The sequence below is a fragment of the Nonomuraea sp. GTA35 genome (assembly GCF_041950525.1).
Lineage (GTDB): Bacteria > Actinomycetota > Actinomycetes > Streptosporangiales > Streptosporangiaceae > Nonomuraea.
The window spans coordinates 54450-165517 of record NZ_JBGNUV010000019.1; the positions used below are offsets into that span (position 1 = coordinate 54450).

Below are 111068 nucleotides of genomic sequence, written 5' to 3' on the forward strand. Positions count from 1 at the left end.
GCTGCTGGCCGCGGCCGTGATCACCGCCGCCCCGCACGCCGACCCGGCCAACTTCACCCCCTTCGCCCCGTACGGCCTGGCGGGCGTGGCCGGCGCGGCCGGGGTGCTCATGTTCGCCTTCGTGGGCTGGGAGGCGGCCAGCCACCTGTCGGGCGAGTTCGCCCGCAAGGAGGGCCTGGTGCGCGCCACCGTGGTCACGCTCGTCGTGATCGGCCTGCTGTACGCGGGCGTCTCCGTCATCTCCGTCGGCGTGCTCGGCGCGGACATGTCGGCCGTGCCGCTCACCGGGATGCTGGAGCTCGGCCTCGGCCCCGTCGCCCGCCCGGTGACCGGGGTGGTGGCGGTGCTGCTGACGTTCGGCGCGGTCAACACCTACCTCGCCGGGGCGGCCAGGCTCGGCGCGGCGCTGGCGGCGGACGGGGCGCTGCCGCGCTGGTTCGCCAGGGGCGGGGCGCCGGGGCAGACGCCGTACCGGAGTCTCGGGCTGGTGCTGGCGCTCAGCGTGCCCGTCCTGGTGTGGGCGGTGGACCTGGACATGCTGATGCGGGCCACCTCGGCGTGCCTGGCCGCGGTCACGTCGGCGGGGGTGGCGGCGGCGGTGCGGATGTTGCCGCGAGGCCGGCACCGCATCGTGGCGATCGTGGGGACCGGGATGTCGCTGCTGGGGCTGGCGTTCTGCGGGGCGTACCTGCTGGTGCCGGCCGTGCTGGGCGCGGTGGCGCTCGCCGCGCTCAGCATCAACCCTCGCCGTTCCTACAAAATCGGGCTATAAACGGGCGACAGGGCGCCGTCAGGCGGGCAGTACACATGAGCATCAGACGGCGCACGTCGGGAGGTGCCATGACCCAGCACGCCAAGTACGCGGAGTCCAGGCAGGTGGGCGAGCAGGCGCGGGAGAAGGAGTGGGCGCGCCCGAGCTTCGCCAAGCAGCTCTTCCTCGGTGACTTCCGGATGGACCTGGTGCATCCGGCGCCCACACCGCCCGACGAGGCGACCAAGAAGGGGGAGGAGTTCGTCAGGGCGGTGCGCCGCTTCCTCGACGCGCGCGTCGATCCGGCGCTCGTCGAGCGGACCGCCCAGGTGCCCGACGACGTGGTGAAGGGGCTGGCGGAGCTCGGCGCGTTCGGGATCACGATCAAGGAGGAGTACGGCGGGCTGGGCCTGCCGTACCTGTACTACTGCCGCGCCCTCACGCTCGTCGGCTCCTACTGCCCGGCGCTGGCCACGCTGCTGTCGGCGCACCAGTCGATCGGGGTGCCGCAGCCGCTCAAGCTGTTCGGCACCGAGGAGCAGAAGCGCGAGTTCCTGCCCAGGTGCGCGGCGGGGGAGATCTCGGCGTTCCTGCTGACCGAGCCCGACGTCGGCTCCGACCCCGCGCGGCTGGCCACCACCGCCGTGCGCGACGGCGACGACTACGTGCTCGACGGCGTCAAGCTGTGGACCACGAACGGCGTCATCGCCGACCTGCTGGTGGTCATGGCCAGGACCGGCAAGAAGATCAGCGCGTTCGTGGTCGAGGCCGACACGCCCGGCATCACGGTCAAGCGACGCAACACGTTCATGGGACTGCGCGGCATCGAGAACGGCGTGACCGAGTTCTCCCAGGTCAGGGTGCCCGCCCGGAACCTCATCGGCAAGGAGGGCGAAGGGCTGAGGATCGCGCTCACCACGCTCAACACCGGCCGCCTGTCGCTGCCCGCCACCTGCGCCGGGAACGCCAAGTGGGCCGTCAAGATCGCCCGCGAGTGGGGCAACGAGCGCGTGCAGTGGGGACGCAAGATCGGCCTGCACGAGGCCGTGGCCACCAAGGTCGCCTTCATCGTGGCCACCGCGTACGCCGTCGAGGCCGTCTGCGAGCTGACCGCCCGCCTGGCAGACGACCGGCGCAACGACATCAGGATCGAGGCCGCGCTGGCCAAGCTCTTCGCCTCGGAGCTGTCGTACCAGGTGCTGGACGAGCTGGTCCAGATACGCGGCGGGCGCGGCTACGAGACCGCCGAGTCGCTGGCCGCCAGGGGCGAGCGCGGGGTGCCCGCCGAGCAGATGCTGCGCGACTCCCGCATCAACCGCATTTTCGAGGGCTCCTCCGAGATCATGCGCCTGGCGATCACCCGGGAGGCGGTGGACGCGCACCTGTCCGCCGCCGGTGAGCTGATCAACCCCGAGGCCGGCCGCCAGGAGCGGGCCCAGGCCCTGCGCCGGGCCAGCCGCTTCTACGCCAAGTGGCTGCCCACGCTGGTGGCCGGCACCGGCAACCTGCCCACCGCCTACGCCGGCTTCGGCCCGCTGGCCGCGCACCTGCGCTTCGTGGAGCGGATCAGCAGGAAACTGGCCAGGTCCACCTTCTACGGCATGTCCCGCTGGCAGGGCAGGCTGGAGCACAAGCAGTCGTTCCTGGGCAGGATCGTGGACATCGGCGCCGAGCTGTACGCGATGACCGCCGTCTGCCTCAAGGCCGAGGAGGACGCCAAGGACCTCGGGCGCCGGCCGTACGAGCTGGCCGACACCTTCTGCCGGCAGTCCAGGCACCGGGTGGACGCGCTGTTCGACCGCCTGTGGGACAACAGCGACAGCCACGACGTACGCGTGGCCGGCTACGTGCTCGACGGCCGCTACACCTTCGTCGAGGAAGGCATCCTCGACCCGTCGATCGAGGGCCCGTGGATCGGCGCCCCCGAGGGAGGGGAGAACGTCCGCCGCAAGATCCTCTGACATCCGGTCTAGACCAGAGGTGCGCTCATTGCCGCCTGAGTGTTGCAAAACCGAGACAGGCCGGTATAGACCGGCTGCTTAACTCCGGCTTACGCTTGCGCAAACGCGGCCATTCGCTGGGTCGCGCGCACATCCCCCTGGGCGGGGCTCGGCTGGCTGGTACGGACCAGTAGGGCCCGTCCGACGAGAAGGCGGTATCTCCAGTGAACATGAAGCTTGTGGGCGGCGCCGCTCTCGGCCTTGCCACGATGCTGGTCCTGTCCGCTTGCGGTTCCGGCGGCTCCGGCGGCGGAGGCGACACCCAGGCATCGGGCGACGGCCAGGTCACGCTGAAGATGGTCGCCGCCGACTACGGCGACGGCCCCGGCAAGCCCAACTCCGGCGAGACGTTCTGGAAGGGCGTCACCGACGAGTTCACCAAGGCCAACCCGAACATCAAGGTCGAGGTCCAGGTCATCAACTGGAACGACATCGACAAGCAAGTCGCCACCATGGTGCAGAACGGGCAGATCCCGGACATCCTGCAGACCGGCGACTACTCCGGCTTCGTCGAGGACGGCCTGCTGTACAAGGTGGACGAGGTCCTGTCCCCGAACGTCTCCGGCGACATGCTGCAGAAGTTCGCCGAGTTCGGCAAGGTCGACGGCGCCGCGTACGGCATCCCGTTCGTCTCCTCCGCCCGCGCCCTGTTCTACAACAAGGACCTGTTCGAGCAGGCCGGCATCGCCGAGCCGCCGAAGACGTGGGACGAGCTCAAGGCCGCCGCCGAGAAGCTGAAGGCCAAGGGCGTGACCCAGCCGTTCGGCCTGCCGCTCGGCCAGGAGGAGGCCCAGGCCGAGTCGTTCCTGTGGATGCTCGGCAACGGCGGCGGCTACAAGGACGCCTCCGGCAAGTGGGCGATCAACTCGCCGCAGAACGTCGAGACCTTCACGTACATGAAGGGCCTGGTCGACGCCGGCCTGACCACCCCGAACCCGGGCACCAAGGACCGCAAGACGGTCTGGGAGGACTTCGGCGCGGGCAAGGTCGGCATGGTCAACGGCGGCCCCATGTCCATCCCGATCTTCGACGCGGCCGGGCTGAAGAACTACGGCGTCGCGCCCATCCCCGGCAAGGCCGGCCCGCTCGACACCACGCTCGGCGTCATGGACTGGATCATGGCGTTCAACAAGAACGGCCACGCCGCCGAGATCAAGAAGTTCTTCGACTTCTTCTACACCGGCACCGCCGCCCAGAAGATCTCCGACACCTACAAGCTGCTGCCCGTCACCAACGGCGGCATCCAGAAGCTGTCCGGCGACGAGAAGCTCAAGCCGTTCCTCGACGCCCTGCCCAACGCCAGCTTCTACCCCTTCCAGGACCCCAAGTGGGCCACCCTGAACCCGGCGATCAAGCAGACCATCGGCGGGGCCGTCAAGGACGACCCGGCCAAGGTCCTCGGTGAGCTGCAGAAGACCGCGGAAGCGGCCGGCTGATCCAGCAGGACCACGGTACGGCCGGCTCGCCGGCCGTACCGTCCTTGCGAAAGGTGCTTGAGTGACAACGCTGGACGTGAAGAAGCCGCGCGCGGCACGGCGGGGCCTGCGCACCCTCGAACCCCTGGCCTGGGTCGGGCCCGCCATCGTGCTGATCGCCCTGGTCGTGCTCTGGCCGGTGGTCGAGATGATCAGGTCGTCGTTCCTGGAGATCAGCCGGCTGGGCGTGGTGCGCGGGTCGGCCGGGTTCGCGAACTACGAGAAGCTCTTCGCCGAGAAGGACTTCGCCGACGTCATGGTCCGCAGCGTGATCTGGGTGGTCGCGGTCGTCGTGCTCACCGTGCTGGTCTCGCTGGCCCTGGCCCAGCTCTTCAATCAGCGCTTCCCGCTGCGCAAGCTGGCCCGCTGGGCGCTCATCGCGCCGTGGGCCGCGTCGGTGCTGATGACGGCGATCATCTTCAAGTGGATGCTCGACCCCGAGGTCGGCGTGATCAACCAGATCCGCCTCAAGCTCGGGCTGATCGACGCGATGGGCGGCGCCGCCGCCGACCAGCTCGGTGACGCCTCCACCGCCATGCCGTGGCTGGTGTTCGTCGCGGTGTTCGTGTCGGTGCCGTTCACCACGTACGCGCTGCTCGCCGGGCTCGCCACGATCCCCGCCGACGTGTACGAGGCCGCCAGGATGGACGGAGCCGGACGCCTGCGGACGTACTGGTCGATCACGCTGCCGCTGCTGCGCCCCGCGCTCACCGTGGCGGCCCTGATCAACGTCATGAACGTCTTCAACAGCTTCCCCATCATCTGGGCCATGACGCACGGGCAGCCCGGCTACTCGACGGCCACCTCGACCATCCTCATGTACATCCTCAAGGGCTCCGACATCGGCGAATCGGCCGCCATGTCCGTCGTCAACTTCGGCATGGTGATCGTGCTCACGGTGATCTTCCTCAGGGTGTCGCGGTGGAACAAGGAGGTGGCCTGATGGCCGTCAAGACCATGCCTGCGCAGGCCCAGCCCCATCACCACCACGCGCGCACCGGCCGGAGCGCCGCACGCCGCGCGATGCCCAAGCTCAAGACCGTGCTCATCGCCGCCACCGCGTACGTCGTGGCGTTCCTGTTCCTGTTCCCGTACGTGGTCATGCTGCTGACCTCGCTGCGCTCGCAGGAATCGCTGCGCGACGTGACGTTCTGGCCCGAGGAGTGGGTGTGGTCCAACCTCACCGACTTCTGGAGCAGCGGCCTGGCCGGGAACCTGTGGGTGACGATCAAGGTGGCGGCCGGCTCGACCCTGCTCGTGCTGCTGGTCGCGCTGCCCGCCGCGTACTACTCGGCCCGGCACAACTTCCGCGGCCGCACCGCGTTCCTGATCCTCGTGCTGATCACGCAGATGTTCCAGCCCACCGCCATGGTGGTCGGCATCTACCGCGAGTTCTTCCAGTTCGGGCTGGTGGACTCGATCTGGGCGCTGATCCTCGTCAACGGCGGCTTCAACCTGGCCTTCGCCGTGTGGATCCTGAACGCGTACTTCTCCTCCATCCCGCGCGAGCTGGAGGAGGCCGCCTTCATCGACGGGAACGGGCGCTTCGGCGCGCTGTTCAGGATCACGCTGCCGCTGGCCATGCCAGGCGTCATCACCGCGCTGATCTTCACGTTCATCGCCGCGTGGAACGAGTTCGTGGTCGCGCTGACCCTCACCACGACGACCGAGAACCAGCCGCTCCCCGTGGCGCTCAACTCGTTCATCGGGCAGTACCAGGTGGACTGGCAGAACCTGTTCGCCGGCTCGGTGATCGCCACCATCCCGGTGATCATCCTGTTCGCCCTGATCGAGCGGAAGGTGGTCGGCGGTCTGACCGCCGGCTCCATCAAGTAGCCCGTCCGGCCGCGCCCCTGAGATCCTCGGGCGCGGCCGGGCGCGTTACCGGCCCCGGCGCGTTGCCGCTCCCGGGGCCTTGCCGCTTCTGAGGCGTTACCGCTTCTGAGGCGTTACCGCTGCTGGGGGACGCGCGCCACGCAGAACACGGTCTGGCCGAACGGCGGCGTGACGAACCGCTCGATGAGCCTGGTCAGCGGCACCACCGTACGGTCGTAGATCTTGACCAGGCGCGGGTCCGGGTAACCCACGCCGCCCCGGCGCACGGCCGCCCACCAGGCGATGCCGCCCAGGAAGTTGATCGGCTTGAGCACCTCGATGTCGAGCCCCGCCCTGGCGACCGTCGTGCTCAGCGTCTTCGGCGTGTACCGCTGGACGTGCCCCACCTTGCGGTCGAAGTCCCCGTAGAGCTGCATGTAGCCGGGCACCCAGATGATGATCCGCCCGCCCGGCAGCGTCACCCGCGCCAGCGAGCGCAGCGCCTCCGCGTCGTCCTCGATGTGCTCCAGCACGTTCATCATGACGACCGTGTCGACCTTGTCCTCGAGCGGGATGTCGGTCGGCAGCCCGAACTGCAGGACGCTGATGTCGTCGCGGTCGGCGAAGCGCTTCTCCAGCTGCTCGACGCAGTAGGGGTCGAAGTCGCTCACCACGAGCCGGTCGAGGCGCGGCAGGAACTGCTCGGCGAAGTGACCCAGCCCCGAGCCGATCTCCAGCATCGAGCGGCCGACATGCGGGGCGACCATGTCGAACTCGTACTGCCGATAGTTCTTGGCCTCGTCCCCACCCAGGTGGTTCTCCAGGGCCTCGTCACCGGCCGCCGGTTGCACTACACGGTCATACCCAGAAGACATAATCCCGTTCCTTCGAGGGGCTCATGGATTGCCCGAGTCTAATGCCCTGGACAGTCACCAGGATGACACGATCTGCGGATCGCCCTTCCGTCCGTGACCTGTTTGCGGTGGAATCTGACTCGCCATGGACGACGACGAGGCGATCGCCCGCTCGCTCGAAGGTGATCTGGCGGCCTACGAGGTGCTGGTCGCCCGCTACAGCGCGCTCGCCCACCGTACCGCCTTCATGCTCGGCGCCGGTGACGAGGCGGAGGACGTGGTGCAGGAGGCGTTCGTCAAGGCGTTCCGCCACCTGTCCGGCTTCCGCGCGGACGCGCCCTTCCGGCCGTGGCTGCTGCGCATCGTCGCCAACGAGACCCACAACCTGACCCGCTCGCGCGGGCGCCGCTCCTCGCTCGAACTGCGGCTGGCGGGCAACGCCGACACGCGGGTGCCCGACGACCCGGAGGGCGCCGCCGTCGCCACCGACCGGCGTTCGCGGCTGCTGGCCGCCGTACGGGGGCTGCCCGAGCGGGAACGTCAGGCGGTCGTGTGCCGGTACTTCTTACAACTGAGCGAGGCGGAGACCGCTCAGGTGCTCGACTGGCCCGTCGGCACCGTCAAGTCCAGCACTCATCGGGGGTTGGCCCGGCTGAGGGGGGAGGTGGGGGATGAACTCGCATGAGCCTTTCGAGGAGCCTGTCGACGAGCCTTTGGACGGGACTTCGGGCGGGCCTTTGGACGGGCCCTTCGACGAGCTCGAGGCCGAGCTGACGGCACTCGGCAACCTTCTCGACGTCCCCGGCCCGCCGCCCCCGTCCGACATGGCCGCCGCCGTCCGCGCCCGCCTCGAACAAGTCACCCCACCCCACGACGCCCGCCCCACCACACGCGACACCCACGTGCCGGGCACCTCCGCGCCCGACACCTCCGCGCCCGACACCTCCGCGCCCGACACCTCCGCGCCCGATGTCGAGGCGCCCGACGTCGCGGCGCCCGGTGGCTCGGGCGTCGGCGGGCCCGATCCGGCGCACGGGCCGATCACGGGCCCCGTGCGGCCGCACACCCGCAGGGACTCCCGGGCGCCGGGCCGGCGGGACGGCGGGCGGCGGAGTCCGGCGCGACGCGGCCGGCGGGCGAGGTGGGCGATCGTGGCCGCCGTGGTCGTCGCCGTGATCACCGTCACGGCCGCCACCCCCCAGGGCCGCGCCGCCGTGACGCAGATCCTGCGCTTCGCCGGCATCGAGATCGAGATCGGCGAGACGACACCCCCACCCGTCACCACCACGGCCACCCTCCCGGGCGAGCACCAGGTCCCCCGTACGGACGTCCCCGGCCAGGCCAGGTTCCAGGTGAGAACCCCGGCGGCGCTCGGCGACCCGCAACGCGTCACGGTGGCCGACGACGGCAGGATGGTGTCGATGTTCTGGCCGGGCGGCCTCAGGCTCGACCAGTTCGACGGCACCGTGTCCCCGTTCTTCTTCAAGAAGCTGGGCCCGCCCGCCCCCGAGTACACCAGGGTGAACGGCCGCGAAGCCTGGTGGATCCCCGGCGAGCACCCCCTCGGCTACATCCTCCGCCAGGACGGCACCCAGGTCCCGCTCCGCCAGGCCGCCGCCACGCTCATCTGGCAGCAGGACGGACTCAACTTCCGGCTGGAGGGAGCCAAGAGCATGGCGGAGGCCGTCCGCATCGCGTCGTCACTCGGCTGAGAGCGACTGGGTGAGCCAGTCGTCCACACCCTTCAGCAGCTCCTTGCGCACCGACTCGGGTGCGGTGGACGACCGTACGGACTGCCGCGCCAGCTCCGCCACCTCCGCGTCGCTGAACCCGTACACGTCCCTGGCCAGCTCGTACTGCCGCAACAGCCGCGTACCGAACAACAACGGGTCATCGGACCCGAGCGCGATCGGCACTCCGGCGTCGAACAGGCGCCGCACCGGCACGTCCGCCGGCTCCTCGGCCACCCCCAGGCCCACGTTCGAGGTGGGGCAGACCTCGCAGCAGATCTGCCGGTCGGCCAGCCGCTGCATCAGCCAGTCGTCCTCGGCCGCCCGCACCCCGTGCCCGACGCGGTCGGCGTGCAGGTCGTCCACGCACTGCGCCACGCTGCGCGGACCCAGCAGCTCGCCCCCGTGCGGCACCGCCAGCAGCCCGCCGCGCTTGGCGATCCTGAACGCCCGCTCGAAGTCCCTGGCCGCGCCGCGCCGCTCGTCGTTGGACAGGCCGAAGCCGACCACCCCCTTGCCGACGTACTGGGTGGCCAGCCGGGCCAGGGTGTTCGCGTCGAGCGGGTGGCGGGTGCGGTTGGCCGCGACGATCACCGCGATCCCGACGCCCGCGTGCCGCGCGGCCTGCTCCACCGCGTCCAGCATCAGCTCCAGCGTGGCCGTCAGGCCGCCGAAGCGCTGCGCGTACCCCGACGGGTCCACCTGGATCTCCAGCCACCGGGATCCGGCCGCCACCTCGTCCTCCGCGGTCTCCCGCATCAGCCGGTAGACGTATTCCGGACGGGTCAGCACGGACCGGGCGATGTCGTACAGCCGCTGGAACCTGAACCAGCCCCGCTCGTCCGTCGCCCGCAGCTTGGGCGGCCAGTCCTGCTCCAGCGCGTCAGGGAGGGTGAGCCCCTGCTCCCTGGCCAGCTCGATCAGCGTCGAGTGCCGCATGGAGCCGGTGAAGTGCAGGTGGAGATGGGCCTTGGGAAGCGCGTGCAGGGGCCGGAGCATCTGCATATCTTGCCACTCAACCTCCGGCCGGGTTCGCGCGTTGGGGAGGACGAAGAGGGGCTCCTCGTTGATGCTCGCGAGAGGTATCCGCGGGGCCGCTGAAACGCACGGTACGGACGGGACCCGGTGGGGGATCAAGACAGCATGATCCCGGAGGGGCACCAGATCGGCCAGGGATGGCGCGCGGCCCTCGCGGCGCTGGCGTTCGCGGTCACGGCCCTCGTCATCTACGCCCTGTTCTCCTCGGGCTTCGGACGCCTGCCACGCGCCGCCGCACCGACCCCCGAGCCCGCTCCCCGCCAGGTCGAGCCCGCACCCCGTCAGGTCGAGCCCGCACCTCGCCAGGTCGAGCCCGCACCTCGCCAGGTCGAGCCCGCGCCTCGTGCGCAGCCCGGCCGGCCGGCCGCCGCCGTGGCCGCGCGGCCCAGCCCCGTCCGTGCCTCGGGCCGCGATGCGCTCTGGGTCGTCTCCGACGGCTTCTGGCTCACGTACCTGCCGGAAGGGCTCGCGCGCAGCGGCGGCAAGGTCACCGCGTCGGGCGCCCGCGCCACGTTCGGCTCGGCGGGCAGGGTCGTCGAGGTCCAGGTGGAGCACGGTACGGTAGCCACCGACTGGGGCGCCTACCGCAAGTGGATCACCGTGCTGGACGCCCGCGCCACCACCGTGCGCGGCAAGCCCGCCGTGGCCGGCAGGCACCCGGGCGGCGGCCGCGTGATCGCCTGGCTCGAACGCCCGGGAACGGGCGCGTGGATCCGCGTCAGCGACTCCCTGAGCAGCGAACTCGCCGCTATTGCCGCCTCGGTCAAGGCTCCTGTAGGAGACTAGGAGCCTTTTCCCTGGTTCCACTCACTCTCATGGGGGGTCGATGCGGCGGTTGGCGGCGGTTCTCCTCATGCTCACGCTCGCGGCGTGCGGCGCGGGCGGCAGCGGGCGCGGCGGCGGCGACGAGGTGCAGGAGCCCTGGAGCACCCCACCGCAGCCCAAACCGGCCATCACCGGCAGCGGCACGGTCGCGCTGTCCTGCGACGACACCGGCGTGCGGGTGCCGGCCTCGCCGGCGGGCCTCACCCCGGCCGGCACGTTCGCCCGCCTCGACTCGCTCGCGCGCCCGCTCAAGGTCGAGGGCCGCATCTGGAGCGACAACGACGAGCGCATGTACGTCGGCGTGGTGTGCGGGGTGCGGACGGCAGAGCAGTTCGCCACGCTGGTCGCCAGGTCGACGCTGACGGCCTACCAGGGCAAGCCCGCGCTGCGCTGGACCACCCGGACGGGCGTGCGCAGCTTCATGTGGCTGGAGCGGCCGGGCACCGCCGTCTACATCGGGGCGACGCCCGGCCTCGCCGACGACATCAAGCCGATCGCCGCCGACATCACCTTCACCGCCTAGCCAGGCCGAAGCCCGATCACGCAGGCGCAGCCCGCAGGCGGCTAGCGTGCCTCGGCGAGCAGCTTGCCCATCCGGCTGACGCCCTCGGCCAGATCGTCGTCACCCAGGGCGTAGGACAGCCTGAAGTAGCCGGGGGTCCCGAAGGCCTCGCCCGGCACCACGGCGACCTCGGCCTCCTCCAGGATCAGCTCCGCCAGCTCGCCGGACGACTGAGGCCGCCTGCCCCGCAGCTCCTTGCCGATCAGCCCCTTGACCGATGGGTACGCGTAGAACGCCCCCTTCGGCTCCGGGCAGAAGACGCCGGGGATCTCGTTGAGCATCCGGACCATCGCCTGCCGGCGCCGGTCGAACGCGGTCCGCATCTCCGCCACCGCCGACAGGTCGCCCGACACCGCGGCCAGCGCCGCCATCTGGGCGACGTTGGAGACGTTGGAGGTGGCGTGCGACTGCAGGTTCGTCGCGGCCTTGACCACGTCGGACGGGCCGATCAGCCAGCCCACGCGCCAGCCCGTCATCGCGTACGTCTTGGCCACGCCGTTGAGGATGACGACCCGGTCGCCCAGCTCGGGGACGGCCGTGGCGATGCTGGTGAACTCGGCGCCGCCGTACACGAGGTGCTCGTAGATCTCGTCGGTGACGACCCACAGGCCGTGCTCGGCCGCCCAGCGGCCGATCGCCACCGTCTCCTCGCGCGAGTGGACGGCGCCCGTCGGGTTGGACGGCGAGACGAACAGCAGCACCTTCGTCCGCTCGGTGCGCGCGGCCTCGAGCCGGTCCACGCTCGCGAGGTAGCCGGTCGACTCGTCGGTCACGACGTCCACCTGCACGCCCCCGGCCAGCTTGATCGCCTCGGGGTAGGTCGTCCAGTACGGGGCGACGACCAGCACCTCGTCGCCCGGGTCGAGCAGCGTCGCGAACGCCTCGTACACCGCCTGCTTGCCGCCGTTGGTGACCAGCACCTGCGAGGCCTCGGCGGCGTAGCCGGAGTCGCGCAGGGTCTTGGCGGCGATCGCCTCCTTCAGCTCCGGGAGGCCACCCGCGGGGGTGTACTTGTGGAAGCGCGGGTCGCGGGCCGCCTCGATCGCCGCCTCGACGATGTACCCGGGCGTCGGGAAGTCGGGCTCGCCCGCGCCGAAGCCGATGACGGGGCGCCCCGCCGCCTTCATCGCCTTCGCCTTGGCGTCCACGGCGAGCGTGGCGGACTCGGAAATCGCGGAAATTCTCGCGGAGATGCGGGATCGGGTGGACATGCCTCCATGCTCCCATGGGGTCGTGACCTGGGCGATCAGGTTTTGGTTCGACGTGGCGGGCAATCACCCGTATGCTTTCGCCTGGTCCTTCCGCCGCATGTCGGCGAGCGGTTCGGTCCAGGCAGTGAGTCGATCAGGGTAGTGTGGTTGACGACATAGGGCACTGGCGCAATTGGTAGCGCACCGGTCTCCAAAACCGGCGGTTGGGGGTTCGAGTCCCTCGTGCCCTGCGAGTGCGGTCCGCGCAACAATAGGCGTGTAAGCGCGCCGCAAAACTGCGTTGGATACGACGGATCAGGTGAGGACTGTGGCGATCGACACGCGCGGCGAGACCGCAGACAAGCCTAGTGGCGAGAAGAAGACCCGCACTTCTCCTGCCCTCTTCTACCGGCAGGTCGTCAACGAGCTTCGTAAGGTCATCTGGCCGACACGCAAGGATCTCATCACCTACACCACGGTCGTTCTGATATTCGTTCTGATCATGGTTGCGATCGTGTACGGGCTCGACAGCGCCCTGGGATGGGCGGTCCTCCGCATCTTCGGCGGATCCTGACCGAGACACCGCCGGGTGGGTCGCCTGACGGAGTCGCCATTCGAAACCACGAAAGAGGAAGAGTCACCGTGTCCGAGTCTTCATTTCCGGCGGACGAGTCCCGCGACGAGTGGGGCGACGAGCTGGAAGAGGCCACTGAGGAGTCCGCCGAGGCGGCTCTGGAAGAGGCTGAGGCCGAGTCCGAGCTCGAGGAGAGCGACGAGGCTGCCGAGGACGAGGCGGCCACCGTCGAGGACGATTCGGTGCTTCCTGACGTCGACCCCGTCGAGGAGTTCAAGAGCTCGCTGCGCGGCCTTCCCGGCGAGTGGTACGTCATCCACTCCTACGCCGGTTACGAGAACCGCGTGAAGTCCAACATCGAGAGCCGCAACGTGTCGCTCAACATGGAGGACTACATCTACCAGGTCGAGGTGCCGACGCACACCGTCCAGGAGTTCAAGAGCGGCAAGAAGGTGCCGGTCAAGGAGCGTGTGCTGCCCGGCTACGTGCTGGTGCGCATGGAGCTGACCGACGAGTCCTGGGCCGCCGTGCGTAACACGCCCGGCGTGACCGGCTTCGTGGGCCTGTCCAACAAGCCGAGCCCGCTCAGCCTCGACGAGGTCGCCAAGCTGCTGGCGCCCGAGCCGACCGAAGAGGCCAAGAAGACCACGACGAAGGCCGCCAGCGGTCCTACGGTCGAGTTCGAGATCGGCGAGTCGGTCACGGTCATGGACGGCCCGTTCGCCACGCTGCCCGCCTCGGTGAGCGAGATCAGCCCCGAGTCGCAGAAGCTCAAGGTGCTCGTGTCGATCTTCGGTCGGGAGACCCCGGTTGAGCTCTCGTTCAACCAGGTCTCGAAGATCTAGGACGATCACATACACTTAGACGTTCGGCTGGCCGCCTCATCGCGAGGGCGGCCTCCGACATGTCCGGGCCCGTAATCCTACGGGGCGGGCGCAACGCAATCAGGACCCGGAGAAGGACAAATGCCTCCGAAGAAGAAAATTGCCGCACTCGTCAAGGTGCAGCTCCCGGCCGGCCAGGCCACGCCGGCTCCGCCGGTGGGTACCGCCCTCGGTCCCCATGGCGTCAACATCATGGACTTCGTCAAGCAGTACAACGCTGCGACGGAGGCCCAGCGGGGCAACATCATCCCCGTTGAGATCACCATTTTCGAAGACCGCAGCTTCACCTTCGTCACGAAGACGCCGCCGGCGCCTGAGCTGATCAAGAAGGCCCTCGGTCTCGACAAGGGCAGCGCGGTCCCGCACCGCGACAAGGTGGGCAAGCTCAGCCGCGAGCAGCTGCGCAGCATCGCCGAGACGAAGATGCCCGACCTCAACGCCAACGACATCGAGGCGGCCGAGAAGATCATCGCCGGCACCGCCCGGTCGATGGGCATCACCGTCGCCGAGTAAGACCTTTCCCAGCAGTTCGTGGGAGGGCCGCCCCAGACGCGGCCCGGACACCACTAGGAGTCAAGAATGCAGCGCAGCAAGGCGCACAAAGACGCGACCGCCAAGGTCGACCGCGACAAGCTCTACTCGCCGGTAGAGGCCGCGAAGCTGGCCAAGGAGACGTCGACCACCAAGTTCGACGCGACCGTGGAGGTCGCCCTCCGGCTGGGCGTCGACCCTCGCAAGGCCGACCAGATCGTGCGCGGCACGGTCAACCTCCCGCACGGCACCGGCAAGACCGCCCGGGTCCTGGTCTTCGCGACCGGTGACCGTGCCGAGGCGGCCCGCGAGGCGGGCGCCGACATCGTCGGCGCCGACGAGCTGATCGACGAGATCGCCAAGGGCAACCGGCTCAACGAGTTCGACGCCGTCGTGGCCACGCCCGACCTGATGGGCAAGGTCGGCCGCCTGGGCCGCGTGCTCGGTCCGCGCGGTCTCATGCCCAACCCGAAGACCGGCACGGTGACGCCCGACGTCGCCAAGGCCGTGACGGAGATCAAGGGTGGCAAGATCGAGTTCCGTACCGACCGGCAGGCGAACCTGCACTTCATCATCGGCAAGACGTCGTTCGACGAGCGCCAGCTCATCGAGAACTACGCCGCCGCGCTGGACGAGGTGCTGCGTCTCAAGCCGTCGGCGGCCAAGGGCCGTTACCTGAAGAAGGTCACCTTCTCGACGACGATGGGGCCGGGCGTTCCGGTCGACCCCAACCTCACGCGTGGGCTGACGGCCGAGCTGGAGGCCTGAGCCTCAGGCTTGGCGGTTCTTCGCGCCCCTGCCCGATTCGTTCGGGCGGGGGCGTTTTCGCGTTCAGGGGTGCGTCTGTGCCCGCGTCGGGACGCGTCCCGTGTGCCTGTGCGCGCGTCGGGAGGTGTCTCGTAAGCCTGCGCCCGCGGTGTGGCCGGCGTGGCATCGACCGCGCACTGAGAGAGCACAGGCGCACCGTTCAAGGCCTGGCCCGGATGCTGGGCCCGGCACGGGTGCGGGGCGGCGCAGGGGCGGGCACAGGCGCGTCGCTCAAGGCGCGGACGCGGGCGCACAAGCGGATTGTGTGGGAGATGTGCAGAGAGGGTGAGGGTTAACCCTGGGTTTTCCCCGAATTGTGCGGGGAAGGCGCCATGACCCGGAAACTTAAACGTAGGGTAAAAAGCATGCTGAAGCGCACGATAAGTATGACCGCGGCTGGCGCCGCGCTAGTCGTGGCCGCGGTCGCCGGTTGTGGATCGAACGCCCAGCCCATCCAGGTCAACCTGGCCGCTTCGGAGGTGCTCGCGCAGGCCGCGCAGAAGACCGCCGAGGTCACCAGCTACACGGTCGATGCCGTGGTGAACGTCTCGCACCCCCAGGAAGGCACCGGCAAGGTGCAGGGCCGCATGCTCTACCAGAGCAAGCCGCAGCTCGCCGCCGACCTGACCCTCGACACCGTCGACATGGGGGGCCGCAGCGTTCCCGGCGGGGTGCGGGCGGTGCTCCAGGGCGACACCGTCTACGTGAAGGTCCAGGCGCTCAACGACTTCCTGGGCAACGCCAAGCCGTGGATCAAGGTCTCGCTGAACGAGACGGGTCACGCCGGTGAGGTGAACCAGTACCTCGGCCAGATCCAGCAGTTCGACCTCGCCAACATGACGAAGCTGGTCACGGCGTCGCAGGACGTCAAGTCGGTCGGGACCGAGAGCGTCAACGGCGAGGACGCCACGCACTACAGCGGCACCTTCCCGGTGGAGGTCGCCGTGCAGCAGCTGCCCGCCGACAAGCAGGAGCAGGCCAGGAAGGGTCTGGCCGAGCTGAAGGACGTGAAGTTCGACATGTGGGTGGCGGCCGACGGCCTGCCGCGCAAGCTCGCGCTGAACGGCGCCAAGGAGGGCGCCACGCTCGACGCGACCCTGTTCTTCAAGGGCTACAACGAGACCGTCAGCATCCAGGCCCCGCCCGCCGACCAGGTCGGCGAGCTGCCCAAGGGCACGACCAACTGAGAACGATTTGGAAACTCGGCGGCCAGCACGTACTCTGGTCGTTGCCGAAGACCGCCGGTCGTCGTCGGGTGCTCTGAGCCTGGCGACCGAAGGATCCACGTCATGTGGGCGACCTGCGCAGGTGTGATGCGAGTTTCCCACATGGTTGATTCCGTGTGCGTGAGCCCCGTGCGCCCTGCGCCGGGGCTGTTCTCATTTCCAGGGCCTTCTCCGGCGGCACATTCTGGAAGGAGGCCCATGGCGAGGGCGGATAAGGCGACAGCGGTTGCCGAGCTCAAGAGTGAGTTCGAAGGCAGCCAGGCCGCCGTTCTGACCGAGTACCGCGGTCTCACCGTCGCGCAGCTCAAGCAGCTGCGCATCTCTCTCGGTGAGAATGCGAAGTTCGCCGTGGCGAAGAACACCCTGACCAAGATCGCGGCCAACGAGGCCGGTCTGACGGGCCTCGACGGCCTGCTCACCGGTCCGACCGCGATCGCCTTCGTCAACGGTGACGTTGTCGAGGCGGCCAAGGGTCTGCGTGACTTCGCCAAGGCCAATCCCCTTCTGGTGATCAAGGGCGGCGTCCTCGACGGCAAGACGCTCGACGCTACCGAGATCACCAAGCTCGCCGACCTCGAGTCCCGCGAGGTCCTCCTCGCGAAGCTTGCCGGTGCCCTCAAGGCCAAGCAGAGCGCCGCGGCCGCGATGTTCGCCGCTCTGCCCACGCAGATGGCTCAGCTTGCTGAGGCCCTGCGCGCCAAGCGCGACGAGGCTGGCGAGTAACACGGGGGTTGCCGCACGTACCGCGGTCCCGTTCCAAGTTTTCAGCAAGACCTAACGTAAGGAATCAATCATGGCGAAGCTCAGCACCGACGAGCTGCTCGACGCGTTCAAGGAGATGACCCTCCTCGAGCTCTCCGAGTTCGTGAAGGTCTTCGAGGAGACCTTCGACGTCAAGGCCGCCGCCCCCGTCGCGGTTGCCGCCGCCCCCGCCGCCACCGGTGGTGGCGAGGCCGCCGCCGTCGAGGAGCAGGACGAGTTCGACGTCATCCTCGAGGCCGCCGGCGACAAGAAGATCCAGGTCATCAAGGAGATCCGCGCCCTGACGTCCCTGGGCCTCAAGGAGGCCAAGGACCTGGTCGACGGCGCTCCGAAGGCGGTCTTCGACGGCAAGGTCAACAAGGAGCAGGCGGAGAAGGCCAAGGCTGCCCTCGAGGGCGCCGGCGCCACCGTCACCGTGAAGTAACTTCCCCTTCGCTTCACGCAAGAGCTCTTCGGAAAGAGGCGGATACACCCTGGTGCCGGGTGTGCCCGCCTCTTTTCGCATTTCCGGCCCCGCGCCCTCCCCGCTGCCGCACCGGTCCCGTGCCCTCCTTCGCCGGCCCCGCGCCGCCCGCGCCGCCCGCGCTGCCCGCGCTGCCCGCGCTGGTCGGTATGAGCACGGCGGTGCTGTGGGAGCGCGGCGCACGCCGGGTGCTCGCCGTGGTGGCGGCGCTCAGGGACGTGGCAGCATGGGCGGTGCCGGCCGCAGCACGGGTGGCAGCGACGACGCGGCGCGGATCGCGGCGTGGGTGCGGGAGACGTTCACCGCGCACGATCGAGCCTGCCCGCGCTTACTGGACGAGAAGTCTCATAACTGCCCGGTAACAAGCTGCGGGATCCCGTTCCCGCTCGCCCGAACGCGGTTACGGTGAGGGCATCGACCGAGCAAGGTGTGCGTTTGGCTACTCCCTGAGATCCGGGAAGGTGACCGTGGGCGTGGAAGTCGTGATCGACGGGTTGACCAAGTCGTTCGGCCGGCAGGTCATCTGGGAGGACGTCTCGCTCACGCTGCCCGCCGGCGAGATCTCGGTGCTGCTCGGCCCCTCGGGCACCGGCAAGTCGGTCTTCCTCAAGACCATGGTCGGCCTGCTGCGGCCCGACAGGGGGCACATCTGGATCGACGGCTTCGACCTGGCCGACTGCGCCGAGGCGAAGCTGTACGAGCTGCGCCGCCTGTTCGGCGTGCTGTTCCAGGACGGCGCTCTGTTCGGCTCGCTCAACCTCTACGACAACATCGCCTTCCCGCTGCGCGAGCACACCAGGAAGAGCGAGGCCCAGGTCCGCCAGATCGTCATGGAGAAGGTGGAGCTGGTCGGCCTGCTGGGCGCCGAGACCAAGCTGCCGGGGGAGATCTCCGGCGGCATGCGCAAGCGGGCCGGGCTGGCCAGGGCGCTGGTGCTGGATCCGGAGATCATCCTGTTCGACGAGCCCGACTCGGGGCTCGACCCGGTCCGCACCGCGATACTCAACCAGCTCATCGTGGACATCAACGCCGAGATCGAGGCCACGTTCCTGATCGTGACGCACGACATCAACACCGCCCGCACGGTGCCCGACAACATCGGGCTGATGTTCCGGCGGGAGCTGGTGATGTTCGGCTCGCGGGAGATGTTGCTGTCGAGCGACGAGCCGGTGGTGCGGCAGTTCCTGAACGCCAGGAAGCACGGCCCCATCGGCATGTCCGAGGAGAAGGACCTGTCGGAGCTGGAGGCCGAGGCGCAGATGGGGCACGACCCCGGGCCGCTGCCGCCGATCCCGCCGCAGCTCATGCCGTCCGGCAACAAGATCCGCCGCACCCAGCGGCCGCCCGGCACCTGGCTGGCCGCCAACGGGGTGATCCCGCCGCAGGGGTCGTTCGTGGACGAGCGCGGGCGGAACTGGCTGGAGGAGTACCCGCGGCTGATCAACGCCCACCTCCACGGGATCGCCTGAGGCTGCTCGCCGGGCCCGAGAGCGCGCTCCCGAGACCGTCGCGGCCCTGAGCCTGTCCTTCAGGGGAAGGCCGTGCTGGGCGCTCAGCGGGCCTCTGAGGGCCATCTGAGGGCATTTGCGGAGATCTTTCGCCTCTGACCGATTCCCCTGGCGAGGTCTCTCGTGCGCGCGCCCCTTCCGGACCCGGAGCACGAGGAACGCCCCCGTGCCACCCGCCCAACCGGCTGCGTTGGTCAGCGGGCTTCCGGAGTGGATGTCGCGTTATGATCCGGCAGCGGCCGGCCGGAAAGGGGTGAGCAGACGTGGCGGGACTTGCTGTTCGGCCCGCTCGCATCCTGATCGCGGCGCTCAGCGGAGTGCTGGCGGTGCTCGTCGGCGGCGGCGTGTGGATCGCGGCCCAGGCGCGCGACGAACAGGGCAGGGCAGGCGACAAGCAGGCCGCGCTCCAGGCCGCGGGCACCCACGCCAAGAACCTCGTCTCGCTCGACTACAAGAGCGTGGACACCGACATGCGGCGCATCCTCGACACCTCCACCGGCACCGCCAGGGCGGAGTACGAGGCCAACGCCGGCAAGCTCAGGTCCACCACGGTCGAGAACAAGGTCGTCCAGCACGGCGTGCTGCGCGCGACCGGCCTGGTCTCGATCACCGGCACCACGGCCAGGGTGCTGGTCGTGGCCGACGTGGAGATCCGCTGGGACGGCTCCGACAGCCCGCCGCAGGAGCGCTTCTACCGCTGGCAGATGGACCTGAGCAAGGTCGGCGGGGTCTGGCTGGCCTCGAAGGTGGTGCAGGTCCGGTGAGGATCTTCATGATCGTGCTGCTCGGCGCCCTCGTGGCCGTGGGCGGGGTGCTGGTGCCGACCATGTGGTTCGACCTGCGTGAGCTGCGCGACAGCGACGCGGCGGGAGCGGAGGCCGTGGCCGCGGCCAGGAAGGTCGCGCCCGATCTGCTCTCCTACGACTACCGGACGGTGGAGGAGGACCTGGCCCGGGCGGGCACGTTCACCACGGGCGAGCTGGCCGGGCACTACAAGGAGCTGGCAAAGACCCTGGTGCCCAAGGCCAAGGAGCAGAAGATCGTCCAGAACGTGGCCGTGGCGGGCGCCGGGGTGGAGCGGGCGGAGCCCGACCGGGTAGAGGTTCTGCTCTTCGTGAACACTGGTACGGTCAAGGAGATCCCCGGTAAAGAAGGGGTCCAGCAAGAGTTCACCCAGAACCGCGCCAGGTTCGTCATGGTGCGGCAAGACTCTCGCTGGCTGGTGGCGGGCCTGTCCACCCTCCTGGGGACGGCCTGAGGCTCCAGGTGATCGCGGGCGCGTCGCTTCCTTCAATTGTTACCAAAAAACTGGTTTAGCGCAGTCTTTGATAGGGGTACCCCAGTCACTGCAACACCGGTTGTCGGCATGGGTTCGACCCCCGGTGTGACGGAGCGTTAACCGCCCCCGTTCGCGGGTATCGTCTTGGGCCTGGCGGTAGGCGATCAGTCACACAGGGGAGAAAACCCAGCGTCCAGGCCCTGAGTCGGCTAAAAGTCGCGCTCCCGGGCTTGACGTTTCCGCCTGAACGGGCGATGCTGCGACCAACGTGGAGCATGCAGCGAGGGCGAAGTGGACAGGCGTGTGCCGTTCGGCTACACTGCCCCTTTGCGCTGCCCTTTGACGACCCGCGATGCTTGCTCACGTTGCGAGGTTGTCTGGCGTGCGTGTAGTCAGTCCGCCGCGAGCCCTCGGAAGGACATCTGTTGGCAGCCTCGCGCAACGCCTCCGCCGTACCCGCTGGTCCCCGTCGCGTCTCTTTCGCGCGTATCCAGGAGCCTCTCGAAGTTCCTGACCTTCTCGCTCTGCAGACCGAGTCGTTCGACTGGCTGCTCGGAAACGAGAAGTGGAAGGGCCGGGTCGAGGCGGCTCGCCAGGCCGGGCGCAGGGACGTCCCGACCCAGTCGGGCCTCGAAGAGATCTTCGAAGAGATCAGTCCGATCGAGGACTTCTCGGGGACCATGTCCCTGTCGTTCCGCGACCACCGGTTCGAGCCGCCGAAGTACTCCGTAGATGAGTGCAAAGAGAAGGACATGACCTTCTCCGCCCCGATGTTCGTCACGGCGGAGTTCATCAATAACACCACCGGTGAGATCAAGAGCCAGACGGTGTTCATGGGCGACTTCCCGCTCATGACGCCGAAGGGCACTTTCATCATCAACGGCACCGAACGTGTCGTGGTCTCCCAGCTGGTCCGATCGCCCGGCGTCTACTTCGAACGCAATGTCGACAAGACGTCCGACAAGGATCTGTACGGCTGCAAGGTCATCCCGTCGAGGGGTGCCTGGCTGGAGTTCGAGATCGACAAGCGCGACAGCGTCGGTGTGCGCATCGACCGCAAGCGCAAGCAGGCCGTCACCGTGCTTCTCAAGGCACTGGGGTGGACCAGCGAGCAGATCCTCGAGCGTTTCGGCCAGTACGAGTCGATGCGGGCCACCCTGGAGAAGGACCACACCGCCGGCCAGGATGACGCCCTGCTCGACATCTACCGCAAGCTGCGGCCGGGTGAGCCGCCGACCAAGGAGTCGGCGCAGACCCTGCTGGAGAACCTCTACTTCAACTCCAAGCGCTACGACCTCGCCAAGGTGGGTCGCTACAAGATCAACAAGAAGCTGGGCGTCGACGCGGAGATCACCCAGGGCACCCTCACCGAAGAGGACATCGTCGCCACCATCGAGTACATCGTCCGCCTGCACGCGGGCGAGGAGTCGATGCCGGGCGCCAATGACCGTGAGGTCATCGTCGAGGTCGACGACATCGACCACTTCGGCAACCGCCGCCTGCGCAGCGTCGGCGAGCTCATCCAGAACCAGGTCCGCCTGGGCCTGGCCCGTATGGAGCGCGTCGTGCGCGAGCGCATGACCACGCAGGACGTCGAGGCGATCACGCCGCAGACCCTGATCAACATCCGCCCGGTCGTGGCGTCGATCAAGGAGTTCTTCGGCACCTCGCAGCTGTCGCAGTTCATGGACCAGACCAACCCGCTGGCCGGCCTGACGCACAAGCGGCGTCTGTCCGCGCTGGGTCCCGGTGGTCTGTCCCGTGAGCGGGCCGGCTTCGAGGTTCGAGACGTGCACCCGTCCCACTATGGCCGGATGTGCCCGATCGAGACCCCTGAAGGCCCGAACATCGGTCTGATCGGTTCGCTGGCCTCCTACGGCCGGATCAACGCCTTCGGCTTCGTCGAGACGCCGTACCGCAAGGTCGTCGACGGCAAGGTGACCGACCAGATCGACTACCTGACCGCCGACGAGGAAGACCGCTACGTCAAGGCGCAGGCCAACACGGCGCTCAACCCCGACGGCTCGTTCGCCGAGGCCCGCGTCCTGGTCCGCACCAAGGGCGGTGAGACCGAGCTCGCCCGTGCCGAGGAGGTCGACTACATCGACGTGTCGCCGCGCCAGATGGTGTCGGTGGCCACCGCGATGATCCCCTTCCTGGAGCACGACGACGCCAACCGCGCGCTCATGGGCTCCAACATGCAGAGGCAGTCCGTGCCGCTGCTGAAGAGCGAGGCGCCGCTGGTCGGCACCGGCATGGAGTACCGTGCCGCGACCGACGCCGGCGACGTGATCAGCGCCGAGAAGGCCGGTGTGGTGGAGGAGGTCTCCGCCGACTACATCACGGTCATGAACGACGACGGCACCCGGACGACGTACCGGGTGGCCAAGTTCAAGCGCTCCAACCAGGGCACCAGCTTCAACCAGAAGCCGATCGTGGCCGAGGGCGACCGGGTCGAGGTCAACCAGGTCATCGCCGACGGCCCGTGCACCGACAACGGTGAGATGGCGCTGGGCAAGAACCTGCTCGTGGCGTTCATGCCGTGGGAGGGTCACAACTACGAAGACGCGATCATCCTGTCCCAGCGGCTGGTCCAGGACGACGTCCTGTCCTCGATCCACATCGAGGAGCACGAGGTCGACGCCCGTGACACCAAGCTGGGCCCGGAGGAGATCACCCGGGACATCCCGAACGTCTCCGAGGAGGTCCTGGCCGACCTCGACGAGCGCGGCATCATCCGGATCGGCGCCGAGGTCGTGCCCGGCGACATTCTGGTCGGCAAGGTCACCCCGAAGGGCGAGACCGAGCTGACCCCGGAGGAGCGGCTGCTGCGCGCGATCTTCGGTGAGAAGGCGCGCGAGGTCCGTGACACCTCGCTGAAGGTGCCCCACGGTGAGCAGGGCAAGGTCATCGCCGTCCGCGTGTTCAGCCGCGAGGAGGGCGACGAGCTTCCCCCCGGCGTCAACGAGCTGGTCCGCGTCTACGTGGCCCAGAAGCGTAAGATCACCGACGGTGACAAGCTGGCCGGCCGGCACGGCAACAAGGGTGTCATCTCCAAGATCCTGCCGGTCGAGGACATGCCGTTCCTGGAGGACGGCACCCCGGTCGACATCATCCTCAACCCCCTCGGCGTGCCGGGTCGAATGAACGTCGGCCAGGTGCTGGAGACCCATCTGGGGTGGATCGCCGCCCGCGGGTGGGACATCTCGGGCATCCAGGAGGCCTGGGCCGAGCGGCTGCGCGAGAAGGGCTTCGAGCAGGTCGCCCCGCGCACCAACATGGCCACCCCGGTCTTCGACGGCGCCCACGAGGAGGAGATCGTCGGCCTGCTCGGCAACACCATCGCCAACCGTGACGGTGACCGGATGGTGCAGCCGACGGGCAAGGCGCGGCTGTTCGACGGCCGTTCCGGCGAGCCGTTCCCGTACCCGATCGCGGTCGGCTACATCTACATCCTCAAGCTGCTGCACCTGGTCGACGACAAGATCCACGCCCGGTCGACCGGTCCGTACTCCATGATCACCCAGCAGCCGCTCGGCGGTAAGGCCCAGTTCGGTGGCCAGCGCTTCGGTGAGATGGAGGTGTGGGCGCTGGAGGCGTACGGTGCCGCGTACGCGCTGCAGGAGCTGCTGACCATCAAGTCCGACGACGTTCTCGGCCGGGTGAAGGTCTACGAGGCCATCGTCAAGGGCGAGAACATCCCCGAGCCGGGCATCCCCGAGTCCTTCAAGGTGCTCATCAAGGAGATGCAGTCGCTGTGCCTCAACGTCGAGGTGCTCTCCAGCGACGGCATGTCCATCGAGATGCGCGACACCGACGAGGACGTCTTCCGCGCCGCGGAGGAGCTCGGTATCGACCTGTCCCGGCGTGAGCCGAGCAGCGTGGAAGAAGTCTGAGGGGGAGATCGCACAAAATGCTAGACGTCAACTTCTTCGACGAGCTCAGGATCGGTCTTGCGACGGCTGACGACATCCGTCAGTGGTCGCACGGCGAGGTCAAGAAGCCCGAGACGATCAACTACCGAACCCTCAAGCCGGAAAAGGACGGGCTCTTCTGCGAGAAGATCTTCGGTCCGACCCGCGACTGGGAGTGCTACTGCGGTAAGTACAAGCGCGTCCGGTTCAAGGGCATCATCTGTGAGCGCTGTGGCGTCGAGGTGACTCGCGCCAAGGTGCGTCGTGAGCGGATGGGCCACATCGAGCTGGCCGCGCCGGTCACGCACATCTGGTACTTCAAGGGCGTCCCGTCGCGCCTCGGCTACCTGCTCGACCTCGCCCCGAAGGACCTGGAGAAGGTCATCTACTTCGCGGCGTACATGATCACGCATGTCGACACCGAGATGCGTGAGCGTGACCTGCCCTCGCTGGAGGCGAAGATCTCCGTCGAGCGGCAGCACATCGAGCAGCGCCGCGACGCCGACGTCGAGGCCCGGCAGAAGAAGCTCGAGGCCGACCTGGCCGAGCTGGAGGCTGCCGGCGCCAAGGGCGACCAGCGCCGCAAGGTCCGCGAGGGCGCCGAGCGCGAGATGCGTCAGCTTCGCGACCGCGCCCAGCGCGAGCTGGACCGGCTCGACGAGGTCTGGAGCCGCTTCAAGAACCTCAAGGTCCAGGACCTCGAGGGCGACGAGCTGCTCTACCGCGAGATGCGCGACCGCTTCGGCCGCTACTTCAAGGGCGGCATGGGCGCGCAGGCGATCCAGGACCGCCTGATCAGCTTCGACCTCGACGCCGAGGCGGAGAACCTGCGCGAGACCATCCGCAGCGGCAAGGGCCAGAAGAAGGCCCGCGCCCTCAAGCGGCTCAAGGTCGTGTCGGCGTTCCTGAACACGACCAACTCGCCGCGCGGCATGGTGCTCGACTGCATCCCGGTCATCCCGCCGGACCTGCGCCCGATGGTGCAGCTCGACGGTGGCCGGTTCGCCACCTCCGACCTCAACGACCTGTACCGCCGGGTCATCAACCGCAACAACCGCCTCAAGCGTCTGCTCGATCTCGGCGCGCCCGAGATCATCGTGAACAACGAGAAGCGGATGCTGCAGGAGGCCGTGGACGCGCTGTTCGACAACGGCCGCCGCGGTCGCCCGGTCACCGGTCCCGGCAACCGGCCGCTGAAGTCCCTCAGCGACATGCTGAAGGGCAAGCAGGGTCGTTTCCGCCAGAACCTGCTGGGCAAGCGAGTCGACTACTCCGGCCGTTCGGTCATCGTCGTCGGCCCGCAGCTCAAGCTGCACCAGTGCGGTCTGCCCAAGCAGATGGCGCTGGAGCTGTTCAAGCCGTTCGTGATGAAGAGGCTCGTGGACCTCAACCACGCGCAGAACATCAAGTCGGCCAAGCGGATGGTCGAGCGCGCCCGGCCCGTGGTGTGGGACGTGCTCGAAGAGGTCATCACCGAGCACCCGGTGCTGCTCAACCGCGCTCCGACGCTCCACCGTCTGGGCATCCAGGCGTTCGAGCCGCAGCTGGTCGAGGGCAAGGCCATCCAGATCCACCCGCTCGTCTGCACCGCGTTCAACGCGGACTTCGACGGTGACCAGATGGCCGTGCACCTGCCGCTGTCGGCTGAGGCCCAGGCCGAGGCACGCATCCTGATGCTCTCGACCAACAACATCCTCAAGCCGGCCGACGGCAAGCCCGTCACCATGCCCACCCAGGACATGGTCATCGGCCTCTACTGGCTGACCACCCAGAAGGACGGCGCGCTGGGCGAGGGCCGCGTGTTCGGCTCGATCGCCGAGGCGCAGATGGCCTTCGACCGCCGCGAGCTGGAGATCCAGGCGAAGATCCAGATCCGGCTCAAGGACGTCCTGCCGCCGCGCGACTGGGTGGCCCCCGAGGGCTGGGAGCAGGGCGACCCGATCCGGCTGGAGACCACGTTCGGGCGGTGCCTGTTCAACCAGACGCTGCCGGACAGCTACCCCTTCGTCGACTTCCAGGTCGGCAAGAAGCAGCTGTCCACGATCGTGAACGAGCTGGCGGAGACCTACCCCAAGATCGAGGTCGCCAACTCGCTCGACGCGCTCAAGGACGCCGGCTTCCGCTGGGCGACCCGCTCCGGTGTCACGATCTCGATCGAGGACGTCGTCGCGCCGCCGAACAAGCAGGACATCATGGAGAACTACGAGCGCCGGGCCGACAAGGTTCAGCGCGAGTACGAGCGCGGTCTGATCACCGACGAGGAGCGCCGCCAGGAGCTCATCGAGATCTGGACGCACGCGACGGCCGACGTCGAGACCGACATGGTCAACGCCTTCCCGGCGACCAACCCGGTCTGGATGATGGTCAACTCCGGTGCCCGTGGTAACAAGATGCAGGTCCGGCAGATCGCCGGTATCCGCGGCCTGGTGTCCAACACCAAGGGTGAGACGATCCCGCGGCCGATCAAGGCCTCGTTCCGCGAGGGCCTGTCGGTGCTGGAGTACTTCATCTCCACCCACGGTCAGCGGAAGGGTCTGGCCGACACCGCTCTGCGTACCGCCGACTCGGGTTACCTGACCCGTCGTCTGGTGGACGTGGCGCAGGACGTCATCGTGCGCGAGATCGACTGCGGCACCGACCGCGCGGTCCCGCTGCACGTGGCCGACCGCGACCCGTCGGGCAACCTGGTCAAGGCGGAGAACGCCGAGTCCAACGTGCACGGCCGCATCCTGGCCGAGGACGTCGAGGTCGACGGCAAGATCATCGCCCCGGCGGGTGTCGACATCAACGACATCCACGTGACGAAGCTGGTCGAGGCCGGCGTCGAGACGGTCCGCACCCGCAGCGCGCTCGTCTGCGAGGCCAAGATCGGTGTCTGCGCGACCTGCTACGGCCGCTCGCTGGCCACCGGCAAGCTCGTGGACGTCGGCGAGGCGGTCGGCATCATCGCCGCCCAGTCGATCGGTGAGCCCGGCACGCAGCTGACGATGCGTACCTTCCACACCGGTGGTGTGGCCGGTGCCGACATCACCCACGGTCTGCCCCGTGTCACGGAGCTCTTCGAGGCGCGCATCCCCAAGGGTGTCGCCCCGATCTCCGAGGCCGAGGGCCGGGTCCGGATCGACGAGACCGACAAGACCAGGAAGATCGTCATCACCCCCGACGACGGCTCGGAGGAGATCGCGTACCCGGTCTCGATGCGCTCGCGCCTGCTCGTGCAGGAGGGGCAGCGCGTCACGGTCGGTCAGCAGCTCGTCGCCGGTGCCGTCAACCCGAACGAGGTGCTGCGCATCCTCGGCCCGCGGGCCGTGCAGCTGCACCTGGTGGCGGAGGTCCAGCAGGTCTACCGCTCGCAGGGTGTGTCGATCCACGACAAGCACATCGAGATCATCGTGCGGCAGATGCTCAAGCGCGTGAACGTGCTGGAGTCCGGTGACACCGACCTGCTGCCCGGCGAGCTCGTGGAGCGTCCGCGCTTCGAGCAGATGAACCGCGAGACCGTGGCCGAGGGCGGGTCGCCCGCCGCCGGCCGTCCGGTGCTCATGGGCATCACGAAGGCGTCGCTGGCCACCGAGTCGTGGCTGTCGGCGGCCTCCTTCCAGGAGACGACCCGGGTGCTGACGGACGCGGCGATCCACGCCAAGTCCGACTCGCTGCTGGGCCTGAAGGAGAACGTCATCATCGGTAAGCTCATCCCGGCCGGTACCGGCATGCCGCAGTACCGCAACATCCGGGTGGAGCCGACCGAGGAGGCCAAGGCCGCCATGTACACGGTGGGCGGTTACGACGGCTCCGCCGCGGACTACACCTTCGGCACTGGCAGCGGCGAGGCCGTCCCGCTGGAGGAGTACGACTTCGGTCAGTACAACAGGTGATTTCCTAGTCGCCTGCAGGTGAAGCGCCCGGGTCTCTCGTCGGAGAGGCCCGGGCGCGTCGCGTTACGGCCCTCGTCCTGTCACGGCATGCTGTGCTCACCCCGCCAGGGCCCTCCGCTGAGCCTTTCAGCGGAGGGCCGGCGTTACGGCGCATCGTGGGCCGGTGGCGTGGTCAGAGCATCGCCGTGAGAAGTTCCCTGACCTTGGTGGCCGCCTCGGTGATCGCGGTCACGCCGCCGGCGGAGGCCGTCAGCATGCTGAGGAAGCCCGTGAGGCGGTTCGGGCGCTGTTCGCCCTCCACCTCCTCCCGCAGGAGTTCGACCGCGGTGCTCGCGCCCTGGGGGTCGGCCAGCTCGTTCTGGTGGCGGGCGACGACGTTCAGCAGGCCGTTGATCAGAGTGCGCAGCTCCTCCTGCTGCGCGGCGGTGCCGTGGTCGTTGACCACGCCGTGGAAGTGGGAGCCGGGGGCGTGGCCGAAGTTGGAGCCGGGGGCGTTGCCCAGGTTGATGCCTTGGGCGCCGCTGAAGTTCCCGCCGTCGCGCTGGGTCATGGGGTGTCGCCTTTCTGTGCCGGGCCTGTGCTGCCGCGGAAGTGGGAGCCGGGGGCGTGGCCGAAGTTGGAACCGGGCGCGTTGCCGAAGTTGGAGCCGCGGGCGTCGATCTTGTTGTGGGTGACCTGGGTGATGCGCTGGGCCACCTCGCCGGTGTCGATGCCGTGGTCGGACAGGAAGCGGCTGATGGCCTTGAACACCGCCTCGTGGACGACCTGGTCGAACATCTCGACGTCGCGTTCGATGAAGAAGCGGCGCAGGTCGTCGCCCATCGCGATCTCCCGTACGCTCCTGAGCGCGCCGTAGTCGTACAGGCCGCGGTTCTGGATGACCGTGCGGTCGTCGCGTTCCTGGCGGCGCAGGGCCGCGCCTCTGGCCGAGCGCATGGCGAGCCGGTAGGGCGCGGTGAGCAGCAGCGGGATCGTCCTGGCCGCGCCCTCCCCGATGGCGACGGCCAGGCCCGTCAGCGGGTCGGAGGAGATCCGGTCCACCTCGGAGTACTTGGGCGCCAGCGGATAGAGCATGTACGTGCTGCCCTCCAGGAAGAGGGAGCCGCGCAGCCGGATGGCTCTGATGAAGATGGTGACGATCAGCTGGCCGCCCCAGCCGAGGACCTCCACGCACAGGTAGACGCGGGCCGAGGACTCCGGCGTCCGCGAGACCGCGCGCAGCAGCTCGGCGTCCGTCGTGACCAGCGGCGGGGCGAGGGGGTCGGGTAACAGCTCGGGGGCGTGGTTGATGTCGACGCCGTTGATGAACAGCCGCTCGGTCAGCCGGAGGTTCGGCAGCCCCGTGGCGGCCACCTCCCGCGCGAGGTGGGCGTGCACGTCGTCGGAGTGGAAGGGGCGGGGCGGGCGGTCCTTGTGCGCGGGCTTGGTGATGTCGATCGCGAACGACCAGCCGTGGTACTCCTCGCCGCTGCCGACGAAGGGGCGGTAGCCGGAGAACACCATGACGTTCCCGTGCTGGGCCTGGACGAGGCGGCGGACCTGGCGCCGGGCGCGCGGGCCGAACGGGGCGGGAGCGGAGCCGGCCGTGAAGCGGCGGCTGGACAGGCGCCCGCCGAGGACGATGACCCTGGTGTGGAAGAGGTGCGCGGCCACCACCAGCCAGGCCGGCGCGAGGGGGAGCAGGGCCAGCACGACGAGCCTCAGCGGGCTCAGGTCGTCCAGGTCGTCGAGGTCGTCCAGGACGTCGAAGGCGTCCAGGTCGGGCAGGGCGCCGGCCGCGGCCGCCGCGACGGTGCCGAGCGCGGCGCAGGCAATGAGCAGGAGGAGCACGTCGCGGACGGTGCGGTGGCGCTCGGCGGCGAGCGCGTGCTTGGCCACCGCGGGCAGCTCCACCCCGTACGAGGGGGCGGTGGCCCGGTAGGGACGGCCGAGGGTCTCCCGGATGACCTCGTGGGCGAAGGAGGCTTCGAGATAGCCGGCCGCGCACAGGTAGCGCGTGGTGTTCGTGGGCCGCTGGAGGGGAGCGGAGGTGGTGTGGTGCTCGTCCGGCACGCCGCCGCCCTGGATCTGCAGCACGGCCTCCACGCCGCCCATGCGGACGCGCTGGCCCACGGCCAGGCGTACGGGCTGGTGGATGCGCGCGCCGTCGACCCAGGTGCCGTTGGTGGAGTCGCAGTCGGCGATCCATGCCGACCCGCCGGCGAGCCAGACCCTGGCGTGCCTGCGGCTGATCTCCTGGGAGTCGATGCGCAGGGACGCCGTGCGGCCGATCTCGGTAGGCGCCTCCGAGACGGGCAGGCGCAGGCCCCGCAGCTCGCGGGGCTTGACGAGGACGAGTTCGAAGGGGGAGGTGTGGGAGCCGGGCCAGTGCCCGTCGGCCGCCTCAGACAACGCGGCCTCCGCCCAGGTGTCGGGGGAGCCCCTGGTGCGGCTGGTCAAGGAGCTGTGGCATGTCTGTCGTCCCTCTCGACGATTCGCCACGCGATGTTATCCGCGCGGTGAGGCGCCCGCTTCAGGGAGTGACCTAGGGATTACCCTAGGGACGGTCGCGCGGACTTCACCGTTCCGATGCCTGAGCTTCGGCGAAGCGCTCGCGAGATGGTCGCGAAGGCCGATATCATGGTCCGCGGAGCTGTAGATGGGCTGGATGAAAGGGCCCCCGGCGATCCGGAGTGGCAAGGCTTGCCGCCTTGTCGCGCCGTTTTGACGTGTCGCCAGGGCCTGGGTAGTCTTGAGCATCGTGCCCGTCTTCTAGCGGGCTCTCGACCGTGCGCTCATTGCGGGCGCGGGACGGCTTCCTGGCTCGTATCCTCGCGGACGTGTCTGTGTGAACAGCGCGACACGCCCGAGCGCGGGGGCGCCGAGACAAGAAAAACCAGCAGGTCATGACACCGGCAGTACCTGCGAAATGCAAGACCTGATGACGTAACACCGGCCAAGGCACGAAACGGAGTGGCAGTGCCCACTATTCAGCAGTTGGTCCGCAAGGGCCGGCAGGACAAGGTCTCCAAGACCAAGACTCCTGCCCTCAAGGGGAGTCCGCAGCGGCGCGGCGTGTGCCAGCGCGTTTACACCACGACCCCGAAGAAGCCCAACTCGGCACTGCGTAAGGTGGCCCGCGTTCGGCTCACGAACGGCATCGAGGTCACGGCCTACATCCCCGGTGTGGGTCACAACCTGCAGGAGCACTCCATCGTGCTCGTGCGTGGCGGTCGTGTGAAGGACCTGCCGGGTGTTCGCTACAAGATCATCCGTGGTTCGCTCGACACCCAGGGTGTCCGCAACCGCAAGCAGGCCCGTAGCCGCTACGGCGCGAAGAAGGAGAAGAGCTAACAATGCCTCGTAAGGGTTCTCCTGGCCGTCGTCAGCTCATGTCTGACCCGGTTTACAGCTCGCCGCTGGTGACTGCCCTGATCAACAAGGTGCTTCTGGACGGCAAGCGCTCCATCGCGCAGTCGATCGTCTACGGCGCCCTCGAGGGCTGCAGGGAGAAGACGGGCAACGACCCGGTCGTCACCCTGAAGCGCGCGCTTGACAACGTCAAGCCCACCCTCGAGGTCCGCAGCCGTCGTGTCGGTGGCGCGACCTACCAGGTGCCGGTCGAGGTGCGCGCCGCGCGCAGCACCACCCTGGCCCTGCGCTGGCTGGTGCAGTACTCCCGCGCCCGCCGCGAGAAGACCATGACCGAGCGCCTCATGAACGAGCTCCTCGACGCCAGCAACGGCCTCGGGGCGAGCGTCAAGAAGCGCGAGGACACCCACAAGATGGCCGAGTCCAACAAGGCCTTCGCTCACTACCGCTGGTAGTGGGATCGACGAGACGACGAGGACGCGAGAGAAGTGGCCACCCAGACCGCTCTTGACCTGGCCAAGGTCCGAAACATCGGGATCATGGCCCATATCGACGCGGGCAAGACCACCACGACCGAGCGCATCCTGTTCTACACCGGGATCAACTACAAGATCGGTGAAGTCCACGAGGGCGCTGCCACGATGGACTGGATGGAGCAGGAGCAGGAGCGCGGCATCACGATCACGTCTGCCGCGACCACCTGTGAGTGGATCGGTCACACGATCAACATCATCGACACTCCGGGTCACGTCGACTTCACCATCGAGGTCGAGCGCTCGCTGCGCGTCCTCGACGGTGCCGTCGCCGTGTTCGACGGTGTGGCCGGTGTCGAGCCGCAGTCGGAGACGGTGTGGCGTCAGGCTGACCGCTACGACGTCCCCCGGATCTGCTTCGTCAACAAGATGGACCGTGTCGGCGCGGAGTTCCACCGCTGCGTCGACATGATGATCAGCCGCCTGGGCGCGACCCCGGCTGTGATCCAGCTTCCGTGGGGCGTTGAGGCCGACTTCAAGGGCGTCATCGACCTCATCAAGATGAAGGGCCTCATCTGGAGCGCCGAGGCGGCCAAGGGCGAGATGTACGACACCGTCGACATCCCGGCCGACCACGCCGAGGCCGCCCGTGAGTGGCGTGACCGCCTCATCGAGACGGTCGCCGAGAACGACGACGAGCTGATGGAGCTCTTCCTCGAGGGCACCGAGCCCAGCGAGGAGCAGCTGGTCGCGGCCATCCGCCGCGCCACGCTGGCCAGCGCCATCAACCCGGTCCTGTGCGGCACCGCGTTCAAGAACAAGGGCGTGCAGCCCCTGCTCGACGCGATCGTCGCCTACCTCCCCGCCCCGACCGACATCCCGGCCTTCAAGGGCCACGCGGTCGGCAACGAGGAGAAGGTGATCGAGCGCCACGCGGACCCGAGCGAGCCGTTCTCCGCCCTGGCCTTCAAGATCGCCAGCGACCCGCACCTGGGCAAGATCACCTACATTCGCATCTACTCGGGCACGCTCGAGGCCGGTTCACAGGTCATCAACTCTGTGAAGGGCAAGAAGGAGCGGATCGGCAAGATCTACCAGATGCACGCCAACAAGCGCGAGGAGCGCCCGCAGGCGATCGCTGGTCAGATCGTGGCCGTCATGGGTCTGAAGGACACCACGACCGGTGACACCCTCTCCGACCCGTCGAACCAGGTCGTGCTCGAGTCGATGACGTTCCCGGCTCCGGTCATCAACGTCGCCATCGAGCCCAAGACCAAGGGCGACCAGGAGAAGCTCTCGACCGCCATCCAGCGCCTGGCCGAGGAGGACCCGTCCTTCCAGGTCCGCCGCGACGAGGAGACCGGTCAGACGGTCATCTGGGGCATGGGCGAGCTTCACCTGGAGATCCTCGTCGACCGCATGCGTCGCGAGTTCAAGGTCGAGGCCAACGTCGGCCGCCCGCAGGTCGCCTACCGCGAGACCATCCGCCGCAAGGTGGAGAAGGTCGACTACACCCACAAGAAGCAGACCGGTGGTTCCGGTCAGTTCGCGCGGGTCATCATCGACCTGGAGCCGCTGGGCGAGGGCAACGACGGTTACGAGTTCGAGAACAAGGTCACCGGTGGCCGCGTCCCGAGGGAATACATTCCGTCGGTCGACGCCGGCGCCCAGGAGGCCGCCGAGTTCGGCGTGCTGGCCGGCTACCCGATGGTGGGCGTGAAGGTTACGCTGACCGACGGTGCGGCCCACGACGTGGACTCCTCGGAAATGGCGTTCAAGATCGCCGGTTCGATGGCCTTCAAGGAGGCCGCGCGCAAGGCGGACGCCGTGCTCCTCGAGCCGATGATGGCCGTCGAGGTGACCACGCCCGAGGACTACATGGGTGATGTCATCGGTGACCTCAACGGTCGCCGCGGGCAGATCCAGGCGATGGACGACCGGGCCGGTGCCAAGGTCGTCCAGGCGCTCGTGCCGCTGTCTGAGATGTTCGGCTACGTGGGTGACCTGCGTAGCAAGACGCAGGGGCGCGCGAGCTACAGCATGCAGTTCGACTCCTACGCGGAGGTGCCTCCGGGCATCGCCAAGGAGATCGTCGCGAAGGCCCGGGGCGAGTAGTTTCCAGTCCGATCCCGCGAGGGATCGGACCGGGACTTCTGTCCTGGTCCCTGGTGGGGTGGTGCGAGCCACCCCGCCGCCAAGGGGTTCGGGAGTTCCCGGGCCCGAGTGTGTAGACGAAAGTCAGTCAGATTCTCAAGGAGAGAACCAGTGGCTAAGGCCAAGTTCGAGCGGACCAAGCCGCACATGAACATCGGCACCATTGGGCACATCGACCACGGCAAGACCACGCTGACCGCGGCGATCACCAAGGTGCTTCACGACCGTTTCCCCGAGCTGAACAAGGCGACCCCGTTCGACAAGATCGACAAGGCGCCCGAGGAGAAGGCTCGTGGTATCACGATCTCCATCGCGCACGTTGAGTACCAGACGGAGAAGCGTCACTACGCGCACGTTGACTGCCCGGGTCACGCCGACTACGTCAAGAACATGATCACCGGTGCCGCCCAGATGGACGGCGCCATCCTGGTGGTCGCCGCCACCGACGGCCCGATGCCGCAGACGAAGGAGCACGTCCTCCTGGCCCGCCAGGTCGGCGTCCCCTACATCGTCGTGGCCCTCAACAAGGCCGACATGGTGGACGACGAGGAGATCCTGGAGCTCGTCGAGCTCGAGGTCCGCGAGCTCCTGTCCGCTCAGGAGTTCCCCGGCGACGACCTGCCCGTCGTCCGCGTCTCCGCGCTCAAGGCTCTTGAGGGCGACGAGAAGTGGGCCGACAGCATCATCGAGCTGATGAACGCCGTCGACGAGAACGTCCCCGAGCCCCCGCGTGAGACGGAGAAGCCGTTCCTCATGCCGGTCGAGGACGTCTTCTCGATCACCGGTCGCGGCACCGTCGTCACCGGTCGTATCGAGCGCGGCATCGTCAAGGTCAACGAGCAGGTCGACATCATCGGCATCAAGCCGGAGAAGACCACGACCACCGTCACCAGCATCGAGATGTTCAACAAGATGCTCGACGAGGGTCACGCCGGTGACAACGCCGCCCTGCTGCTCCGCGGCATCAAGCGCGACGACGTCGAGCGCGGCCAGTGCATCATCAAGCCGGGCACGACGACCCCGCACACCGAGTTCACCGGCCAGGTCTACATCCTGTCCAAGGACGAGGGCGGCCGCCACACGCCGTTCTTCAACAACTACCGTCCTCAGTTCTACTTCCGTACGACTGACGTGACCGGTGTGGTGAACCTCCCCGAGGGCACCGAGATGGTCATGCCGGGCGACAACACCGAGATGCGCGTTGAGCTGATCCAGCCCATCGCCATGGAGGAAGGCCTCAAGTTCGCGATCCGTGAGGGTGGCCGCACCGTCGGCGCCGGTCGGGTCACGAAGATCATCAAGTAGCTAGACCGTCGGGGCGGCGGTCGGCCCCGAACCTTCGGGCCGGCCGCCGCACCGTGTAGGGCCCCATGCAGAGGCGCCGTGATCCAGCAGTCGCTTCGGCCCAGTGACCGAAGTCACTGCCGGATCACGGAAGAAAAGGCAGATCGACTACGTCTGCCTCGTGGGGTTAATGCGGGATTGCACCTGCATGAACACACAGCGGCACAGGCCGCACGATACTTTTTCAGACGACAGCGAAGGACACCGAGGCCACTATGGCGGGACAGAAGATCCGCATTCGGCTCAAGGCCTATGACCACGAGGTCATCGACAGCTCGGCCAAGAAGATCGTCGAGACGGTGACGCGGACTGGCGCGAAGGTCGCAGGCCCGGTGCCGCTGCCGACCGAGAAGAACGTGTACTGCGTCATCCGCTCGCCGCACAAGTACAAGGACAGCCGCGAGCACTTCGAGATGCGCACGCACAAGCGGCTGATTGACATCATCGACCCGACCCCCAAGACGGTTGACTCGCTCATGCGGCTCGACCTCCCCGCGGGTGTCGACATTTCGATCAAGCTCTGAGGGAACGCACTGACATGGCTAAGACGATCAAGGGCGTCCTGGGCAAGAAGCTCGGCATGACCCAGGTCTTCGACGCGGACAACCGGCTCGTCCCGGTCACCGTGGTCGAGGCCGGTCCGTGCGTGGTGACCCGCGTCCGCACCGCAGAGAAGGACGGCTACTCCGCCGTTCAGCTCGGCTTCGGGCAGGTCGACCCCCGGAAGGTCAACAAGCCGCTCGGCGACTACCTGCGTAAGCACGACATCACCCCGCGCCGTTACTTCGCGGAGATCCGCACCGACGACGCGAGCGACTACACCCTGGGCCAGGAGCTGCTGGCCGACACCTTCGAGGCGGGCCAGTTCGTCGACGTGACGGGCAAGAGCAAGGGCAAGGGCTTCGCCGGTGTCATGAAGCGGCACGGCTTCGGTGGTCTGGGCGCGTCGCACGGTACGCAGCGCAAGCACCGCTCGCCGGGTTCCATCGGTGGCTGCGCCACCCCGGGCCGCGTTTTCAAGGGTCTGCGCATGGCTGGCCGGATGGGTAACGTCCGCACCACTGTGCAGAGCCTCAAGGTTCACGCCGTGGACGCCGAGAAGGGCCTCATCCTGATCAAGGGTGCGATCCCCGGCGCCAACGGCAGCCTGGTCCTCGTCCGTACCGCTGCCAAGAAGGGGGCTGCCAAGTGAGCACCACTATTGACGTCCTCGACGCCAGCGGCGCGAAGGCCGGCACCGTCGACCTGCCCGAAGACATCTTCGGCGCCAAGGTCAACGTTCCGCTGATCCACCAGGTGGTCGTGGCCCAGCTCGCCGCTCGCCGGCAGGGCACCCACAAGGCCAAGACCCGCGGTGAGGTCTCCGGCGGTGGCAAGAAGCCGTACCGCCAGAAGGGCACCGGCCGCGCCCGCCAGGGCTCGACCCGCGCTCCGCAGTTCACCGGCGGTGGCACCGTCCACGGCCCCGTGCCGCGCGACTACTCGCAGCGCACGCCCAAGAAGATGAAGGCCGCCGCCCTGCGTGGCGCCCTGTCCGACCGGGCGAGCGGCAACCGCGTGCACGTGGTGAGCTCCCTGGTCTCGGGCGAGACGCCCAAGACCAAGGCCGCGCTGGAGGCCCTGCGCAAGATCACCCAGGCCGCCCGCGTCCTGGTCGTGGTCGACTCGGACGACGAGCTGACCTGGCTGAGCCTGCGCAACGCTCCCGAGGTCCACCTGCTGGACGCCGGGCAGCTCAACACCTACGACGTGCTCGTGCACGACGACGTGGTCTTCACCCAGGAGGCGTACGACCAGGTCGTGGCGCGGCTGAGTGGCGGGAAGGAAGACGCCTGATGGAGAAGATCGCCGACCCGCGCGACATCATCATCAAGCCGGTCGTCTCTGAGAAGAGCTACGGCCTGATCGATGAGAACAACAAGTACACGTTCCTGGTGAAGAAGACCGCGAACAAGACCCAGGTCAAGATCGCCGTCGAGCAGATCTTCGGGGTCAAGGTCACCAGCGTGAACACGATCAACCGGCAGGGCAAGCGCAAGCGCACCCGTACCGGTTACGGCAAGCGTCCCGACACCAAGCGCGCGATCGTGAGCCTGGTCGAGGGCGATCGGATCGACATCTTCGGTCAGATCGGCTAGCAGCCATAGAAGTGAGTGGGTCCCCCTAGGGCCCGCGGGGCTGAGACCGCCGCACCTCGGTGCGGCGGGCTCACCCATGTAACCGACGAAGGATGAACGAAAAAGATGGGCATCCGTAAATACAAGCCGACGACTCCGGGTCGCCGCGGATCCAGTGTCTCGGACTTCTCCGAGATCACCCGCAGCACTCCTGAGAAGTCGCTGCTTGCACCCCTTCACAGCAAGGGCGGCCGCAACGTACACGGCCGAGTCACCGCTCGCCACCAGGGCGGCGGTCACAAGCGCGCCTACCGGATCATCGACTTCCGCAGGCACGACAAGGACGGCATCCCGGCCAAGGTCGCTCACATCGAGTACGACCCCAACCGCACCGCCAACATCGCCCTGCTCCACTACGCCGACGGCGAGAAGCGCTACATCATCGCGCCGACCGGCCTCAAGCAGGGCGACAGGATCGAGAACGGCCCCGCCGCCGACATCAAGCCGGGCAACTGCCTGCCGCTGCGCAACATCCCGACCGGTACCTTCATCCACGCGGTGGAGCTCCGTCCGGGCGGTGGCGCCAAGCTCGGCCGCTCCGCGGGCGCGCAGATCCAGCTCCTCGCCAAGGAGGGCCAGTACGCCACGCTGCGTATGCCGTCCGGTGAGATGCGCATGGTGGACGTGCGCTGCCGGGCCACGGTGGGTCAGGTCGGCAACGCCGAGCAGGCCAACATCAACTGGGGTAAGGCCGGTCGTATGCGGTGGAAGGGCAAGCGCCCGACCGTCCGCGGTGTCGCGATGAACCCCGTCGACCACCCGCACGGTGGTGGTGAGGGCAAGACCTCCGGTGGTCGTCACCCGGTGAACCCCAAGGGCAAGCCCGAGGGCCGTACCCGTCAGGCGAACAAGGCCAGCGACAGGCTGATCATCCGCCGTCGGTCCAAGAGGAAGAAGCGGTAGGAGCAGCCGAAATGCCACGTAGCCTTAAGAAGGGTCCCTTCGTGGACGACCACCTTCAGAAGAAGGTGGACGCCCAGAACGAGAAGGGCACCAAGAATGTCATCAAGACGTGGTCGCGTCGCTCCATGATCGTTCCCGACATGCTCGGGCACACGATCGCCGTGCACGACGGCCGCAAGCACGTCCCGGTGTTCGTCACCGAGTCGATGATCGGGCACAAGCTCGGAGAGTTCGCCCCCACGCGCACGTTCCGCAGCCACGTCAAGGAAGACCGCCGCAGCCGGCGGTAAGCGTCCCAGAAGTAGGAGAAAGCGATGGAAGCCAGGGCTCAGGCGCGGTTCGTCCGTGTCACGCCCCTCAAGGCCCGCCGCGTGGTGGACCTTATTCGCGGGCTGCCCGCTTCGGAGGCGCAGGCCGTGCTGCAGTTCGCTCCCCAGTCGGCGAGCGAGCCGATCTACAAGGTGCTCAGTTCCGCCATGGCGAACGCCGAGCACAACTTCGATCTCGACCCCAGCACGCTCTTCGTGAGCCGCGCGTGGGTCGACGAGGGCCCGACGCTGAAGCGGTTCCGCCCGCGTGCACAGGGTCGCGCCTATCGGATCAACAAGCGGACGAGCCACATCACCGTGATCGTGGAGTCCCGCGAGCCGAAGGGAAGGACCCGATAGTGGGCCAGAAGGTTAACCCGCACGGGTTCCGCCTCGGCATCACGACCGACTTCAAGAGCCGGTGGTACGCCGACAAGCTGTACAAGTCCTACGTCGCCGAGGACGTGGCGATCCGCCGCATGCTGCAGAAGGGCATGGAGCGGGCCGGCATCTCCAAGGTCGAGATCGAGCGCACGACGGACCGCGTCCAGGTGGACATCCACACCGCGCGTCCCGGCATCGTGATCGGCCGCCGCGGCGCCGAGGCCGACAGGATCCGTGGCGACCTGGAGAAGCTGACCAAGAAGCAGGTCCAGCTCAACATCCTCGAGGTCAAGAACCCGGAGATCGACGCGCAGCTCGTCGCGCAGGGCGTGGCCGAGCAGCTGTCGAGCCGTGTGTCGTTCCGCCGCGCCATGCGCAAGGCGATGCAGTCGGCCATGAAGTCCGGCGCCAAGGGCATCCGTGTCCAGTGCTCCGGCCGTCTGGGCGGCGCCGAGATGTCGCGGTCGGAGTTCTACCGCGAGGGCCGCGTGCCGCTGCACACGCTCCGCGCGGACATCGACTACGGCTTCTACGAGGCCCGTACGACCTTCGGCCGCATCGGCGTGAAGGTCTGGATCTACAAGGGCGAGGCTCCGACGAGCCGCGCCGAGCGTGAGGCGGCTGCCGCCGGCGCTCGTGCCGGCCAGCGTCGCGAGCGCGACGACCGTCGTGGTGGCGGCGGCGACCGTCCGCGTCGTGGTGGCGGCGACCGCCCCCGTCGTGGCGGCGGCCGTGGCGACCGCGCCCCCCGCAACGAGGCGGCCTCGCAGGCCGCCCCCGAGACCGGCCCGGCTGCGCAGCCGGGTGCTGAAGGGAGCTGACCATGCTGATCCCGCGCAGGGTCAAGCACCGCAAGCAGCACCGGCCTGACCGCAGCGGAGCCGCCAAGGGCGGCACCAGGGTCGTGTTCGGCGAGTTCGGCATTCAGGCTGTTGAGCACTCCTACGTGACCAACCGCCAGATCGAGTCGGCTCGTATCGCCATGACCCGGCACATCCGCCGTGGCGGCAAGGTGTGGATCAACATCTACCCCGACCGTCCGCTCACGAAGAAGCCTGCCGAGACCCGCATGGGTTCCGGTAAGGGTTCGCCGGAGTGGTGGATCGCCAACGTCAAGCCCGGACGCGTGATGTTCGAGCTGTCCGGCGTGGCGGAGCCGATCGCTCGCGAGGCGCTTCAGCGTGCGATCCACAAGCTCCCGATGAAGTGCAAGATCGTTAAGCGTGAAGTGGGTGAGGCGTGATGGCTAAGGGCCTGACCGCCGGCGAGCTGCGGCTCGAGGACGAGGACACCCTCGTCCAGAAGCTGAAGGAGGCGAAGGAGGAGCTGTTCAACCTCCGCTTCCAGGCGGCGACCGGTCAGTTGGAGAGCCACGGGCGGCTGCGTGCCGTCCGCCGCGAGATCGCCCGTATCTACACCGTGATGCGCGAGCGCGAGCTGGGCATCGTCACGGTCGAGAAGGAGACGAGCGATGGCTGAGACCGAGACCACCGAGACCACTGCGGCCGCCGAGAGCGGCGAGCAGCGACACTTCCGCAAGGTCCGCGAGGGCCTCGTCGTCAGCGACAAGATGGACAAGACCGTCGTCGTCGCCGTCGAGGACCGCGTGAAGCACCGTCTGTACGGCAAGGTCATCCGCCGTACGACCAAGTACAAGGCGCACGACGAGGCCAACGCCTGCGGCGTCGGCGACCGCGTGCTGCTGATGGAGACCCGCCCCCTCTCCGCCACCAAGCGGTGGAGGGTCGTGGAGATCCTCGAGAAGGCCAAGTAGGCCCTCTCTGATACACCGCGCCTCGTGGGGGCTCCGAGAGCCCCCATGACGGCGTCCAAGGACGCGGGGCCTCACGGCCTCGCGTCGCCTGCGGTGCGGCGCCCTGCGGGGCGCTGTGGCCGTGGGAACAAGACAATGCCAGGTTCCGCCAGGCTCAGAAATGAGAACCGGCGCGACTAACAGGAGTAGACGTGATCCAGCAGGAGTCGCGGCTCAAGGTCGCCGACAACACGGGCGCGAAGGAGATCCTTTGCATCCGCGTTCTCGGTGGCTCGGGCCGACGCTACGCCGGTATCGGCGACATCATCGTCGCCACTGTCAAGGACGCGCTGCCGGGCAGCACGGGCGTCAAGAAGGGTGACGTGGTCAAGGCCGTCGTCGTCCGCACGGTCAAGGAGCGCCGCCGGCCCGACGGCTCCTACATCCGCTTCGACGAGAACGCCGCCGTCATCATCAAGGACAGCGGCGACCCTCGCGGCACTCGTATCTTCGGCCCGGTCGGCCGCGAGCTGCGCGACAAGAAGTTCATGCGCATCATCTCGCTCGCCCCGGAGGTGTTGTAAATGCCGAAGTCGCTGCACGTGCGCAAGGGTGACCTGGTCCAGGTCATCGCCGGCAAGGACAAGGGTGCCAAGGGTCGTGTGATCGCCACGCTGCCGCGCGAGGACCGCGTGGTGGTCGAGGGCGTCAACATGATCAAGAAGCACGCCAAGGAGACCCACCAGGGCCCGCGCGGCGCCAAGACCGGCGGCGTGCAGACCATGGAGGGCCCGATCCACGTCTCGAACGTGAAGAAGCTCAAGGACGACAAGCCCGCCGAGAAGAAGGCCGACGAGAAGGCCGACGAGACGGGTGAGGACAGCTGATGACTGCCACGACCACTGAGACCGAGCGCCCGACGCCGCGACTCAAGACGAAGTACCGCGAGGAGATCGCGGCGCAGCTTCGCGAGCAGTTCGGCATCGAGAACGTCATGCAGATCCCGGCCCTGACCAAGATCAAGGTCAACATGGGTGTGGGCGAGGCGGCTCGTGACTCCAAGCTCATCGAAGGTGCCGTCCGCGACCTCACCGCGATCACCGGCCAGAAGCCGGCCGTCGTCCGGGCGCGCAAGTCCATCGCGCAGTTCAAGCTGCGCGAGGGCATGCCGATCGGCGCGCACGTCACGCTGCGTGGCGACCGCATGTGGGAGTTCCTCGACCGGCTCCTGGCGCTGGCCCTGCCCCGTATCCGGGACTTCCGTGGCCTGTCGCCGAAGCAGTTCGACGGCAACGGCAACTACACGTTCGGTCTGACCGAGCAGGTCATGTTCCACGAGGTCGACCAGGACAAGGTCGACCGGCCGCGGGGCATGGACATCACGATCGTGACCACCGCGAAGAACGACGACCAGGGCCGGGCGCTGCTGAAGCTCCTCGGCTTCCCGTTCAAGGAGGCCTGATCCAATGGCGAAGAAGTCGCTGATCGCCAAGGCGGGGCGCAAGCAGAAGTTCGAGGTCCGGGCCTACACCCGTTGCTCGCGTTGTGGCCGGCCGCGCGCCGTCTACCGCAAGTTCGGGCTCTGCCGGGTGTGCTTCCGCGAGATGGCGCACCGGGGCGAGCTGCCCGGCATCACCAAGTCGAGCTGGTAGGTAACCTGGTGGGCGGCCCGAGTGCCGCCCATCGGGCACTCATATTTCAGTAGAAGACAGGACGTCTCCCTCAGCGGGACGTTCGTGACCACGCCAAAGGTCCACCGGCAGAGCGCTGCTTCGCCGACTGGAAACCGTGGCGAGGAAGGCCACTGGCCATGACGATGACCGACCCGATCGCAGACATGCTCACGCGTCTGCGCAACGCGAATTCGGCGTACCACGACAGCGTGTCGATGCCGTACTCGAAGATCAAGGCGCACATCGCCGAGATCCTCCAGCAGGAGGGCTACATCCAGGCCTGGACCGTCGAAGACGCCAAGGTCGGAAAGAACCTCGTGGTGGAGCTCAAGTTCGGGCCTACCCGTGAGCGGTCGCTCGCGGGCCTGCGCCGGGTTTCCAAGCCCGGTCTGCGGGTTTATGCGAAGAAGGACAACCTGCCTCGAGTCCTGGGCGGACTGGGCGTCGCGATCATCTCGACGTCCCACGGCCTCATGACCGACAAGCAGGCCGGCAAGCGTGGTGTGGGCGGGGAAGTCCTCGCCTACGTCTGGTAGAGGGGAGGAACACAGCATGTCGAGAATCGGACGGCTGCCCATCCCTGTGCCGAGTGGCGTAGACATCGCGATCAACGGCCAGGATGTCCAGGTCAAGGGCCCGAAGGGCACGCTCACTCACACGGTCGCCGAGCCCATCAAGGTGGCTCGGGACGACGACGGCGCCATCGCCGTCACCCGGCCGAACGACGAGAACAAGGTCCGTGCGCTGCACGGCCTGTCCAGGACGCTGATCGCCAACATGGTGCAGGGCGTCACTCAGGGCTACTCCAAGAGCCTTGAGATCGTCGGCGTCGGTTACCGCGTTCAGGCCAAGGGCCCGACGCAGCTGGAGTTCTCGCTGGGCTTCAGCCACCCGGTCATCGTCGACGCCCCCGAGGGCGTCAGCTTCCGCGTCGAGAAGCCGACCCTGTTCCACGTGGACGGCATCGACAAGCAGAAGGTCGGCGAGGTCGCGGCCAACATCCGCAAGCTGCGCAAGCCTGACCCGTACAAGGGCAAGGGCGTGCGCTACCAGGGCGAACAGATCCGCCGCAAGGTCGGAAAGGCTGGTAAGTAGGCATGGCTCCGAAGGTTGCGTTCAGCAAGCACACGGCTGCCCGCACCGTTTCGCGGGCCCGCCGTCACCGCCGCGTCCGCAAGTTCGTCGTCGGTTCGGCCGAGCGTCCGCGCCTGGTCGTCAACCGCTCGACGCGTCACATGTTCGTCCAGATCGTGGACGACACCGTCGGCCACACGCTGGTGAGCGCGTCCACCATGGACCCCTCGCTGCGCTCGCTGGAGGCGGACAAGACGGAGAAGGCGAAGAAGGTCGGCGAGCTCCTCGCTCAGCGGGCCAAGGAAGCCGGGATCACCAAGGTCGTCTTCGACCGCGGTGGCAACCGCTACGCCGGCCGCATCGCGGCTCTGGCGGACAGTGCCCGCGAAGGCGGGCTCGAGTTCTGATGGCTACTGAGAAGAGGAACCACTGATGGCTGCAGCTCCGCGTCGCGGTGGCGGCACCGGTGGCGAGCGGCGGGACCGTCGTGACGATCGCCGCGGTGGCGCCGCCGACAAGGGCGTCTCGTACATCGAGCGCGTAGTGAAGATCAACCGAGTGGCCAAGGTCGTGAAGGGTGGTCGTCGCTTCAGCTTCACCGCCCTCGTCGTCGTCGGTGACGGCAACGGCCTGGTCGGCGTCGGCTATGGCAAGGCCAAGGAAGTCCCCGCGGCCATCGCCAAGGGTGTCGAAGAGGCGAAGAAGCACTTCTTCAAGGTGCCCAGGATCCAGGGCACTATCCCGCACACCGTGCAGGGCGAGGAGGCGGCCGGTGTCGTCTTCCTGCGTCCGGCCTCGGCCGGTACCGGCGTCATCGCCGGTGGCCCGGTGCGCGCGGTGCTGGAGTGCGCGGGCATCCACGACGTGCTGTCCAAGTCGCTCGGCTCCGACAACCCGATCAACATCGTGCACGCCACCGTGGCGGCTCTGAAGGGCCTCTCGCGCCCCGAGGAGATCGCCGCCCGCCGTGGCCTGCCGATCGAGGACGTGGCCCCGCCGGCCATGCTCAAGGCCCAGCGTGAGGGCCTGGCGGAGGCTGCGGCCGCGAAGGCGGTGAGCTAGTCATGGCACGCCTGAAGATCACTCAGGTTCGCTCGAAGATCGGTGGCAAGCAGAACCAGCGCGACTCGCTGCGTTCGCTTGGCCTGAAGCGAATCGGCGACGTCGTCGTCAAGGAGGACCGGCCCGAGATTCGCGGGATGGTCTCCGTGGTGACGCACCTCGTCGAGGTGGAAGAGGTCGACTAGTCATGACTGACAAGGCTCCGCTCAAGATTCACGACCTGCGTCCCGCCCCCGGCGCCAACAAGTCGAAGATCCGCAAGGGTCGCGGCGAGGCGTCGAAGGGCAAGACGGCCGGTCGCGGCACCAAGGGCTCGCACGCCCGTACGACGGTTCCCCTCGGCTTCGAGGGTGGCCAGGTGCCGCTGCAGAGGCGTCTGCCGAAGCTCAAGGGCTTCTCCAACGCCCTGTTCAAGACGACCTACCAGGTCGTCAACCTCGACAGGATCGGCGAGCTGTTCCCCGAGGGTGGCGAGGTCACCGTCGAGGGTCTGGTCGCCAAGGGTGCTGTTCGCAAGAACCAGCTCGTGAAGGTGCTCGGCACCGGCGAGATCTCGGTCGCGGTGAACGTGACGGCTCACGCCTTCTCGTCCTCCGCGAAGGAGAAGATCGCCGCCGCCGGTGGTTCCGTTACCGAGCTGTAGTAACGCTATGACGAGGCGTGGGGGCTTTGACAATGGGCCCCCACGCCCGTAGTGCGTTAGAGTTCGCGAGACGGCAGGCTTCTGTCCGGCTCGTTTGACATGAGACTTCAGATGGCAGATCCCCGCACCATCGCTTACTCACACCGCCGTAAAGGCGCGCAGGAGGGACCGTGCTGACCGCGTTTACCCGGGCGTTCCGGACACCGGACCTGCGCAAGAAGTTGCTCTTCACCCTGGGCATCATCGCGCTTTTCCGTCTCGGCTCGGTTCTTCCGACTCCGGGAGTCCACGTCCAGAACCTCGCCGCCTGTTTCGACCAGGCTCGGAGTGGCGACACCGGCAACATCTACGGGATGGTCCAGCTCTTCAGCGGCGGTGCGCTGCTGAAGCTTTCCGTGTTCGCGCTGGGCATCATGCCGTACATCACCGCGAGCATCATTCTCCAGCTGCTCGTCGTGGTCATTCCGCGACTCGAAGCGCTGAAGAAGGAAGGCCAATCCGGCCAGACCAAGATCACGCAGTATACGCGTTATCTGACCATCGGGCTCGCGGTCCTGCAGTCCACCGCCTTCATCGCGCTGGCCCGTACCGGCCAGCTTTTCCCGAACTGCCAGCAGGACGTCCTGCTCGACCCCGACAACATCTTCATGATCGTGACGATGGTGGTCATCATGACCGCCGGTACGTCGGTGATCATGTGGCTCGGTGAGCTCATCACCGACCGCGGTGTCGGCAACGGCATGTCGATCCTGATCTTCACGCAGGTCGTCGCGGTCTTCCCCTCCGAGCTGGCCAACATCTTCCAGGCGAACAAGTTCACCTTCGCGGTCGTCATGGTGGTCGGCATCTTCATGATCGCCGCGGTGGTCTTCGTCGAGCAGGCCCAGCGGCGCATCCCGGTGCAGTACGCCAAGCGCATGGTGGGCCGCAGGATGTACGGCGGCACGTCGACGTACATCCCGCTGAAGGTCAACCAGGCCGGCATCATCCCGGTGATCTTCGCCTCGTCCCTGCTCTACCTGCCGCAGCTCATCACGTCGCTCTTCCAGACCAGCGACAACGTGGTGATCACCTGGATCTCGCAGAACCTGGCCACGGGCGACACTCCCATCTACATGGCCACGTTCTTCCTGCTGATCATCTTCTTCACCTACTTCTACGTGTCGATTACGTTCAACCCCACTGAAGTCGCCGACAACATGAAGAAGTACGGTGGATTCATTCCGGGCATCCGCCCCGGCCGTCCGACGGCTGAATACCTGAACTTCGTGCTCACCCGTCTGACCGCGCCCGGCGCGCTCTATCTGGGTCTGATCTCCATGGTCCCGATCGTCGCGCTGGCGGTGGCCGGTGCGAGCCAGAACTTCCCGTTCGGAGGGACGAGCATTCTGATCATGGTAGGCGTCGGCCTGGACACGGTGAAGCAGATCGAGAGCCAGCTGCAGCAGCGTAATTACGAAGGTTTCCTGCGGTAGTGCGTCTCGTTCTGGTTGGGCCCCCTGGAGCGGGTAAGGGGACACAGGCCCAGTACATCGCATCGAACCTGTCCATCCCGAAGATCTCGACAGGTGACATCTTCCGTGCCAACGTCTCCGGCGGCACGGACCTCGGCAAGCTGGCCAAGACGTACATGGACCGTGGTGACCTGGTGCCCGACGAGGTCACCATCGCCATGGTCCGCGACCGTCTGTCCGAGGACGACGCGCAGGACGGGTTCCTGCTCGACGGCTTCCCGAGAAACGTCGCGCAGGCGGAGATCCTGCGCGACATGCTCAAGGACTGGGGCCAGGCGCTCGACCTCGTACTCGAGCTCGTGGTCGACGACGACGAGGTGGTCAGGCGGCTCGCCGGCCGACGCACCTGCAGCCAGTGCGGTCGCATCTGGCACGTCGAGTTCGACGACAAGAAGGACGACAAGTGTGACGCGTGCGGGGGCGCGCTGTTCCAGCGGGACGACGACAAGGAGGAGACCGTCAGGCACCGCCTGGAGGTCTACCAGGAGCAGACGGCGCCGCTGGTCTCCTACTACGCCGACGAAGACATCCTGGTCGGCGTCGACGCGACAGGGCCGGTCGAGGAGGTCACTCAGCGGGCCATGGACGCGATCCGGCCGTTCCTGGGCTAGTCCAGTTACGACCGATTTGCGGAGGTGGCACGGGTTTCCGTGCCACCTCGCGGCTATTGTGGGGGGAATTGGGCCCCCACTGCGGCCCGTTGAGACCCAGGGGGGCAGAAGATGTTCAAACGCAACAGACACGGCATCCAGATCAAGTCGCCGGAGCAGCTCGAGAAGATGCGGGCCGCGGGCCTGGTGGTCGGGCGCACGCTCGACCTGCTCAAGCGCTCGGTCGAGCCCGGCATGACGCCGCTCGACCTGGACGTCATCGCCGAGAAGGCGATCAGGGACGAGGGCGCGATCCCGTCGTTCAAGGGTTACCAGGGCTTTCCCGCCACCATCTGCGCGTCGGTGAACGACGAGGTGGTGCACGGCATCCCGACGAACGCCCGCAAGCTGCGCGAAGGCGACATCATCTCGATCGACTGCGGCGCGATCCTGGAGGGCTGGCACGGCGACTCGGCCGTCACGGTCCCGGTCGGCGAGGTGGACCCGAAGCTGACCGAGCTGATGCGGATCACGGAGGAGGCCATGTGGCGCGGTATCGCCGCGCTGAAGCCCGGCCGGCACCTGTCCGACATCGGGTACGAGGTCGAGCGCTACGTGAAGTCTCAGGGCCGCTACGGCATCCCCCCGGAGTACGGCGGCCACGGCATCGGCACCGAGATGCACATGGACCCGTGGATCGCCAACCACGGCAAGCCCGGCCGGGGCCCGGCGCTGGAGGAGGGCATGTGCCTGGCCATCGAGCCCATGGTCAACCTGGGCACCGAGCGCACCCGCGTGCTGGCCGACGACTGGACCGTGGTGACGGTCGACGGGAAGCACTCCGCACACTTCGAACACAGCGTGGCCGTGACACATAATGGTCCTTGGGTGCTTACCGCCCTGGACGGGGGCGAATCGCGCCTGGCTCAACTTCAGCTCTAGCCGGGAGTGGTGGGATGGCGAAGAACAGCCCCGAGATGCGTGCCTCCGACGCCGACCGAGACCGGGTCGCCGCCATCCTCCGCGAGCACACGGCGCAGGGCCGCATCACGATGGACGAGTTCAACGAGCGGCTCGAGCACCTCTACCAGAGCAAGACCTACGGCGAGCTGGCCAAGCTGACGTCCGACCTGCCCGACGTGGACCTGCGCCACCTGCCGGTCAAGGCCGGCGCGGCGGCCAAGCCGCAGCAGCAGGGCATGCACAGCGGCATGAAGGCGGCCTGGAGCGCCTGGGCGGCGGCCAGCGGCATCAACTGGGTGATCTGGCTGATCGTGAGCATCACGACAGGCGACCTCATCTATCCCTGGCCGCTGTGGGTGATGGGCCCGTGGGGCGTGATCCTGCTGGTGAGCACCATCTTCGGCGACAACAAGCCGAAGCGTACCTAGGACTTTGTGTATTAGTGCACTGTGTGCATTCGTGCGCAGTGCGGATATGTCCGGCTTCTTAACGTGAGCTGTGTCGGACCACGACTCACGGAGGAAACCACATGCGCAAGGTCCTTGCAGCCACCGCTCTCGCCGGCTCGATGGCGTTCGCCGGTCTCGCCGTCGCCCCCGCCGCGCAGGCCGCCACCTCGGCGCCCGTCAGCGCGACGCAGGCGTCCGGTTCCATGGGGAGCTGGGGCAAGTACTACTCCAGTAACAAGAAGGCCTACACCTACGGCAAGACCTACAAGTCGGGCAAGAAGGTCTACACCCACTGGTACGGCAAGGAGTCATCGTCGAAGTACGGCTACGTCTGGTTCAAGTACTACTCCGGCGGCAAGTGGCACCAGTTCTACCGCCAGTGGAACGGCTCGCACCACGCGAAGTGGTCGGGCAAGGGGATCAAGAAGATCTACACCTGGACCTGCTGGGGCGGCAAGCACAAGTACTGCGGCTCGCAGCACCGCATCTACGGATAGACGACAGGGAAGGCCCGCCGGAAAACTCCGGCGGGCCTTCCCTGTGTGCGTCAGGCATGAGGGGCAGTGGGGTAGACTCACTCGTGGTTGTGTCAGGACACCTGGCACGCGTTTCGCGTTTTTGGCTCAGGTGTCGTACACTCCTTAGTCGGCTCACTATGACTATCACGCGTCGGCGATCGTTGCCGATCGCCGCTCTCTTCGAAGCGTGAGGGTCGCGGCTGCGTAGTGAACCGGAGCCTCAGACGACCGATCAGTGAAACGCGAGGAATTTTGGCCAAGAAAGACGGCGCCATCGAGATCGAGGGCACTGTGGTCGAATCGCTCCCGAACGCCATGTTCCGGGTGCAGCTCGACAACGGCCACAAAGTCCTGGCCCACATCAGCGGACGGATGCGGATGCACTACATCCGGATCCTTCCCGACGACCGGGTAGTCGTTGAGCTGAGCCCCTACGACCTGAGTCGTGGGCGGATCGTCTACCGATACAAGTAAAAACGTCTGAGGACACGAAGGACAATGAAGGTAAAGCCGAGCGTCAAGAAGATCTGCGACAAGTGCAAGGTGATCCGCCGGCACGGTCGCGTCATGGTGATCTGCGACAACCTGCGCCACAAGCAGCGCCAGGGCTAGTCGCCGCAAGGCTTCTCCGAGTCCGCCCCGTCAGGGAGCGGGCTCGATCCATGAGGAGCCTGCAACAAGTAGTCACGTCTCACACCTGAAAAGGCGGCGGCATCCGCTGAACCGTTCAGGAGACCCCCGGTCGGAGGCCGGGGCCCTCACCCCGGGCATTGGGGAGGGGCAGTGCGGCGTAAGACCTCCGCCACAAAGAAGGAGAATGCCCGACCATGGCTCGCCTGGTTGGCGTCGACCTCCCCCGCGAAAAGCGGCTGGAGATCGCTCTCACCTACATCTACGGAATCGGCCGCACCCGCGCCCAGGAGATCCTCCAGGCCACCGGCGTGAGCGGCGACCTGCGCGTGCACCAGCTCTCCGACACCGAGCTCGTCCCGATGCGTGACTACATCGAGGCGAACTTCAAGATCGAGGGTGACCTGCGCCGCGAGGTCCAGGCCGACATTCGTCGCAAGATCGAGATCGGTTGCTACCAGGGCATCCGGCACCGCAAGGGCCTGCCGGTCCACGGTCAGCGCACGCAGACCAACGCGCGCACCCGTAAGGGCAAGAAGAAGACCGTCGCCGGCAAGAAGAAGCCCGGTAAGAAGTAGTCCCGCGCAGCCGCGGACCGAAGACCTCAGGAGTGAAGGCAAAGGATGCCTCCTAAGAGCCGCCAGGGTGCGCCGAAGAAGGTGCGCCGCAAGGAAAAGAAGAACGTCGCTCACGGGCACGCCCACATCAAGAGCACGTTCAACAACACGATCGTCTCGATCACCGACCCCAACGGGAACGTGATCTCCTGGGCCAGCGCCGGCCACGTGGGTTTCAAGGGCTCCCGCAAGTCCACCCCGTTCGCCGCCCAGATGGCCGCCGAGAACGCCGCCCGCCGCGCCATGGAGCACGGCATGCGCAAGGTCGACGTCTTCGTCAAGGGCCCCGGCTCCGGCCGTGAGACCGCGATCCGCTCGCTGCAGGCCACCGGCCTCGAGGTGGGCTCGATCCAGGACGTCACCCCGGTCCCGCACAACGGTTGCCGGCCGCCGAAGCGCCGCCGCGTCTGAATTAGCCCAGGAGATACAGAGAAATGGCTCGTTACACGGGCGCGGACTGCAAGCTCTGCCGTCGCGAGAAGACCAAGCTCTTCCTCAAGGGCAGCAAGTGCGAGTCCGCCAAGTGCCCCATCGAGATCCGTCCTTACCCGCCGGGTGAGCACGGCCGCGGACGCCCCAAGGAGTCCGAGTACCAGCTTCAGCTTCGCGAGAAGCAGAAGACCCGCCGTATCTACGGCGTCCTCGAGAAGCAGTTCGCGAACTACTACGAGGAAGCCACCCGCAAGACCGGCAAGACCGGTGAGGTGCTGCTCCAGATCCTGGAGAGCCGCCTCGACAACGTCGTCTACCGCGCCGGGTTCGCCCAGTCGCGCGACGCCGCTCGCCAGCAGGTCCGTCACGGGCACATCCTGGTGAACGGCAAGAAGGTCGACATCCCGTCGTACCGCGTGCGCGAGCACGACATCATCGAGGTCCGCGAGAACAAGCGCAACCTCATGCCGTACGAGGTGGCCCGCGCCACCGCCGGCGAGCGCACCGTGCCCGCGTGGCTCGGTGTCGTGCCCGAGAAGCTCCGCGTCCTGGTTCACCAGCTGCCGGTCCGTCAGCAGATCGACACCCAGGTCCAGGAGCAGCTCATCGTCGAGCTCTACTCGAAGTAAGTAGTCACCGGTCAGGTCGGGGTGCGGCACGCCGCATCCCGACTAGGCTGTTTATCGGAGTGGCGTCATATAGCGGTCGCCACACGAAACAAGGGGAGACCCACACATGCTGATCGCTCAGCGCCCGACTCTTCTCGAAGAGTCGATCGACGAGACCCGGTCCCGGTTCGTCATCGAGCCGCTGGAGCCGGGCTTCGGCTACACCATCGGCAACTCTCTGCGCCGCACGCTGCTGTCGTCCATCCCGGGCGCGGCCGTGACGAGCATCCGCATCGAGGGCGTGCTGCACGAGTTCTCGACCGTTCCCGGGGTCAAGGAAGACGTCACCGACATCATCCTCAACCTCAAGGAGCTGGTCGTCTCCTCCGAGCACGACGAGCCGGTCGTGATGTACCTGCGCAAGCAGGGCCCGGGTGAGGTCACCGCCGCCGACATCGCGCCTCCGGCCGGTGTCGAGGTGCACAACCCCGAGCTGCGCATCGCCACGCTGAACGGCAAGGCGAAGCTGGAGATGGAGCTGACCGTCGAGCGCGGTCGCGGCTACGTCTCCGCGGCGCAGAACAAGCAGCCGGGCCAGGAGATCGGCCGGATCCCGATCGACTCGATCTACTCCCCGGTCCTCAAGGTCACCTACAAGGTCGAGGCGACCCGAGTCGAGCAGCGTACCGACTTCGACCGCCTCATCCTCGACGTCGAGACCAAGCCGGCGATGAAGCCCCGCGACGCGGTGGCCTCCGCCGGTAAGACCCTCGTCGAGCTCTTCGGCCTGGCCCGCGAGCTCAACGTCGAGGCCGAGGGCATCGACATCGGCCCGTCGCCGACCGACGCCGCTCTCGCGGCCGACCTGGCGCTGCCGATCGAGGAGCTGAACCTCACCGTCCGCTCCTACAACTGCCTCAAGCGCGAGGGCATCCACACCGTGGGTGAGCTCGTCGCCCGCAGCGAGCAGGACCTGCTCGACATCCGCAACTTCGGCGCCAAGTCGATCGAAGAGGTCAAGCAGAAGCTGCACGAGATGTCGCTGGCGCTCAAGGACTCCCCGCCCGGGTTCGACCCGAGCGCGGTGGCCGGCGGCGGCTACGACGACGACGACAGCGCGTACGTCGAGACCGAGCAGTACTGATTCCCAGCTAGCGCGGGCCCCCGACCCGGGGGCCTGGCGGCCCGACCCCGGTACCTGGTACGGCCGGGGCGGGTGAACTCCCAAGGAGAACTAACATGCCCAAGCCCACCAAGGGTGCACGTCTTGGCGGCAGCCCGGCGCACGAGCGGCTGATCCTGGCCAACCTGGCCACGGACCTGTTCCGCCACGGCAAGATTCGCACGACGGTCGCCAAGGCCAAGCGCCTGCGCCCGCTGGCGGAGCGCCTGATCACCAAGGCGAAGAAGGGCGACATCCACAACCGGCGTCAGGTCCTGACCGTCGTTCGGGACAAGGGCGTCGTGCACCACCTCTTCACCGAGCTCGCGGTGACGTTCGCCGAGCGTCCCGGTGGCTACACCCGCATCACCAAGATCGGTGCGCGTAAGGGCGACAACGCCCCGATGGCGGTCATCGAGCTGGTGACCGAGCCGCTGAACGGCGTCACGACCCGCCGCACCGAGGCCCCGGCCGCCGCTCCGGCTGCCGCCCCGGCCGAGGAGGAGACCAAGGCCGAGGCCCCCGAGGCCGCCGCCGACGAGGAGACCAAGGCGGAGGCCGCCGAGGCTCCCGCCGAGGGCGCCGAGGCTCCCGAGGCGAAGAAGGACGAGGCCTGATCTTTCAGGCTGGATGAGACGGGCCCGGATCCCCTTGCGGGGGTTCGGGCCCTTTTCCATAGGTGAGGGAGAACCATCGTGGTACGGCTCCGCCTCGATCTCGCGTACGACGGGACCGGCTTCTCCGGATGGGCCAGGCAGCCGGGGCTGCGCACGGTCCAGGGGGAGATCGAGCTGGCGCTCGGCCGGATCCTGCGGCTCGACGGGCCCGCCATGCTGACCGTGGCCGGGCGTACCGACGCCGGGGTGCACGCGCGGGGGCAGGTGGCCCACGTGGACGTGCCGGAGCCGGCGCTGGGGGAGCTCGACGGGAACCGCGGGCCCCTGGGCGTCGATGAGCGGCTCGCTGCGCTCGTGAGACGGCTCGGTGGGGTCCTGGAGCCAGATGTACGCATTTATCGCGTCTCAGTGGCTCCTGAGGGCTTTGACGCACGGTTCTCCGCGATGTTCCGGCGGTACGCGTACCGGGTGAGCGATGCTCCCGGCGGCGTCGACCCGCTGCGGCGGCGCGAGGTGGTCTGGCACAACCGGCCCCTGGACCTCGGGGCGATGAACGCGGCCGCGTCGCGGCTGATCGGCGAGCACGACTTCGCGGCGTTCTGCAAGAAGCGCGAGGGGGCCACGACGATCAGGGAGCTGCAGCGGCTGGAGTGGACCCGCCTGCCCGACGGGGTGCTGGAGGCCACGGTGGTGGCCGACGCGTTCTGCCACTCGATGGTGCGGGCGCTGGTCGGGTCGCTGCTGGCGGCCGGTGACGGGCGGCGGCCCGTGGAGTGGCCCGGGCAGGTGCTGACGGCGGCCGTACGGGACTCCGGGGTGCACGTCGCGCCCGCGCACGGGCTGTGCCTGGAAGAGGTCGGGTACCCGCCGGAGCCGGAGCTCGCCGCGCGGGCGCTGGCCACGCGGCGAGTGCGGACGGCGGCCTCAGCCCTTGGTGATGCGGCGCTCGAGCACGAGTGAGGTCTGGTCCCGGAACGCCCCGCTGACCTTGGGCAACGTCTTGTCCTTGGCCTCCGGCGTGTGGCCGTCGGCGTGGGTGGCGTAGCTGAAGACGATGTAGCGGCCCCAGACCAGGCCCGCCGCGTACCCGCCCGCGATGTGCACGCGCTCGCCGCCGGAGTCCTCCGGGCCGGGGAGCGGGCGGAACCAGATGTTGCGGGAGAGGTTCTTCGCCTGGTCGGCGGTGGTGGCGGCGTTCCTGTCAGGCAGCACGGCGATGCCGGTGGTGACGGCGTAGCGGCGCTTGCTGTCGACGTACGTGGCCCTCAGGACCCGGCTGCACTTCTGCTCCTTCAGCGCGTCGGCGAACTCGCCCGTGGCGGCCTTCTCGCAGGTCGTCTCCATGTCGGCCTTGACCCTGGTGAACGTGGTGCCCGCCGCGCCGACCTTCTTCTTCGGGAACGCCTCCGACAGCGACAGCTTCTGCGGGTCGGTCTGCTCCGAGTTGAGTATCGACGTGCCGGCGCCTTCCGCGGGCGGGGACTGCTCGGCGATGGTCGGTGGCGGGGTGGAGCGGGCCGCGGCCGTGGTGGGCGGGGCGCCGCTCACGGCCTGAATGGCGAAGAAGCCGCCCGTCGCCACGCCCGCCAGGGCCAGCGCGCCCAGTGTCACCAGCAAGGCCCGCTTGCTCTTCGCCGGTGGTGGGGGTGGGGGCGGGGTCTGGAACGGAGGCTGCTTGAACGCGCCCGGCGGGAAGGCCGGGCCGCCTGCCGGGGGCCTGGGCACGTCCAACGACGTGGACGGGCGCTGGCCCCAGGTGTCTCTGGAGAACGGGAGCTCGGGCAGTTTGTCACCGGTGGGGGGTGTGGGGGGCCAGACGGGTACGTCGCCAGGCTCCGGTGGGCGGATGGACGGATTCGCGGCGGCGGCGTCATGGCCGGCCGCGTTCGGGTCGAAGTAGTGAGCCGGGCCCTGGTCGCCGGGGTGCTCTTCCGCCGTTGCCACGGGGGCCGCGAGGGGCGAGGGCTCGCCGCCCGGGGCGGTCGGGAAGGGCAGGGCCAGCCGGGTGTCGTCCGGCTCGAGGTCGTTCTGCCGGGCGGGGGCGGGCTGGTCCTGGCCGGGGCGAGGGGGTTCCTGGCCGGGGGCCGGGGGGACATTGCCAGGCGTGCCGTCCTGGTCGGGTCCGGGGTGGGCGGCACCTGATGTGGCGTCTTGGCCGGGTCCGGGGTGGATGGCGTTCGGTAGGCCGTCTTGGCCGGGCCTCGGGTGGGCGGTGCCCGGTTCGCCGGATCGGTCCGGCTGCGGGTGCACGCCGTCAGGGGGCGTGGTGGCGTCATCCGGTCCCGAGCTGGTGGTGACGTGGCCGGGGCGGGGGCCGGCGGGGTTCGTGGCGTCCTGCTCGGTGGGCGCGGGCGTGCCCTGGGCCGAGTGGTGGGAGGTGTCCCGCTTCGCGGCCTCGGGGTCGAAGTAGTGGGCCGGGTGGGCGAAACCTTCGGGGTTGGTGGCGTTCGCGTCGAAGGGCGGGGGGAGGCTCGGCTCGTCGGGCTCGGCCTCCAGCTCGCCCGTGGCGGCCGGCCAGGGTGGCATGGCGTGCGGGTCGGAGACGGGGGCCGGCCAGGCCGGCATGCCCGCCGCGGCGGCCGTGAACGCGGGCGGCGGCTCCCAGGGCGGCGCGCCCGGCACCACCGGCTCCACCGGCCATCGGCCCGTGTTCCGGCCGGGCTCGTTCTCCGGCTGGTCCCAGGGGCGGATGTCCTGGATGCGGCCCGGGCGGGTCCGGTCGTCGTCCGCCTGCCACGGGTGGTCGGACTCGGGCGTGCCGAAGGGGGTGAAACCGGTCGGGGGCGCGGCGAACGGCTGCTGGTACGCGGGCGGGGTGAAGGGCGGGTGGGCAGGAGCCTCGTGGGCGGCCTGCGTGCCGAAGGGCTGGTCGGCGGGCGCATCCTGGGCCGCTCGCGGGTGGAGGGGCTGGTCCGCCTGGGCGCCCTGCGCGCCATGAGGCTGGTCTGCCTGTGCAGGCTCCATGCCGTAGTGCTGGCCTGCTTGTGCGGCCTGCATGCCGTGGTGCTGGTCCGGCTGGGCGGCCTGCGTGCTGTGGTGCTGGTCCGGCTGGGCGGCGGACGGAGGGTGGGGGGCGGATGGCGCTGGGCCGGGCGGTTGCGGGTCGAACGCATGCTGGTCGGCGGGTGGCGCGCCAAGGGGCGTGTGGTCGGCGGGTGGCTCCCAGCCGGGCTGTTGCTGTGCGAAGGCGTGATGGCCGGTGGGTGGCTCCCGGTCCGGCTGCCGGCCGAAGGCGTGCTGGTCGGCCTGCGGTGAGCCGGAGGGCCCGTGGTCGGGGTGGATGGGGTCGGAGAACCAGTCGTACGGGGCGGCGTCGTCGCCCGGCACTTCCCATGGCTGGGCGCCGGGCGACGTCTCCTCATCGGAGATCGGCCCTTGCAGGACGGGTGGGACGGGACGCGCCCCGGCGTCCGTTGCCTCGTCGGATGGAGTGAACGCCGCTGGAACGTCTTGCCCGTTGGTCTGGCCGAAGCTCGGCGGTGGCGTCGCGGGGACGGCCGAGCGGTCGGCGTCCCTGCGATCGTGCTCAGACCCGGGTTCCTGGCCACGCATAGCTGGAGCCTAGCGAGAGTAGCGAGATCGTTATGTCGGTATGGGCGTTCCCGAAGGCATCACGAGTCCCCTACAGGCGCATATGCCCCACAAAGACCGCTCAGCTCAGCGCGCTGCCGGTGAGTGCCCGATGGTCCAGGGCCTGGAACACGGTGGCCTTGGTGATGTCGTTGATGGCCTCGGAGATCCGCTTCGACCCCTTCGAGTCGGGCTTCGTGCCGTCCTTGTTCTGGAACCAGACCAAGATCGCATAGTGCCCGAACGTCGAGACCTTCGCGCCGCCGGCGCCCGAGCCGAGGAGCTTCGTGACGCTGTCCTTGCCCGCCAGCGGCTTGACGTAGTTCTCGTCGTTGCCGCTCTTGGCCACCTTGCTCGCGTTCTTGCTCGTGCTGAGGTTGGCCACGCCGATCGTGCCGATCACCTTGCCGGCCTTGTCACGGAAGCTCGCGCGCAGGAACTGGTTGCACTTGGCGGACTTGAGCGCCTTCTTGAGGCCATCGCCCAGGGCGCCGTCGTCGCACTTCTTGTCCTTGCTGGTGACCGTCATCTCGTAGCCGCGGCCCGAGACCGTGAACTTCTTCTTCGAGCCGAAGAACTCCTTCACCGAGATGGCGTCGGGGTCGGTCTCGCGGTCGGCGGCGAACCCGTACCTGCCGGGCGGGGCCGACGGCAGCGGCGCCGAGGTCTGCCTGGGGGCGGCGGTCTCGGCGGAGGTGGGGGTCTCGGCGTTCCACATCAGGTAGAGGCCGCCGCCGAGCAGGCCGAGCACCACCACGCCGCCGATCGTGGCCAGCAGCGGGCCGCGCGAGCGGGTGCCCTCGTCGTACGGGCTCCAGCCGACTCGGCTCTGGGGGCTCCGGGAGGTGTCGTCCTTGTCGTTCTTGCCGGTGTCGTCGTCGGAGGCCTTGCGGTCCTTGCGGGAACGGCGGCCCTTGCTGGGCGCGAACGCGTCGTCGCCGGGGTCGTCGGTGGCGAAGGGGTCCTTGCCGCGGGTGCCGGGCCCGCTGTCCTCGGAGTCGGCAGCGCGCTTTCCACGGCGACCTGGGCCTCGTCCGTCAGGGCGTCCGTCAGGGCCGGGAGCGCCGGGGCCGCCGCCAGGGCCTTGCCCGCCCGGGCCTGGGCCACCAGGCCCGCCGGGGGCGGGGCCGTTCGGCCCGCCGCCGCCGAAGGGGCCGCCGGAGAAGGGGTCGCCGCCGAACGGGTCGGCGCCGAAGAAGCCGCCGCCGGGCTGCGGACCGCTCGGAGGGCCGCCGGAGGGCCTGTCGCCGCCGGGGCCTTGCGCGCCCGGGCCGGGGCCACCGGGGCCACCAGGGCCACCGCCGCCGGGCCCCCCGGGACCGCCGGTGCCACGGGGGCCTGGACCGCCGCCAGGGCCACCACCGCCGCCAGGGCCGCCGCCGCCAGGGGTGCCGCCAGGCCCGCCGCCGCCGAAGGGACCGCCGCCTCCAGGGCCGCCACTGCCAGGGCCCCCGCCGGGGCCGTTGTTGCCGGGGCCTCCACCGGGTCCGCCGGGGCCGCCCCCCGGGCCGCCGCTCATGAAGAGGCTGCCCTGCTCGTCGGTTCCCGGGCCGCCCGGGCGTGCGCCGCCCGCCGGCCCGCCGCCTGCGGGGCCTGCGGGGCCGCCCTCTGGCGGGCCGCCCCTGGTGAAGAAGCTGCCGGAGGGGCCGCCGAAGCCGCCGGGCCCGCTGTCGAAGGGGTCACGTGGCCTGCTGCCGAAGGGATCGGTGGATCCGCCCCCGGAAGGGCCGTCGTTCGCGGGGTTGCCGTTGCTGAAGAAGCCGCCGGACGATCCGTTGCCGGAGGAGGCGTCGTCCGCCGGGCCGCCGTTGGCGAAGAAGCCGCCGGACGATCCGTTGCCCGAGGGGCCGTCGTTCGCCGGGCCGCGGCTGGTGAAGAAGCCGCCGGAGGATGCGTTGCCCGAGGGGCCGTCGTTCATGAAGGAACCGCCGGCAGGACCGCCGTCAGCGGGACCGCCACCGAAGGGGGCACCGTCTGCGGGAGAGCCGCCCCTGGGAGCGCCGCCCGGACCCTTGGGGCCGCCTCCCATCCCGTAGGGGGCGCTGCCCGTGCCGTTCTCACGTTCCCCACTGCCGTTGGAAACCATGCGGCGACATTACCGTGATGTTCGTCATTGGGTTCCGAAGTCCTGAGTCCACCATGGTCCTCCGGGGCCCGAGGCGACGCCGACGCCGATGGCCTTCAGGCGGCAGTCCAGGATGTTCTTGCGGTGGTCGCGGCTGGCCATCCAGCCGTCCACCGCCTCCTCGGCGGTGTCGTATCCGGCGCCGATGTTCTCGGCGGCGCCCCAGCGGTATCCGGCGCGCTCCATCCGGTCCCAGGGCGAGGCGCCGTCGGGGGAGTTGTGCGACAGCCGCCCCGTACGGGCCATCTCGAGCGAGTGCGCACGCGCGGAGCGGGTGAGCGCGGTGTCCACCCGCAGCGGCCCGCAGCCGCGCCGGGCCCGGGCGGAGTTGGTCAGGGAGACGACCCGGGACGCCAGGCCCGCCACGACCCGCACCCCGTCGTCGTGGGGATCGACGACCACCGCGGGGTCGTCCTGCGTGTTGAAGCCGTCGATCTGGTCCTTGGGCGTCCTGGTGGGCCTGGGCGTGGCCGTGTCGCGGGGCGACTCCTTCGTGGTGATGCCCCGGGGGATGCGCTCGGCCTGCGGCTGCGCCTTCCTGGCCGTCGTGGGCGCGGGGTTGGCGGTGGCGGCGGCGGGCGGGGCGGTCTCGTTCAGGTAGACGTGCGGGGTGGGCTCGGGGCCGTCGGTCAGCCGGCCGATGAGCACGCCCGTGAAGAGCACGGCCAAGAGGCAGGTCAGCACGCCCAAGCGGCTCCGGCGCCGAAGGCCGCGCTGGGTTTGCCGGGTGTGAGAGATCCGCCACATACCGCCGCTAACGATAGAGATGTCTGGTCCTGGGAAAGAAGGGGTCCCAGGGAAACGAAATCGAACCGTTCTGCGGTCGGGTAGACTCGCCTCGGGTTACCGGTCACTTTGACCTGCACGCCTTTGGGCGGGTAGCTTAGGTTCGTTGTGTGCATAGGTCCAGCGTGACCAATGCGCGGCGCGTCCGGCGTCATCTCCCGTGTTGAGGAGACGGAAGGTCCGGGCCGTCGTGTGCCCGCACCGACCGACCAATGTAGCTGTCGCATCCGACAGCGCCGAAGACGCGAGCATAAAGAAGGCTACGACCGTGCGCACGTACTCACCGAAGCCCGCCGACGTCCAGCGTCAGTGGTACGTCATCGACGCGACCGATGTCGTGCTGGGCCGGCTGGCCAGCCACGTCGCGACCCTGCTCCGCGGCAAGCACAAGCCGATCTTCGCGAACCACGTCGACACCGGTGACTTCGTCATCGTCATCAACGCCGACAAGATCGCGCTGAGCGGTAACAAGCGTGAGCAGAAGAAGGCGTACCGCCACTCGGGCTACCCGGGCGGTCTGCGTTCCGTCAGCTATGGCGAGCTCATGGACAAGCGCCCCGACAAGGCCGTCGAGAAGGCCGTGAAGGGCATGCTGCCGAAGAACTCCCTCGGTCGGAAGATGGCCAAGAAGCTGAAGGTCTACGCGGGTTCCGAGCACCCGCACCAGGCCCAGCAGCCGGTGCCGTTCGAGATCACCCAGATCGCCCAGTAGTAGTTCGAAAGAGTTAGAGGAGAACCGTGGCTGAGCCCACCGGTGTCGAGACGGTCGTAGAGACGGCCGAGCTGGAGGAATTCTCCGGCGAGGACTTCCCGTCCGAGTACACCACCGAGTCCGCCGCCAGCGCCGACGCTCCCGTGCGCAAGCCCGTCACCACGGGCAACTCGTACGGCACCGGCCGCCGCAAGGAGGCGATCGCCCGCGTGCGCATCGTCCCCGGCACCGGCAAGTGGACGATCAACGGTCGTTCGCTGGACGTCTACTTCCCGAACAAGGTCCACCAGCAGATCGTCAACGAGCCCTTCGTGGTGCTCGGCGCCGAGGAGGCGTTCGACGTCATCGCCCGCATCGACGGCGGCGGCGTCACCGGCCAGGCCGGCGCGCTGCGCATGGGCCTGTCCCGCGCGCTGGCGATCCTGGACGTCGAGGTCAACCGCCCGCCGCTGAAGAAGGCCGGCTTCCTCACCCGTGACGCCCGCGCCACGGAGCGGAAGAAGTACGGCCTCAAGAAGGCCCGTAAGGCTCCGCAGTACAGCAAGCGCTAAGTTGGCGCGCCTTTTCGGCACCGACGGGGTACGTGGGGTCGCTGGTCGCGACCTCACGGCGGAGCTCGCCATGGATCTGTCCGTGGCGGCGGCCCACGTCCTCGGCGATGCAGGCGCGTTCGCCGCTACCGGACGCCGTCCGGTAGCGGTCGTAGGCCGGGACCCGCGTGCCTCGGGAGAGTTTCTCGAGGCCGCCGTGGTCGCCGGCCTCGCGGCGTCTGGAGTGGATGTGCTGCGCCTCGGCGTGCTGCCCACCCCGGCCGTCGCCCACCTCACCGCCGCGCTCGGCGCCGACCTCGGCGTCATGTTGTCGGCCTCGCACAACCCGGCGCCCGACAACGGCATCAAGTTCCTGGCGCGCGGCGGCTTCAAGCTGTCCGACGCCGTCGAGGACGAGATCGAGCGGCGGCTCGGTGAGGAGTGGAGCTTCCCCGTGGGCTCCGGCGTCGGCCGCGTGCGCGACGCCTACGGGGAGGCCGACCGGTACATCTCCCACGTGCTGACCACGATGAGCGCGTCCCTGGACGGGCTGAACATCGTGGTCGACTGCGCCCACGGGGCCGCCCACATGGTGGCGCCCGAGGCGCTGCTGCGCGCGGGAGCCAGGGTCGAGGCGATCGGTGCCAGGCCCGACGGCCTGAACATCAACGCCGGCCACGGCTCGACCCACCTGGACAAGCTCCAGCAGGTCGTCATCTCGCGCGGGGCAGACCTGGGCGTGGCCTACGACGGCGACGCCGACCGCTGCCTGGCGGTGGACCACACGGGCGAGATCATCGACGGTGACCACATCATGGCCATCCTCGCCGCCGCCATGCACGGCGAGGGCACGCTGGCCAAGGACACCGTGGTCGCGACCGTGATGTCCAACCTGGGCTTCAAGCTCGCGATGCGCGACGCGGGGATCACCGTGGTGGAGACCGCGGTGGGCGACCGCTACGTGCTGGAGCGGATGAAGTCCGACGGCTTCAACCTGGGCGGCGAGCAGTCGGGGCACGTCATCATGCTCGACCACGCCACCACGGGCGACGGCCTGCTCACCTCGCTGCACCTGCTGGGCGTGATGGCCAAGTCGGGCGTGCCGCTGAAGGAGCTGGCCGCGGTGATGACGCCGCTGCCGCAGATCCTGATCAACGTCAAGGACGTCGACAAGGGCAAGGCCTCGGTGCCCGAGCTCGTCGCCGCCGTCGCGGAGGCGGAGGCGGAGCTGGGGGAGACCGGCCGGGTGCTGATCCGGCCGAGCGGGACCGAGCCCATGATCCGGGTCATGGTGGAGGCCGCTTCCGAGGAGCATGCCACGCAGGTGGCGGGGCGGCTGGCCGACGTCGTGCGTACGGCCTGCGTCTGAACGACCCTTCCTGTACGGCCCGCGGGGATGTCACCCGCGGGCCGTACGCATGTCGGCTACTCGTCGCCGGTGAGCGAGAAGACGCGCAGGCGCCGGCCGGCCCAGAAGACCGCGCCGAGGGTGACCACGAGCAGGGCCGGGATGGCGAAGCCGAGCGTGACGTCGGCCTTGAAGAAGGGCGAGTCGCTGAGCTGGTCGGCGATCGACTGGCCCCAGTGCTGGATGGAGAACTTGCGGGCGCCCGGGATGAGGTTGCCCACCAGGCTCTCCCAGACCAGCGCGTAGATGATGCCGATCGTGACCGCGTGCCGGGTGACGACGCCGAGCAGCAGGAAGACGGCGGCGTAGGCGATGCCGGCGACCAGGGTGCCCACCGCGAAGCCGGCCGCGATGCCGTCCTCGCCACCGATCAGCAGCCAGCCCGCCACGTAGGTGGGCACGGCCCCGAACACGGCCAGCAGCGAGGCCGCGACCAGGAACTTCGTCTGGATGATGACCGGGCGCGAGATCGGCTTGGACATCAGGTGGATGATGGTGCCGTCGTCGATCTCCGGGGCGATGACTCCCGTGCCCGCGATCAGGCCCAGCAGCGGCAGCATGGTGCTGATGGCGAAGCTCTGCAGCAGCAGCACGGCCGAGCGCTGGTCCCCGCTGCCGACGAGGCGGAACAACACGGCCAGGGCGATCAGGGCGAGCGGGAGCAGCAGGAGCAGGATGATGCGCCGGCGGCCCAGCAGGGCGCGGTAGGTGATGCCCGCCACCACGGTGTTCATTCAGGTGCTCCTGTTGATCAGGTAGGAGAAGACGCTCTCCAGGTCCTCGTCCGCCGGGGAGACCTCGTGGAGGCGCACGCCCTCCTCCTGAGCCACTCGGGGCAGGAGGCGGGCGAACCGGCGGAACTCGGTGGCCTGGACCTCCAGGCCTTCTGGGCGCAGCGTGATGCCGCCGGTCGAGGCGTCGCGGACGAGGGCGGCGGCGAGCCTCCTGTCGTCGCTGGAACGGATCATGAACAGGTGCGGCCGGTCCGTCATCAGCCGCCTGATCTCGCGGAAGTTGCCCGACGCCGCGTGCCGGCCCGAGACCAGCACCTCGATGTGCTGGGCGACCCGCTCGACCTCCTCCAGGATGTGGGAGCTGAACAGGATCGTCTTGCCCGCCGTGCCCATGCTCCTGATCAGGTCCATGAGGTGGAGACGCTGGCGCGGGTCCATGCCGTTGAACGGCTCGTCCAGGAGGAGGACGGGCGGGTCGTGGACGAGGGCGGCGGCGACCTTGACGCGCTGGCGCATGCCCTTCGAGTACGTCTCGACGCGCCGGTCCTTCGGCTCCTCCATCTCCACCGTGGCCAGGGCCTTGCGGGCGGCCTCGACCGGGTCGGGCAGGTTGTGGAGGCGGGCGGCGGAGAGGACGAACTGCCAGCCGGTCAGGAAGCCGTATACGCCCTCCTTTTCCGGCACTAAGCCGATATTTCGGTAAATGTGGTGGTTCTTCCACACGGCGGCGCCGTCCAGCGTGACCGTGCCGCCCGACGGGGACAGGAAGCCTGCCATCATGTGCAGGAGCGTCGACTTGCCCGCCCCGTTCGGCCCGAGCAGGCCCGTGACGCCGGGCCCGATCGTCATCGTGACGTCGTTGACCGCCACCACGTTGCCGTACCAGCGGGACACCTGCGAGAGCTCGATCTTCATCGCGCGGCCGCCTTCCTGTAGCGCAGTCCGAGGGCGGCCAGGCCGGCGGCGATCAGCAGCACCAGGACGGCGGCCGAGGCGGGGCCGCTCGGGTAGGCGGCGCTCTCGATGGAGTGCGGCGAGGTGCCGAACAGCCAGTGCTGCACGGAGTCGACCAGCCAGAACGGGTTCGCCAGCCACGCCCACGCGGCCGCGGACTCGTTGCCCGTCGAGTACAGCGAGCCGTAGACGATCGGGACCGAGGCCGACGACAGCAGGTAGACGGTGATCACGGAGGCCACGCCGAGCCCCCGACGCGGCGTGAACGAGGCCAGCGCCAGCCCGAACGCCGACAGCAGCACCGACAGCAGCAGCGCCATGAGCACGGCGCCCAGGTACTCGCCCGTGGCCGGCGGCCCCGGCATGTCCACCACCAGCTCGCCCAGGTAGGTCAGCGTCAGCGGCACCGCGATCAGCGCGAACACCGCCACGGTCATCGCCGCCACCTTGGCGCCGACGTACTCGGCGATCGTGACGGGCCGCGAGAGGTAGAGCGGCAGCACGCGGTAGCGCAGGTCGGGCGCGACCACCGTGGGGGCCTGCGCGGCCAGGAAGATCGCGACCACGGCCTGCATGACGACCGCGAAGCCGCTGTAGGGGATGCCGCGCTGCTGGATCAGGGCCATCATGGCGATGCCCACGATGGAGGGCATGATCATGATGGCGGCCAGCGCGAACGGCACGATCTTGCTGCGGGCCGGGCGGCCGAGGCCGAAGACGCCGCGCAGGCTGTGGACGGCCAGCGCCCTGGTCGAGTAGCCGCGGCCGAGCCGGGGGCCGTCGTAGTGGCGATAGCCGATGTCGTAGATCTCAGACATGCGCCACCTCCTCCCTGAAGACGTCCTCGATGCGGTGGCGTCCCTGTTCGAGGCGGATGAGGGCCAGGTCCAGCTCGGCCGTGGCGTCGCGGATCGCGTCGAACGTCTCGGGCCCCAGCACCTTGACGACCAGCAGGCGTCCCTGCCGCGAGACGGTCTGCCCGCCGGCCGACAGCCGGGCGGCCAGCTCGTCGAGGCCCTCGTCCACCTCGACCGTCACCGTCTGCGTGGCCTGCGTGAACTCGCCGATCGCCGACGAGCGCAGCAGCCGCCCCGCGTCGATGACGACGACGTGATCGCAGATGCGCTCCAGCTCGCCGAGCAGGTGGGAGGTGACCAGCACGCTGATGCCGAACTCGGTGCCGATGCGCCTGATCAGCGCGAGCATCTCGTCGCGGCCGCGCGGGTCGAGGCCGTTGGTCGGCTCGTCGAGGAAGATCAGCTTGGGGTCGTGGACGAGCGCCTGGGCCAGCTTGACGCGCTGCTTCATGCCGGTCGAGTAACCCCCCACGGGGCGGTAGCGCTCTTCGGCCAGGCCGACGTGGCGCAGCACGTCGGCCGCGCGCTCGCGGGCCGCGGTGCGCGGCAGGCCGGACATCCGGGCGAGGTGGACGACCAGTTCGGTGGCGGAGACGTCGGGGGGCAGGCATTCGTGCTCGGGCATGTAGCCGACGAGCCGGCGGATCTCGGCGCCCTGGGCGGTGACGTCCAGATCCAGCACGCGCGCGCTGCCGCCGGACGGCGGCAGCAGGCCGAGCAGGATCTTGATCAACGTCGACTTGCCCGCGCCGTTCGCTCCGACCAGCCCGGTCACGCCGGGTCCCACGGTGACCGTGAGCTGGTCGACCGCGGTGACGGTGGGGAAACGCTTGGTCAGCCCCTCGGTGGCGAGGATGTGCATGTGCCGGACCCTACTAGCCGGGCCGGCGGTGTGGCCTCGGTCATATGGATGAACGGCGTCCTACTTGAGGCCAGAATTTCCGCTGGACCACCAGGGTGACGGTGGCCGCGAGGATCATCCCCAGGATGTTGAGGCCGAGCTGGGAGACGGCGGGCGCGACCTCCGTCCAGTCCGACACGGCCATCGCCACGGCCACGTAGCCGGCGGCGGGCACCGTGGTGACCGAGATGAAGACGCCGATCAGCGCCGACGACTTGCCCGCCGTGATCGACAGCACCCCGGCCGCGCCCGCGAGCACCGCCACGATGAACGACCAGCGGTCGGGCTTGACGATGAACTGGAACTCCTCGTTCGTGGTGAGGTCGCCGATGTCGAACCAGCCCCAGTGATGGGAGACGAACGCGCACGCGTACGTGATCGCGATCGCCACCAGGAACCCGATGACCAGCGTCCGCATCGCCGTGACGATCAGGTGCCACCTGCGTCGCAGCAGGCCGAAGCAGATGGCCGCGACCGGGCCGAACTCCGGGCCGAGCACCATCGCCCCGATCATCAGGATGGGGGAGTCCAGCAGGATGGCGATGCCCGCGAGCTGGGTGGCGATGGCCAGGAAGGCCAGGTACGCCCAGGTCACGCGCGACTCGGAGTAGACCCGCTGCGACAGGTGCTCCCAGACCACCGCGTCGTCGGGATCGCCGGGTGCCTCCTCGATCGCCTCCTCCGCCGCCCTGGACAGCGACAGATCGACCTGCTCGGCGGCGATGGAGCCCTCGGTCTCCAGCCACTTGAGCCTGCCCAGGACCTCGTTGGCCGCCTCCCTGGCCGCGTCGCAGAGGATCACGTCGCCGCGCGGCTCGCGGGCCGCACCGGGCAGCACGACAAGGTTGGTGACGCCCGGGCAGCCCTCCAGCACTTCGACCGCCTCGTCGGCGCGGGCGGACGGGACGATCAGTCGCAGATGAAGCACGCAGCCATTGTGTCGAACGAATCTTGACGAGGCGTTGATACCGGTACGCGAAGCTCCCTCACATGATCTGGATCTGGTGCCACGACCACGGCGAGGAGTGCTGGTTCGCCGACCTCGACGACCAGGAGTGCGCGGGCAGGTTCGCCCGCTACCTGTTCGAGGAGGCGTTCAGGTCTGGCGGAGCCGCACCCGCCGTACGGAGTGGTCGGCGCCCTTCTTGAGCACGAGGTCGGCGCGGCCCCTTGTGGGGGCGATGTTCTCGACGAGGTTGCGCTCGTTGATGTCGCGCCACACGTTGCGCGCGAAGGCCGTGGCCTCGTCGTAGGACAGCTCCGCGATGTGCCGGAAGTACGACTTCGGGTCCTCGAAGGCGGTGCGGCGGAGCTTGTGGAAGCGCTCGACGTACCAGGTGCGGATGTCCTCGACCTTGGCGTCCACGTAGATGGAGAAGTCGAAGTAGTCGTTGACGGCCAGGGACGTGGGCGGGGCCGGTTGGAGGACGTTGAGGCCCTCGATGATCAGGATGTCGGGACTTTTCACGGTCTGGTGGGCGCCGGGGACGATGTCGTATTCGAGGTGGCTGTAGATGGGCGCCTTGACCTCCGCCGCGCCCGCCTTCACCTCCGCCACGAACCTGACCAGCGCCCGCCGGTCGTAACTCTCGGGGAAACCCTTGCGATGCATGATCTTCTTGGCCTCCAGCACCGCGTTGGGGTAGAGGAAGCTGTCGGTGGTGATCAGCTCCACGTGCGGGTGTTCGGGCCAGCGGGCCAGGAGGGTGTGCAGCAGGCGCGCCGTGGTCGACTTGCCGACCGCGACGCTGCCCGCGATGCCCAGGATGTACGGCACGCGCTGATCGGATTTGCCGAGGAACGCGCTCAGCACGCTGCTGCGCTGCTTGGACCCGGTGAAGTGCAGGTTGAGCAGCCGGGTCAGGGGGAGGTAGATGTCGGTGACCTCGGTGAGGTCGATGGGATCATCGACGCCGCGTAGCTCTTCCAGCTCGTCTGCGGTGAGAGTCAAGGGCGTGTTCTTGCGGAGCTCGCTCCACTGCTCCCTGCTCAGTTCCACGTAGCCGTTATTCACCTAGGCAGCGTAGCGATGTGCCGCGAACCGGACCTCGGCCGGGGCGTCCCCCAGGGATCCACAGCCTGTGGACAAAGACGTGGGATTGCCGAGAGCCAGTTCGGGGAAGGAAGATGGGTCTTGGCGAAACGGGCGTGCAACGGCTGACCGGCGGCTACTGTCCCCGACGGGAGGTATTCCGTGGACCGTCGTCGCTTCATCTCCAACGTCGTCGCCGGGATCGCCGGGCCCTTCGCGGGCGTCGCGTGCGCCGGCGCGAAGGGCGGGGCCGACCCCGTGCGCGGGTACGGCCCGCTGCGCCCCGTACGCGACCTGCGTGACGGGAAGGCGCGGCTGCACCTGCCCGACGGGTTCAGATACCGCTCGTTCAGCGTGGCGGGTGACAGGTACAGCGACGGGTCCACCGTGCCGGGCAAGCACGACGGCATGGCCGCCTTCTCAGGCCCCAAGGGCAGCGCCGTCCTCATCCGCAACCACGAGGTCGACGGGCCGGTGGGCGCGTTCGGCGACAGGCGCAAGGCCTACGACCCGATGGCCGGGGGCGGCACCTCGACGCTCCAGGTCACCCGCTACGGCGAGGTGATCAGGAGCGCGCCGTCGCTGAACGGCACGATGATGAACTGCTCGGGCGGGCCCATGGCCTGGCGGGCCTGGGTGAGCTGCGAGGAGACGGTCAACGGCCCCGACGTGGTGAACGACCGCTCCGGCGACGACAACTCAAGGCTCACCCGCAAGCACGGCTACCTCTTCGAGGTGCCGGTCGCCCGCGCCGCCACGGCCAGGCCGATCCGCGCCGCCGGGCGCTTCCCGCACGAGTCCGCCGCCTTCGACCCCTCCTCGGGCGCCATCTACCTGACCGAGGACAACTACTCCTTCCCCTCCGGTTTCTACCGTTACCTGCCGCCCAAGCACCCGATCCTGGCCGGGCGGCTGCTCGACGGCGGCCGGCTGCAGATGCTCGCCGTGGACGGCACCGACCGCGCGGACCTGTCGAAGGGACAGGAGCCCGGCGCCGCGTACGGGACCACCTGGGTGGACATCGACGACCCCGACCCCGACTTCACCGGCAGGACCGCCTACGACGAGGCCGCCCAGGCCGTGGGCAGGCAGGGCAGGAAGAAGGGGGCGGCGATCTTCGCCCGGCTGGAGGGTGCGGTGCACCACCACGGCACCGTGTACTTCGTCTCCACCCAGGGCGGGGCCACCGCGCCGGGCGAGCGGGCGCCCGACGGGTTCGGCGACGGGCGGGGGCAGGTGTGGGCGTACGAGACGTGGAGCGGGCGGCTCAGGCTCGTCTACGAGTCGCCGCGCTCGTCGGTGCTCGACCTGCCCGACAACGTGACGGTCAGCAGGCGCGGCACGCTGGTGCTGTGCGAGGACGGCGGCGAGGACAACTACCTGCGCGGGCTCACGAAGAGCGGGGAGATCTTCGACTTCTGCCGGCTGCAGCCCATCGCGGGTGACGACGGCGCCGAGTTCGCCGGCACCACGTTCGGCCCCGGCGGTCACACGCTCTACGTCAACCTGCAGGCCAAGCAGGGCATGTCCATCGCGATCTGGGGGCCGTGGGAGCGCGGGCCGTTCTAATAGATTGGGACGATGATCCTGGGTATCGGCGTGGACGTCGTGGACATCGCCCGTTTCGAGGCGGCGCTGGAGCGTACGCCGCGGCTGAGGGAGCGGCTGTTCACCGAGGGCGAGCGGCCGCTGCCGGTGCAGTCGCTGGCCGCCAGGTTCGCCGCCAAGGAGGCCGTGGCCAAGGCGCTCGGCGCGCCCAAGGGCCTCGGGCACCTGGAGGCCGAGGTGCACTGTGACGAGCTGGGCAAGCCCGAGCTGCGGGTCTCCGGCAAGGTGGCCGAGGTCGCGTACGGGCTCGGGGTCAAGCGCTGGCACATCTCGCTCAGCCACGACGCGGGCGTGGCCGTGGCCTACGTGATCGCGGAGGGATAGCTTCGGATCATGCGTACCGCCTACACCGCCCACCAGATCCGGGGCGCCGAGCACGCGCTCATGGCCCGGCTGCCCGAGGGCACGCTGATGCAGCGGGCCGCTGTCGGGCTCGCCGCCGTCTGCGCCGACCTGCTGGGCCGGGTCTACGGCAGACGCGTGGTGCTGCTCGTCGGCAGCGGCGACAACGGCGGCGACGCCCTGTACGCCGGCGAGCGGCTGGCCAGGCGCGGAGCCCGGGTGGACGCCGTGCTCGCCGGGTCCAGGACGCACGAGGCAGGGCTGCGCGCGCTGCTCGACGCCGGCGGGCGGGTCGCCGAGGCGTCCGCGATCGAGCGGGCCGACCTGATCGTCGACGGGCTCGTGGGCATCGGGGCCGCGGGCGCGCTCAGGGAGCCGTACGCGCGGCTCGCGCAGGAGGCCAACGCCGCCCGCGGCGCGGTCGTGGCCGTGGACGTGCCCAGCGGGGTGGACGCGAGCAGCGGGCAGGTGGCGGGGGCCGCCGTCCGGGCCGGGGTGACCGTCACCATGGGGGCGTACAAGACGGGGCTGCTGGTCGACCCCGGCGCCGCCTTCGCCGGGGACGTCCGGCTGATCGACATCGGACTGGGGGAGTACCTGCCGGATCCCGACGTCGCGGCGCTCACCGCCCGCGACGTGGCCGGCCTGGTCCCGCGCCCGGGCGAGGAGTCGGACAAGTACCGCAGAGGGGTGCTGGGCGTCGCGGCGGGCAGCGACCTGTTCACCGGCGCGGCCGTGCTGGCCGTGGGCGGCGCGCTGCGGGGCGGCGCGGGCATGGTGCGGTACGCCGGCCGCGAGGCGCCGCTCGCCCAGGTGCGCGCGCACTGGCCGGAGGCCGTGGTCACGCTCCTCGACGAGCCCTCGATCGAGCACGTGGGCCGGGTGCAGGCGTGGGTGCTCGGCCCGGGGCTCGGCACCGACGACTGGGCGCACGAGCTGGCGGCCAGGGTGCTGGCCACCGACGTGCCCGTGCTGGTCGACGCCGACGGGCTGACCCTGGTGGCCAGGGACAGAGAGCTGCTGCGGCGGGCGGCACCTGTCCTGATCACCCCGCACGCGGGCGAGCTGGCCAGGCTGATCCGCGCCGACCGCGCCGGCATCGAGGCGGCCCGGCTGGAGCACGCCCGGCGGGCGGCCGCGGAGCTGGGCGTGACCGTGCTGCTCAAGGGCTCGACCACGGTGGTGGCCGAGGACGGGCGGCCGGCGCGGGTGAACGTCACCGGCACGCCCTGGCTGGCCACCGGCGGCACCGGCGACGTGCTGTCAGGGCTGGCGGGCGCGCTGCTGGCCCAGGGGCTGAGCTGCTACGACGCCGCCTCGTGCGGCGCCTACCTGCACGGGCTGGCCGGGCACCTGGCCGCCGACGGCGCCCCGCTGGCCGCCGCCGACGTGGCCACCGCCGTTCCCGCGGCCATCCGTACCGTGACCAGCGCAGGCTCGTGATTCCCGGTGGAAAACCGGACTCGGTCACGAGCCGGAGCTGCCACACTGGAAGGATGTACTCTCCAGTGGCCACGCCCGCTCAGGCGCGGGTCGATCTGGCCGCCATCAGGCACAATGTCGCCCTGCTCAAGGAGCGGGCGGGCGGCGCGGAGGTCATGGGCGCGGTCAAGGCCGACGCCTACGGGCACGGGCTGGTGCCCACGTCCGCGGCGGTGCTGGAGGGCGGGGCGAGCCGGCTCGGCACGGCGTTCGTCAGGGAGGCGCTGGAGCTGCGCGCGGGGGGCGTGACCGCGCCGATCCTGGCCTGGCTGATCACCCCCGGCGAGCCGCTCGACGAGGCGCTGGCCGCCGACGTCGAGCTGTCGGCCGCCGACGTGCGGCTGCTCGACGAGATCGCCGCCGCCGCCAGGCGCGCGGGCCGCGCCGCGAAGCTGCACCTGGAGGCCGACACCGGCATGAGCAGGGGCGGCGCGCCGCTCGCTGCCTGGCCGGACCTGCTGGCCAGGGCCGTGGAGCTGCGGGCCGAGGGCGTCGTCGAGATCGTCGGGCTCTGGTCCCACTTCGCCTGCGCCGACATCCCCGGCCACCCGTCGATCGCGCAGCAGCAGGAGGCGTACGAGACGGCGCTGAAGCTGGCCGACCAGGCCGGCGCGGCCGACTCCGGCGTGATCAGGCACCTCGCCAACTCCGCCGCCACGGTGACGCTCCCCGGCACGCACTACGACCTGGTCAGACCCGGCATCGCGATGTACGGCCTGAGCCCCATCCCGGAGCTGGGCGACTTCGGCCTCAGGCAGGCCATGACGCTGACGGCCAGGATCGGTCTGGTCAAGCGCGTCACCGAGGGCGCGGGCGTCTCCTACGGGCACCTCTACGTCACGGGGCACGAGACCACGCTTGGTCTGGTGCCCCTCGGGTACGCGGACGGCATCCTGCGGCACGCGACGGGGCGGGCCGAGGTGCTGGCGGGAGGCCGTCGCAGGCTGATCGCGGGCCGGGTGTGCATGGACCAGTTCATGATCGACATGGGCGATGACCCGCTGTCGGCCGGTGACGAGGTCGTGCTGTTCGGGCCGGGTGACGGGGGCGAGCCGACCGCTCAGGAGTGGGCGGATACTCTCGGCACGATCACGCATGAGATCGTGACCAGGATCGGTTCGCGCGTGCCACGGGTTCACGAGAACGTGACGCAGGGCACTTCGCGTCGGGCATGAGCGGAGAAGGATCGGGGACATGACGACGACGCCAACACGGCGCAGGGTAGGGATCGCCGGCGCGCTCGTCGGCGCGGCTTCCGCCGGTGTCGCGGCGGCGGCGCTGGCCAAGCGTTACGCGGTGGGCCGGATCAGGCTGCGCCCCGACCACGAGGCGAGCGAGCCGTTCGGCGAGCTGCGGGGCAGGGAGCGCACGCTCGTCACCTCCGACGGCTACGCCCTGCACGTCGAGATCGACGGCCCCGAGGACGCGCCGCTGACCGTCGTGCTCTGCCACGGCTACTGCCTCAGCCTGGAGTCCTGGCACTACCAGCGCAAGGACCTGCGCGAGAACTACCGGCTCGTGCTGTGGGACCAGCGCTCCCACGGCCGCTCCCAGCGGGCCGACGCCGACGACTGCTCGATCGACCGGCTGGGCGCGGACCTGGCCGAGGTGATCGAGCAGTTCGTGCCCGGCCCGTGCGTGCTGGTCGGCCACTCCATGGGCGGCATGACGATCATGGCGCTGGCCGACCGCCACCCCGAGCTGTTCGGCGACAAGATCCGCGCGGCGGCGCTCATCGCGACCTCGGCGGGCAAGCTGGCCGAGCTGACGCTGGGCCTGCCCGCGATGTTGTCCAAGGTCGTGCACAAGGTGGCTCCCGGCACGGTGTCGCTGCTGGGCAAGCGGGGCTCGTGGATCGACAGGACCCGCCACGCGGGCAGCGACATCGCCTTCCTGATCACCCGCCTCATCGGCTTCGGCGACTCGAAGAACGTCAGCCCCACCGTGGTCGACTTCGCCGAGTCGATGATCAGGGCGACCCCGACCGAGGTGGTCGCCAACTTCTACCCGGCCCTGATGAACCACGACAAGCTCGCCGCCCTCCACGTGCTCGACCCGGTGCCCACCGCGATCGTGGTCGGCGACCGCGACTGGCTGACGCCGCCCGACCACAGCAAGGCCATCGCCGCCGCGCTGCCCAAGGCGCAGCTCACCGAGGTGCCGGAGACCTCGCACCTGATCCAGATGGAGCGGCCGGGCATCGTCAACGACACGCTGCGCGACCTGCTGAAGAGGGTGGAGATCTAGTGCGGCTCGCGACCCCCGACGACATGCGGGCCTACGGCGCCCGCCTGGCCGCCCGGCTGCGCCCCGGCGACCTGCTGGTGCTGTCCGGCCCGCTCGGCGCCGGCAAGACCACGCTCGTCCAGGGCATCGCCGAGGGGCTCAAGGTGCGCGGCCCGATCACCTCGCCGACGTTCGTGATCGCCAGGGTGCACCCGTCGCTGCGCGAGGGGCCGCCGCTCGTGCACGTGGACGCGTACCGGCTCGGTGGCGACCTCGAGGTGGACGACCTCGACCTCGACGCCTCGCTGGAGGAGTCGGTCACCGTCGTCGAGTGGGGCGAGGGGCTGGTCGAAGGGCTGGCCGACGACCGGCTGGAGATCCACATCGACCGCGAGACCGGCGACGAGGCCCGGCTCGTGACGCTGCGAGGCGTGGGCCCCAGGTGGGCCGACACGCCGTCTGATCCGCTACAAGACTGAAACGTCCGTCAACGCACGGTAAAGCTGGCACCCTTGACGTACCAGGCCAACGATATAAATCATGATCGTTGGTCAGGGATTCCCCCAGATTTTCTGGGTATCAGGACGAGCGAGTTCACCAAATGTGGTGGATGCTGGGGTGCAAGACGGCGGAGTGGGGTGCGGGCCGGTGCTCAGGGTCAGGCGTGTCGCGTACGCGGGAGCCATCGTCATGGTCGGTCTGACCGGCTGCTCCGCCTCGGCGGAGACCAATCCAACAGGCACACCCACCCCGACAGCGTCGACACCCGGCCCCGGCACCCCGACGGGCTCCCCGGCCGGCACCCCGACGGGCACCGCCACCACCACGATCACCAGCAGCCCACGGCCGACGACCACCACGACCAGGCAGACCATCTCGGTCCAGCTCAACCCCGACCGCGTCACCGCGGGAGAGACGTCCAGGGTCTGGATCCTGGCCAACTGCCCCGTCCCGACCGGCGGCCCGGCCCACACCGGCACCGCGACGTCCAGGGCGTTCATCAACGGCGTCACGCTCAACCCGGTCCCCGCGGCCTCGCTCAGCCCGTCCCCGACCGCCACCACCGGCTCGCCCTGGGTGCGCGGCGAGGCGCAGGTGTCCGGAACGATCCGGCGCGGCGAGTACCGCGTGGACGTCAAGTGCGACGGCACCAACGACATGGGCAGGGCCACGCTGCGGATCGTCGCGGCCGAGTCCGAGGAGCCGGACAGCACCGTGCCCACCAGGGCGCCCAGGGCGGGCGGCGGAGGCACGTACGCGCAGGACGCCGCCGAGGAGTCGTCGATCCCGTTCGGCCCCGCCGGCGTGCTGATCGCCCTGGCACTGGCCGGAGGCATCGGCTTCGCGGTCAAGCGGCGCAACCGGGCCTAGCGCCGTGGCCCGCCCGGGACGGGTGGTGCTCGCCGGCGCCATCACCGGTCTGGTGCTGGTCGCGTTCGGCAGGGGCATGCAGACCGGCACCACCACCACGCCCGCCGCCGACGTCGTGCCCAAGAGCATCGACATCCCCTCGATCGACGTCGAGGCCCCGCTGATGGAGCTCGACCTGCTGAAGAACGGCGAGGTCGAGCTGCCGCCGTACGAGAAGCCGAAGGTGGCCGGCTGGTACACCGGCAGCGCGGTGCCCGGCGAGAAGGGCGCCTCGGTGATCATCGGCCACGTCGACACCAAGACCGCCCCCGCCGTCTTCTACAAGCTCAGGCAGTTACGCAAGGGCGAGACCGTCAAGGTGGAGCGCAGCGACGGCAAGGTCGTGGAGTACAAGGTGGACTCCATCGAGCAGGTGCACAAGGACCGGTTCCCGGCCCAGCGCGTCTACGTCGAGGACGGGCTCAAGCTGGTGACGTGCGGCGGCAAGTTCGACTACGCCAAGGGCGAGTACCTTGACAACGTCATCGTGTACGCGTCCGAGGTCTGAGAGCGGATGAGCAGCGCGGCCGCCAGCAGGCGTACGGGCCGGGCGTAGGGCCTTGCGGCGTACCGGCCGGGTGAGACCCTCGCGGCGGGTAGGCTAAACAGTCGTGCTGGTCCTGGCCTTTGATACCGCGACGCCCGCCGTCACCGCCGCGCTCCACGACGGGGAGCGCGTGCTCGCCGAGTCGACCACGATCGACGCCCGGCGCCACGGTGAGCTGCTCGTGCCCACCATCGAGGCCGTGCTGCGCGAGGCGGGCGTGCCGCTGCGCGCGGTGACGGCCATCGTGGCGGGCAGCGGCCCCGGCCCCTACACGGGGTTGCGCGTCGGGCTGATGACCGCGCAGGGCCTGGCCACCACGCTGGGCGTGCCGGCGTACGGCATCTGCACGCTCGACGCCGTCGCCTACGGCAGCGGGCTGTCCGAGCCCTTCCTGGCGGCCACCGACGCGCGGCGCAAGGAAGTCTTCTGGGCGCGCTACTCCGACCACCGCACGCGTGCGGACGGGCCCTTCGTGGACCGGCCCGCCGACGTGCCCGCCGAGGGGCTGCCGGTCGTGGGCGCGGGCGCGCAGCTCTACCCCGACCTCCTGGGTGGCGGCCTCGACCTGCCGCTCTACCCGTACGCGGGCGCCCTGGGCGCGCTGGCCGCCGAGCGGCTCGGCGCGGGCGTGCCGCTCGACCCGCCACGCCCCATCTACCTGCGCAGACCCGATGCGGTGGTGCCGGGCGCACCCAAGAGGGTGACGGCGTGAAGCTGCGCACGATGACCGAGGCCGACCTGCCTGCGGTCATGGCGATCGAGCGGGCCACGTTCCCGCTCGACGCGTGGAGCGAGGGCATGATGCGCGGCGAACTGGCCGAGATGCCCCGCACCCGCCACTACGTGGTGGCCCTGGTGGGCGACGAGATCGTCGCCTACGCCGGGCTCGCCGCCGCGGGCGACCAGGCCGACGTGCAGACCATCGCGGTGCTGGACAGGCACCAGGGCACGGGCATCGGCGGCGCGATGCTGACCGAGCTGCTGGCCGAGGCGGCCCGCAGGGGCGCGCGGGAGATCTTCCTGGAGGTACGCGCCGACAATCCGCGCGCGCAGGCGGTCTACCGGCATTTCGGGTTCGAGGAGATCGGCACCCGCCGCCGCTACTACGACGACGGCACCGACGCGATCATGATGAGAAGGAAGCTTGGTGACTGACGCACCCCTGGTCCTCGGCATCGAGACGTCCTGCGACGAGACCGGCATCGGCATCGTCAGGGGCCACACGCTGCTGGCCAACACGATCGCCTCCAGCATGGACGAGCACGCCAGGTTCGGCGGCGTGGTGCCCGAGGTCGCCTCGCGCGCCCACCTGGAGGCCATGACGCCGACCGTGGAGGCCGCGCTGGCCCAGGCCGGGCTGAAGTTCTCCGACGTCGACGCCATCGCCGTGACGGCCGGCCCCGGGCTGGCGGGGGCGCTGCTGGTGGGCGTGGCGGCGGCCAAGTCGTACGCGCTGGGCCTGGGCGTCCCCCTCTACGGCGTCAACCACCTGGCCGCGCACGTCGCCGTCGACCAGCTCGAGCACGGGCCGCTGCCCAAGCCGTGCATCGCGATGCTGGTCTCGGGCGGCCACTCTTCACTGCTGCTCGTGCCCGACGTGGCCGAGGACGTCATCTCGCTGGGCTCCACCGTCGACGACGCGGCCGGCGAGGCGTTCGACAAGGTCGCGCGGGTGCTGGGCCTGCCGTTCCCCGGCGGCCCGCACATCGACAGGGCCGCCAGGGAGGGCTCCGGCACGGCGATCGCGTTCCCGCGCGGCAAGCTCGACGACGGCACGCTCGACTTCTCCTTCTCCGGGCTCAAGACGGCCGTCGCGCGCTGGGTCGAGGCCCGGGAGGCGTCAGGCGAGTCCGTCCACGTGCCCGACGTGGCGGCCTCCTTCCAGGAGGCGGTGGTGGACGTGCTGACCCGCAAGGCCCTCCAGGCGTGCCGCAAGTACGACGTGCACGACCTGCTGATCGGCGGCGGCGTGGCGGCCAACTCGCGGCTGCGCGCGCTGGCCCAGGAGCGCTGCGACGCGGCCGGCGTACGGCTGCGCGTGCCCAGGCCGGGGCTGTGCACCGACAACGGCGCCATGGTCGCCGCCCTCGGCTCCGACCTGGTCGCCGCCGGTGTCACGCCCTCGACGCTGGAGATCCCCGCCGACTCGTCGCTGCCGATCACGACCGTGCACGTGTGAGCTCGCGCCTGCGGGAGAGCACCCGCAGGCGCAGCGCCAGGGCCACCGCCGCCAGCACCGAGAACAGGCCGAGCTGCCACCAGTCGTCGTCGCTGCCGCCCAGGTGCCGGTCCAGCACGTGGTTGACGGCGTGGAAGGTGTTGGTGAACACGTATCCGGCCAGCACCACCGCGATCACGTCGCGCCACCACAGGGCGCACACCATCATCATGCCGATGCCGATCTGGAAGACACCGGCGTCGTGGAGGAAGTGCTCGTGGTTGGGCCAGTTGGCCCACGCGGCGAAGCTCGCCGGGTCGATCCGCATCCACACGCCGGTGACCAGCATCGTGGCCGCCGCGACGACCACTGTGATCTTGATGAACATCCGTCGCTCTCCCTTCGGGTCCGAGCAACGGACGGTCATGACCGCGCGAACGTGACAGCCGCGCCTGTGAGCCTCCTCACAGGCGCGCGGTCAGTCCTTGGCCCTGGTCGGACGGAGGAGGGCCTCGGCCAGGGCCAGCATGGTCTCCTCCAGCGCGTCCAGCCGCTTGCTCAGGTCGTCCGCGGCAGGCTGGACGATGCCGGTCACCGTGCCGGCCAGCTCGTCACCGTCGGGCCGGGCCCTGACCAGCTCGGCGAGCGCCTCGGTGGCGGCGGTCAGGCGCTCGGCCTGCTCGCCCACGTGCGCCTGGAGCACCTCGCCGACCCGCTCCGGGATGGCCAGGTCGGCGGGCAGCCGGCTCACGCACCCGGTGACCGCCTCGATGCGCTCGTCCACCGACTCCAGGTGCTCGCTCGCCTGCTCGGCGCGCGCGGCCAGCCCGTTGAGGTGGGTGTCGAAACCGTGGAAGCGGGTGTCGAGGCCGCCGAGGTGGCCGTCGATGGCGTCGAAGCGGCTGCTCAGGTGCTCCTCGGCCTCGACCAGCCGCTCGTCGATGGCGTCCATCTGGTTGTCGAGCTTGTTGAAGCGGCCCTCGTTGCGGGTGGCGAGCTCGGCGGCGTGCTGGTCGGAGGTGGACATGCGCTCGTCGAGCGAGGAGAAGCGGGCGTCGATGCGTACGTCGAGCGCGTCGAACCGGTCGTCGTGGCGGCCCAGGTGGCCGTCGAGGGTGCCCAGCCGCTTGTCGACCGCGCCGAGCTGGCCGTCCATGGAGACGAGCCGCTTGTCCACGCCGCTCATGCGGCCGTCGAGGCCGTCGATCCTGGTGTCGATGTCGGCCAGGCACTCGTCGGCGGACTCCAGCCGGCTGTCGAACCCGGTGAGCCGGGAGTCGAGGCCGGTGAGCTTGCCCTCGGCCCTGTCGAGGCGGGCGTCCACGCCGCTGAGCCGGGCCGTCAGGCGCTGCTCGCTCTCGCCGAGCTGCACGGCGAGGTGCTGGTCGGCCTCGTCGAGCCGGGTGGTCAGGCGCTGCTCGACCCCGGCCAGGCGGCCGGTGAGCGCTTCGTCGGCCTCCTTGAGCCGGCTGACGAGGCGCTCGTCGGCCTCCAGGAGTGCCGTGGCGAGCCGCTGGTCGGTCTCGTCGAGCCGGGTGCCGAGCCGCCGGTCCGTGTCGTCCAGGCGGGCGCTCAGCCGCTCGTCGGTCTCGTCCAGCCGGGCGGTGAGCCGCTGGTCGGTGTCGCCGAGCCGGGCGGTCAGGCGCTGGTCGGTCTCGTCGAGGCGGGCGCTGGTGCGCTGCTCCGCGGCCTCCACCTTGGCCGCGAGCTGCTCGGCGGTGCCGGCCAGGCGCTCGGTGACGCTCTCGGACAGGTCGTTGACGACGTCCTCGACCCGGTCGGTGCGGGTGGCCAGCTCGGCCATCGACTTGTCGAGCCGGGTGAAGCGGCTGGCGGCGGCCTCCATGCTGGAGTTGAGGCCGGCCAGCAGGGCCGCGAAGTCGGACATGCCCTTGGTGATGCCGTCGGTGGTGTCGAGCACCGACTGCAGGCGCTTGAGCGCCTCGTCCACGCTCTCGCCCACCGTGCCCACGTCGGCCCACAGGCTCGGCAGCTCCGCCACCGGGGTGACCCGGGCGTCGACGTGACCGACCTTCTCGCCCACGGCGTCGACGTGGTCGCGCACGGCCTCCACGTGCTGCGCCAGGCCCTCCGCCCACATCGGGGGCTTGGCGGAGATCTCGTCGAGCCGCCCGCTGACCGTCTCCAGCGCGCCGCTGAGGCCGCCCAGCTCGCGCTCGCGCACCTCGCGCAGCAGCCACTCCATGCCTTCGAGCCGCTGGCGGATCTCGTCGAGCACGGCGCCCTGGGTGCGTTGCTCGTAGACATGGTCCTGGGCGGCACGCGCGAGCAGGTCTCGCATCCTCTTGGGGACGGCGTCGTAGCCGTTTGGGAGAAGGGCGGCGTGGTTGGAATGGTCCACCGAAAGCTCCTTCGCTCGCCGACGGTCTGCCGCGCAGCGGTGGGATAGGTCCGGTTTTATCGATGAAGGGTGAGAGCGCGGTCAACCGCAATGGGGCGGAGAACTCCTCGCCCGCCCACCTTAGCCTTTCGATCAAGGTCCGTCAGGGGTGAATTGAAAGATCGCGATTAACGCACGGATGCCCAGGTTCGGTGATTCAGGCAGGTGGGGAGGGCTTGCACAGGATTACCGAGGGTTTGTCGGCAATTCTGGTAAGCATGATCACCAGGGATTTGTCGCCCTTGAGGCGCAAATCCGTGCGTAGGCGCTCGATGTCCACGGCGGAGCCGCGCTTTTTGATGGTGACATTGCCGATTTGTCGGTCGCGGAGGGCGGCGCGGAGCTTTTTCAGGGAAAAAGGAAGAATGTCGTCGACTTCGTAGGCGGCGGCCCACGGGGTGTCCACCGGCTCGTCGGACGTGACGTAGGCGATCATCGGGTCGAGCAGCCTGCCGCCGACCAGCTCGGCCACCTCGCCGACCAGGTGCGCGCGGACGGCCGCGCCGTCGGGCTCGTAGACGAAGCGGCCCGGCGCGCCGACGGGGGCCCGCACGCCGGTGGCGGACAGCGTGTGGCCGCCTGGCAGCAGGGTCGCCCGCCTGCCCCCGCCGTCCTGGGCCCCGGTCCACAGGGTGGCCTCCTTGACCTCGCCCTTGTACGAGATCCACTCGGCCTCGGCGCCCTCGGGGATGAACTCGTACGGGATGCCGGGGGCGACCTTGAGGCAGGCCAGGCGTGCCCGGGAGATCAGGCCGAGCACCACGGGCCAGGGCGGCGAGTAGGCCATGGGGTCGAACGTCCGGCCCCGGCCCGTCCGCCTGGCCGGGTCGGCGAACAGCACGTCGTGGTCCTCGGGCCGGACGTCCGCCGCGTCGGCCACGGTCACCGTCGCCCGGCCTGCCAGCCCGAACGCCTCGGCGTTGGCCCTGGCCACCGCGACGGTCAGCGGGTCGGTGTCCACGGCGGCCACGGTGCAGCCGGCGCGGGTCAGCGCGAGCAGGTCGCCGCCGACGCCGCAGCAGGCGTCCACGACCCGGGGCGCCCGCCCGCCGTGCAGGGCGAGCAGGCGGCGGGCGCGGTGCTCGGCGGCCTCCGCCCTCGTGGACTGCTCCAGGCCGTGCGGCGTGAAGAACATCCGCCCGGCGTCCGCGCCGAACTTGGCCCTGGCCCGCTCCCTGAGCCCGGCCTGGGTGAGCGCCGCGGAGGTGAGCGCCGCGTCGTACGTCCTGCGCAACGTGGTGGCGGCGACCACCGGGTCGGCGCCCGCCAGTTCCTCGGCCTCCGCCAGCGCGCGCCTGCCGCGCGGGGTCAGCAACTCGGTGAAGGCGTCGAGGTCCACGTCACCAGACGTTAGCGCCACGCCGGAGCGGACACGCCTGCGGGCGGCGCGGGCACGGCGTGGTGGCGGCGTGATGGCGGCGTGGTCGCGGCGCGGTGGCGGCCGGGACGTTCGCGCACGTGGGAGACTGGAGCGGCCCGGCATGCCCGCGAAGCGGGTCTGATCGCTCTCAGCAGACGCGTTCGTGTTGACTGTCAAGCCCCTCTTGCATATGTTTCCTGTTGGCACTCTCCCCTTGAGAGTGCCAACGTGCGACGAGGCAGGTCTGACACCCGCGACGGCAGGCCCCGCTGGTCGCCTCTTCTAGATCATTCAAATCTGAAGGGGAGGTCCGATCGTGACGACCGCCACCAAGGTTCCCGTTAAGCCGCTCGGCGACCGCATCGTGGTCCAGCCGCTTGAGGCCGAGCAGACCACCGCTTCCGGCCTGGTCATCCCTGACACCGCCAAGGAGAAGCCGCAGGAGGGCAAGGTCCTCGCGGTGGGCCCGGGCAACTGGGACGAGGACGGCGACAAGCGGATTCCGCTCGACGTCTCCGAGGGCGACATCGTCCTCTACAGCAAGTACGGCGGCACCGAGGTCAAGTACGGCGGCGAGGAGTACCTCGTGCTCTCCGCCCGCGACGTTCTCGCGATCATCGAGAAGTAGGCCGGTTGTGTCGAGCCCCGGGCGCTCTGGAGGGCGGCCGGGGCTTTCGACGCCAGGAGAGGACTTTCAGCAATGGCGAAGATCCTGGAGTTCGACGAGGCCGCCCGCCGCGCGCTCGAGCGCGGCGTGAACGCCCTCGCGGACGCCGTGAAGGTTACCCTCGGCCCGCGTGGCCGCAATGTCGTCATCGACAAGAAGTTCGGTGCGCCGACGATCACGAACGACGGTGTGACCATCGCTCGTGAGATCGAGCTGGAGGAGCGCTACGAGAACCTCGGCGCCCAGCTCGCCAAGGAAGTTGCCACCAAGACCAACGACATCGCGGGCGACGGCACCACCACCGCGACCGTCCTGGCCCAGGCCATGGTCCGCGAGGGCCTGCGCAACGTGGCGGCCGGCGCCTCGCCGCTGTCGCTCAAGCGCGGCATCGACAAGGCCGCCAAGGCCGTCAGCGACAAGCTGCTGGCCAGCGCCCGCGAGGTCGGCGACAAGAAGGAGATCGCCAACGTCGCGACGATCTCCGCGCAGGACGCCCAGATCGGCGGCCTGATCGCCGAGGCGTTCGACAAGGTGGGCAAGGACGGTGTGCTCACCGTCGAAGAGTCCAACGCCATGGGCATGGAGCTCGAGTTCACCGAGGGCATGCAGTTCGACAAGGGTTACCTGTCGGCCTACATGGTGACCGACCCCGAGCGGATGGAGTCCGTCCTCGAGGACGCCTACATCCTGCTCACCCAGGGCAAGATCTCCTCCATCGCGGACTTCCTGCCGCTGCTGGAGAAGATCGCCCAGACGAAGAAGCCGCTGCTCGTGGTCGCCGAGGACGTCGAGGGCGAGGCCCTGGCCGTCCTGGTCACCAACAAGATCCGCGGCACCTTCACCTCCGTGGCCGTCAAGGCCCCGGGCTTCGGCGACCGCCGCAAGGCGATGCTGCAGGACATGGCCATCCTCACCGGCGGCCAGGTCGTCAGCGAGGAGGTCGGCCTCAAGCTGGAGCACGTCGGTCTCGAGGTGCTCGGCACGGCCCGCCGCGTCGTCGTCACCAAGGACGCCACGACCATCGTCGACGGCGCCGGTGACGCGCAGGCCATCGAGGACCGCGTCAAGGAGATCAAGATTGCCATCGAGCAGTCCGACTCCGACTGGGACCGCGAGAAGCTGCAGGAGCGGCTGGCCAAGCTCGCCGGCGGTGTGTGCGTGCTGCGTGTCGGCGCCGCCACCGAGGTGGAGCTGAAGGAGAAGAAGCACCGCCTCGAGGACGCGATCTCCGCGACGCGCGCCGCGATCGAGGAGGGCATCGTCTCCGGCGGTGGCTCCGCGCTCATCCACATCTCGAAGGACCTCGACGACCTCGGCCTCACGGGCGACGAGGCCACCGGCGTCGGCATCGTCCGCCGCGCGCTGGTCGAGCCGGCCCGCTGGATCGCCGAGAACGCCGGTCTCGAGGGCTACGTGGTGACGCACAAGGTGGCCGAGCTGGAGGCCGGTCACGGTCTCAACGCCGCCACCGGCGAGTACGTGAACCTGCTCGACCAGGGCGTCATCGACCCGGTCAAGGTCACGCGCTCGGCCGTGCAGAACGCCGCTTCGATCGCGGGCATGCTGCTCACCACCGAGGCGCTCGTGGTGGACAAGCCCGAGGAGGAGGCCCCGGCCGCCGGCCAGGGTCACGGTCACGGCCACGGCCACTGACCGCGCCTTCCGTTCCGTTACGGCCCGTACCCCGAAGGGGGTGCGGGCCGTAACGGCTTTCCGGGGCCCGGGTGCCGGAGTGCGCGGGGAAGGGCGGGCCTACGCTGGGGAGCATGCGGTACGCGCGGGCGGTGGAGCGGCTGAGGATGCTGGCCGAGGCGTGCGAGCAGACCAGGCGGCTGCCGGCGGAGGAGCCGTTCCTGCGCGAGGCGCACGTGTTCGGCGCTCTGACGGAGGGGGCCGACCCGCTCGACGAGATCGAGGTCGCCTTCGTGCTGAACCTGCCGCCGGAGGAGGTCGCCTGGGGCACGCACCCGCCGGGCACGGCCTGGCTGGTCGACTTCCTGCGGCTGGATCAGGGCGGCATCGCCTACTGGTGGCGGTCGTCCCGGGAGCCGGTCGCCAACCACCGCATTCACCGGCCGGTGCGCTTCTGGTCGCTGGACGGGATCGACGGGGGCGTGCTGGAGGCGCTGCGGGAGCGGCGGCTCGGGGCGCTGTACAGCGCTGAGGCTCCCCGGGGGCAGGAGCGGGTCGCCGGGGTGGCGGAGGAGCTGGAGGCGGCTCTGGAGCACCTGAGGGCGGTGCACGGGGCGTACTGGGACCGGCAGTGGCGGCGGGAGCACCGGGGGCTTCGGCGATATCCGGAACATCACCTCTGGGAGGCGGTGCGGGGGTACCTCGAACTGCTGGACGTCCGGGACGAATGATCCGGGTGCCGGAGGTGGCAGGTCCCGCGGCCGGGCGGGATGGGGGGAAGTGGGGAGAAAAGGTGACTTATTGGAGTAAACCGGAAGTGTGCGATAAGCGTCTGCGGTCTGACAAATGTCGCGCATTCCGGGTTATCGCCTGAAACATTATGTCACTATAAAGGCTTAGTGTGGTCGGCTGATTACTTCCCGTTATCGTCGCTTCAATGTGACCAATCCGTAGCCGTTCGCTATGACGACAGGCAGGATCAGTGCGGGCATCATGCCTATCGTGAGCGAGGGAAGCGTCGCCGACGCCAAAATTGGGGTAAGGCTCGCGTCGAGACTTCCGGCACGGACGGATGACTCCGACCTTAGGGAACTGACGAGCCTCGCCGTGCAGGGAGATCGCAGTGCGATCGAATCCCTGCTCGGTGAGTTGCGTCCGATGGTGGTGCGGTATTGCCGCGCCAGGCTGGGCAGGGTTTCAGGGCAATATCACATTGCCGATGACGTCGCCCAGGAGGTGTGCATCGCGGTGTTGTCCGCGCTGCCGCGGTACCGGGACATGGGGCGGCCATTCGCGTCCTTCGTGTTCGGGATCGCCTCGCACAAGGTGGCCGACGCGCTGCGGAGCTCGGTGCGCTCCGCCGTGCCGACCCAGGATCTGCCCGACGGGCCCGACGACGGTCCCGGGCCGGAAGAGACGGTGGTCCGCTACATCGAGGTGGAGTACGCCCGGCGGCTGCTGGCCAGGCTGCCCGACAACCAGCGGGAGTTGCTGCTGTTGCGGGTGGTGTCGGGGTTGTCGGCCGAGGAGACCGGTAATGTACTCGGTATGTCACCGGGTGCGGTCCGTGTCGCCCAGCATCGGGCGCTGGCGAGATTGAGGCAGATGGCCGAGCTGGAGTCGGCTTGACGCCTGAGGAGGAGACCGATGCGCTGCTCGACGCGCTCGGTCGTGGAGAGCTGCCCGATTCAGGCGATCCCGCGGCGCGCCTGCTCGCCGCGCTGCTCGATGACGTCGATCAGCGGCGCTCCTCCGTGTCGATGACACCGTCGACGTAGCCGCGGGCGTAGTCCCAGCTGACGTAGTCGGCGGGGTCGGGGTGGAAGGCCGGCTCGTGCACCTGCGGCTGGCCTTTCTCGATCATCTGTTTGAGGTTGCCGCGCAGCAGCTCCCAGTCGAAGAAGTGCTGCTCGCCGCATTCAGGGCAGTCGAGCACGAGCCCCAGCACCCCCTGCGGTTCGAGCAGGGAGCGGAAGACCTCGACGTCGGCGAGGTCGGTGATGGCCTCGTCGCGCTCGGCGGCGGTGAGTGGCTCGGCGTCGTCGAGCGCGCCCATCGCCGAGGACGGGTCGTTCGGGTCGTCCGCGAACGGATCGCGGGGGACGTCTTCCAGCACCTTCCCACCATATGACCGAAGCGGCCCGCGCGGTGGGGTTTACCTCAGCCATCCGCGTCTGGCCGCCTCGACGCCCGCGTGAAAGCGGGATTGAGCCCCCAGCTCGGTCATGGCGTCGGCGAAGCGCGCGCGTACGGTGCGGACCGACACGCCGAGCTGGCGGGCGATCGAGTCGTCGCACATGCCCTGCGCGGCCAGGCGCAGCACCTGGAGCGTGCCGTCACTCCCGCGTCCCCACGGCAGGGGCACGGCGCGGGCCCACAGCTCGCGGAAGAGCGAGCTGAGCACGCCCACCACGACGGAGGTGCGCACGAGGTAGAAGTTGTAGGCGTGGTCGGGCAGGTTGCCGCCCCAGTGGGCGGGCAGGCCGGCCATCTCGGGCCCGACGGCCAGGAACCAGCTCGGCACCCGGTCCAGCGTGCGTACCTCGCCGCCGGCCTCCGTGAGGCGGGTGAGCTGGTCGCGGACGCCGGGGAGCATCAGGCTGGAAACCGGGATGATCGCTTGAACGGTAAGCAAATTCCGTTTTTGCGCATCAATCCATGGATCCGCAAATTTCCGGGCAAAATCCGTCATAGTCCGGTCGTCCGGAACGGCGGTGAGTAAAGGCATGGGTGGGGTTTGACATTGCACGGCGATTCCCACCACGCTCTCGTAGAGGATGTCCGCCCCGCTCGCCATCTCCACCGTGAAAGGGCCGCTGCGATAGTCGCGCCCGGCGTCGTAGTCGCGGATCAGCCCGCGAATCGAGCCCAGCGCCGAGTCGATCCTGCGGCTCTCCTCCGCCAGCCGGTCGAGCCGCTCGGCGATCAGCCGGCCGAGCGCCGCCGCAGGGTGTCTGGCCAGGTACTGCCCCGACTGCTCGTCGATCACGCCCAGCTTGACGAGGTCGTCGAGCTGGCGGCCGACCTTCTCGATCGGGCCGTCCATGGCCTGCGCCAGATCCGAGCGGGTTGCCCTGTGCAGGCGCAGCACCGCAGAGTAGAGCGCGGTCTGGGCCGGATCGAGGCCCAGTGTCTCGAGCGGATCGGACATGATTCGCGGCTCGTTGCGCATTATGGGCGGCTCCGTTGGGGGGACACGGGCGTGCCGCGAGGATAACCCCGCATTCCCTTCCTGTCCGCGTGTTGCGCGGACTGCTCTGGCGCGGCGTGCAACTTCGTGCAATTGCACGTTTTCACCTTGCGATGTGCCGTTGAGTAACGCAGGCTTTACCTAGCGTCGGCATCCAGTCAAGGGCGCGGTTGCGCCGGCCATCAGGACGCGGAGGGGGGTTCGGTGGCGTGTCGCGCCGCCGTTGCCCGGATGCCGGTGGCCGGGGGATGGGACGGATCACCGACCGTCCCATCCCCCGGCACTCTGTCGAGGCCGGGAGTACGAGGACCGCAGGCGCGGGAGACCGTTGCCTGCAGAGGGGTCGCCGAACGCGACCCATCGTGGGGGTCTTCGTCCTCCCGGCTTCCGTGCGTTTTGGAGGCAGGGCCTAGACTTGGTGCACATCAACGCTAGGCAGGAGGGGGCCGCGGCATGTCCAAGTTCACCGAGATGGGTCTGACCTTCGATGACGTGCTGCTGGTGCCCGGATATTCGGACCTGCAGCCAGGGGAGGCCGACACCCGATCTCGCCTGTCCAAGGGCATCACGCTGTCCATCCCGCTGATCTCCGCGGCCATGGACACCGTCACCGAGGCCCGCATGGCGGTCGCCATGGCCAGGCAGGGCGGCATCGGGATCCTGCACCGCAACCTGTCGGTGGAGGAGCAGGCCCAGCAGGTCGACCTGGTCAAGCGGTCCGAGGCCGGCATGGTCACCAACCCGGTGACGTGCAGCCCCGACGACACGCTGGCCGACGTCGAGCGGCTGTGCGCCACGTACCGGATCTCCGGGGTGCCCGTGACCGACGTGTCGGGCACGCTGGTCGGCATCGTGACCAACCGTGACATGCGCTTCGAGACCGACCAGACGCGGCCGGTCCGCGAGGTCATGACGAAGATGCCGCTCGTCACCGCACCGGTGGGGGTCTCGCGTGACGACGCGTTCGCCCTGCTCCGGCAGAACAAGATCGAGAAGCTGCCGCTGGTGGACGCCGACGGCAGGCTGCGCGGCCTGATCACGGTCAAGGACTTCACCAAGAGCGAGCAGTACCCGCTGTCCACCAAGGACGCCGACGGGCGGCTGATCGTCGGGGCGGCCGTGGGGGTCGGCGGCGACGCCGAGCTGCGCGCCAAGGCCCTGATCGAGGCCGGCGTGGACGTCGTGGTCGTGGACGTGGCCCACGGTCACTCCAAGGGGCTGGCCGAGATGATCGCCAAGGTCAAGGCCAACAGCAAGGTCGAGGTCATCGGCGGCAACATCGCGACCAGGGCCGGCGCCCAGATGCTGGTCGACGCCGGCGCCGACGCCGTCAAGGTGGGCGTGGGCCCCGGCTCCATCTGCACCACCCGCGTCGTGGCCGGGGTCGGCGCGCCGCAGGTCACGGCCATTCACGAGGCGTCCAAGGCGTGCGCGCCCGCCGGGGTGCCGGTGATCGGCGACGGCGGCCTGCAGTACTCCGGCGACATCGTCAAGGCCATCGCCGCCGGGGCCGACACGGTCATGCTGGGCTCGCTGCTCGCCGGGTGCGAGGAGTCGCCCGGTGAGCTGATCTTCATCAACGGCAAGCAGTTCAAGTCGTACCGGGGGATGGGCTCGCTCGGAGCCGTGCGCAACCGCGAGCGCGGCGGCACCTCCTTCAGCAAGGACCGCTACGCGCAGGCCGACGTCGGCGGCGAGGACAAGTACATCCCCGAGGGCATCGAGGGCCAGGTCCCCTACCGCGGCCCGGTCGCGGCCGTCGCCCACCAGCTCGTCGGCGGGCTGCGCCAGGGCATGTGGTACGCGGGCTGCCGCACGATCGAGCAGATGCACACCGACTGCGAGCTCATGCCGATCACGGCGGCGGGCCTCAAGGAGAGCCATCCCCACGACATCCAGATGACCGTGGAAGCTCCGAACTATCACAGAAGGTAAGTTCATGACTCAGCAGGTGGAGATCGGCCGGGGTAAGACCGGGCGGCGGGCGTACTCGCTTGACGAGATCGGCCTGGTGCCCTCGCGGCGCACCCGTGACCCGGAGGAGGTCTCGATCGCCTGGCAGATCGACGCCTACCGGTTCGAGCTGCCCGTGGTCGTCGCTCCCATGGACAGCGTGGTCTCGCCGGCCACCGCCATCGAGATCGGGCGGCTCGGCGGCCTGGCGCCGCTCGACCTCGAAGGGTTGTGGACGCGTTACGAGGAGCCGCTGCCGCTGCTGGAGGAGTGCGCCGCCCTCGACCAGGAGGCGGCCACCAAGCGGCTGCAGGAGATCTACGCCGCGCCGATCAAGGAAGAGCTGATCGGCCGCAGGATCGAGGAGATCCGCGCCTCCGGGGTGACCACCGCCGTCCGGCTGTCGCCGCAGCGCACGGTTCAGTACCACAAGACCGTGATCGACGCGGGTGTCGACATCTTCGTCATCCGCGGCACCACGGTCTCGGCCGAGCACGTGTCGGGGCGGGCCGAGCCGCTCAACCTCAAGCAGTTCATCTACGAGCTGGACGTGCCGGTCATCGTGGGCGGCTGCGCCACCTACACCGCCGCGCTGCACCTGATGCGCACCGGCGCGGCCGGCGTGCTGGTGGGCTTCGGCGGCGGCGCGTCGCACACCACCCGCAATGTGCTGGGCGTGGCCGTGCCGATGGCCACCGCGATCTCCGACGTGGCGGCGGCGCGGCGCGACTACCTCGACGAGTCCGGCGGCCGCTACGTGCACGTGATCGCCGACGGCGGCATGGGCACCTCCGGCGACATCGCCAAGGCCATCGCCTGCGGCGCCGACGCCGTAATGGTGGGCTCGCCGCTGGCGCGCGCGGTGGAGGCTCCCGGGCACGGGTTCCACTGGGGCTCCGAGGCGCACCACCCCGACCTGCCGCGCGGGCGGCGGGTCGCGTTCGGCACGGTGGGGACGCTGGAGCAGATCCTGCACGGGCCGTCGAGCGTGGCCGACGGGTCGATGAACCTGATGGGCGCGCTGAAGCGGACCATGGCCTCGACCGGTTACTCCGACATCAAGGAGTTCCAGCGGGTCGAGGTCGTGGTGGCGCCGATCCAGCGCTGACCTCCGGGTGGCCGCCGCCCGTTCTGCGCGGGTGGCGGCCGCGACGTAGGGTTCCTGCCATGGAATCGGTTGAGGACAGGATCGCCCGGCTCGAGCAGCAGGTGGCGGCGCTCCAGCGCCATCTCTCCAGTGCGCGGCGCAGGGCGGGCTCCGGGTTCTAGGGGTGTCCGAGGTCGAGCGGGTCTTCCGCGAGGAGTACGGCAGGGCGGTCTCGGTGCTCGTGCGCGTCTTCGGCGACATCGACCTGGCCGAGGAGGCGGTGCAGGAGGCCTTCACCGTGGCGCTGCGCCACTGGCCGCAGGCCGGCCCGCCGCCGAGCCCCGCCGGATGGATCATCACCACCGCGCGCAACCGGGCCATCGACCGCCTGCGCAGGGAGTCGGCGCGGCACGACAAGCACGCCCAGGCCGCGCTGCTGCACGCCCCCGCCGAGCACGTGGACGAGGGGCCCGTGCGCGACGACCGGCTCCGGCTGATCTTCACCTGCTGCCATCCGGCGCTGGCCACGCACGCCCAGGTGGCGCTCACCCTGCGGCTGCTGGGCGGGCTCACGACGGCGGAGACGGCCCGGGCCTTCCTCGTGCCCGAGGCCACCATGGCCCAGCGGCTGGTCAGGGCCAAGGGCAAGATCCGGGACGCGCGCATCCCGTACCGGATCCCGGAGGAGGCCGACCTGCCCGCCCGGCTGCGGGCGGTGCTGGCGGTGGTGTATCTGATCTTCAACGAGGGGTACACGGCCAGCTCGGGCGACCGGCTCGTGCGCGAGGAGCTGTGTGCCGAGGCCATCAGGCTCGGGCGGCTGCTGGCCGCGCTGATGCCGGACGAGCCCGAGGTCATGGGGCTGCTCGCGCTCATGCTGCTCATCGAGTCGCGGCGGGCGGCCCGCACCGGGGCGGGCGGCGAGCTGGTGCCGCTGGCCGAGCAGGACAGGACGCTCTGGGACCGGGAGCTCGTCGAGGAGGGGCAGGAGCTCGTCCGGAGGTGCCTGCGGCGTGGCGAGCCGGGGCCGTACCAGGTGCAGGCGGCCGTCAACGCGGTGCACGGTGACGCGGCGAGCGCGGCGGAGACCGACTGGGGGCAGATCCTCAAGCTGTACGACCTGCTGCTGACCCTCACCCCGACCCCCGTGGTGGCGCTGAACCGGGCCGTGGCCGTGGCCGAGGTGGAGGGGCCCGAGCCGGCGTTGCGGGTGGTCGAGAGGATCGGGGCGGGCGAGTACCACCTGTTCCACGCCGTGCGGGCCGATCTGCTGCGGCGGCTGGGGCGCGAGGCGGAGGCCGTGGAGGCGTACGAGGCGGCGATCGCGCGGTCGGGCAACGAGGTGGAGCGGGAGTTCCTGCGGGGCCGGTTGTGACGGGCCTGATCCGCCAGGCGGGGGTGTGGCGGCGGCGGTGGGCGTTGCCACGGGTGTCGTGACCAGCGCCGTTGAGCGGTCGTTGCCCTAGCATGCGGGAATGGCTGATCTTCAGCACACGCACGAGCTGACGTACGAGGGCGACCGCGTCGTCAAGCGCTACCAGGACAGCAAGCCGGGCGCGGCCGAGCGCGAGTGGCGGGCGCTGACCCTGCTGGCCGAGCACGCGCCGGGGCTCGCGCCCGAGCCGATCGCGTTCGAGGGCGGCGCGGTGACGATGTCGAGGATCCCCGGCGTGCCGCTGCGCGGGCTGTTCGCGCGGGCCAGGCACGTGTCGGCCATGGCCGGGGCGCTGGCGGAGCTGCACGCCGCCGTGCCGGGCGACGTGCTGCGCGGCCTGCCCGTACGCCCCTGGCAGCGCGAGGCGCTCGTCGACTGGGTCAGGATGCGCTGCGCCGCCTGGCAGCCCAGGGAGCCGCTGGCCGACCGGGCCGTCAAGGAGGGGCTGCGCTGGCTGGAGAGCTGGTCGCCCGGCGAGGCCGGGGTCCGGGAGGTGTTCGGCGCGGGGGACGGGAACCTGGCCAACTTCCTGTGGGACGGCTCGCGCGTGCGCATCGTCGACTTCGAGGACTCCGGGCGCAGCGACGTCGCGTTCGAGGTGGCCGAGCTGGCCGAGCACGTGTCGATGTGGGTGGACGGGGAGGTGGAGATCGCGCGCAGGTTCGAGCTGAGCCCGCAGGAGGAGCGGCGGACCAAGGAGTGCCGCAAGGTGCACGCGCTCGTCTGGTTCTTCCTGCTGTCGCACGAGCACCCGCGCAACCCGCCCGGGACCTTCCAGCGGCAGGTCGAGCGGGTGCTGACTACATTGGGCGCATGAGACTTGCGGAAGAGGGCGACAGGGCCGCCGTGGAACAGCTCGTCCACGACGCCTACACGCCGTGGATCGAGGTCATCGGCATGCCGCCGCTGCCGCTGGAGTCCGACTACGCGGCGCTCATCGCCGACGGGCGGGTGCACGTCACCGACGGGCTGGAAGGGCTCATCGTGCTGGTGCCGGAGGAGGGCGTGCTGCTGGTGGACAACGTGGCCGTACGTCCCGAGCTGCACGGCAGGGGCATCGGGCGGGCGCTGATGGCCCACGCCGAGCGGGAGGCGCGCAGGCTGGGGCTGCCCGCGCTGCGCCTGTGCACCAACGTCAGGATGGCCGCCAACATCGCCCTGTACGAGTCGCTCGGCTATCGCGAGACCGGCCGCCAGGGCATCGAGGGCCGCTCGGCCGTCCTCATGCGCAAACAGCTCAGCCCGTGAGGACGCCCAGGAGGTGGCTGACCTCGCGGGCCACCGCGTCGCGGCCGGCCTTGAGGTACTTGCGCGAGTCGACGACCCGCTCGTCGTGGACCAGGTAGTCGCGTACGGCGCCGGTGAACGCCTTGTTCAGGTGGGTCGCGATGTTGATCTTCTTCATGCCCTGCCGTACGGCCTCGCGCAGCACGTCGTCGGGCACCCCTGAGGAGCCGTGCAGCACCAGCGGCACCGGCACGGCCGCGCGCAGCTCGGCGATGAGCTCCAGGTCCAGCACGGCGTCCTTGGTGGTCATGGCGTGCGAGGTGCCCACGGCCACGGCCAGCGCGTCCACGCCGGTCCTGGTCACGTAGTCGACCGCCTCGTGCGGCTTGGTGCGGGCGCCGGGCGCGTGCACGCCGTCCTTGCCCCCGACCTCGCCCAGCTCGGCCTCCACCCAGACGCCGCGCCCGTGGCACCAGGCGGCCACCTCGGCCGTGGCGGCGACGTTCTCCTCGTCGGGCAGGGCCGAGGCGTCGTACATCACCGAGCCGAGGCCCAGCGTCACCGCCTCCTCGACGAGCGCCCGGTCGGTGGCGTGGTCGAGGTGGACCGCGACCGGCACCTCCGCCTTCCTGGCGACCGCCAGCGAGGCCAGCGCGATCGGCTCCAGCGCGCCGTGGTAGCGCACGCAGTTCTCGCTGATCTGCAGCACGACCGGCAGGCCCAGGGCCTCGGCGCCCGCCACGATGGCGGTGGCGTGCTCCAGCTGGATCACGTTGAACGCGCCCACCCCTGCGGGTGACTGGCTGACGATGTCGCCGATGGGGGCGAGGGGCATGGCGAGGCTCCTTACGTGATGATGATCTGGGGGTGGATGTCGGCGTACACGTCGGGGTCGAACTCGCCGGCCACGGGCCTGGCCACGGCCGCCGCGCCGAGCGCGGCCGCCCGCCTGAGCCGGTCGGGCCACGGATCCGGCTCGACCAGGCCCAGCGCCAGCCCGGCGACCAGCGAGTCGCCGGCGCCGGTCGGGTTGCCCCGCACGGTGTACGGCATCCGCGCCGCGAACGTGCCCTCCCCGGTGACGGCCATCAGCCCGTCGGCGCCCATGGACACCACCACGGCCCCGGCGCCCTGGCCGCGCAGCGCCTGCGCGCCCTCGGCCGGGGTGCCGCCGGGCACGGCCCTGGCCAGCTCGTCCGCGTTGGGCTTGAGGATCGAGGGGCGGCCCTTGGGCGCGTGGCGCAGGGGGTCGCCGTCGGCGTCCACGATGGACGGCACGCCCCGGTCGGCCGCGATGGCCGCCAGCGTGGCGTAGGTGTCGGCGGGGACGCCGCGCGGCAGGCTGCCGGACAGCACGACCGCGTCGGCGGTCGCCAGGAGGCTGCTGTAGTGCCGGACGAAGCCGGCCAGCTCGTCGGGGGTGACCTCGGGGCCCGGCTCGTTGAACAGGGCCGTGCGGTCGGGGTCGGTGACGGCGAGGGTGGCGCGGGAGTCGCCGTCGATGCCGTACAGGGCGCTGGGCAGGCGGGCCGCGCGCAGGTCGGCCTCGATCGCGCGGCCGGTCGGCCCGCCGGCCAGGCCCGTGACGAGCACGTCCCGGCCGAGCGCGGCCAGCACCCTGGCCACGTTGACGCCCTTGCCGCCCGCGCGCCTGTGCACCGCGCTGACCCGGTTGACCCCGTCCCAGTCGACGCCGGGCACCTGGTAGGTCACGTCGAGGGCGAGGTTGAGCGTCACCGTGATGATCATTAAGGCTCCGTGATCCAGACGCCGTCCTTCAGCACGCCGTCCACTTCCAGCGAATCGGAGAGCACCAGCAGGTCGGCCGCCTTGCCGACGGCGATCGAGCCGATGCTGCCGGCCAGGCCGAGCAGCCGCGCGGGAGTCAGCGAGGTCACCTGGACGGCGTCGGGCAGCGACATGCCCAGCTCCTGGACGCCGCGCCGGAACGCCACGTCCATCGTCAGCGTGGAGCCCGCGATCGAGCCGCCCTCGACCAGCCGGGCCACGCCGTCGTCCACCCGCACCGCCATGGAGCCGAGCACGTAGTCGCCGTCGCCCAGGCCGGTGGCCGACATCGCGTCGGTGATCAGCGCGGTCCTGCCGGGCCCGGCCACCTCGTACGCCAGGCGCAGCATGGCCGGGTGCACGTGCACCCCGTCGTTGACCAGCTCGACCGTCACCCGCTCGTCGTCCAGCAGCGCCGCCACGGGCCCGGGCGCGCGGTGGCCGAGCGGCGGCATCGCGTTGAACAGGTGGGTCGCCACGGTGGCGCCCGCCTCGATGCCCTCGATCGCCTGCTCGTAGCCGGCCTCGCTGTGGCCGACGGCGGCGAGCACGCCTTCCGCGACGGCCATCCTGATCGTGTCGAGCGCGCCCGGCAGCTCGGGCGCGATGGTCAGCATGCGTACGTGCCCGCGCCCCGCCTTCACCAGCCCCGCGAACTCCTGCGGCGAGGGCTCGCGCAGCCGCGTCGGGTCGTGGGCGCCGCAGCGGGACCTGGCGATGTACGGGCCCTCGAAGTGGATGCCGGCCAGCAGCCCCTCGTCGCACAGTTCGGCCAGCGCCGACGCCGCCCTGGTCAGGCCCTCGACCGTGTCGGTGACCAGGCTGGCCATCGTGGTCGTGGTGCCGTGGCGGCGGTGCAGCGCCACGGCCTCGCGCGCCTGGTCGAGGTCGCCGGTGGGGAAGGAGCCGCCCGCGCCGCCGTGGTTGTGCACGTCCACGAACCCCGGCACGACGTGCCGGCCGCCCACGCTGAGGCCGGGACCCGGGGCGGATCCGTGGCCGACGTGCGTGATGCGGCCGTCTTCGATGGTCAGCCACCCCTCGTGCACGCCCTCCGGCGTCACGATCCTGGCGTCGGCAAGAGTAAGGCTCATGAAGAAAGGATCACAGATCGCGTGAGGTGCATGGGCTCGTCGGGGTTCAGCCCCTGGGCGAAGGCCCGCGCCACCGCGACCCGCTGGGCGCGGATCAGCTCGGCCATGGGGTCGAGCGAGGTCTCGAAGAACGTGCCGCCGGTCTCCTCGACCTGCGCGCGCAGCCCTTCTGGGGCGCTGCCGAGCATCCACGTCACGCGGCCGGGGGCGGCGATGCTGATCGGGCCGTGCCGGTACTCCATCGCCGGGTAGGCCTCCGTCCACGAGCGGGACGCCTCGCGCATCTTCAGCGCCGCCTCCTGCGCCAGGCCGACCGACCAGCCGGTGCCCAGGAAGCTGAACTGCTCGGCCTGGACCAGCGTGTCGGGCAGCGGCGCGGCCACGGCCTCCTCGGCGTCGGCGATCGCCTGGGTGAGGTCCTCGCCGAGGGAGGCGCGGAGCATGGCGAGCTGCGTGGTGGCGAACCTGGTCTGCACGACCGACTTCTCGTCGGCGTAGTCGAGCACGACGACCTCGCCGGCGGCCGACATGATCGGCGTGTCGGGGTCGGCGGTGATGGCGACGCTCTTGCCCGTCGTCCTGGCCAGCAGGTCGAGGACCTCGGTCGTGGTGCCCGAGCGCGACAGCGCCAGCACGCGGTCGTAGCGGCGACCCTGCGGGAACTCGGAGGCGGCGAACGCGTCGGTCTCGCCGTGCCCGGCCCGCTCGCGCAGCACCGCGTACGCCATCGCGATGAACCACGACGTACCGCAGCCGACGACGGCGACCCGCTCGCCCCGGCGCGGCAGCGCGTCGGCGGGGACGTTCGCGACGGCGCGGCGCCAGCAGGACGGCTGGGACGCGATCTCGGCCTCGGTGTGGGTGGTCACCACTTGCCTCCCCATGGTTGATTGTTTCTGCGCTTTTTATATCAGGACAGAGCAGAAATGAACACCGGTAGCCCTCGCGTTCCAGGTTGTGCCACGCTTGCTCCTGTTCCCCATGCCCCAGGAGGCCTCCGTGTCCCGCTACGACCGCTGGAACGCCATCCTCGAGCTGCTGGCGCAGGAGGGCAGGCTGTCGGTGGAGGAGGCGGCCCAGGCGCTCGACGTCTCCACCGCGACGATCCGGCGGGACTTCGACCAGCTCGCCCAGCAGCAGATGCTCATGCGCACGCGGGGCGGAGCGGTGGCCCAGAGCGTCAGTTACGACCTGCCGCTGCGGTACAAGACGGCCAGGAACGCCGACGAGAAGCACCGCATCGCGCTGGCGGCGGCCGAGCTGGTGACGCCCGGTGCCGTGATCGGCCTCAACGGCGGGACCACGACCTCCGAGCTGGCCCGGACCCTCGCGACGCTGCCGTCGCTGGAGGCCGGGTTCACGATCGTCACCAACGCGCTGAACATCGCGGCCGAGCTGACCGTCCGGCAGCACGTCAAGATCGTGGTCACCGGCGGGGTGGCCAGGCAGCAGTCGTACGAGCTGATCGGGCCGCTGGCCGGCGGCGTGCTGGAGCAGGTGACCCTGGACGTGGCGTTCCTGGGCGTGGACGGGCTGGAGGTCGAGCTGGGCGCCTCGGCCCACCACGAGGGCGAGGCCAGCGTGAACCACCTGCTGATCAGCAGGGCGGCGCAGGTCGTGGTGGTGGCCGACTCCTCCAAGATCGGCAAGCGGGCGTTCTCCCGGATCTGCCCGATCGGCCAGATCGACACGCTGGTCACCGACGCCCAGCTCTCGGATCGGCTGGCGGGGCAGCTCACGGACGCGGGTGTGAAGGTCGTACGTGCCTGAGGGCGTTACAGGGCGATACGTCCGAGGGTAGGTATGGAACGCAGACCACAGGCGTTCCAGGGGGAATTATGACGTCGGGAAGGAGCGCGGCCCGGCTCGGGCCCGCGGAGCGGGCGGAGGCGCTGGAGAGCATGGCGTCCCAGGAGCTCGACGTGGTCGTGGTCGGCGGCGGCGTCGTCGGGGCGGGCATCGCGCTCGACGCGGTGACCCGCGGGCTCGACGTGGCCCTCGTCGAGGCACGCGACTTCGCCTCGGGCACGTCCTCGCGCTCGTCCAAGCTGATCCACGGCGGCCTGCGCTACCTGGAGCAGCTCAACTTCGAGCTGGTGCGCGAGGCGCTGCAGGAGCGGGCGCTGCTGCTGCAGCGCCTCGCGCCGCATCTGGTGCGGCCGGTGCCGTTCCTGTTCCCGATGACCCACTACGGGTGGGAGCGCCCCTACGTGGGCGCGGGCGTGGCGCTCTACGACACGCTGGGCTTCGCCACCGGGCTGACCCGCGGCGTGCCGGGGCACCGGCACCTGTCCAGGTCACGGGCGCTGCGGCTGGCGCCCGCGCTGAAGAAGACCGCCTTCACCGGCGCCGTCCAGTACTGGGACGCCCAGGTCGACGACGCCCGCTACGTGATGACCATGCTGCGCACCGCGGCCACGTACGGCGCGCACATCGCGCCCAGGGCGCAGGTGGTGGGGTTCCTGCGGGAGGGGGAGCGGGTCACCGGCGTGCGGGTGCGCGACCTGGAGTGCGGCGAGGACTTCGAGGTACGCGCCCGGCAGGTGGTCAACGCCACCGGCGTCTGGACCGACGACATCCAGGAGCTGGTGGGTGGGCGCGGCCAGATCCACGTGCGCGCCTCCAAGGGCATCCACCTCGTCGTCCCGCGCGACCGCATCCACTCGCTGACCGGCATCATCCTGCGTACGGAGAAGTCGGTGCTGTTCGTGATCCCCTGGGGCCGCCACTGGATCATCGGCACCACCGACACGGAATGGACGCTCGACAAGAGCCACCCCGCCGCTTCCCGCACCGACATCGACTACCTGCTCGACCACGTCAACGCGGTCCTGTCGGTGCCGCTGACCCGCGACGACGTCGAGGGCGTGTACGCGGGGCTGCGGCCGCTGCTGTCGGGCGAGTCGGACGAGACGTCCAAGCTGTCCAGGGAGCACGTGGTCGCCCACCCCGTGCCGGGGCTGGTGATGATCGCCGGCGGGAAGTACACGACGTACCGGGTCATGGCCAGGGACGCGGTGGACGCCGTGGCGCACGGCCTGGACCAGCGGGTGCCCCGCTCGTGCACCGACCGCATCCCGCTCGCGGGCGCCGAGGGATACCAGGCGCTGTGGAACTCGCGGTACCGCATCGCCCAGGAGTCCGGGCTGCACGTGGCCAGGATCGAGCACCTGCTGCAGCGCTACGGCTCGCTGATCGACGAGGTGCTGGAGCTGATCGAGCAGGACGCGTCGCTGGCCCGCCCCCTGTCGGGGGCCGACGACTACCTGCGAGCCGAGATCGTCTACGCCGCCACCCACGAGGGCGCCCGGCACCTGAACGACGTGCTGACCCGGCGGACGCGCATCTCCATCGAGACCTTCCACCGCGGGGTGGCGGTGGCGCAGGAGTCCGCCGAGCTGCTGGCCGGGCCGCTCGACTGGGACGGCGAGCAGGTCAAGAGGGAGGTCGAGTACTACACGAAGCGCGTGGAGGCCGAGCGCCGCTCGCAGGAGCAGGACTCCGACCACGAGGCCGACGCGATCAGGCTCGGCGCGCCGGAGATCGTCCCCGTCGTCGTCCCGGAGCACACCCCATGAGGGAGCCGGCCGGTTAGGAGGGGCGGCCCGCGGCGCTGCGGGGTCCGCGGACCGCCCGTTCCAGGGGTGGTATCAGCTCACGCGGGCGGGTAGCGCGTGGCGTCGTGGACGTCGAGCAGCGGCTCCTTGACGCCGTCGCCCGAGTCGTCGGTCCAGTTGGCGTTGCCGGTCGAGATCAGCGTGCCGCGCACGGCCAGGGAGCCCGCCCTGGTCGTCGGCTTGTGGCTGCCGGAGGTGAGCAGGGCGGCCGCGCCCGCCACGTGCGGGCTGGCCATCGAGGTGCCGCTGATCGTGGCGTAGCCGCCGGCGCGGTAGGTCGAGTAGATGCACGTGCCCGGCGCCGTGATCTCCACCGTGGAGCCGTAGTTGGAGTAGAACGCCGAGGTGTCGTCCTGATCGGTCTCGCTGCGGCACGAGAGCGTGCTGCCCCCGGAACCGCCGGGCAAACCGTCGTTGTCGGTCAGCGCGGAGACGGTGACCACGTCGGGGTGGTTGGCGGGGAAGAACGAGGAGGTGTTCGTGTGGCTGTTGCCCGCCGCCACCACGACCACGATGCCGGCGTTGACCGCGTTCGCGATCGCCGTGCTGATCGCGCTGCTGGAGCAGCCGTTGCAGCCGAGGCTGAGGTTGATGACCTCGATGGTGGAGGCGCGCGCCACCACCCAGTTGATGCCGGCGGCGATGCCGGACAGGGTGCCGGAGCCGGCCGCGTTGAGCACCTTCACGCCGTGGATGCGGGCGCCGGGCGCCACGCCCACCGGGCCGATGGTGTTGTCGAGGGCGCCGACGGTGCCCGCGACGTGCGAGCCGTGGCCGTTGTCGTCGGTGCCGGAGTTGTTGACGCAGACGCCGGTCACGCAGTTGGCCCGGGCGACCACGTTCAGGTCGGGGTGCGTGTTGTCCACGCCGCTGTCCACGACGGCGACGTCCGCGTCGATGCGGACGTCGTCGGTGCCGTCGATGTCCAGGTTCGGGTTGGCCGGGCCGAAGACGCGCCTGACGCCCGTGGGCACGGTCTGGACGAAGGCGTGCACTTCGGCGTCGGGCTCCACGCTGATGACGTTCGGGTTGCGCTTGAGCTGTTCGGCGGCGGTCGCGCTCAGGCGGGCGGTGTAGCCCTTGAACGCGTGCTCGTACACGCCGACGAGCTCGCCGCCGAGGTCGGCCACCTGGTTCTGGGCGGCGCCGTGCAGTGCGCGGGTGGCGGGGTTGAGCTGGACGATGTACGTGCCGTCCGGGGCGGCTGCTGTCGCTGAGACGGGCAGGGGTGCGGCGAGTAACGCCAGCGCGCTGACGAGCAATGCGAGCAGGGGGGTGCGTGGTCGCATGGCAGCGTGGGCCCTTTCTGGTTCCGGGACCGGCCCGCCCGCTATGACACGAACCAGCCGGTCCGACACTAGGGTGTAAGCAAAGTTTTCATCATTTGTCGGGATAAGTCCATAAAAAAGGTGCCGGTTCGCTACGAACCGGCACCTTTTGGTTGCTTAACGGAGTGGGATCCAGGCTTGTGAGGACAGCGTGGCGAGGTCGTTGACCTGGACACCCTCGTACGAGACCGTCCACAACGAGTCGCCGATGACCAGCGAGCGCTGGATGCCCGGCTCGTAGCTGTAACCGCCCTCCTGGCGCTGCTTCGGGTGCTTGATCATGCCCAGCTCCTTGACCTCCGCGTCACCGATCCGCAGCACGAGCGCGCCCGACTCGTTCATCTTGTTCAGCGGGATGACCGACAGGCCGGTCTTCGGCCAGTACAGGAACGCGTGCGGGTCCCACTCGGCGCCGGAGCCCGAGTCCTTCTGGAAGAACTGCGACAGCCGGCGCGGCGCGGCCGGGTCGCTGACGTCGAACAGCGAGACCTGCGTGCCCAGCGTCCTGCCCTGCTCGCTGGCCTCCTGGCCGATGCCGATGAGCCGGCCCTCGCCGCCGGGGTGCAGGTACGCCGAGTAGCCCGTGATCTTCAGCTCGCCCGTCACCCTCGGCGCCGCCGGGTCGCGCAGGTCCAGCGTGTAGAGCGGGTCCACCTGCCGGAACGTGACGCAGTAGCCGATCGGCCCGATGAACCTGACCGAGTAGATGCGCTCGCCCTTGCCGAGGCCGCCGACCTCGCCGACCTTGGCCAGGGTGTCGGCCCTGAGCACGTAGACGGAGCTGGAGCTGGTCTTCTCGTCGCCGGAGTCCACGGTGGTGGCGATGCGCAGGTGACCGTCGTGCTCCGACAGCGAGTACTGGTTCAGCAGCCGGCCGGGCACCTTGCCCGAGGCCACGTACGCGGGCGCGCCGGGCCTGGTGATGTCGAACCGGTGCACCTGCGTCTCCTCCGGCGGCGTCGTGGGCGTCGGCCGATGGGTCGGCGGGGACACCGCCGGGTCGTCAGGGGTGGGCTCCACCGCGGGGGCGACCGCGTCCGAGGAGGAGGCCGGGGGCTCCTCGACGGGGAGCGGGCGGGCCACCGGGAACCACCAGCGCGGGTTGCTGGCCACGTACAGGCTCTGGCCGGTGCCGTACACCACGTCGCCGTCGGCGGCCAGGCTGATCGGGTCGGTGCCCGCGGCCGTGACGCCCTGCGTCAGGTCGATGGTGTGCACGGTCAGCATCGAGGTGCCGGTGTAGTCGGCGGGGTGGCTGACCCGCTCGCACGCGACCGTGTCCTTCCTGACGGCGCCCGACGCGTCCGTGATCTCGATCTTCGGCAGCCAGGCGTCCACCGGCGCGCGCCGGACGGCGTCCTGGTTCGCCTTGACCAGATCGGCCTCCGTGGCGTTCTGCTTCGGCTCGGGGAAGGCGATGTCGGGCTGGCTGCGGGTGACGAGCCGGACCGTGGAGCCGATCATCCTGGCGTCCACGTACGAGCCCTGCGGCCGGATCGTGCTCAGCACCTTGGGCTCGCCCGCCAGGTCCACCACGACGTAGCGGGTGTCGCCGGGCGGCCCGATCGACCGCGCCTTGTACATGATGTCGCCGCCGCGCATGAGCACCAGCGCGCGGTCGCCGGAGACCAGCAGGTCGCCGGGGAGTCCGGGGCCGCCCTCGCCCTCGGTCAGCTTGACCGACCCGGTGATCTTCCTGGTGGCCGTGTCGATGATCCGCAGGGTGCCGTCCGCGACCGTGATGAGCCGGTTGCCGTCGGTCTTGACCAGGTCGGGCTCGTCCACGCCGGCCTCGTGCACGTTCGTGGTGGAGTGCTCCGGCGTCGCCGCCACCCTGGCCTTGCTCTCGGCCGCCGCGTCCTGCGCGACCGCGAACGGCATGACGCCGCCGAAGCCGTACGCGGTGACGTTGGCGGCGGCCTGCTCGCGCAGGCCGGCCAGCGCGTCGTCGCAACTGCTGTAGGCCACCAGGCGGACGGCGCCGAGCGACGTCGCCTTCGGGGGCGGGGCGGAGCCTCCTGTCGAAGAGGTGCAGGCGGCCGTGACCGTCGCGAGCGCGGCGGCGGTCACGGCCGTGCGGATCAACGTCTTCATGCCCTCATCACGGCTGCGCGGGCGGGATGGTTCAGGAGCCCCTGGACGGGTTGGCGGTGAAGGCCGGGCTGAAGTCGAGGTCGTCGGGCACTTCGAGCATCTTGCGCAGCAGCTTGCCGGTGAAGTCGAGCACCTGGATCTCGTCGTTGGCGCCGTTGTCCTGCTCCCAGCAGTAGAGGTGGCTCTCGTCGTAGAAGCCGAGCACCTTGTCGCAGTCGGAGGAGAACTTCTGCACGCGCTCGCCCGTCGCGGTGTCCCAGATGCAGTGGTCGCCGTCGCCGCCGTTGGGGCAGTTGGTGACGAACGTCTCGCCCGACGGAGAGAAGATGTCCTGCGTGCCGGCGGAGAGCGTGCCGATGCCCGTCAGCGAGCGGGTGGCCTTGCCCTCGGTGTCGAAGAAGCGCAGGTTGCGGTTGGTCTCGCTGCCGTAGACGTTGACCACGCCCTCGTCGTCGCCGTCGAAGCCGAAGGCGGTGCCGCGGATGGAGGTGTCGCTCACGTTGGTCACGTCGGCCGTCTTCGCGGTCACGTCCACGATGACGAAGCCGAGGTAGAGCCACTTGCTGCCGCTCTTCTTCTCGATGTTCAGCAGGATCTTGGAGCCGTCCTTCGACCAGGCCCTGATGCTGCTGATCAGCGGCTCCTTGACGGTTTTGATCGTCGTACGCTCGCCGGAGTCGCGGTCGGTGATGACGATGAAGTCGTAGTCGTCGGAGCTGTAGCTCCTGCCCCTGGTGGCCAGGAGCTTCCCGTCGGGGGAGACCATCGACTCCCAGTTCTCCTGGAACTTCGTGAACGTGCCGCGCAGCGAGCCCCTGGCGTAGTCGATCCAGTCGTCGTCCTTCTTGTCGTAGACCTCGTAGGAGGTCAGCACGATGGCGTCGGCGGGGTGCTCGTACAGGGAGATCCTGCCGCCGGGGAGCGTTCTCCTGGTGCCGGTCTCCGGGACGGCCGGCACCGTCGGTGACGGCTCGGCGCTCTTCGACGAACGCCTGGACTCCGGCGTGCCGGTCCCGACCGCCACGGTCGTCGTCGAGGCCTTGTCGATCTGGATGATCACGATGACGCCGGCGAGCAGGAGCAGCGCCACCGCCACCGTGATGCCGGCGATCAGCGGGCCCTTGCCGCTCTTGCGCGGCGGCGCCTGCGTGTACATGCCCTGCTGCCCGTAGGACGGGGTCGTGGGCTGCTGCCACGGCGGCTGCTGGTGCTGGTACTGGGGGAACTGGGCGCCGGTCGCGTACGGGACGTTGCCGGACCTCGGCCCCGGCGGGGAGCCGGCCGGTGACGCGAACGGCGAACCCGAGGGCGGCCCCGTGGGTGAGCCCGTGGGTGAGCCCGTGGGAGGGCCTGTGGGAGGGCCTGGGGGGGAGCCGAACGGCGGGCCGGAGGGCGGGCCTCCGTACGGGCCCGAGTGCGGGCCGGCCGGAGGCGCGTACGGCCCGGCGGGGGCGGCCTCGGCGGCGCCCTGCGCCAGCATGCCGGGGTTCGGCGCCGGCTGCTGCAGCAGCCGCATGATCACCTGCTCGGCCGTGGGCCGCTGCGCCGGGTCCTTGGCCAGGCACGCCACCACCACGTCACGCAGCGGGCCCTCGCCGAGCGCGCCCAGGTCGGGCTGCTGGTTGAGCACGCGGTTGATCACCGCGGGCATCGTGTCGCTGCCGAACGGCGCCCGCCCGGAGGCGGCGAACACCATGGCGCTGGCCCACGAGAACATGTCGGCGGCCGGCCCGACGGTGTGACCCATGACCTGCTCGGGCGGCATGTACGACGGCGTGCCCACGACCATGCTGCTGATCGTGGAGGTGGCGTTGAGCGCCCGCGCGATGCCGAAGTCGATCACGCGCGGCCCGTCGGCGCCTATGATCACGTTCGCCGGCTTGAAGTCGCGGTGCACGATGCCGGCCTGGTGGATGGCGGCCAGCGCCGTGGCGGTGCCGATGGCCAGCCGGTGCAGGACGGAGCCCGTGCGCGGCCCCTCCTCCTGCACGACCCGCTGTAAGGAGGGGCCCTCGATGAACTCGCTGACGATGAACGGCCTGTCCTGCTCGACCCCTGTTCCCAGGACGGCGGCGGTGCAGAAGGGCGCGACCTGCTGGGCCACCTGGACCTCGCGCAGGAACCGCTCGACGCTCACCTGGTCGCCCGACAGGTCGGGCCGCAGCCACTTGACGGCCACGTTGTGGCCCGCGTGGTCCTTGGCCAGGTAAACGACGCCTTGACCGCCCTCGCCGAGCCGGCCGAGGAGCTCGAAGCCCCCCAGCCGCTGTGGATCTCCGGGCCGGAGCGGAGCGAAGGATGCCATGAGGGGATTCTGGCCCTATGCCGCGGATCCGCAAAAACTACCCGCCGGTAGCAACGCGGAATATGCTTCTGAGATGCAGGTCACGTCCAGCGGTAGGACACAGTGCGTCATCGCTCCGTTCACCGGAGAAACCCTCACTGAGCTGCCCATTTCCGACGCCGGCGACGTCCGGGCGGCGTACGGGAAGGCCAGGGCGGCCCAGGCCGAATGGGCGGGCAGGTCACCCGCGGAAAGAGCCAGACCCTTCCTCCTCCTGCACGACGCCATCCTCGACCGCAGGGACGAGATCCTCGACATCGTCCAGAACGAGACGGGCAAGGCCCGCAAGCACGCCTTCGAGGAGGTGCTCGACGTCGCGGGCTGCAGCCTCTACTACGCCCGCCGCGCGCCGCGCCTGCTCGCCCCGCGAGCCCGCAAGGGCATCCTCCCCGGCGCCACCCGCGTGACGGAGCTGCGCCCGCCCAAGGGGGTGGTCGCGCTGATCAGCCCGTGGAACTACCCGCTCGCGCTGGGCGTCACCGACGCGGTGCCCGCGTTGCTGGCCGGCAACGCGATCGTGCACAAGCCCGACACCCAGACCGCCCTGTCCACGCTGTGGACCATCGACCTGCTGGCCGAGCTGGGCATGCCGCGCGAGATCTGGCAGGTCGTGCTCGGCGAGCCGGCCGGCATCGGCGACGCGCTGCTCGACCACGCCGACTACGTCGTCTTCACCGGCTCCACCCGCGGCGGCAGGAAGATCGCCGAGGAGGCGGCCAAGCGGCTCATCGGCTGCTCGCTGGAGCTCGGCGGCAAGAACCCGATGATCGTGCTCGACGACGCCGACCTCGACGTGGCCGTGCAGGGCGCCATCCGGGCCTGCTTCACCAACGCCGGCCAGCTCTGCCTGTCGATCGAGCGCCTGTACGTGCACGCGTCCCTCTTCGACGCCTTCGCCGAGCGCTTCGTGCGGGAGGTCAGGGCGCTCAAGCTGGGTGCCGGGCACGACTGGTCGGTGCAGATGGGCTCGCTCACCTCCCGCCGCCAGCTCGACACGGTCACCGCGCACGTGGACGACGCCGTCGCCAAGGGCGCCACGCTGCTGACCGGCGGCCGGGCCAGGCCCGACCTCGGCCCGCTGTTCTACGAGCCGACCGTGCTCACCGGGGTCGGTGAGGACATGGAGCTGTGCCGCGACGAGACGTTCGGGCCCGTGGTGGCGCTCTACCCCTTCGCCACGGAGGACGAGGCGGTCGGGCTGGCCAACGACACCGCCTACGGCCTCAACGCCTCCATCTGGACCTCCAGCCCGCCCCGCGCCCGCCGCCTGGCCGCCAGGGTGCGTGCCGGGACGGTCAACATCAACGAGGGGTACGCCTCGGCGTACGCGTCCTACGACGTGCCCATGGGCGGCATGAAGGCGTCCGGGCTGGGCCGCAGGCACGGGGTCGAGGGGCTGCTGCGCTACACCGAGACCAAGGCGGTGGCCTCGCAGGCGGGGTGGCTGGGGTTCGAGCCGCCGGCAGGGGTGCCGTACGAGAGGTGGGCGGGGTTGCTGGCGACGGCGCTGAAGGTGATGCGGCGGGCGCGGCTGAAGTAGGGCTCGGCTCCTGGCGAACGGGTCCTGTTCGTTCCCTGCCGGTCTGGCAGGGTGGAGGGGTGAGCTGGTCGGACGTGCTGGCGGCGGGGGAGCCCACGCCGCTGATCGAGTTCCCCGTGCGGGCGCCCGGGGTCAGGCTGCTGCTGAAGGACGAGTCCGCGCATCCGACCGGCAGCCTGCGGCACCGGCACGCCAGGGCGCTGTTTCGCCGGGCGATCCTCGACGGGCTGGTCACCGAGGGCACGACCGTGGTCGAGGCGACGGGCGGGAACGCCGCCGTCGCCCAGGCGTGGTTCGCGCGGCGGCTGGGGTTGCCGTACGTCGTGGTGATGCCCGGCAGGCACAGCCGGGCACGGGCCAGGCCGGTGGAGGAGCTGGGCGGGGAGTGCAGGTTCGTGACGCCGCCGGTGGCCATCTACGAGGCGGCGCGGCGGATCGAGGGGCACTTCCTCGACCAGTTCGGGCGGGCGGCCGAGCACGATCTGGCCGAGGAGCTGTTCGGGCAGGTGCGGCCGGACTGGGTGGTGACGGGGGCCGGCACCGGCGCCACGTCGGCCACGCTCGGCTCGTGGATCAGGGCGCACGGGGAGAGCTGCCGGGTCGCGGTGGCGGATCCGGAGAATTCCGCCTATTTCCCTGGATGGACGCTCGACGTGCCCGACTACGCCACCGGCATGCCGTCGCGCATCGAGGGCATCGGGCGCCCCCGTGTCGAGCCCGGGTTCCGTCCCGACCTGGTCGATCTCGTCGTCCCCGTCGCCGACTCGGCGAGCGTGGCGGCGGCCAGGCACCTCAGGCAGGTGACCGGGCTGCCGGTGGGGCCCTCCTCGGGCACCGCGCTCTGGGCGGCGCTGGAGCTGGTCGAGCGCATGCGGGCCAGGGGAGAGAGCGGCACCGTGGTGTCGCTGATCGGCGATGCGGGCGAGCGGCACCTGGCGGGCTGCCACGACGACGCCTGGGCCGGGGAGAAGGGGCTGGACGTCGCCCGGCACGCGGAGAGGCTGCGGAGCCTCGCCGGTTAGACGGTGCCTCGCCGGTTAGACGGGGTGCCTGACCCAGACGTTCGGCTCCACGTAGACGGCGTGGTCGTGGCGCACGTCGCAGTGCACCGGGCTGAGCGCGCCCGGCACCTCCACCGGCCCCGAGCGGTCGAAGGGCAGGCCGGTCCAGCCGCGCCACTCCGCCAGCGTGCCCGCCACCACCATCGACCGCGGCGCCACCTTGACGATCTCGCCGCCCGCCCGTACGTGCACCCGGAGCCAGGCGTCGTGGGGCAGGCCGTCGGCGCGCGTCCTGAACGCGTACTCCTCCATCGGGGTGTGCGGTTCGAGGTGCTTGAGGTTGGGGCGTACCGGGGCGACCAGCTCGCGGTGGCCGAGCCGGGCGGCCTGGGCGCGCAGCGCCGCCAGCATCACCCCGGACAGGCCCTTGCCCAGCAGGTCGCGGCGGACGGTGATCTCCAGGGCGGAGACGGCGTCGGTCGGCCTGCCGCCCTCGCGGGCCAGCCAGCCGGACCGGATCACCCCGTCCCATCCGCTGTCGGGCAGCTCGCCGCCGTCCGACACGAACGGGGTCATGTAGCCCCGCGCCACCAGCCGTCCCGGCTCGGCGTCGTCGTCGGCCACCAGCACGTGGTCCGGGTACGCGGTCTTGACCAGCGCGTAGTACAGATCCGCGACCGGATCCTCCAGCATGAACCGCTGCCAGGTGTGCTCCATGTCCCAGAGCGTCGGGGCGAACTCCGGGCGCTCGGCGAGCGTGGTGATGCGGATGGCCATGCCGACAATCTTGCCCGCGGACCCGGCAGCTCCGCGTCTCATTTATGGGTACTTAAGATCCCAAGGAGAGGTGCGCTAGCGTCGGCCCATGACAGAACTTGACGCCAGGCTACGAGCCGTCACCGATCTGATGGTGGCCGAGGCGCGCGAGGGCGGCGGCAGGCACGAGTACGACGGTCAGATCCAGGACCTGTCGCCCGACGGCGTACGGGCCGGCCTGGCACGACTCGGCCAGGGGCCGGAGCCCGAGGACACGCACGACGCCAGGCATCTACAGGTGTTCGAGGAGAGTCTGCGCAACCAGCTCGGCGAGCTCGAACTGCACCGGAAGAACCCGCTGTTCCACCTGTCCAACCTCGACCTGGCCTGCTACGACCGCGACTACGGCCCCGAGGAGGAGCGCGCCGCGGCCAGGGCCGCCCACCTCGCGCGCTGGCCCGAGGCCGTGGACCAGGCCGTGGCCGCGCTCGACCAGGTGGCCGCGCCCGTCGCGAAGTCCCTGCTCGGAGCCGCGAAGGGGCTGGCCGCCGGCATCACGGACGAGGCCGCGCTCAAGGCGCACGCCAGGCTCGTCGCCCACCTGGAGCGGGCCGCGGCCGAGGGCGACCCGGACGCCTCCCTCGGCGGCGAGGCGCTGGCGCGGCTGATGGGCACCGCCGAGGGCCTGCCCGTCGATCTCGGGAAGCTGGCCGAGCGGGCCGACGCCGAGCGCGACCGGCTGATGGCGCTGCTCGCCGAGTCCTGCGCCAAGCTGGGGGAGCAGGACCGGGCGCCGCTCGACGTCGTACGCGAGCTGGTCAAGGACCACCCCGACCCCGAGGGCGTGATCGAGGCCGCGCGGATCGGCACGGAGAAGGCCATCGCGTTCACCCGCGAGAAGGACCTCGTGCCCTACCACGACGGCGAATGCCTGGTGGGCCTGGCACCCGAGTCGCGCCGCTGGGCGATGGCCATGATGGCGTGGAACTCGCCGGGCGAGCCGGAGGGCCCGTCGTGGTACCACATCACGCCGCCCGACACCTCCTGGCCGCGGCAGGACCAGGAGGAGTGGCTGGAGGTCTTCAGCGCCACGACGCTGCCCGCGATCAACGTGCACGAGGTCGCGCCCGGGCACTTCTCGCACGCCAGGGCGCTGCGGCGGGCGCCGTCCGAGGTGCGCAGGGTGCTGCAGTCGGTGGCGTTCATCGAGGGCTGGGCGCACTACGCCGAGGAGCTGTGCGTCGAGGAGGGCTTCGAGCAGGGCGACCCGCGCTTCGAGATCGGCGTGTGGGTGGAGGCGCTGATCCGCGTCACCCGGCTGGCCTGCGCGATCGGCGTGCACACCGGCCAGATGACGGTCGAGGAGGGCGCCAGGCGGTTCGAGTCGGACACGCACCTGGCGGGCCCCGCGGCGCTGTCGGAGGCGCGGCGGGCCTCGTTCGACCCGACGTACGGCCGCTACACCTGGGGCAAGCTGCTCATCATGGACCTGCGCGAGCGGGCCCGTGCCGAGTGGGGCGCCGGCTTCACCGTGCAGCGCTTCCACAAGGAGCTGCTCGACCTCGGCGCGCCGCCCCTGGGCCTGATCGGCGCCGTCCTCTGACGTCCGAGCGGCGTCCGAGCGGCGTGCTTGACGCCCGAGCGGCGTCCGAGCGGCGTGCTTGACGCCCGAGCGGCGTCCGAGCGAGTTCGGGAGCGTCTCCCGGGGTTGATCGGGGAACGTCTGTAGCGTCGATTCGCCAGGGAGGTTGGTCCGTGCGCGAGCTTTCCGGCAAGGTCGCGGTGGTGACGGGCGCGGCGAGCGGCATCGGGCGGGCGCTGGCCCTCCGGTTCGCGGCCGAGGGGATGACGTTGATGCTCGCCGACGTCGACCACGGCGGGCTCGCGCGGACGGCCGCGATGGCCGGGGACGTCAGGGTGCTCACGCAGATCACCGACGTGTCCGACGCCTCGTCCGTGCGTCACCTGGCCAACCGCTGTTTCGGGGAGCTCGGGGCCGTCCACGTGCTCTGCAACAACGCGGGCGTCTTCCAGGGCGGCCACATGTGGACCCGCGACGAGGCGGACTTCTCCTGGCTGCTCGGCGTGAACCTGTGGGGCGTGCTGCACGGCGTCCACGCGTTCGTGCCGCGCATGATCGAGCAGGACACCGAGGGCCACATCGTCAACACCGTCTCCGTCGCGGGCCTGTTCGCCCCGCCGGGGTCGGGCGGCTACTCGGTGACCAAGTACGCCGCGCTGGCCGCCTCCCTGGCGCTGGCCCAGGACCTGACCGCCACCGGGTCCAAGCTGCGCGTGAGCGCGCTGTGCCCGGGGGCGGTCAGGACCCGCATCGGCGACTCCGACCGGACCCGCCCGCCCGGCCCGGCCACCGCCCCGACCGCGGACGAGGTGGAGTCGCGGGAGTCGGTCAGCAGGGCGGCCGAGCGGGGCATGGAGCCGTCCGAGGTGGCCGACCTGGTCGTGACGGGCATCCACGAGGAGCGGTTCCTGCTGCTGACCGACCCCAAGTACGCCGACCGCCTGCGCGAGCAGACCGAGACCCTGCTCGCCGGGAGCCTGCCCGCCTACCAGTGACGGTCGTGGGCCAGCACCCGTACGACCGTGCCGCTGCGCGGCCTGACCAGCACCCGTACGCAGTCGCCCGGCAGCACGTCGTGGTACAGCCCCTGCTCGACCTCGAACGCGGTGGCCTTGGGCGAGCTGCCGT

At 69.8% G+C, this 111068-nt stretch carries 118 protein-coding genes and 1 tRNA gene (2 of these 119 cut by a window edge); 91 read left to right on the plus strand and 28 right to left on the minus strand.

Annotated elements, in window-relative coordinates; all coding sequences use genetic code 11:
- The 5 genes from ACBJ32_RS51550 to ACBJ32_RS51570 all read left to right on the plus strand — a co-directional run.
- On the plus strand, nt 1–772 hold the 3' portion of the coding sequence (locus ACBJ32_RS51550; protein WP_375133165.1) for an APC family permease. 452 nt of this gene lie to the left of the window's left edge; the window shows 772 of its 1224 coding nt (coding positions 453–1224); its start codon lies off the left edge, out of view; it ends in the stop codon at nt 770–772.
- 68 nt (nt 773–840) lie between these two features.
- Nucleotides 841–2712: an acyl-CoA dehydrogenase family protein gene (locus ACBJ32_RS51555; protein ID WP_375133166.1), complete on the plus strand. Its 1872-nt coding sequence runs from the start codon at nt 841–843 to the stop codon at nt 2710–2712.
- A 209-nt stretch (nt 2713–2921) separates the two neighbouring features.
- A complete protein-coding gene (locus ACBJ32_RS51560) occupies nt 2922–4187 on the plus strand; it encodes an extracellular solute-binding protein (RefSeq protein WP_375133167.1) in 1266 nt (421 codons plus the stop codon).
- Nucleotides 4188–4248: 61 nt separating this feature from the next.
- Nucleotides 4249–5169, plus strand: coding sequence for a carbohydrate ABC transporter permease (locus ACBJ32_RS51565; protein WP_375133168.1), 921 nt, complete (start codon nt 4249–4251; stop codon nt 5167–5169).
- A complete protein-coding gene (locus tag ACBJ32_RS51570; protein WP_357892901.1) occupies nt 5169–6062 on the plus strand; it encodes a carbohydrate ABC transporter permease in 894 nt (297 codons plus the stop codon). The genes ACBJ32_RS51565 and ACBJ32_RS51570 overlap by 1 nt, the downstream gene beginning before the upstream one ends.
- A gap of 113 nt (nt 6063–6175) precedes the next feature.
- On the opposite strand, the gene ACBJ32_RS51575 is transcribed toward ACBJ32_RS51570, so the two are convergent.
- Nucleotides 6176–6892 carry a methyltransferase domain-containing protein gene (locus tag ACBJ32_RS51575; RefSeq protein ID WP_375133169.1) on the minus strand — a complete coding sequence of 239 codons (717 nt, stop codon included), beginning with the start codon at nt 6890–6892 and terminating at the stop codon, nt 6176–6178.
- A gap of 148 nt (nt 6893–7040) precedes the next feature.
- Here ACBJ32_RS51575 and ACBJ32_RS51580 point away from each other — a divergent pair, with 148 nt between their 5' ends.
- Complete coding sequence (locus tag ACBJ32_RS51580; RefSeq protein WP_375133170.1) at nt 7041–7580, plus strand: RNA polymerase sigma factor; 540 nt, start codon at nt 7041–7043, stop codon at nt 7578–7580.
- Nucleotides 7567–8607 carry a hypothetical protein gene (locus tag ACBJ32_RS51585; protein ID WP_375133171.1) on the plus strand — a complete coding sequence of 347 codons (1041 nt, stop codon included), beginning with the start codon at nt 7567–7569 and terminating at the stop codon, nt 8605–8607. The genes ACBJ32_RS51580 and ACBJ32_RS51585 overlap by 14 nt, the downstream gene beginning before the upstream one ends.
- Here ACBJ32_RS51585 and ACBJ32_RS51590 read toward each other — a convergent pair.
- Nucleotides 8596–9624, minus strand: coding sequence for an adenosine deaminase (locus tag ACBJ32_RS51590; protein ID WP_375133172.1), 1029 nt, complete (start codon nt 9622–9624; stop codon nt 8596–8598). The two genes, ACBJ32_RS51585 and ACBJ32_RS51590, sit on opposite strands and share 12 nt — an antisense overlap.
- A 144-nt stretch (nt 9625–9768) precedes the next feature.
- Between ACBJ32_RS51590 and ACBJ32_RS51595 the strand changes: the two genes are divergently transcribed.
- A complete protein-coding gene (locus ACBJ32_RS51595) occupies nt 9769–10449 on the plus strand; it encodes a hypothetical protein (RefSeq protein ID WP_375133173.1) in 681 nt (226 codons plus the stop codon).
- A gap of 40 nt (nt 10450–10489) precedes the next feature.
- Nucleotides 10490–11011, plus strand: coding sequence for a hypothetical protein (locus ACBJ32_RS51600; protein ID WP_375133174.1), 522 nt, complete (start codon nt 10490–10492; stop codon nt 11009–11011).
- A 41-nt stretch (nt 11012–11052) separates the two neighbouring features.
- Here ACBJ32_RS51600 and ACBJ32_RS51605 read toward each other — a convergent pair whose 3' ends face one another.
- On the minus strand, nt 11053–12261 hold the full coding sequence (locus ACBJ32_RS51605) for a pyridoxal phosphate-dependent aminotransferase (RefSeq protein WP_375133175.1): 1209 nt from the start codon (nt 12259–12261) through the stop codon (nt 11053–11055).
- Nucleotides 12262–12418: 157 nt separating this feature from the next.
- Between ACBJ32_RS51605 and ACBJ32_RS51610 the strand changes: the two genes are divergently transcribed.
- From ACBJ32_RS51610 to ACBJ32_RS51670, 13 genes are all read left to right on the plus strand, one after another.
- Nucleotides 12419–12491 (plus strand) — tRNA-Trp (locus ACBJ32_RS51610).
- 77 nt (nt 12492–12568) lie between these two features.
- Complete coding sequence (gene secE, locus ACBJ32_RS51615) at nt 12569–12814, plus strand: preprotein translocase subunit SecE (protein WP_253752860.1); 246 nt, start codon at nt 12569–12571, stop codon at nt 12812–12814.
- Between the two features lie 68 nt (nt 12815–12882).
- Nucleotides 12883–13659 (plus strand): transcription termination/antitermination protein NusG, encoded by a 777-nt coding sequence (gene nusG, locus ACBJ32_RS51620; RefSeq protein WP_357892885.1) that lies wholly within the window; start codon nt 12883–12885, stop codon nt 13657–13659.
- A gap of 120 nt (nt 13660–13779) precedes the next feature.
- Complete coding sequence (gene rplK / locus ACBJ32_RS51625; protein WP_148442008.1) at nt 13780–14211, plus strand: 50S ribosomal protein L11; 432 nt, start codon at nt 13780–13782, stop codon at nt 14209–14211.
- Nucleotides 14212–14277: 66 nt separating this feature from the next.
- Complete coding sequence (gene rplA, locus ACBJ32_RS51630; protein ID WP_357892883.1) at nt 14278–14997, plus strand: 50S ribosomal protein L1; 720 nt, start codon at nt 14278–14280, stop codon at nt 14995–14997.
- 404 nt (nt 14998–15401) lie between these two features.
- Nucleotides 15402–16223, plus strand: coding sequence for a DUF1396 domain-containing protein (locus ACBJ32_RS51635; RefSeq protein WP_357892881.1), 822 nt, complete (start codon nt 15402–15404; stop codon nt 16221–16223).
- A 237-nt stretch (nt 16224–16460) separates the two neighbouring features.
- Entirely contained in the window at nt 16461–16985 is a 525-nt protein-coding gene (gene rplJ, locus ACBJ32_RS51640; RefSeq protein ID WP_357892879.1) for a 50S ribosomal protein L10, read from the plus strand.
- 70 nt (nt 16986–17055) lie between these two features.
- The gene (rplL, locus tag ACBJ32_RS51645) at nt 17056–17448 is read left to right on the plus strand and encodes a 50S ribosomal protein L7/L12 (protein ID WP_357892877.1); all 393 of its coding nucleotides are present in this window, start codon (nt 17056–17058) and stop codon (nt 17446–17448) included.
- A gap of 506 nt (nt 17449–17954) precedes the next feature.
- Entirely contained in the window at nt 17955–18956 is a 1002-nt protein-coding gene (locus ACBJ32_RS51650; RefSeq protein ID WP_357892874.1) for an ABC transporter ATP-binding protein, read from the plus strand.
- Nucleotides 18957–19258: 302 nt separating this feature from the next.
- On the plus strand, nt 19259–19759 hold the full coding sequence (locus ACBJ32_RS51655) for a hypothetical protein (RefSeq protein ID WP_357892872.1): 501 nt from the start codon (nt 19259–19261) through the stop codon (nt 19757–19759).
- Nucleotides 19756–20253, plus strand: a complete 498-nt coding sequence (locus ACBJ32_RS51660) for a hypothetical protein (RefSeq protein ID WP_357892870.1) — start codon at nt 19756–19758, stop codon at nt 20251–20253. Before ACBJ32_RS51655 ends, ACBJ32_RS51660 begins: the two co-directional genes overlap by 4 nt.
- A 446-nt stretch (nt 20254–20699) precedes the next feature.
- Nucleotides 20700–24170, plus strand: a complete 3471-nt coding sequence (gene rpoB, locus ACBJ32_RS51665; RefSeq protein WP_375133176.1) for a DNA-directed RNA polymerase subunit beta — start codon at nt 20700–20702, stop codon at nt 24168–24170.
- 17 nt (nt 24171–24187) lie between these two features.
- Nucleotides 24188–28063, plus strand: coding sequence for a DNA-directed RNA polymerase subunit beta' (locus ACBJ32_RS51670; protein ID WP_357886221.1), 3876 nt, complete (start codon nt 24188–24190; stop codon nt 28061–28063).
- 172 nt (nt 28064–28235) lie between these two features.
- Here ACBJ32_RS51670 and ACBJ32_RS51675 read toward each other — a convergent pair whose 3' ends face one another.
- Together ACBJ32_RS51675 and ACBJ32_RS51680 are read right to left on the minus strand one after the other, a co-directional pair.
- Complete coding sequence (locus ACBJ32_RS51675) at nt 28236–28613, minus strand: DUF5955 family protein (RefSeq protein WP_375133177.1); 378 nt, start codon at nt 28611–28613, stop codon at nt 28236–28238.
- Nucleotides 28610–30502, minus strand: coding sequence for an FHA domain-containing protein (locus ACBJ32_RS51680; protein WP_375133178.1), 1893 nt, complete (start codon nt 30500–30502; stop codon nt 28610–28612). The genes ACBJ32_RS51675 and ACBJ32_RS51680 overlap by 4 nt, the downstream gene beginning before the upstream one ends.
- A gap of 519 nt (nt 30503–31021) precedes the next feature.
- On the opposite strand from ACBJ32_RS51680, the gene rpsL reads away from it, so the two are divergent.
- The 38 genes from rpsL to truA all read left to right on the plus strand — a co-directional run bounded on the left by rpsL (nt 31022) and on the right by truA (nt 54422).
- A complete protein-coding gene (rpsL, locus tag ACBJ32_RS51685) occupies nt 31022–31396 on the plus strand; it encodes a 30S ribosomal protein S12 (RefSeq protein WP_020542315.1) in 375 nt (124 codons plus the stop codon).
- A 2-nt stretch (nt 31397–31398) separates the two neighbouring features.
- Complete coding sequence (rpsG, locus tag ACBJ32_RS51690; protein WP_043623423.1) at nt 31399–31869, plus strand: 30S ribosomal protein S7; 471 nt, start codon at nt 31399–31401, stop codon at nt 31867–31869.
- An 84-nt stretch (nt 31870–31953) separates the two neighbouring features.
- The gene (gene fusA / locus ACBJ32_RS51695) at nt 31954–34002 is read left to right on the plus strand and encodes an elongation factor G (protein WP_375133179.1); all 2049 of its coding nucleotides are present in this window, start codon (nt 31954–31956) and stop codon (nt 34000–34002) included.
- Between the two features lie 150 nt (nt 34003–34152).
- Nucleotides 34153–35346 (plus strand): elongation factor Tu, encoded by a 1194-nt coding sequence (gene tuf, locus ACBJ32_RS51700; RefSeq protein WP_375133180.1) that lies wholly within the window; start codon nt 34153–34155, stop codon nt 35344–35346.
- Nucleotides 35347–35600: 254 nt separating this feature from the next.
- The gene (gene rpsJ / locus ACBJ32_RS51705) at nt 35601–35909 is read left to right on the plus strand and encodes a 30S ribosomal protein S10 (RefSeq protein ID WP_012887830.1); all 309 of its coding nucleotides are present in this window, start codon (nt 35601–35603) and stop codon (nt 35907–35909) included.
- Nucleotides 35910–35923: 14 nt separating this feature from the next.
- On the plus strand, nt 35924–36577 hold the full coding sequence (rplC, locus tag ACBJ32_RS51710) for a 50S ribosomal protein L3 (RefSeq protein WP_148439698.1): 654 nt from the start codon (nt 35924–35926) through the stop codon (nt 36575–36577).
- Nucleotides 36574–37221 (plus strand): 50S ribosomal protein L4, encoded by a 648-nt coding sequence (gene rplD / locus ACBJ32_RS51715; RefSeq protein WP_357886227.1) that lies wholly within the window; start codon nt 36574–36576, stop codon nt 37219–37221. Before rplC ends, rplD begins: the two co-directional genes overlap by 4 nt.
- Nucleotides 37221–37523: a 50S ribosomal protein L23 gene (gene rplW / locus ACBJ32_RS51720; RefSeq protein WP_080043238.1), complete on the plus strand. Its 303-nt coding sequence runs from the start codon at nt 37221–37223 to the stop codon at nt 37521–37523. Before rplD ends, rplW begins: the two co-directional genes overlap by 1 nt.
- A gap of 105 nt (nt 37524–37628) precedes the next feature.
- Nucleotides 37629–38465: a 50S ribosomal protein L2 gene (rplB, locus tag ACBJ32_RS51725; protein WP_080043237.1), complete on the plus strand. Its 837-nt coding sequence runs from the start codon at nt 37629–37631 to the stop codon at nt 38463–38465.
- Nucleotides 38466–38476: 11 nt separating this feature from the next.
- Entirely contained in the window at nt 38477–38755 is a 279-nt protein-coding gene (rpsS, locus tag ACBJ32_RS51730; protein ID WP_030451498.1) for a 30S ribosomal protein S19, read from the plus strand.
- A gap of 24 nt (nt 38756–38779) precedes the next feature.
- Entirely contained in the window at nt 38780–39133 is a 354-nt protein-coding gene (gene rplV, locus ACBJ32_RS51735; protein WP_049572697.1) for a 50S ribosomal protein L22, read from the plus strand.
- A complete protein-coding gene (rpsC, locus tag ACBJ32_RS51740; protein ID WP_080043234.1) occupies nt 39133–39978 on the plus strand; it encodes a 30S ribosomal protein S3 in 846 nt (281 codons plus the stop codon). Before rplV ends, rpsC begins: the two co-directional genes overlap by 1 nt.
- 2 nt (nt 39979–39980) lie before the next feature.
- Nucleotides 39981–40400, plus strand: coding sequence for a 50S ribosomal protein L16 (rplP, locus tag ACBJ32_RS51745; RefSeq protein WP_080043233.1), 420 nt, complete (start codon nt 39981–39983; stop codon nt 40398–40400).
- A complete protein-coding gene (gene rpmC, locus ACBJ32_RS51750; RefSeq protein ID WP_106253417.1) occupies nt 40400–40636 on the plus strand; it encodes a 50S ribosomal protein L29 in 237 nt (78 codons plus the stop codon). The genes rplP and rpmC overlap by 1 nt, the downstream gene beginning before the upstream one ends.
- On the plus strand, nt 40629–40931 hold the full coding sequence (gene rpsQ / locus ACBJ32_RS51755) for a 30S ribosomal protein S17 (RefSeq protein ID WP_375133181.1): 303 nt from the start codon (nt 40629–40631) through the stop codon (nt 40929–40931). The genes rpmC and rpsQ overlap by 8 nt, the downstream gene beginning before the upstream one ends.
- Nucleotides 40932–41122: 191 nt before the next feature.
- Nucleotides 41123–41494 (plus strand): 50S ribosomal protein L14, encoded by a 372-nt coding sequence (gene rplN, locus ACBJ32_RS51760; RefSeq protein ID WP_090769698.1) that lies wholly within the window; start codon nt 41123–41125, stop codon nt 41492–41494.
- A gap of 12 nt (nt 41495–41506) precedes the next feature.
- Complete coding sequence (gene rplX / locus ACBJ32_RS51765) at nt 41507–41797, plus strand: 50S ribosomal protein L24 (RefSeq protein ID WP_357886457.1); 291 nt, start codon at nt 41507–41509, stop codon at nt 41795–41797.
- On the plus strand, nt 41797–42372 hold the full coding sequence (gene rplE, locus ACBJ32_RS51770) for a 50S ribosomal protein L5 (protein WP_043623458.1): 576 nt from the start codon (nt 41797–41799) through the stop codon (nt 42370–42372). The genes rplX and rplE overlap by 1 nt, the downstream gene beginning before the upstream one ends.
- A gap of 4 nt (nt 42373–42376) precedes the next feature.
- Nucleotides 42377–42562, plus strand: coding sequence for a type Z 30S ribosomal protein S14 (locus ACBJ32_RS51775; RefSeq protein ID WP_020542298.1), 186 nt, complete (start codon nt 42377–42379; stop codon nt 42560–42562).
- 158 nt (nt 42563–42720) lie between these two features.
- Entirely contained in the window at nt 42721–43119 is a 399-nt protein-coding gene (gene rpsH / locus ACBJ32_RS51780; RefSeq protein ID WP_020542297.1) for a 30S ribosomal protein S8, read from the plus strand.
- A 16-nt stretch (nt 43120–43135) separates the two neighbouring features.
- The gene (rplF, locus tag ACBJ32_RS51785; RefSeq protein ID WP_357886231.1) at nt 43136–43678 is read left to right on the plus strand and encodes a 50S ribosomal protein L6; all 543 of its coding nucleotides are present in this window, start codon (nt 43136–43138) and stop codon (nt 43676–43678) included.
- 2 nt (nt 43679–43680) lie between these two features.
- Nucleotides 43681–44064: a 50S ribosomal protein L18 gene (gene rplR, locus ACBJ32_RS51790; protein ID WP_375133182.1), complete on the plus strand. Its 384-nt coding sequence runs from the start codon at nt 43681–43683 to the stop codon at nt 44062–44064.
- Nucleotides 44065–44089: 25 nt separating this feature from the next.
- Complete coding sequence (gene rpsE, locus ACBJ32_RS51795) at nt 44090–44719, plus strand: 30S ribosomal protein S5 (protein ID WP_043623468.1); 630 nt, start codon at nt 44090–44092, stop codon at nt 44717–44719.
- 2 nt (nt 44720–44721) lie between these two features.
- Nucleotides 44722–44904: a 50S ribosomal protein L30 gene (gene rpmD, locus ACBJ32_RS51800; RefSeq protein WP_080043226.1), complete on the plus strand. Its 183-nt coding sequence runs from the start codon at nt 44722–44724 to the stop codon at nt 44902–44904.
- A gap of 2 nt (nt 44905–44906) precedes the next feature.
- Nucleotides 44907–45362, plus strand: coding sequence for a 50S ribosomal protein L15 (gene rplO, locus ACBJ32_RS51805; RefSeq protein ID WP_185110302.1), 456 nt, complete (start codon nt 44907–44909; stop codon nt 45360–45362).
- Between the two features lie 170 nt (nt 45363–45532).
- Nucleotides 45533–46837 carry a preprotein translocase subunit SecY gene (gene secY / locus ACBJ32_RS51810; RefSeq protein WP_357886235.1) on the plus strand — a complete coding sequence of 435 codons (1305 nt, stop codon included), beginning with the start codon at nt 45533–45535 and terminating at the stop codon, nt 46835–46837.
- Nucleotides 46837–47487: an adenylate kinase gene (locus ACBJ32_RS51815; protein WP_185110300.1), complete on the plus strand. Its 651-nt coding sequence runs from the start codon at nt 46837–46839 to the stop codon at nt 47485–47487. The genes secY and ACBJ32_RS51815 overlap by 1 nt, the downstream gene beginning before the upstream one ends.
- A 111-nt stretch (nt 47488–47598) precedes the next feature.
- Nucleotides 47599–48408: a type I methionyl aminopeptidase gene (gene map, locus ACBJ32_RS51820; RefSeq protein ID WP_375133183.1), complete on the plus strand. Its 810-nt coding sequence runs from the start codon at nt 47599–47601 to the stop codon at nt 48406–48408.
- A gap of 14 nt (nt 48409–48422) precedes the next feature.
- The gene (locus tag ACBJ32_RS51825; RefSeq protein ID WP_375133184.1) at nt 48423–48857 is read left to right on the plus strand and encodes a DUF1707 domain-containing protein; all 435 of its coding nucleotides are present in this window, start codon (nt 48423–48425) and stop codon (nt 48855–48857) included.
- Between the two features lie 101 nt (nt 48858–48958).
- Nucleotides 48959–49375 carry a hypothetical protein gene (locus tag ACBJ32_RS51830; RefSeq protein ID WP_375133185.1) on the plus strand — a complete coding sequence of 139 codons (417 nt, stop codon included), beginning with the start codon at nt 48959–48961 and terminating at the stop codon, nt 49373–49375.
- 273 nt (nt 49376–49648) lie between these two features.
- Nucleotides 49649–49870: a translation initiation factor IF-1 gene (gene infA / locus ACBJ32_RS51835; protein WP_012887858.1), complete on the plus strand. Its 222-nt coding sequence runs from the start codon at nt 49649–49651 to the stop codon at nt 49868–49870.
- Between the two features lie 24 nt (nt 49871–49894).
- Nucleotides 49895–50008: a 50S ribosomal protein L36 gene (gene rpmJ / locus ACBJ32_RS51840; RefSeq protein WP_003956441.1), complete on the plus strand. Its 114-nt coding sequence runs from the start codon at nt 49895–49897 to the stop codon at nt 50006–50008.
- Between the two features lie 215 nt (nt 50009–50223).
- Nucleotides 50224–50604 (plus strand): 30S ribosomal protein S13, encoded by a 381-nt coding sequence (rpsM, locus tag ACBJ32_RS51845; protein ID WP_125644650.1) that lies wholly within the window; start codon nt 50224–50226, stop codon nt 50602–50604.
- Between the two features lie 45 nt (nt 50605–50649).
- Entirely contained in the window at nt 50650–51054 is a 405-nt protein-coding gene (rpsK, locus tag ACBJ32_RS51850) for a 30S ribosomal protein S11 (protein ID WP_020542285.1), read from the plus strand.
- 23 nt (nt 51055–51077) lie between these two features.
- Complete coding sequence (gene rpsD, locus ACBJ32_RS51855) at nt 51078–51704, plus strand: 30S ribosomal protein S4 (RefSeq protein ID WP_375133186.1); 627 nt, start codon at nt 51078–51080, stop codon at nt 51702–51704.
- Nucleotides 51705–51810: 106 nt separating this feature from the next.
- Nucleotides 51811–52827, plus strand: coding sequence for a DNA-directed RNA polymerase subunit alpha (locus ACBJ32_RS51860; protein ID WP_043623495.1), 1017 nt, complete (start codon nt 51811–51813; stop codon nt 52825–52827).
- 95 nt (nt 52828–52922) lie between these two features.
- On the plus strand, nt 52923–53462 hold the full coding sequence (gene rplQ, locus ACBJ32_RS51865; RefSeq protein ID WP_375133187.1) for a 50S ribosomal protein L17: 540 nt from the start codon (nt 52923–52925) through the stop codon (nt 53460–53462).
- 78 nt (nt 53463–53540) lie between these two features.
- Entirely contained in the window at nt 53541–54422 is an 882-nt protein-coding gene (gene truA, locus ACBJ32_RS51870; protein ID WP_375133188.1) for a tRNA pseudouridine(38-40) synthase TruA, read from the plus strand.
- Here truA and ACBJ32_RS51875 read toward each other — a convergent pair.
- The 3 genes from ACBJ32_RS51875 to ACBJ32_RS51885 all read right to left on the minus strand — a co-directional run bounded on the left by ACBJ32_RS51875 (nt 54387) and on the right by ACBJ32_RS51885 (nt 59841).
- Nucleotides 54387–56789, minus strand: a complete 2403-nt coding sequence (locus ACBJ32_RS51875; protein WP_375133189.1) for a hypothetical protein — start codon at nt 56787–56789, stop codon at nt 54387–54389. The two genes, truA and ACBJ32_RS51875, sit on opposite strands and share 36 nt — an antisense overlap.
- A gap of 325 nt (nt 56790–57114) precedes the next feature.
- A complete protein-coding gene (locus tag ACBJ32_RS51880; protein WP_375133190.1) occupies nt 57115–58950 on the minus strand; it encodes a hypothetical protein in 1836 nt (611 codons plus the stop codon).
- Between the two features lie 192 nt (nt 58951–59142).
- Complete coding sequence (locus ACBJ32_RS51885; protein WP_375133191.1) at nt 59143–59841, minus strand: CAP domain-containing protein; 699 nt, start codon at nt 59839–59841, stop codon at nt 59143–59145.
- Nucleotides 59842–60211: 370 nt separating this feature from the next.
- On the opposite strand from ACBJ32_RS51885, the gene rplM reads away from it, so the two are divergent.
- The 3 genes from rplM to glmM are packed head-to-tail and all read left to right on the plus strand — an operon-like array spanning nt 60212 to nt 62554.
- Nucleotides 60212–60655, plus strand: coding sequence for a 50S ribosomal protein L13 (rplM, locus tag ACBJ32_RS51890; protein ID WP_106236123.1), 444 nt, complete (start codon nt 60212–60214; stop codon nt 60653–60655).
- 26 nt (nt 60656–60681) lie between these two features.
- On the plus strand, nt 60682–61206 hold the full coding sequence (gene rpsI / locus ACBJ32_RS51895) for a 30S ribosomal protein S9 (RefSeq protein WP_253752783.1): 525 nt from the start codon (nt 60682–60684) through the stop codon (nt 61204–61206).
- Nucleotide 61207: 1 nt separating this feature from the next.
- Nucleotides 61208–62554 (plus strand): phosphoglucosamine mutase, encoded by a 1347-nt coding sequence (gene glmM, locus ACBJ32_RS51900; protein ID WP_375133192.1) that lies wholly within the window; start codon nt 61208–61210, stop codon nt 62552–62554.
- Nucleotides 62555–62610: 56 nt separating this feature from the next.
- On the opposite strand, the gene ACBJ32_RS51905 is transcribed toward glmM, so the two are convergent.
- From ACBJ32_RS51905 to ACBJ32_RS51925, 5 genes are read right to left on the minus strand one after another with little or no spacing between them, the layout of a single operon-like run.
- Complete coding sequence (locus tag ACBJ32_RS51905; protein ID WP_357886257.1) at nt 62611–63327, minus strand: ABC transporter permease subunit; 717 nt, start codon at nt 63325–63327, stop codon at nt 62611–62613.
- Complete coding sequence (locus ACBJ32_RS51910) at nt 63328–64242, minus strand: ABC transporter ATP-binding protein (RefSeq protein WP_357886259.1); 915 nt, start codon at nt 64240–64242, stop codon at nt 63328–63330.
- Nucleotides 64239–65099 (minus strand): ABC transporter permease, encoded by an 861-nt coding sequence (locus ACBJ32_RS51915; RefSeq protein WP_375133193.1) that lies wholly within the window; start codon nt 65097–65099, stop codon nt 64239–64241. Before ACBJ32_RS51915 ends, ACBJ32_RS51910 begins: the two co-directional genes overlap by 4 nt.
- Entirely contained in the window at nt 65092–66000 is a 909-nt protein-coding gene (locus ACBJ32_RS51920; RefSeq protein ID WP_357886263.1) for an ABC transporter ATP-binding protein, read from the minus strand. The genes ACBJ32_RS51915 and ACBJ32_RS51920 overlap by 8 nt, the downstream gene beginning before the upstream one ends.
- A 40-nt stretch (nt 66001–66040) precedes the next feature.
- Nucleotides 66041–66967 (minus strand): DUF389 domain-containing protein, encoded by a 927-nt coding sequence (locus ACBJ32_RS51925; protein WP_375133194.1) that lies wholly within the window; start codon nt 66965–66967, stop codon nt 66041–66043.
- 62 nt (nt 66968–67029) lie between these two features.
- Between ACBJ32_RS51925 and ACBJ32_RS51930 the strand changes: the two genes are divergently transcribed.
- A complete protein-coding gene (locus ACBJ32_RS51930) occupies nt 67030–67188 on the plus strand; it encodes a hypothetical protein (protein WP_357886267.1) in 159 nt (52 codons plus the stop codon).
- Here ACBJ32_RS51930 and coaA read toward each other — a convergent pair.
- Nucleotides 67136–68038, minus strand: a complete 903-nt coding sequence (gene coaA / locus ACBJ32_RS51935; protein ID WP_375133234.1) for a type I pantothenate kinase — start codon at nt 68036–68038, stop codon at nt 67136–67138. The two genes, ACBJ32_RS51930 and coaA, sit on opposite strands and share 53 nt — an antisense overlap.
- Nucleotides 68039–68233: 195 nt before the next feature.
- On the opposite strand from coaA, the gene ACBJ32_RS51940 reads away from it, so the two are divergent.
- From ACBJ32_RS51940 to tsaD, 11 genes are all read left to right on the plus strand, one after another.
- On the plus strand, nt 68234–69640 hold the full coding sequence (locus ACBJ32_RS51940) for a PhoX family phosphatase (protein ID WP_375133195.1): 1407 nt from the start codon (nt 68234–68236) through the stop codon (nt 69638–69640).
- A gap of 12 nt (nt 69641–69652) precedes the next feature.
- On the plus strand, nt 69653–70003 hold the full coding sequence (locus tag ACBJ32_RS51945; protein ID WP_357886271.1) for a holo-ACP synthase: 351 nt from the start codon (nt 69653–69655) through the stop codon (nt 70001–70003).
- 9 nt (nt 70004–70012) lie between these two features.
- Entirely contained in the window at nt 70013–71464 is a 1452-nt protein-coding gene (locus ACBJ32_RS51950) for an NAD(P)H-hydrate dehydratase (protein ID WP_375133196.1), read from the plus strand.
- A 53-nt stretch (nt 71465–71517) separates the two neighbouring features.
- The gene (gene alr / locus ACBJ32_RS51955) at nt 71518–72678 is read left to right on the plus strand and encodes an alanine racemase (RefSeq protein ID WP_375133197.1); all 1161 of its coding nucleotides are present in this window, start codon (nt 71518–71520) and stop codon (nt 72676–72678) included.
- Between the two features lie 19 nt (nt 72679–72697).
- The gene (locus ACBJ32_RS51960; RefSeq protein WP_375133198.1) at nt 72698–73750 is read left to right on the plus strand and encodes an alpha/beta fold hydrolase; all 1053 of its coding nucleotides are present in this window, start codon (nt 72698–72700) and stop codon (nt 73748–73750) included.
- Nucleotides 73750–74208: a tRNA (adenosine(37)-N6)-threonylcarbamoyltransferase complex ATPase subunit type 1 TsaE gene (tsaE, locus tag ACBJ32_RS51965; protein WP_375133199.1), complete on the plus strand. Its 459-nt coding sequence runs from the start codon at nt 73750–73752 to the stop codon at nt 74206–74208. The genes ACBJ32_RS51960 and tsaE overlap by 1 nt, the downstream gene beginning before the upstream one ends.
- A gap of 169 nt (nt 74209–74377) precedes the next feature.
- On the plus strand, nt 74378–75100 hold the full coding sequence (locus ACBJ32_RS51970; RefSeq protein WP_375133200.1) for a hypothetical protein: 723 nt from the start codon (nt 74378–74380) through the stop codon (nt 75098–75100).
- Nucleotides 75101–75104: 4 nt separating this feature from the next.
- Nucleotides 75105–75647 carry a class F sortase gene (locus tag ACBJ32_RS51975; RefSeq protein WP_357886280.1) on the plus strand — a complete coding sequence of 181 codons (543 nt, stop codon included), beginning with the start codon at nt 75105–75107 and terminating at the stop codon, nt 75645–75647.
- A 103-nt stretch (nt 75648–75750) separates the two neighbouring features.
- Nucleotides 75751–76398: a tRNA (adenosine(37)-N6)-threonylcarbamoyltransferase complex dimerization subunit type 1 TsaB gene (tsaB, locus tag ACBJ32_RS51980; RefSeq protein ID WP_357886282.1), complete on the plus strand. Its 648-nt coding sequence runs from the start codon at nt 75751–75753 to the stop codon at nt 76396–76398.
- Between the two features lie 11 nt (nt 76399–76409).
- On the plus strand, nt 76410–76841 hold the full coding sequence (rimI, locus tag ACBJ32_RS51985) for a ribosomal protein S18-alanine N-acetyltransferase (protein WP_357886463.1): 432 nt from the start codon (nt 76410–76412) through the stop codon (nt 76839–76841).
- Nucleotides 76834–77865 carry a tRNA (adenosine(37)-N6)-threonylcarbamoyltransferase complex transferase subunit TsaD gene (gene tsaD, locus ACBJ32_RS51990; protein WP_375133201.1) on the plus strand — a complete coding sequence of 344 codons (1032 nt, stop codon included), beginning with the start codon at nt 76834–76836 and terminating at the stop codon, nt 77863–77865. The genes rimI and tsaD overlap by 8 nt, the downstream gene beginning before the upstream one ends.
- On the opposite strand, the gene ACBJ32_RS51995 is transcribed toward tsaD, so the two are convergent.
- The 3 genes from ACBJ32_RS51995 to ACBJ32_RS52005 form a co-directional block, all read right to left on the minus strand.
- Nucleotides 77846–78232, minus strand: coding sequence for a hypothetical protein (locus tag ACBJ32_RS51995; protein WP_357886286.1), 387 nt, complete (start codon nt 78230–78232; stop codon nt 77846–77848). The genes tsaD and ACBJ32_RS51995 overlap by 20 nt on opposite strands.
- 90 nt (nt 78233–78322) lie before the next feature.
- Complete coding sequence (locus tag ACBJ32_RS52000) at nt 78323–80206, minus strand: hypothetical protein (RefSeq protein WP_375133202.1); 1884 nt, start codon at nt 80204–80206, stop codon at nt 78323–78325.
- Nucleotides 80207–80402: 196 nt separating this feature from the next.
- Nucleotides 80403–81584, minus strand: a complete 1182-nt coding sequence (locus tag ACBJ32_RS52005) for a methyltransferase domain-containing protein (RefSeq protein WP_375133203.1) — start codon at nt 81582–81584, stop codon at nt 80403–80405.
- Between the two features lie 334 nt (nt 81585–81918).
- Here ACBJ32_RS52005 and groES point away from each other — a divergent pair, with 334 nt between their 5' ends.
- The 5 genes from groES to ACBJ32_RS52030 all read left to right on the plus strand — a co-directional run bounded on the left by groES (nt 81919) and on the right by ACBJ32_RS52030 (nt 85682).
- Nucleotides 81919–82233 (plus strand): co-chaperone GroES, encoded by a 315-nt coding sequence (groES, locus tag ACBJ32_RS52010; RefSeq protein ID WP_197093639.1) that lies wholly within the window; start codon nt 81919–81921, stop codon nt 82231–82233.
- A gap of 72 nt (nt 82234–82305) precedes the next feature.
- Nucleotides 82306–83925 carry a chaperonin GroEL gene (groL, locus tag ACBJ32_RS52015; protein WP_375133204.1) on the plus strand — a complete coding sequence of 540 codons (1620 nt, stop codon included), beginning with the start codon at nt 82306–82308 and terminating at the stop codon, nt 83923–83925.
- Between the two features lie 113 nt (nt 83926–84038).
- A complete protein-coding gene (locus tag ACBJ32_RS52020) occupies nt 84039–84635 on the plus strand; it encodes a hypothetical protein (protein WP_375133205.1) in 597 nt (198 codons plus the stop codon).
- A gap of 262 nt (nt 84636–84897) precedes the next feature.
- Nucleotides 84898–85533, plus strand: a complete 636-nt coding sequence (locus ACBJ32_RS52025; protein WP_225293976.1) for a sigma-70 family RNA polymerase sigma factor — start codon at nt 84898–84900, stop codon at nt 85531–85533.
- A complete protein-coding gene (locus ACBJ32_RS52030; RefSeq protein WP_253752728.1) occupies nt 85530–85682 on the plus strand; it encodes a hypothetical protein in 153 nt (50 codons plus the stop codon). Before ACBJ32_RS52025 ends, ACBJ32_RS52030 begins: the two co-directional genes overlap by 4 nt.
- Here the strand turns inward: ACBJ32_RS52030 and ACBJ32_RS52035 are convergent.
- Together ACBJ32_RS52035 and ACBJ32_RS52040 are read right to left on the minus strand one after the other, a co-directional pair.
- A complete protein-coding gene (locus ACBJ32_RS52035) occupies nt 85643–86020 on the minus strand; it encodes a DUF5319 domain-containing protein (protein ID WP_080043188.1) in 378 nt (125 codons plus the stop codon). The two genes, ACBJ32_RS52030 and ACBJ32_RS52035, sit on opposite strands and share 40 nt — an antisense overlap.
- A gap of 39 nt (nt 86021–86059) precedes the next feature.
- The gene (locus tag ACBJ32_RS52040) at nt 86060–87076 is read right to left on the minus strand and encodes a LuxR C-terminal-related transcriptional regulator (RefSeq protein WP_375133206.1); all 1017 of its coding nucleotides are present in this window, start codon (nt 87074–87076) and stop codon (nt 86060–86062) included.
- A gap of 471 nt (nt 87077–87547) precedes the next feature.
- Between ACBJ32_RS52040 and guaB the strand changes: the two genes are divergently transcribed.
- The 5 genes from guaB to ACBJ32_RS52065 all read left to right on the plus strand — a co-directional run bounded on the left by guaB (nt 87548) and on the right by ACBJ32_RS52065 (nt 92817).
- A complete protein-coding gene (guaB, locus tag ACBJ32_RS52045; RefSeq protein WP_357886298.1) occupies nt 87548–89029 on the plus strand; it encodes an IMP dehydrogenase in 1482 nt (493 codons plus the stop codon).
- 4 nt (nt 89030–89033) lie between these two features.
- Nucleotides 89034–90155, plus strand: coding sequence for a GuaB3 family IMP dehydrogenase-related protein (locus ACBJ32_RS52050; RefSeq protein WP_357886300.1), 1122 nt, complete (start codon nt 89034–89036; stop codon nt 90153–90155).
- A gap of 163 nt (nt 90156–90318) precedes the next feature.
- Nucleotides 90319–91509 carry an RNA polymerase sigma factor gene (locus ACBJ32_RS52055; protein WP_375133207.1) on the plus strand — a complete coding sequence of 397 codons (1191 nt, stop codon included), beginning with the start codon at nt 90319–90321 and terminating at the stop codon, nt 91507–91509.
- Between the two features lie 100 nt (nt 91510–91609).
- Nucleotides 91610–92386, plus strand: coding sequence for an aminoglycoside phosphotransferase family protein (locus ACBJ32_RS52060; protein ID WP_357886304.1), 777 nt, complete (start codon nt 91610–91612; stop codon nt 92384–92386).
- Nucleotides 92383–92817 carry a GNAT family N-acetyltransferase gene (locus ACBJ32_RS52065; RefSeq protein WP_375133208.1) on the plus strand — a complete coding sequence of 145 codons (435 nt, stop codon included), beginning with the start codon at nt 92383–92385 and terminating at the stop codon, nt 92815–92817. The genes ACBJ32_RS52060 and ACBJ32_RS52065 overlap by 4 nt, the downstream gene beginning before the upstream one ends.
- Here ACBJ32_RS52065 and ACBJ32_RS52070 read toward each other — a convergent pair.
- Genes ACBJ32_RS52070 through ACBJ32_RS52085 form a run of 4 tightly spaced genes read right to left on the minus strand, consistent with a single transcriptional unit; the run spans nt 92807 to nt 96547 of the window.
- Entirely contained in the window at nt 92807–93631 is an 825-nt protein-coding gene (locus tag ACBJ32_RS52070) for a ketose-bisphosphate aldolase (protein WP_375133209.1), read from the minus strand. The genes ACBJ32_RS52065 and ACBJ32_RS52070 overlap by 11 nt on opposite strands.
- An 11-nt stretch (nt 93632–93642) precedes the next feature.
- Nucleotides 93643–94545 (minus strand): 1-phosphofructokinase family hexose kinase, encoded by a 903-nt coding sequence (locus tag ACBJ32_RS52075; protein ID WP_375133210.1) that lies wholly within the window; start codon nt 94543–94545, stop codon nt 93643–93645.
- On the minus strand, nt 94545–95678 hold the full coding sequence (nagA, locus tag ACBJ32_RS52080) for an N-acetylglucosamine-6-phosphate deacetylase (protein WP_375133211.1): 1134 nt from the start codon (nt 95676–95678) through the stop codon (nt 94545–94547). The genes ACBJ32_RS52075 and nagA overlap by 1 nt, the downstream gene beginning before the upstream one ends.
- Complete coding sequence (locus tag ACBJ32_RS52085; RefSeq protein WP_375133212.1) at nt 95675–96547, minus strand: SIS domain-containing protein; 873 nt, start codon at nt 96545–96547, stop codon at nt 95675–95677. Before ACBJ32_RS52085 ends, nagA begins: the two co-directional genes overlap by 4 nt.
- Nucleotides 96548–96677: 130 nt before the next feature.
- On the opposite strand from ACBJ32_RS52085, the gene ACBJ32_RS52090 reads away from it, so the two are divergent.
- Together ACBJ32_RS52090 and ACBJ32_RS52095 are read left to right on the plus strand one after the other, a co-directional pair.
- Nucleotides 96678–97448, plus strand: coding sequence for a DeoR/GlpR family DNA-binding transcription regulator (locus tag ACBJ32_RS52090; protein ID WP_375133213.1), 771 nt, complete (start codon nt 96678–96680; stop codon nt 97446–97448).
- Between the two features lie 68 nt (nt 97449–97516).
- Nucleotides 97517–99256, plus strand: a complete 1740-nt coding sequence (locus tag ACBJ32_RS52095; protein ID WP_357886318.1) for a glycerol-3-phosphate dehydrogenase/oxidase — start codon at nt 97517–97519, stop codon at nt 99254–99256.
- Between the two features lie 77 nt (nt 99257–99333).
- On the opposite strand, the gene ACBJ32_RS52100 is transcribed toward ACBJ32_RS52095, so the two are convergent.
- The 3 genes from ACBJ32_RS52100 to ACBJ32_RS52110 all read right to left on the minus strand — a co-directional run bounded on the left by ACBJ32_RS52100 (nt 99334) and on the right by ACBJ32_RS52110 (nt 105022).
- Nucleotides 99334–100584, minus strand: a complete 1251-nt coding sequence (locus ACBJ32_RS52100; RefSeq protein WP_375133214.1) for a S8 family peptidase — start codon at nt 100582–100584, stop codon at nt 99334–99336.
- Between the two features lie 156 nt (nt 100585–100740).
- Complete coding sequence (locus ACBJ32_RS52105; RefSeq protein ID WP_375133215.1) at nt 100741–102717, minus strand: beta-propeller domain-containing protein; 1977 nt, start codon at nt 102715–102717, stop codon at nt 100741–100743.
- Nucleotides 102718–102748: 31 nt separating this feature from the next.
- Nucleotides 102749–105022: a protein kinase gene (locus tag ACBJ32_RS52110; RefSeq protein ID WP_375133216.1), complete on the minus strand. Its 2274-nt coding sequence runs from the start codon at nt 105020–105022 to the stop codon at nt 102749–102751.
- Nucleotides 105023–105095: 73 nt separating this feature from the next.
- Here ACBJ32_RS52110 and ACBJ32_RS52115 point away from each other — a divergent pair, with 73 nt between their 5' ends.
- Together ACBJ32_RS52115 and ACBJ32_RS52120 are read left to right on the plus strand one after the other, a co-directional pair.
- Nucleotides 105096–106601, plus strand: a complete 1506-nt coding sequence (locus ACBJ32_RS52115) for a succinic semialdehyde dehydrogenase (protein ID WP_375133217.1) — start codon at nt 105096–105098, stop codon at nt 106599–106601.
- 59 nt (nt 106602–106660) lie between these two features.
- Nucleotides 106661–107623, plus strand: coding sequence for a PLP-dependent cysteine synthase family protein (locus ACBJ32_RS52120; RefSeq protein ID WP_375133218.1), 963 nt, complete (start codon nt 106661–106663; stop codon nt 107621–107623).
- A gap of 15 nt (nt 107624–107638) precedes the next feature.
- Here the strand turns inward: ACBJ32_RS52120 and ACBJ32_RS52125 are convergent, their stop codons facing one another.
- Nucleotides 107639–108379: an N-acetyltransferase gene (locus ACBJ32_RS52125; protein WP_375133219.1), complete on the minus strand. Its 741-nt coding sequence runs from the start codon at nt 108377–108379 to the stop codon at nt 107639–107641.
- Between the two features lie 88 nt (nt 108380–108467).
- On the opposite strand from ACBJ32_RS52125, the gene ACBJ32_RS52130 reads away from it, so the two are divergent.
- A complete protein-coding gene (locus tag ACBJ32_RS52130) occupies nt 108468–109961 on the plus strand; it encodes a DUF885 family protein (RefSeq protein WP_375133220.1) in 1494 nt (497 codons plus the stop codon).
- A gap of 152 nt (nt 109962–110113) precedes the next feature.
- Nucleotides 110114–110935, plus strand: a complete 822-nt coding sequence (locus ACBJ32_RS52135; RefSeq protein ID WP_375133221.1) for an SDR family NAD(P)-dependent oxidoreductase — start codon at nt 110114–110116, stop codon at nt 110933–110935.
- On the opposite strand, the gene ACBJ32_RS52140 is transcribed toward ACBJ32_RS52135, so the two are convergent.
- On the minus strand, nt 110926–111068 hold the 3' end of the coding sequence (locus ACBJ32_RS52140; protein WP_375133222.1) for a hypothetical protein. 763 nt of this gene lie beyond the right edge of the window; only the last 143 of its 906 coding nucleotides appear in the window; the start codon falls outside the window, past its right edge; it ends in the stop codon at nt 110926–110928. The genes ACBJ32_RS52135 and ACBJ32_RS52140 overlap by 10 nt on opposite strands.

Excerpts from the sequence above, each read along its gene's own strand:
- ACBJ32_RS51555 (WP_375133166.1), top strand. The coding sequence starts at position 841 with ATGACCCAGCACGCCAAGTACGCGGAGTCCAGGCAGGTGGGCGAGCAG.
- ACBJ32_RS51560 (WP_375133167.1), top strand. The coding sequence starts at position 2,922 with ATGAAGCTTGTGGGCGGCGCCGCTCTCGGCCTTGCCACGATGCTGGTC.
- ACBJ32_RS51570 (WP_357892901.1), top strand. The coding sequence starts at position 5,169 with ATGGCCGTCAAGACCATGCCTGCGCAGGCCCAGCCCCATCACCACCAC.
- ACBJ32_RS51580 (WP_375133170.1), top strand. The coding sequence starts at position 7,041 with ATGGACGACGACGAGGCGATCGCCCGCTCGCTCGAAGGTGATCTGGCG.
- ACBJ32_RS51585 (WP_375133171.1), top strand. The coding sequence starts at position 7,567 with ATGAACTCGCATGAGCCTTTCGAGGAGCCTGTCGACGAGCCTTTGGAC.
- ACBJ32_RS51590 (WP_375133172.1), bottom strand. The coding sequence starts at position 9,624 with ATGCTCCGGCCCCTGCACGCGCTTCCCAAGGCCCATCTCCACCTGCAC.
- ACBJ32_RS51595 (WP_375133173.1), top strand. The coding sequence starts at position 9,769 with ATGATCCCGGAGGGGCACCAGATCGGCCAGGGATGGCGCGCGGCCCTC.
- ACBJ32_RS51600 (WP_375133174.1), top strand. The coding sequence starts at position 10,490 with ATGCGGCGGTTGGCGGCGGTTCTCCTCATGCTCACGCTCGCGGCGTGC.
- ACBJ32_RS51605 (WP_375133175.1), bottom strand. The coding sequence starts at position 12,261 with ATGTCCACCCGATCCCGCATCTCCGCGAGAATTTCCGCGATTTCCGAG.
- rplK (WP_148442008.1), top strand. The coding sequence starts at position 13,780 with ATGCCTCCGAAGAAGAAAATTGCCGCACTCGTCAAGGTGCAGCTCCCG.
- rplA (WP_357892883.1), top strand. The coding sequence starts at position 14,278 with ATGCAGCGCAGCAAGGCGCACAAAGACGCGACCGCCAAGGTCGACCGC.
- ACBJ32_RS51635 (WP_357892881.1), top strand. The coding sequence starts at position 15,402 with ATGCTGAAGCGCACGATAAGTATGACCGCGGCTGGCGCCGCGCTAGTC.
- rplJ (WP_357892879.1), top strand. The coding sequence starts at position 16,461 with ATGGCGAGGGCGGATAAGGCGACAGCGGTTGCCGAGCTCAAGAGTGAG.
- rplL (WP_357892877.1), top strand. The coding sequence starts at position 17,056 with ATGGCGAAGCTCAGCACCGACGAGCTGCTCGACGCGTTCAAGGAGATG.
- ACBJ32_RS51670 (WP_357886221.1), top strand. The coding sequence starts at position 24,188 with ATGCTAGACGTCAACTTCTTCGACGAGCTCAGGATCGGTCTTGCGACG.
- ACBJ32_RS51675 (WP_375133177.1), bottom strand. The coding sequence starts at position 28,613 with ATGACCCAGCGCGACGGCGGGAACTTCAGCGGCGCCCAAGGCATCAAC.
- rpsG (WP_043623423.1), top strand. The coding sequence starts at position 31,399 with ATGCCTCGTAAGGGTTCTCCTGGCCGTCGTCAGCTCATGTCTGACCCG.
- fusA (WP_375133179.1), top strand. The coding sequence starts at position 31,954 with ATGGCCCATATCGACGCGGGCAAGACCACCACGACCGAGCGCATCCTG.
- rpsJ (WP_012887830.1), top strand. The coding sequence starts at position 35,601 with ATGGCGGGACAGAAGATCCGCATTCGGCTCAAGGCCTATGACCACGAG.
- rplC (WP_148439698.1), top strand. The coding sequence starts at position 35,924 with ATGGCTAAGACGATCAAGGGCGTCCTGGGCAAGAAGCTCGGCATGACC.
- rplW (WP_080043238.1), top strand. The coding sequence starts at position 37,221 with ATGGAGAAGATCGCCGACCCGCGCGACATCATCATCAAGCCGGTCGTC.
- rplB (WP_080043237.1), top strand. The coding sequence starts at position 37,629 with ATGGGCATCCGTAAATACAAGCCGACGACTCCGGGTCGCCGCGGATCC.
- rpsS (WP_030451498.1), top strand. The coding sequence starts at position 38,477 with ATGCCACGTAGCCTTAAGAAGGGTCCCTTCGTGGACGACCACCTTCAG.
- rplV (WP_049572697.1), top strand. The coding sequence starts at position 38,780 with ATGGAAGCCAGGGCTCAGGCGCGGTTCGTCCGTGTCACGCCCCTCAAG.
- rplP (WP_080043233.1), top strand. The coding sequence starts at position 39,981 with ATGCTGATCCCGCGCAGGGTCAAGCACCGCAAGCAGCACCGGCCTGAC.
- rpmC (WP_106253417.1), top strand. The coding sequence starts at position 40,400 with ATGGCTAAGGGCCTGACCGCCGGCGAGCTGCGGCTCGAGGACGAGGAC.
- rpsQ (WP_375133181.1), top strand. The coding sequence starts at position 40,629 with ATGGCTGAGACCGAGACCACCGAGACCACTGCGGCCGCCGAGAGCGGC.
- rplE (WP_043623458.1), top strand. The coding sequence starts at position 41,797 with ATGACTGCCACGACCACTGAGACCGAGCGCCCGACGCCGCGACTCAAG.
- ACBJ32_RS51775 (WP_020542298.1), top strand. The coding sequence starts at position 42,377 with ATGGCGAAGAAGTCGCTGATCGCCAAGGCGGGGCGCAAGCAGAAGTTC.
- rpsH (WP_020542297.1), top strand. The coding sequence starts at position 42,721 with ATGACGATGACCGACCCGATCGCAGACATGCTCACGCGTCTGCGCAAC.
- rplF (WP_357886231.1), top strand. The coding sequence starts at position 43,136 with ATGTCGAGAATCGGACGGCTGCCCATCCCTGTGCCGAGTGGCGTAGAC.
- rplR (WP_375133182.1), top strand. The coding sequence starts at position 43,681 with ATGGCTCCGAAGGTTGCGTTCAGCAAGCACACGGCTGCCCGCACCGTT.
- rpsE (WP_043623468.1), top strand. The coding sequence starts at position 44,090 with ATGGCTGCAGCTCCGCGTCGCGGTGGCGGCACCGGTGGCGAGCGGCGG.
- rpmD (WP_080043226.1), top strand. The coding sequence starts at position 44,722 with ATGGCACGCCTGAAGATCACTCAGGTTCGCTCGAAGATCGGTGGCAAG.
- rplO (WP_185110302.1), top strand. The coding sequence starts at position 44,907 with ATGACTGACAAGGCTCCGCTCAAGATTCACGACCTGCGTCCCGCCCCC.
- map (WP_375133183.1), top strand. The coding sequence starts at position 47,599 with ATGTTCAAACGCAACAGACACGGCATCCAGATCAAGTCGCCGGAGCAG.
- ACBJ32_RS51825 (WP_375133184.1), top strand. The coding sequence starts at position 48,423 with ATGGCGAAGAACAGCCCCGAGATGCGTGCCTCCGACGCCGACCGAGAC.
- ACBJ32_RS51830 (WP_375133185.1), top strand. The coding sequence starts at position 48,959 with ATGCGCAAGGTCCTTGCAGCCACCGCTCTCGCCGGCTCGATGGCGTTC.
- rpmJ (WP_003956441.1), top strand. The coding sequence starts at position 49,895 with ATGAAGGTAAAGCCGAGCGTCAAGAAGATCTGCGACAAGTGCAAGGTG.
- rpsM (WP_125644650.1), top strand. The coding sequence starts at position 50,224 with ATGGCTCGCCTGGTTGGCGTCGACCTCCCCCGCGAAAAGCGGCTGGAG.
- rpsK (WP_020542285.1), top strand. The coding sequence starts at position 50,650 with ATGCCTCCTAAGAGCCGCCAGGGTGCGCCGAAGAAGGTGCGCCGCAAG.
- rpsD (WP_375133186.1), top strand. The coding sequence starts at position 51,078 with ATGGCTCGTTACACGGGCGCGGACTGCAAGCTCTGCCGTCGCGAGAAG.
- ACBJ32_RS51860 (WP_043623495.1), top strand. The coding sequence starts at position 51,811 with ATGCTGATCGCTCAGCGCCCGACTCTTCTCGAAGAGTCGATCGACGAG.
- rplQ (WP_375133187.1), top strand. The coding sequence starts at position 52,923 with ATGCCCAAGCCCACCAAGGGTGCACGTCTTGGCGGCAGCCCGGCGCAC.
- ACBJ32_RS51880 (WP_375133190.1), bottom strand. The coding sequence starts at position 58,950 with ATGAACGACGGCCCCTCGGGCAACGCATCCTCCGGCGGCTTCTTCACC.
- ACBJ32_RS51905 (WP_357886257.1), bottom strand. The coding sequence starts at position 63,327 with ATGAACACCGTGGTGGCGGGCATCACCTACCGCGCCCTGCTGGGCCGC.
- ACBJ32_RS51910 (WP_357886259.1), bottom strand. The coding sequence starts at position 64,242 with ATGAAGATCGAGCTCTCGCAGGTGTCCCGCTGGTACGGCAACGTGGTG.
- ACBJ32_RS51915 (WP_375133193.1), bottom strand. The coding sequence starts at position 65,099 with ATGTCTGAGATCTACGACATCGGCTATCGCCACTACGACGGCCCCCGG.
- ACBJ32_RS51920 (WP_357886263.1), bottom strand. The coding sequence starts at position 66,000 with ATGCACATCCTCGCCACCGAGGGGCTGACCAAGCGTTTCCCCACCGTC.
- ACBJ32_RS51930 (WP_357886267.1), top strand. The coding sequence starts at position 67,030 with ATGATCTGGATCTGGTGCCACGACCACGGCGAGGAGTGCTGGTTCGCC.
- ACBJ32_RS51945 (WP_357886271.1), top strand. The coding sequence starts at position 69,653 with ATGATCCTGGGTATCGGCGTGGACGTCGTGGACATCGCCCGTTTCGAG.
- ACBJ32_RS51950 (WP_375133196.1), top strand. The coding sequence starts at position 70,013 with ATGCGTACCGCCTACACCGCCCACCAGATCCGGGGCGCCGAGCACGCG.
- alr (WP_375133197.1), top strand. The coding sequence starts at position 71,518 with ATGTACTCTCCAGTGGCCACGCCCGCTCAGGCGCGGGTCGATCTGGCC.
- ACBJ32_RS51960 (WP_375133198.1), top strand. The coding sequence starts at position 72,698 with ATGACGACGACGCCAACACGGCGCAGGGTAGGGATCGCCGGCGCGCTC.
- rimI (WP_357886463.1), top strand. The coding sequence starts at position 76,410 with ATGACCGAGGCCGACCTGCCTGCGGTCATGGCGATCGAGCGGGCCACG.
- ACBJ32_RS51995 (WP_357886286.1), bottom strand. The coding sequence starts at position 78,232 with ATGTTCATCAAGATCACAGTGGTCGTCGCGGCGGCCACGATGCTGGTC.
- groL (WP_375133204.1), top strand. The coding sequence starts at position 82,306 with ATGGCGAAGATCCTGGAGTTCGACGAGGCCGCCCGCCGCGCGCTCGAG.
- ACBJ32_RS52020 (WP_375133205.1), top strand. The coding sequence starts at position 84,039 with ATGCGGTACGCGCGGGCGGTGGAGCGGCTGAGGATGCTGGCCGAGGCG.
- ACBJ32_RS52025 (WP_225293976.1), top strand. The coding sequence starts at position 84,898 with ATGCCTATCGTGAGCGAGGGAAGCGTCGCCGACGCCAAAATTGGGGTA.
- ACBJ32_RS52040 (WP_375133206.1), bottom strand. The coding sequence starts at position 87,076 with ATGCGCAACGAGCCGCGAATCATGTCCGATCCGCTCGAGACACTGGGC.
- guaB (WP_357886298.1), top strand. The coding sequence starts at position 87,548 with ATGTCCAAGTTCACCGAGATGGGTCTGACCTTCGATGACGTGCTGCTG.
- ACBJ32_RS52050 (WP_357886300.1), top strand. The coding sequence starts at position 89,034 with ATGACTCAGCAGGTGGAGATCGGCCGGGGTAAGACCGGGCGGCGGGCG.
- ACBJ32_RS52060 (WP_357886304.1), top strand. The coding sequence starts at position 91,610 with ATGGCTGATCTTCAGCACACGCACGAGCTGACGTACGAGGGCGACCGC.
- ACBJ32_RS52065 (WP_375133208.1), top strand. The coding sequence starts at position 92,383 with ATGAGACTTGCGGAAGAGGGCGACAGGGCCGCCGTGGAACAGCTCGTC.
- ACBJ32_RS52070 (WP_375133209.1), bottom strand. The coding sequence starts at position 93,631 with ATGCCCCTCGCCCCCATCGGCGACATCGTCAGCCAGTCACCCGCAGGG.
- ACBJ32_RS52075 (WP_375133210.1), bottom strand. The coding sequence starts at position 94,545 with ATGATCATCACGGTGACGCTCAACCTCGCCCTCGACGTGACCTACCAG.
- nagA (WP_375133211.1), bottom strand. The coding sequence starts at position 95,678 with ATGAGCCTTACTCTTGCCGACGCCAGGATCGTGACGCCGGAGGGCGTG.
- ACBJ32_RS52095 (WP_357886318.1), top strand. The coding sequence starts at position 97,517 with ATGACGTCGGGAAGGAGCGCGGCCCGGCTCGGGCCCGCGGAGCGGGCG.
- ACBJ32_RS52100 (WP_375133214.1), bottom strand. The coding sequence starts at position 100,584 with ATGCGACCACGCACCCCCCTGCTCGCATTGCTCGTCAGCGCGCTGGCG.
- ACBJ32_RS52105 (WP_375133215.1), bottom strand. The coding sequence starts at position 102,717 with ATGAAGACGTTGATCCGCACGGCCGTGACCGCCGCCGCGCTCGCGACG.
- ACBJ32_RS52110 (WP_375133216.1), bottom strand. The coding sequence starts at position 105,022 with ATGGCATCCTTCGCTCCGCTCCGGCCCGGAGATCCACAGCGGCTGGGG.
- ACBJ32_RS52115 (WP_375133217.1), top strand. The coding sequence starts at position 105,096 with ATGCAGGTCACGTCCAGCGGTAGGACACAGTGCGTCATCGCTCCGTTC.
- ACBJ32_RS52125 (WP_375133219.1), bottom strand. The coding sequence starts at position 108,379 with ATGGCCATCCGCATCACCACGCTCGCCGAGCGCCCGGAGTTCGCCCCG.
- ACBJ32_RS52130 (WP_375133220.1), top strand. The coding sequence starts at position 108,468 with ATGACAGAACTTGACGCCAGGCTACGAGCCGTCACCGATCTGATGGTG.